Raw genomic sequence first — 111,949 nt, forward strand, 5'->3', positions numbered from 1 at the left:
GCCCCCCCGAAAGCGGGGGGCGCGCATAGATTCGATCAAATACGTGTTAATCGAATAAATAAAGGGGATCAGGTGGCGTCACACGCAGCGATCACCCCATGCACCCAAGTGCGAATCGCTTAGCCGCCTTCGCCGGGTGCTTCAGAGAAATACTTCTCAAGCTTGCCTTCTTCACCATCGCGTTCCTCTGCCTCGGGCAGCGGGTCTTTCTTGGTGATGATCACGGGCCACAGTTCGGAGTACTTGCGGTTGAACTCAACCCACTTCTCCATGTCCGGCTCTGTATCGGGGCGGATCGCGTCGGCGGGGCATTCAGGTTCGCAAACGCCGCAGTCGATGCATTCATCGGGATGAATGACCAACATGTTTTCGCCCTCATAGAAGCAATCCACCGGACATACTTCAACGCAGTCAGTGTATTTGCAGGCGATACAGGCATCGTTAACGATATAGGTCATAACATCATCTTTTATGGCAGGTTTAACGCAGGAGATACGTCAGCACAGCGTATCATTCAAGGTGGCGCGCCCGAGAAAGATCAAGCACGCGGCGATCACGCTTACTGGGGCGCCCTTTTCCCTCAAATGCCGGATTTTCAGGTTGTTTTTTCTCGGATCGGGGGACCGGCGGGGACAGATCGGTGTAAAGCGTTTGCGCCTCGGGGGCCGGACCACGGCGGGTGCCGATGCCCTCTATCTGGATCACCCGCACATCGTCGCCCATAGCAAAGGTCAGCACGTCGCCAACCACAACCAGCGTCGCACGCTTTTGCGCGACGCTGCCGTTGACCCTGACGGCCCCCGCTTGCACGCGGGCAGCCGCCAGAGAACGCGTTTTATAAAACCGCGCATGCCACAGCCATTTATCAAGCCGCAGCTTTGTCGGCGCTTCGGACAATTACTTGGTGTCTTTCAGCCCCATTAGCGCAGCGGCGAATGGGTTGTCGGGGTCGATCGGCTTTTCCGCACGGGCGGGCTTGCTGCTGAACTTCTGAGCTTTGCCGCCCTTGTCCCCACGCGGTGCACCCTTCTTGCCACGCGGTCCGGGTTTCCCCTTCCCTTGTGGACGATCCCCGCCGCCGCGACGCTGGCCTTGGGCATTGCCACGGGGCGTGCGCCCCCAGGTGAAGACATAATATGTCTCAAGCTCGGCACCTGCGATATCGGCGTCAGGCGCTGTGCCTTGCGGGTTTTCCTCGGCAGGGGTGTCCGGGATGTGATCGTCGACCTCCGGTGTCTCGGCCAGCTCCTCGACCATCGGGGCGATCCCGTCGTCGGGCATATCCGCGGTTGCGGGCACGATGTCATCCGCCTGAGCAGCCGTCGGATCTTCGACGATACCACCGGCTGGTTGCTTGTCCGCGACATCCATCACGGGCGTCTCGGCATCTGCGCCTTTGTCGGCAGCCATCGGTGCACCGTCATGAGGCACGACAGTATCAACGGCTTTCACCTTGGTGCGCTCGGCCTTTTCGGCCTTATAGCCCAGACCTTCCATCAACGTGGCGAATTGTTCGAGCGTCATGCCCGTGATCGACAGCATATCGGCCTTCGCCTCGAACCCGCCGCGCGAATCTTCGGAGCGCAGCATATCAGCCAGACGTTCCAGCATATCGATACGGATCGCGCGTTCACCAGCATTACGGTACCCAGCCATCGTCGCAGCGCCTTCGGGCGCGCTGGTGTCTACGGGGATGGTGACCAGCCCAGGGGGCGGCGATTCAGGGAATTCGTTCAGCCCCTTGGAAATCGACCACAGCACCAGACGCAAACGGGTCGGCGCGGGCTTGAGCAACAACGGCATAAAGATGGTGAATTGACCAAAGCGCAAACCATGCTTGCGCAGCGCGCCACGGGCGTCCTGATCCAGGGCTTTCACCTCGTCCGCCACATCAGCGCGTGGCAGAATACCAAGGTTTTCAACCATGCGGAAGGCAAAGCCACGGGCCAGACCGGTCAGCGCCTCATCCTTTGACAGGGCGATCAGTGGCTCGAACAGGGCTGCGACCTTGCGGTCGATGAAATGCTGCAAACGGCGCTGCACTTTTTGCGCGACCTCGGGGCCCGCAACGTCATCGACGAAGACCTCGACACCGGGTTTTAACGGATCGGAGCCCGCAACCAGTTTACCCACGGCAGAGCTGCCCCACATGAGGCCGCCCTGCTCTGTGAAATCAATCTCTGTATCAGGCGCGTTGTAGAAACGATCCGCCCGCAAATGGAACTGAGGAGCCAGCGCCTGCAACGATGCAGCTTTGATCGTTTTATCTTCGGCAACGCCTGCGCCTTTGTCTTGGCGAAAGCGGAACCCGTCCAGCTTGCCAACAAATTCGCCTTCAACGGTTACTTCACCGGTCTCGTTTACTTCGGCCACCATGGCTTCCTTCTGTCCTAGCCGGCGCAAAAGCACGGATGTGCGCCGATCTACAAATCTTTGGGTCAGACGCTCGTGCAGCGCATCCGACAGTCTGTCTTCTACGACACGCGCCTCGTGTCGCCAATGGCTTTCGTCACCTGTCCAGCCTTTGCGCTGTGTCACGTAGGTCCAGGTGCGAATAAACGCCAATCGTTTGGATAACGCATCGATGTCGCCATCGGTTCGATCTATGCGTTTAATTTGCCGCGCCAGCCAGTCGTCGGGGATCGAACCGCGCTGATGCAGAAAGTTGAAAATCTGCTCCAGCAGGCTGGCGTGCTCTGCATGGCTTATACCACGAAAGTCGGGAATCCGGCAGACATCCCACAACAGACGTACTGACGGTCCATCGGTACAGCGCGCCGCGATCTCTGCATCCACGGCGAGATTCTTGAGCGCCCGCAGATCATCGGCCTCGCGCGCTTTGAACAAGCGTCCATTGTCCGGCGACATTTCAAGCGTCTGGATCAGCCGGTCAATAGATCCGAACTGTAGCGCGGGGTTGCGCCAGTTGAGCTTGTTCTGCGGTGTGAACTGATGATCCATAATGGCCCGCGCGACACCATCATCAAGCGGAGACGCATCGCCCGTGACACCGAATGTACCGCTCTTGAACCCGCGCCCTGCCCGTCCGGCAATCTGCGCCAGTTCGTTCGGGGCCAAGGGTCGCATCCGACGCCCGTCAAACTTGCTGAGCGCCGAGAAAGCGACGTGGTCCACATCAAGGTTCAGCCCCATCCCGATGGCATCCGTGGCCACCAGATAGTCGACCTCGCCGTTTTGATACATGGCGACCTGCGCGTTGCGCGTGCGCGGGCTGAGCGCGCCCATAACCACCGCCGCACCGCCCTTCTGACGCCGGATCAGCTCTGCAATCGCATATACATTCTCAACCGAAAAACCAACGATCGCACTGCGCGGACGCATTCTACTTATCTTTTTCTGACCAGAGTAGATCAATTCCGACATTCTCTCGCGCCGGATGAACTGCGCCTCTGGCACCAGCGCCGCGATTGAGCCGCGCATGGTGTCGGACCCCATGAAAAGCGTCTCGTGTTGACCGCGCGCACGCAAAAGACGGTCGGTAAAGACATGCCCCCTCTCGGGATCAGCACAAAGCTGGATTTCGTCTACCGCAACCAGATCAGCACCCATGCCTTCGGGCATCGCCTCGACGGTGCAGACCCAATATTGGGTGCGCGGCGGCACGATCCGTTCTTCGCCTGTGACCAGTGCCACGATGGACGGGCCACGCAGGGCAACGATGCGGTCATAGACCTCGCGCGCCAGCAAACGCAGTGGCAGCCCGATCACCCCCGTGCGATGCGCCAACATCCGTTCAATTGCATAGGTCGTCTTGCCTGTATTGGTCGGGCCCAAAACGGCCACGACCCTGCTGTCACCTGCCACCAGAAATTCCTTAGATCGTTAAAGCGTGCGCCCGATTCCGTCGCGCCGCAGCCCGTCGAGCGCCCTTTGCGCGTTATCATGGTGAGGGTTAATGCTTAACACTCGGCGATAGAGATCGGCAGCCGCCCGCAGATCGCCAAACTCCTGCAGGATCGCCCCCAGACCGAAGATGGCGTTATACTGCTGCGGGTTCAAGGCAAGCGTCGTTTCCAGATCATCGATTGCAGGGCCATAGAGACCTGCGGCGAAATATGCCTGTGCACGGGCGTGATAGCCTTCGGCAAAATCAGGGGCGTGATCCGTCAGAGCTGTCAGATGGGCGATCGCCAAGGTGGTGTCCCCCTCTGACATGGCATCGCGACCACGGGAATATAGCAAATCCATCGCGGCCGAGCCGGACCGCGCCCAAGCGCGCTGCACATCTCGTTCGATTCGCGCCGCCTCTGCCGCGGGGGCATCGCGTAAATCCTGCAGCAATTCCGCCGCCGCGGGGGGCGACATTTGCGCGAAACTTATACCCCCAAGCAACACCCAGAGACCAAGTGCCGCGACGGTATGTTTGAGGTTGACGATGCGGTTGCCCATAACAAGAGTGAATGTAACAGGCTGCCGCCACAATTCCAGACGTGTCGGCACCATTTGCCAAGAAAAGGGCCTATGATGAGCGATATTGTGAACCAAGCTGTAACAGTGCTGAACGAAAAACTGGCGGGGGCCGACTTTGACGGCACAGCCAAGTTCGACATCGAAGACGAAGGCACTGTCATGATGGATTCGACCGGCGCACGCGCCGCGGATGAAGATGCGGATGTAACCCTTTCTGCTGACGCAGAAACTTTCCAGGCGATCCTGTCCGGCGACACCAACCCGACCGGCGCCTTCATGAGCGGCAAGCTCAAGATTGACGGCGACATGGGCATGGCGATGAAGCTGGCGTCCGTCCTCTCCTAATATGCTGGAAACCGCGCCCTTTTTCACCGACATTGCGCCGCTGCCCGAAACGGGTCAGGCGCATTGGGCCGAGACATCGGATGGTAAAAAGCTGCGCGTCGCGCATTGGCCGCTGAACGGGGCAAAGGGCACCGTGCTGCTTTTCCCCGGCCGCACCGAATACGTGGAAAAATATGCGATGACCGCAAGCGCCTTTGCGAAAAAGGGGCTGGCGGTCATGGCGATTGACTGGCGGGGGCAAGGTCTGTCGGACCGGTTGATCTCCGACCGCAACATCGGCCATGTCGATGTCTTCTCTGACTATCAAAAAGACGTGGCGGCCATGATGCGGACAGCCCGCGCCTTGCAGCTGCCGCGCCCGTATTTCCTGCTGGCACACTCTATGGGCGGGGCCATCGGCCTACGCGCCTGTATGGAGGGTCTGTCCGTGCAGGCCGCCGCCTTTACCGCGCCGATGTGGGGGATCCATATCGCGCCGCATATGCGTCTGGTGGCGGCGGGGCTGACACAGCTGATGCCGCGCATCGGTCAGGGCTACAAGCTGCCCATGGGCACGCAGGCGGCATCCTATATCTCGACCGCGCCGTTCGAGAACAACATGCTCACCACCGACCCCGAGATGTACGAGATGATGCGCACGCAACTGGCGGCCCATCCCGAACTGTCTTTGGGCGGGCCCAGCTTTATCTGGCTGCGCGAGGCTTTATCCGAGACCAAGCATCTGTCCCTGCGCGCCGCCCCCAGCCTGCCCTGCGCCACATTCCTCGGGTCCAACGAACGTATCGTGCACAAGGGCCGCATCCACGCCCGTATAGAGACTTGGAAAGGCGGCAAGCTGAATATCATTGACGGCGCAGAGCACGAAGTGCTGATGGAAATCCCCGCCACCCGCGACAAAGCGGTGGATGAGATGGCGGCCCTGTTCTTTGGAAACGCCAAAAAGTAGCGCGGATCGCAGGATGAACTTCCGCCTGCAACCAACTGTTATTCCGACGGAAAGCTCGGCATCGGCGAGGATTTTCCTGCCCACCCTGTTCAAACGCGCGCGCCCCGCTAGCTTATGCGCATGGCCAAGCAACCTGTTCTGACATTCAACGAAAACGGCATATATTGCCCCGCGGGTGATTTCTATATCGACCCGTGGCGGCCTGTGGACCGTGCCCTGATCACCCACGGGCATTCCGATCACGCCCGCTGGGGCATGAACCGTTACCTTGCCACCGACATCGCCCTGCCCGTCATGCGCCACCGTTTGGGCGACATCACCGCTGACGGCATCGCATATGGCGAGGTGCGGCAGATCGGCGGGGCGCTGGTATCGTTTCACCCCGCCGGCCACGTCCCCGGCTCCGCCCAGATACGCGTTGACGTTGACGGCGAAGTCTGGGTTGCCTCGGGCGATTACAAGGTGGTCGATGACGGGCTGTCCGATCCGTTCGAGCCGGTGAGATGTCATCACTTCATCACCGAAAGCACCTTTGGCCTGCCGGTGTTTCGCTGGGCCGAGCAAGCCGCCGTGGCGGCAGAGATCAACGCATGGTGGGCGGGCTGCGCGGCACAGGGCAAAACGGCGTTTCTAGGGGCTTATGCCTTGGGTAAGGCACAACGCTTGCTATCGATGCTCGACCCCGACATCGGCCCGATCCTGACCCACACGGCGACCGAGAACACCAACCGCGTCATGCGCGATCAGGGGATCACCCTGCCCGACACGATCCTCGCCGATGCGGATCTGAACCCCAAGGATCACCGCGGCGCGATTGTGCTGGCCCCACCCGGAGCCTTGGGCAGTGCGTGGTCGAAAAAATTCGGCCCGCAGGAAACCGCTTTTGCCAGCGGATGGATGGCCGTGCGGGGTGTACGTCGACGCCGTGCGGGCGATCGCGGCTTTATCATCTCGGACCATGCGGACTGGGATGGGCTGCTGTCAGCGATCAGAGCGACCGAGGCAGAAAATATATATGTGACGCATGGTTACACCGATGTCTTCAGCCGGTTTCTGGCCGATAGCGGTTGGCAAGCGCAGGTCGTTCCCACCCAGTTCGAAGGCGAATCCCTGGATAAGGACGCAAGCGAATGAAACGGTTTGCCGCGCTGTTCAACGCCATCGACCAAAGCACCAAGACGACAGTGAAAGTCGCCGCACTGGCCGATTATTTCAGCGCGGCACCGGATGACGACCGGCTATGGACCATCGCCCTATTTTCCGGCCGCCGCCCCAAACGCGCCGTCACCACCACCAAGCTGCGCGAATGGGCAGCCGAGCGCGCGGGCATCCCCCTGTGGCTGTTCGAGGAAAGCTACAGCATCGTTGGCGATCTGGCCGAGACGATCACGCTGGTTCTGCCCCCCAACCCGACGCAGGATGATCAACCGCTTGCCGCGTGGATCGCGGCACTGCGCGAGATTTACACCCAGGATGAAGAGGCCCGCAAAGCCTTTGTTCTTGACGCATGGGCGACGCTTGGCGGGACCGAACGATTTATCTTCAACAAGCTGATCACCGGCGGGTTTCGGGTGGGCGTCAGCCAAAAGCTGATGACCCGCGCCCTGTCTCGCGCCACAGGCAAACCCGAGCCCGAGCTTGCGCATCGCCTCATGGGCAACTGGCACCCCGACGACACGACATGGCATGGGCTGGTAGAGGCAGAGGATGCCTCTGCCGACGCATCGCGCCCCTATCCCTTCTATCTGGCCTATGGGCTGGAAGCCGAGCCGCAAGAACTGGGGGATCCGCAAGACTGGCGCGCCGAATGGAAATGGGACGGCATCCGCGGGCAATTGATCCTGCGGGACGGTGCCTATTTCGTCTGGTCGCGTGGTGAAGAGCTGATGACCGACCGCTTCCCCGAGCTCGCCCGTACGGTGGACTTCATGCCCGACGGCACGGTTCTGGACGGCGAGCTGCTGGTCTGGCCCGGCGGTCAGCCTGCGCCCTCCTCCTTCAATGCGCTGCAAGCCCGGATTGGCCGCAAAACCGTGCCGAAGAAACTGCTGGCCGAAGCCCCGGTGGTGCTGCACGCCTACGACCTGCTGGAATGGCAGGGCCAAGATATTCGCTCCCGCCCCTTCGCCGAGCGCCGTGCACTGCTGGAACAGGCCTGCGCCGCCCTGCCCGACGATGCGCCGATCCGCCTGTCGCCGCAACTGACCTTCCCCACATGGGATGCGCTGGCCGACCAACGCGCCACCGCACGCGAAGCGCAGGCCGAAGGGGTCATGCTGAAACGTGCCGACAGCCCCTATCTGGCGGGGCGTAAGAAGGGCGATTGGTGGAAATGGAAGCTGGACCCGCTGACCATCGATGCGGTGATGATCTATGCCCAATCCGGGTCAGGACGACGCGCCAACCTGTTCACAGACTTCACCTTTGCGGTTTGGAAAGGCAATGATCTGGTGCCCTTTACCAAAGCCTATAGCGGCCTGACGGATGCCGAGTTTCGCAAGATCACGGCTTGGGTGCGCAAGAATACGCTCGAACGGTTTGGTCCCGTGCGCAAGGTCACCCCGCATCATGTGTTCGAGATCGCATTCGAAGGCATCCAGCGCAGCACGCGGCATAAATCGGGCGTCGCCTTGCGCTTTCCGCGGATGCTGCGCTGGCGGCAGGACAAGCCCCTGCAAGAAGCCAACACATTGGCCGATCTTGAAGAAATGCTGCGGATTTACGGCTAATCCGCGCTGCCATCGCCTTGCTTTGCCGCGGACCCGTGCTTAGGTAGATTTAACGTCAAAAAGAGGTTTTTCATGTTTCAACTGCCCGTCCCCGTCCTTGATGCCAACGCCGGTTCCGGGGCCTCTGCCTTCGGCAAGCTGCCTGAGTGGAATCTTGACGATCTGTACACCGGTGAAGACGCCCCCGAGCTCAAGCGCGATCTGGACTGGCTTGAAGAGGCCTGCCGCAGCTTTGCCGAAGATTACGAAGGCAAACTGGCCGAACTGGATGCGAACGAATTGCTGGACTGTGTGTTGCGCAATGAGAAGATCAACCAGATCGCCGGGCGCATCATGTCTTACGCGGGGCTGCGCTATTACCAGCTGACCACCGATTCCGGCCGTGCAAAATTCATGTCGGACGCGCAGGAGAAGATCACCAACTTTACCACGCCGCTGGTGTTCTTCACGCTTGAGCTGAACCGGCTGGAGGATGATCACCTTGCCAACCTGCTAAGTCAAAAAGCGGATCTGGCGCGGTATAAGCCGGTGTTCGACCGTATCCGCGCGATGAAAGATTACCAGCTTTCCGACGAGATGGAGAAGTTCCTGCATGATCTGGGCGTCGTCGGCGACGCATGGGAACGTCTGTTCGACGAGACCATCGCCGGGCTGGAATTCGAGGTAAACGACGAGCCGCTGAACATCGAGGGCGTGCTGAACCTGCTGACCGACCCGTCGCGTGATCTGCGCGAAGCCGCGGCGCGCGAATTGGCGGATGTGTTTCAGGCCAATATCCGGACCTTTGCCCGCGTGCACAACACGCAAGCCAAGGAAAAAGAGGTCATCGACCGCTGGCGCGGGATGCCCACACCGCAAACCGGCCGCCACCTGTCAAACCACGTGGAGCCCGAGGTGGTCGAAGCATTGCGCGATGCGGTGGTCAACGCCTATCCTAAACTCAGTCACCGCTACTACGAGCTGAAACGCAAATGGCTGGGCCTCGACACCATGCAGGTCTGGGACCGCAACGCCCCCCTACCGATGGAAGACCCCAAAACCGTCAGCTGGGAACAGGCCGAAAAGACCGTCATGGACGCCTATAATGCCTTCGATCCCCGTATGGGCGAAATCGCGGCCCCCTTCTTCACCGAAGGTTGGATCGATGCAGGCGTCAAACCGGGTAAAGCCCCCGGTGCCTTTGCCCACCCCACCGTGACCGACGTGCACCCTTATGTGATGCTGAACTACTTGGGCAAACCGCGCGATGTGATGACGCTGGCGCATGAGCTGGGCCACGGCGTGCATCAGGTGCTGGCCGCGGGTCAGGGCGAGATGTTATCCTCCACACCGCTGACCTTGGCCGAAACCGCCTCGGTCTTTGGCGAGATGCTGACCTTCCGCAAGATGCTGGACGGGGCCAAGACCAATGCCGAGCGCAAAGTGCTGTTGGCCGGCAAGGTCGAGGATATGATCAACACGGTCGTGCGCCAGATCGCCTTTTATGATTTCGAATGCAAACTGCACGACGCCCGCCGTGGTGGAGAGCTGACACCAGACGATATCAACGCGCTGTGGATGTCGGTGCAGGGCGAGAGCCTTGGGCCAGCGTTTGAATTCATGGACGGCTACGAGACCTTCTGGGCCTATATCCCCCACTTCGTCCATTCGCCCTTTTATGTCTATGCCTACGCCTTCGGCGACGGCTTGGTAAACGCGCTCTATGCGGTCTACGAGGAAGGCGAGCCGGGTTTTGAGGACAAGTATTTCGATATGCTGAAAGCGGGCGGATCGAAGCACCACAAGGAGCTTCTGGCTCCCTTCGGGCTTGATGCCTCTGACCCCGCGTTCTGGGATAAGGGCCTGTCGATGATTTCGGGCTTCATTGATGAACTGGAAGCGATGGAGGATTGATCCGGCGGGAAGGCATAAGAGTTTAACGCCTTCGGCGAGGATTTAAGACCATTTGGAAATCGAGCGGGGCGGTGCAGATGCAGCGCCCCGTTCTGTTTTTGGCTATTTCAGCTGGCTATCTTTGCTGCCGCGCCGGTTGATGCCACCGCGGGCCTGCGCCAGACCGTCCCGTTCGCGCACGCAATCAATGCAGAGCTTTACGCCCGGCAAAGCTTGGCGGCGCGCCTCGGGGATCGGTTCTTCGCATTCGGCGCAATGGGTGCGGCTTTCGCCCTGAGGGGCCTTGCGCGCCTTGAGGCGGGCCAGTTCATCGTTGATCGACGCTTCGATCTGTTCACTGACAGCGCCGTCTTTCGCCCATCCTCCGGCCATGATCATCCCCCTTGATTGCTACACCTTATAGGTAGGTCGCACGTCCCAAGGCTCAACCCCCGGCGGCAAAGGCCATATCCGTCATGCGTTGCGTGCCGCGGCTGAATTCAAGCGGACAGGGATAGGCCTTGCCCTCGGTCACTGACGCGCCAAAGTTTTCGACCTGCTGCACATAGTGGTTCACGCCGGGAAAGCGTTCGACGGTGGTGCTGTTCTGTGTGGTCTCGAGATACAGCTCGGCTTGGGAATAGACCGTCGGGTTGAACGGGCAGCTCAGACGCAGGATGCCTTTTTCGCCGTGGAGGATGACCTGCTGAAACGGGAACATACGCATGGACACGGTTGCGGATAGGTCAAACCCGTCGAAGCGGGCCGCGACCTGCGCGAAGACATCGACATCGTTTTCATAGTCGATCTTGGCATGGGAGATCGCGGTCGGCTCTTGCCTCGTGACGAAACGGGTGCAGCCGAAGGCATAGGTGCCAATGTCCGGCAGCACGCCCCCACCGGCCTTGGGGTCGTTGCGGATGTTGCCGGTATCGTCGTTGAAGAACGAGAAGTTGACCGCCACGTGGCGCAGCCGCCCCAAGCTGCCCGATTGCACGATCTCTCGGGCGCGTATCCATTGGGGGTGATGGACGATCATGAAGGCTTCGGCCGCGAGCAGGCCCGTGGTATCGCGTGCGGAGATCAGCTGCTCATAGTCTTGCGCCTGCATCGCCATCGGCTTTTCACATAAGACATGTTTGCCCGCCTTCAGCGCCTTGAGCGTCCATTCCACATGCAAATGGTTGGGCAGCGGGATGTAGACCGCGTCGATATCCGGATCGGCGAGCAGCGCCTCGTAGCTGCTATGCACGGCAAGCTGCGGGACAAAGGCCTGAAAGGGCGCGGCTTTGTCAGGGTGAGATGTGGCGAGGGCAACCAGTTCGGCCCCTTTCGCCGCGTGGATGGCCGGGGCCATCTGTTCTTGTGCGAATTGGGCAGCCCCGAGGATGCCCCAGCGTAGCGTTTTCATCGTGATCCCCTGATGTTTGGTGTCGCGCGACTGTAGGGGGAGCCGCGGCAGATCATCAAGGGGCGCATAAAAAATCCCCGCAAAGCGACGCGCCTTGCGGGGATCAATGTTCAAAACCGTGGCTGGCGATCAGGCGGTGCCCATCAGACCTTTTTCACGGGCCAGATCACGCATGCGTTTTTGCAGTTTTTCAAAGGCGCGTACCTCGATCTGGCGGATACGCTCGCGGCTGACGTCATACTGGCTGCTCAGATCTTCGAGCGTGACCGTTTGATCCGACAGGCGACGTTGGGTCAGGATGTCCTTCTCGCGGTCATTGAGCACATCCAGCGCCTCTGCCAGCATCTCGCGGCGGGTTTCCAATTCGTCCCGTTCCTCGTAGTCGGTGGCCTGGTCGGCGTCTTCGTCTTCCAGCCAGTCCTGCCACTGCATCGTCCCCTCGCCTTCGGAGCCGACCGTGGCGTTCAAGGACGCATCCCCGCCCGACATACGGCGGTTCATAGAGATGACTTCGGTTTCGGTCACGCCCAAGTCCGTCGCGATACGTTTGACGTTGTCGGGGTGCAGATCGCCTTCTTCCAGCGCGCCGATACGGTTCTTGGCCTTGCGCAGATTGAAGAACAACTTCTTCTGACCCGAGGTCGTGCCCAGTTTCACCAGCGACCAGGACCGCAGGATGTATTCCTGAATCGAGGCGCGGATCCACCACATGGCGTAGGTCGCCAGACGGAAGCCTTTTTCGGGGTCGAAGCGTTTGACCGCCTGCATCAGGCCGACGTTGGCTTCTGAAATCACCTCTGCCTGCGGCAGACCATAACCGCGGTAGCCCATGGCGATCTTGGCCGCCAAACGCAGGTGCGAGGTGACCATGCGATGCGCGGCTTCGGTGTCTTGTTCTTCGACCCACCGTTTGGCGAGCATGTATTCTTCTTCCGGCTCCAACAGGGGAAACTTGCGGATTTCCTGCATATAGCGGTTCAATCCGCCTTCCGGTGTTGGCGCTGGCAGATTTGCGTAATTAGCCATCTTTGTCCCTTTCCCCAATTTCCGGGGCCCATGTTATTTGGGTTAACATAGATATGGAGAGGGCCCCGCTCCGTTTCAAGTGCCCAGCCTAACGCATGGGACGGTGAATTGGGCCCAATAATCCTTAAAAAACCGTTTTACTACAGGTCGATCACACAACTGTGCACTAGGGCAGGTCGTAGCCTACGGCCCCGAGCAGGTCGGTCATATCGCCGGGCAGCGGCGCTTCAAAGCGTACGTAGTCGCCCGTGACCGGATGATCGAACCCCAGTACCGCCGCATGGAGGGCCTGGCGCGGAAAGCTGCGCACCGCTTCGGCGGCGGCGTCCGAGACCGCGCCTTTTGCTAGTTTACGTTTGCCACCGTAGGTCGGGTCGCCCACCAATGCGTGACCGGCATGGGCCATATGCACCCTGATCTGATGGGTACGGCCGGTTTCAAGCCAGCATTCCATCAGCGCCAGAACCTCTGGATTGCCAAGCCGCGCAACGGTGCGCGCACGGGTCACGGCGTGGCGGCCGCCCTGAAAGAACACGGCCTGACGCTGGCGGTCTGTGCGGTGACGCGCCAGCTGCGTGGTGAGCTTGAGGATATTGCCCGGCTCGAAGCTGGCCCCCTTCACCCCCCGTAGGCGCGGATCGTTGGCATCCGGCACGCCGTAGACCAAGGCCTGATAATAGCGTTCAACGGTGTGTTTCTCGAACTGTTTGGCCAGCCCGTGGTGGGCTGCGTCAGACTTGGCGACAACCAGCAGACCCGAGGTATCCTTGTCGATGCGGTGCACGATCCCTGGGCGTTTCATGCCGCCCACCCCCGACAGGTCATCGCCGCAATGGGCCAGCAGCGCATTGACCAACGTCCCCGACGGGCTGCCCGGTGCAGGGTGAACCACCATGCCTGCGGGCTTGTTGATCACGATCAGATCTGCGTCTTCAAAGACGACCTCCAACGGGATTTCCTCGGCGAGGATATGACTGTCTTCGGCCTCTTCCACATCGACGGTGATCTGCTGCCCCGCTTCGGCACGGCTGCGCGGGTCGGTTACCACTGTTCCGTCAACCTGCACGGCCCCTTGTTCCAGCAAACGCCCCAGCCGTGTGCGCGACAGGTTCGCATCCTCTGGCACATCGCGCGCAAGCGCCTTATCAAGGCGAGGTGGCGGGCTGTCCGCGATGGTAAACGTAATTTGACGGTGCGACATGACTGATCCTTCCGAGCCCCCGAACATCAAATTCCTGCGGCGGCTGGTGACGGTGCTGACCGCCACAATGATTTTCGGCCTTCTAGTCGTGATCGGGCTACTTGTCATCCGCTTCTCGAACAAGAGCCCCGATTTACCGGCCTCTATCACCCTGCCCGACGGCGAAAAAGCGGTGACCTTCACCCAAGGCCCCGACTGGTATGCTGTGGTGACACAGGACGATGTGATTCTGATCTTTGACCGGATGACAGGCGAGCTGCGTCAAAGCGTTACGATCGAGTAACGCGCGCAGCATATGCACCACAGTGCCGAGGCAAGGCGCACAAATGCATCACGCCGAACAGAAATATGCTCTAATTTTTTCGGGGGGGGAGTGGTACCACCTCCTGGTCTCGAACCAGGGACCTCCTGATCCACAATCAGGCGCTCTAACCAACTGAGCTAAGGCGGCACTGCGGTCGATCTAGCGTTCATGAAAAAGGAATGCAAGCACATATCCGTCGCAAACTTCGATTTGTCCTGTCGCAGGTGAGAATGGCAAAACTTGCCATTTCCAGCGCCGCAGGGTACGGGACCTGACACAGTTTCGGAGAAACCTCATGGGCATCGACACAGAACGCGACATTGAAGCCAACCTGCAAATCGGGCCAACCGATAAGGGCATGGTCCGGCTGTTCATCGAAGCGGAAGGCGGGATCGAGATCCCGATGGATTTCACCACGGATGAAGCCGTTGAAATCGCGGAAGAGATTATGGCCGCTGCCCATCGTGCGGGCAAAGCTGGCAAAAACAAGCGCTAAGGCACGTTGCCCGGTCGGGATGGGGGGCCAGCCCCCGCCGCGCCTTTGCGCGGCACCCCCGGGATTATTATCCATTTGGGAAAGTTTCAGCCCCACTGCGGCATGGCATGCGGGTCGCGCAGCATATGCAGCCTGCGTGCGGCATGGGTGGCAAAGAGATGGGTCATCTTTTTGCGGCGCGCGGCAGCCAGTCGGGTTTCCGGCCCCATGCGCACGAGCTCTGCCCCGTAGCTGTCGCCGATAAACAGGCCGGTGCCCTCGGGCAGCAGGTCGACGTCGAAATCCGCATCCACCGCCCAAAAGAACCTGTCGGCCCACTCGAGGTACCCGTCCCACTTGCTGTCGGACATGAAATCGGCGCGGCTGGATTTGCATTCAACGATCCAGATCTCCCCCTTGGGACCAAGCGCCATCACATCTACCCGCAGCCCCCGTGTCGGCACCAGTTCCTCAACGCTCGCGAAACCGAGTGCGGCAAGCTGGCGGGTCACACCACGGGCAATCAACTGTCCGGGTTGCAAGGTCGGGGCGGTCATCAGGTCGGTCTGGGTCATGGGTGCAATATGAACAATTCATGAACATCAGGCAAGCGCTTGGTAATCCGCAGCGCGCAACCTATCTAGTTCAAAAGAAAACAGGGTGGGCATATGGCGCGCGACGGCGAAAACTCGACATATCAACAGCGCGGCATCCGCTATGCCCGCGAACTCGAAGGGCATCTGGGCTGGCTCGATACGTTTTCGGGCACAGCGCTTGGGGTGCTGGCGGTGGCGTCGGGCATCTACACCTATCTTGGGGTGTCGTCCTTGCTGGATGACAACGGCGCGATGTCGGCCTTTGCCGCGATCGCCTATTCCGCTGCTGTGTCCGTGGGCATCTTTGTGTTCTGGTCCTATATGCTGCGCCTGTTTCCAGCGGTGCGCAGCGCCCGTGCGCGGGTCGGGCTGTTGGGGGCCATGTCGCTGGGAAGCGTCGCGATCATCGCCATGTCGAGCTGGCTGAACGCCGCCGCCCTTGCCGGATCTGCAGCGGTGGAACAGCATCTGGCCGAGACCGTGCAGGATTACCAAGGCTCGCTAGAGCGCGCGCATGAGATCACCCTTTCCGCCCAAGGGTTGGAGCGCGACGTTGCCCGTGTCCGTCAAAGCTTCGAGGATCTGAGCGAACAGGAGGCCACGGGCGGGCTGTCGGGCTTGGCGGGGCGTGGTGCCGTGTTCCGCGTGCTGCGTCAGAAATCGGCAGAGCTGTCGGGGCTGGAGGCGCAGATCGCCACCCAGACCCCGCTGGTCAATGACGCCTTTGTCGAGGGCAACCAGATCCTCAGCCGGATGCGTGCGCTGACGGTCGAGCCCGGCCCGGTGGAAGCGCGATCGGTCGAATTTTCCGAACAGGCGGTACGGCTTGCCGGGTTGATCACGCGCTTGCGGCAACTGTCAGTCGCCCCGCTGGTCGAACGCGCCGCGCAGGATCTGTCGGCCTCTGTCGTGCTGCCCGAACTGGATGGCAGCAGTGTCGAGGTGCGGGGCAATCAGGCCTCGACCATCAGTGCCGTGCTTGAGGTTCTGGCCCAACGTGCCGCCACACTGGAGCGCGCGGCCCAAGACGTGCTGGCCATGGCCCCGCCAACAGAGACGACCTACACCCCGATTTCCAGCGCCGATGCGGTAATCAAATACGCGCGCAACTTCGTGCCCTCCTGGGCCGGCGCGATTGCCATTGATCTGTTGCCCGCCGTGTTGGTCTTCATTCTCGCCATCACCCAAGGGGCGATCCGCGAAGGTCGCGAGGGCAGCGCGATCGAGGAAACACTCACCCTTGCCGAACTGCGGGCCGCGGTGCTGGCAATGCGTGACATGGATGCGGCGATGAAGGGCACATCTGTTGATGAGGACGCGCATAATGACCGCGATGAAAGCGCGCCCCATGATATCGTGACCGAGAATCCCGCCCTTAGCACGCCTTCGAAAACCACATGAAACTGCGACGTGATCCCTCCAAACGCCCACCCGTGGCACGGGTTCTGGGCGGCGTTCTGATCTTTCAGCTGGGATTGGCGGGGCTGCTCTTTTGGGGTGATCTGGACGAGGGGCTGCGCCTGCCCGGCTTTGGCCCGCGTGCCCCGGGGCTGACCGAACCCACGCGCCCCGGCGACCAGACCCGCCGGTTTCAACCCGACCGCGCCCGCCCCGGCGGCCGCCCCATGCCGGACACGCCCCTGCCCGAACGGCTGACCCTGACCGTGGTCGAGGGTGGCACGCGCGTGCTGCTGGAAGGGGGCATCATGGCGGGTGATGCCGAACGCATCGAGAAACAGATCTCCGCACTTGATCCCCAACCCGAGGGCGTGATCCTGAATTCCCCCGGTGGGTCGGTCAGCGACGCGCTGCGTCTGGGGCGGTATCTGCGGGATGCTGAGCTCACGACCGCCTTGCGCAGTGGCGACATCTGCTATTCCGCCTGCCCCTATCTACTGGCCGCAGGCACCAGCCGCGACGTGCCAGAGGATGCCTCTGTCGGGGTGCACCAGCATTTTTTCGGTGAAAGCACCCTGCTCCCCGCCTTTGTCGCGGTAGAGGACATCCAGCGCGGCCAAGGCGAGGTCATGACCTATCTGGATCAGATGGGCATCGACCCGCTGGTCATGCAGCACGCGCTGGTCACGCCGCCCGATGAAATCTATCTGCTGCTGCCCGAAGAGCTGACCCGCTACCGCTTTGTCGAAAACACCGAGCCAAGCTAGAATACCCCTTGTCGCAGGCTATGGTCGCGCCTACTTAACGGGGGTGACGGGTTCTGCCCTGTTTGTAAAAGTTACATTCCAGTGGCCTTAAGCAAATCCGAGGGAGCTGGCTCTGTTCGAGCCCTGGTTCGTTTATCTGGCGCCCACCTGTACATACAGGTCCTCGGGAATATAGAACAGAACGGCAGCGGTGGTCCCGTCACACTTTCCCGAAAATATCATATTTTTCGCTGGTCCGTCGCTGTCGACCAGAGGCGATGAGCTGAGCCTGTCCGGCTCAGAACTCTTCCGGACGGGCTTCGCGGGCCATATGATCCAGAACGGCATTCACGAACTTCGGCTCGTCGCCCCCTTCAAAGAAGGCACGGGCCACGTCGACATATTCGTTGATCACGACCCGCGGTGGCGTTTCCTGCGCGCGCAGCTCGGCACCGGCAGCGCGGAACAAGGCACGCAAAGTAGGGTCGATCCGCGCGATGGCCCATTTAGCCACCAGCGCACGGTCGGTCATCTGGTCAATCGCCGCCTGATAGTTCACCGCCGTCTCAAGCAGGTCTGCAAAATGCCGGATGTCACCATCGATCATTTCCTGACCGTCGTAACTGGCACCAAAGCGGTGCTCAAGGAACTCCTTGCGCACGGTGTCAAAGCTTTGCGAGGAATGCTCCATCTGGAACAGGGCCTGCACGGCATAAAGCCGCGAAGCTGATTTCATCTTGCGTTTTTGATTGCCCGAAAGGCCGGCGGAGGATGTCATGCTGTCTTGGGTCCGTCATTGTCGCCCGCCATCAGATATTCATCCGAGCGCGGCTTGAAACCGATGTCTTTGCGAATGTCGCCCCACTTACGGCTCAGCGCGATCAGATGCAAGGCCGCAGCTGCCGCACCGCCGCCCTTGTTTTGCCCCTCCGGATCGGCGCGCACGGCGGCCTGTTCGTGGTTCTCGACGGTCAGGATGCCGTTGCCGATACAGATGCCCTGCAACCCCATCAGCTGCAAGGCGCGGCTGCTGTCGTTGCACACGGTCTCGTAATGAGTGGTTTCACCGCGGATGACACAGCCAAGCGCCACGTAGCCGTCAAAATTGCTCTTGCGGTCAGAGATGCCGATGGCGGTCGGGATTTCCAGCGCGCCGGGCATTTCCACCACGTCCCATTCAGCCCCGGCGGCCTCGAGCTCTGCCTTGGCGCCTTTCAGCAAGCCCTCGGCGATGTCCGAGTAATAGGGCGAAATGACGATCAGAACCTTAACCGGCGTATCAAAGCGCGGCGTGGTCAGTGTCGTATGATTTCCAGCAGCCATTGCATTTACTCCTGCGTGATGGGGCGCGTGCCCACGATGCTAAGGTCATAGGCGTCCAGCCCCAGATAGCGCGTATCGGGGTTATCCGTCAGCAAGATCAGCTTGTGCAGCCCAAGGCTCGCCATGATCTGCGAGCCAAGGCCGGTACGTTTGACGGTACGGGGGCGATCATCCTCTTCGTCCTCGAAACGCAACCGCGGGTCGGGATCGCGGAACAACAGCACCGCGCCACGGCCTTCGTCCGCGATGATCTGCATCGCGCGTGGCAATTCGTCGGCGGGGCTCGGCCCGAGGCCGAGGATATCCTCAAGCGCGTTGATCGCATGGGTGCGAACCAGAACCGGCGCATCCGTCGTGATATCGCCCTTGGACAGGACCACATGATCGGTGCCGCTGATCTCGTCGGTGAAAATCTGCATCTTCCAGTCGCCCCCATAGGCAGAGGTCACGGTGCGGCTGTCGCGCTCCACCAGCAGATTGTCATGCTTGTGGCGATAGGCGATCAGATCGCTGATCGTGCCGATCTTCATGTCGTGCTGCTGACAGAAGGCAACCAGATCCGGCAGGCGGGCCATGGTGCCGTCTTCCTTCATGATCTCGCAAATCACACCGGACGGATGCAGCCCCGCGAGACGCGAGATATCGACGGCAGCCTCGGTGTGGCCCGCACGGACCAGAACACCGCCATCGCGTGCTCGCAGCGGAAACACATGCCCCGGCGTGGCGATATCCACCGCGCCTTTATCCTCGTCGATGGCGACCTTGACGGTCAGCGCACGGTCCGCGGCGGAAATACCAGTGGTCACCCCCTCGCGCGCCTCGATCGATACGGTAAACGCTGTTTCATGGCGGGCAGAGTTATTTACCGCCATCATCGGCAGACCCAGCGTATTGACCCGTTCTTCGGTCATCGGCAGGCAGATCAGCCCGCGCCCGTGGGTGGCCATAAAATTGATCGCATCCGCATCCGCGAACTGCGCGGGGATTACCAGATCGCCTTCGTTCTCGCGGTCTTCGTGGTCGACCAGCACGAACATGCGACCCTGACGGGCCTCTTCGATGATCTCTTCGATGGGCGCGATGGCATCCGCCAATTCAGCCTCGACCGGTCCGGGCGTTTCAAATTGCATGGGGTCACCTCACTCTTTGCTGCATTGGCACATACCCCACCCCACGCGCCTTTGCCAGAGCAGGGCCGCCCCCCTCCCTGCTTCATTTTGCCAAATAAACTCAATTCCGCACCGTCATCCCGCGCGACGGTCCGCGTTAAGCGCCGAAATAGCGCGCGGCCTCCACATAGCCCGCTGCCTTGCTTGCAGTGGCCCAGTCCCGTTCCAATCCGGTGTCGCCGATGATCAACACCTGATCGCCGACCAGTTTGCGCCCTTGAACCACCTGCCCCAGATGATCGCGCATCGCGCTCCAGCTGTCGGTGAACTTGGGGGCCTCGGCCACGTGATCCAGCACGGGATTCGCCTGTGCCACCCTGTCTGGCCGCAGCGGGCGATGTACCAGCGCCAGCTTTTGGGCGCGCTGCACCTTGTCCAGCACCTCGGCCTCGCGCAGGGGGATATGCGGTGCCCCCGCACGGACCACCCGCAGCGCATTGGACGAGAACAGCAGCGCCAGAATATCGCGCCCGGTGGCCTGACGGATCGCGGCATAGGCCTTGTAGTCCAACCCCAGCTCGCGGGCGCGCGCCACGCGCATCTTGACCACCATCAGCGGGATCGCTGAAGGCATCGCCGCCTCGCGTGCCTTTTGCCACTGGAAAGCGCGCCACTTCTGGCCGCGCTCAAGGCTGGGGCCCTGATTATGTCCGATCCCCGCGATCATGACATTTCCGCCAGCCGCGCAACATAGCGGGCCAATGTGTCGATCTCCAGGTTGATGCGATCCCCGACAGCGACATCACCCCATGTGGTCACCTCTTTGGTGTGGGGGATAAAGTTGATGCCGAAATCGCAGCCGTCGACCTCGTTCACGGTCAGCGAGGTGCCGTTCAGCGCGACAGAGCCTTTGGGGGCAATGAAACGCGCCAGAACCTCGGGCGCGCGCAGGGTCACGCGGGTGCTGTCACCCTCGTCGCGCAGCGCCACCACTTCGGCCACGCCATCGACATGGCCCGACACGATGTGCCCGCCCAATTCGTCCCCGACCTTCAGCGCGCGTTCAAGGTTCAGACGGCGTCCGACCTCCCATGCGCCAAGGTTGGTCTTGTCCACGGTCTCGGCGCTGATCTGCACCTCGTACCAATCGGCCCCCAGATCCACCACGGTCAGGCACACGCCATCACTGGCGATAGAGGCCCCCATGTCGATGCCGCTGGTATCATAGCCGGTTTCGATCCGCGCGCGCAGGTCGCCTTGCTGTTCAAGCTTGGTGATCTTTCCGATGTCCGTGATAATGCCTGTAAACATGCGCCTGCCTCTTCTATACTGGTCGCTACCGAAGTAGACTTCTGCCCGCAGCATGACAAGTCCACAGACACGCCACATTTTCGCCGGTATCCGGTGTTTGTCTGCCCGATGACCAAGATAAACCGAAAGCAACCGATGAACGCCGCAGCACCCCGTGAACGGGTCTTCCTTTTCCTGCAAGGGCCGCATGGCCCCTTCTTCAACCGTCTGGGCAAGATGCTTCGTCTGGCGGGGGCGCAGGTTTGGCGTGTGGGGTTCAACGCAGGCGATCGGGCCTTCTGGTTCCACCCGCGCAGCTATATCCCGTTTCGCGGAACAGCTGACACGTGGAAAGACACCTTTGTTGCGCTGCTCGCCGACAAGGGTGTCACAGATATCGTGCTTTATGGCGACACCCGCCCGATCCACGCCCAAGCCGTGGCCGAGGCCAAGGCCCGCGGGCTGACCGTGCATGTCTTTGAAGAAGGCTACATGCGCCCCTATTGGGTCACCTATGAACGCGGCGGGTCCAACGGCAATTCACGGCTGATGGATATGTCCATCGAACAGATGCAGGCAGCACTGGCCAATTCGGATATGGAGGCCCCCCTCCCCCCCGGTCATTGGGGTGATATGCGCCAGCATGTGTTCTATGGCGCGCTCTATCACTGGTTTGTGCTCTTCCGGAACGGCGACTACCGCAACTTCCGCCCGCATCGGAGCTTGCCGGTGACCAAGGAGTTCAAGCTGTACCTAAAGCGGCTGCTGCTGATGCCCGCGCTGGCGCTGGACCGGCTGCTTGCAACGCTGCGTATCCGGCTGGGCGGCTTCCCCTACCATCTGGCACTGCTGCAACTAGAGCACGACAGCTCGTTCCAGGAACACTCCCCATTCGAGACGATGACCGATTTCCTGACCGTGGTGCTGGAAGGCTTCGCCAAGGGCGCGCCGCGTCACCATCATCTTGTTGTGAAGGCCCATCCGTTGGAAGACGGCCGCGCACCTCTGCGCCGCGTGGTCAAACAGGTGGCGCGAGATCTGGGTGTCGCGGACCGGGTGCATTTCGTGCGCGGCGGCAAGCTGGCGCAGCTGCTCAACGATGCCCGCACGGCCGTTACGGTGAACTCCACCGCCGGTCAGCAGGTGCTGTGGCGCGGAATTCCGCTCAAGGTGTTTGGCAGCGCCGTCTATGCGAAACCCGAATTCGTCTCGGACCAGCCGCTGGCGCAATTCTTTGCCGCCGCCTCGCGCCCCGATAACAAGGCCTACAAGGATTATCGCCGGTATTTGCTGGAAACCTCGCAGGTACCGGGCGGATTTTATGCGGCACGCGCGCGCACGCAGTTGATGCGGCAAGTGGTCGATATGATGCTTGCCCCCGAAGACCCGTACGACGCGCTAGAGCTGGGAACCGCGGCACCAAGGCAACAGTTGCGGGCCGTCACCTGAGCGTTTTTCGCCCAGACAGTAGCTTTTCGATCCAATCTGCGCTAAGCCGATGATAATTACGCCGAAAAAATCGGCGAATTCGAGGCAGAACAAGAACAGGTCGAGGAGACCGGGCAGTGAAATCCGTACCCTTCCGGTGGGCGCGTCCCATCGCATTACTTGCGGCTATGGCCGTGGTATCTTCATGTGGCCTTCCGCAGGTTGGCCCGAACAAACGTCAGATCTTTGCCGGATCGGTCCAGAAGGAAGGCGACGCATTTGTTGTCGCCGTCAACGACCGTGTGACCCGCGCCACCGCCGTCGCCCCCGCGCTTGGCTTTAGCCCGGGGTTCATCAACGCCGGTCAGCTTGGGTCGGATACGATCAACCCCGGTGATACGCTGGGGCTGACGATCTGGGAAAACGTCGATGATGGCTTGCTGGCCGCCCAAGGGGCCAACGCCACCGTGCTGGAAGAAGTGCAAGTCGACGGATCGGGGTTCATCTTTGTGCCCTACGCGGGCCGGATCAAGGCCGCTGGCAATTCCCCCGAAGCGATCCGCCGCATCATCACCAACAAACTGTCCGAACAAACGCCGGACCCGCAGGTTCAGGTGCGCCGTCTGGCCGGTGACGGGGCGACCGTGTCGCTTGTCGGCTCTGTCGGTGCGCAGGGTGTCTATGCGATTGAACGCCCCACGCGCACGCTTGCCACCATGCTGGCGCGGGCCGGTGGTGTGACCATCACCCCCCAGATCGCGCAGGTCACCGTGCTGCGTGGCAATCAGCGGGGCAAAATCTGGCTTGAAGATCTTTACAGCCACCCAGAGCTCGACATCGCCCTGCGCGGCGGGGATCGCATCCTGATCGAGGAAGACACACGGTCCTTTGTGGCCCTTGGTGCCACCGGCGCGCAGCAGAAAGTCCCGTTCGAGACCAAGAACCTGTCGGCGCTTGAAGGCATTGCACAGGTCGGCGGCCTCAACGCGGGCACCGCTGACCCGACAGGTGTTTTCGTCTTCCGCAACGAACCCGAAGCGGTCGTGGCACAGGTTCTGGGCCGCAATGACCTGCAAGGCGCACAGCGCATGGTCTATGTGCTTGACCTGACCAAACCCAACGGCATGTTCATGGCCCGCGATTTCGTGATCCGTGATGGCGATACGCTCTACGTCACCGAAGCCCCCTTCACCCAGTGGAGCAAGGTCATCTCCTCGATCACGGGGTCGGCCAGCTCGGTCAACAACCTGTCGTCGCTCGCGTCGAGCAACTGATCTGGACCGATGGCTTTAGGGCCTGAAATATACGACACACCCGCCGCCGGTTCCCCACGGGACCGGCGGCTTTTTGTGTTTAACGGCGGCTTCATCACCAACCGACGGGTGCGGCGCATCTTGCAGCTGTCGGGCTATAGCCTGCATCTGGGCATGCCGCGCGACGGGGATGCGATCGCTGTCTGGGGCAATGCTGGCACCGCGCATCGTGGGCTGGCCGTCGCATCCAAAAAAGGGCTACCCGTTGTCCGCGTCGAAGACGCGATGCTGCGGTCGCTGTTTCCCGGTCGCGCAGGCGAGCCGCCGCTGGGGCTGCTGGTCGATCACAAGGGGCTGCATTTCGACCCGGCACAGCCCTCCGAGCTTGAGGACATCCTGACCAGCCACCCGCTGGATGACACGGCTTTGCTGGACCGCGCGCGCGGTGCCATCCACCGCATCACCGAGGCGCATCTGACCAAATACAGCGGGTTTGACACCGCGCACCCCGCGCCGGATCCCGGCTATGTGTTGGTGATCGACCAGACCTTGGGTGATGCGTCGGTCGCGGCCTCGGGCGCGGACCGGTCGCGGTTCCTTGAGATGCTGGTCTTTGCCCAGCAAGAGAACCCCGGCGCGCGGATCATCATCAAGACCCATCCGGAAACCGCAAAGGGCTATCGCAGCGGTCATTTCGGGCCTGAGGACGCCAACGACCGCATCACCCTGCTGACCGCCCCCATCAGCCCCTGGACCCTGTTTGAAGGGGCCGTACGTGTCTATACCGTGTCGTCACAAATGGGGTTCGAAGCGATCTTTGCAGGCCACAAGCCCCGGGTGTTCGGGCAGCCCTTCTATGCAGGCTGGGGCCTGACCGAAGACGAATTCCCCGTGCAGCGGCGGCAACGTGTGCTGACCCGTGCGCAGCTTTTTGCGGGGGCGATGATCCTTTATCCAAAATGGTACGATCCGCACCGTGACTGCCTGTGTGAACTGGAAACGGTGATAGAGGCGATGGCCGCGCAGACCCGGGCCTGGCGCGAAGACCACCGGGGCTGGGTCGCCTCTGACATGCGCCTGTGGAAACGTCAGCCCTTGCAGCGTTTCTTTGGCCGCTGGTCGCCGGTGACCTACCAGAATGATCCAATGGCCGCCCGCGCCACAGGCAAGCCCTGGATGGTCTGGGCCTCGAAAGCGACGCAGGCCCATGCCGGTGCCCTGCGGGTCGAGGACGGTTTCCTGCGCTCGCGCGGATTGGGGGCCGATCTGGTGCCGCCCCTGTCGCTGGTCTGCGATGATCTGGGTATCTACTATGACCCGCGCAGCCCCAGCCGGTTGGAACAGTTGATCACGTCGCGCGCCAAAATGCGCCCCGACCAGTCGCGCCGCGCAGCACGGTTGATTGCGGCTCTGCGTGACGCGGGGCTGAGCAAGTATAACCTTGGCGGCGGTGGCGATATGGACGCCCTGCCCGCCGGACGGCGCATTCTGGTACCGGGTCAGGTGGAGGACGACGCGTCTATCCGTGCGGGCACCGATGCGGTATCCACCAATCTGGCGCTGCTACACGCCGCGCGCACCGCACATCCCGACGCCGTGATCCTGTACAAGCCCCATCCAGATGTAGAGGCCGGGCTGCGCCGTGGCGCGATTGACGCAGGCGGGCTGGCGGACCGCGTGCTGACCGATGCCGACCCCATCGCCCTGCTGGCGCATGTGGATGAGGTTTGGACCATGACATCGCTGCTGGGGTTCGAGGCCCTGCTGCGCGGCGTCAAGGTAGTGACCTTAGGTGCCCCCTTCTACGCGGGCTGGGGCCTGACCGAGGACCGCGGCGATATCCCGGCGCGGCGAAGGGCAGAGGTGAGCATCGAAGGTTTGGCGCATGCCGCCCTGATCGATTATCCGCGCTACTTTGATCCGCGCAGCGGCACCGCCTGCCCGGTCGAGGTGGTGGTGGAGCGGTTGGCCTCGGGTGATCTGCCGCGGCGCGGGGTGGCGAACCGGGTGCTGGCGAAGCTGCAGGGCGTGTTTGCGACACAGGCGCATTTGTGGCGGCGGCGATAGTAGCGCGGGGCCAGCCCATGTGCCGGTCAGAAGCGGGGGCCAGCCCCCGCGCCCCCGGGATTTTAAGCCATTTGGAAGGGGTTAGGCGGGCGTGTTGCTGCGGTGCCAGATGTGGAGGAGGTCGGGGCCGATGCGCGAGGTTTCGGTCAGGGTGAAGCGCGGGGCCTGTGCCAGACGTGGAAGCTGCAGCGGCGCGATGGCGGGCAAGCCGTCCGCGCCAAGGGCCAGACCCGCCGTAAACCCGACGAGTTGATCCACTAGATTCTCCTTTAGCAGCGTCGCAGCCAGTCCGCCGCCGCCCTCGCAGAAGATGCGTGTCAGACCGTGGCGGCCAAGCTGCTGGAGCATGTCATCGGCGTCGATCTGGCCCATCTTTGGTGCGCAAGAGATCAGCGTCGCGCCAAGACTTTCCCACGTCCCGATCAGCTCTGCCGGGGCCTTGGGGCCGTGGCAAAGGATCAGGGGGATGTCATTGGCGGTTCTGGCGAGCGTGCCATTCAGGGGGATGTCCAGCCCGTTCGACACAACAATCCGTGTCGGCTGGCGCGTGGTGCCAAGGTCGCGCACGGTCAGGCTGGGGTCATCCTGCCGCGCCGTGCCACCGCCCACCATGACCGCGTCATGGCGACTGCGCATGGCATGGACCACGCGGCGAGCGGGCGGAGCAGTGATCCATTGGCTTTCGCCCGACGCGGTGGCAATGCGACCGTCAAAGCTGCTGGCGAGCTTGAGCGTCACCATCGGGCGGCCTTCGTCGACACGCAGGAAAAAGCCCAAATGATCCGCGCGGGCTTCATCTTCGAGCACGCCTACGTCAACGATAATGCCCGCAGCACGGAGGATCGCAATGCCCTTGCCGCTGACGCGTGTATCGCTGTCGGTGCAGGCGATCACCACGCGCGCAGGCTTGGCGGCGACAAGCGCATCGGCGCAGGGCGGCGTCTTGCCGGTATGGGCGCAGGGTTCGAGGGTGACATAGACCGTCGCCCCTTGTGCCGCCGGCCCTGCCTGACGCAAAGCTTGGGGTTCCGCATGGGGCCTGCCGCCCGGCTGGGTCCAGCCACGCCCGACAATGCGGCCTTGTTGCACGATGACGCAGCCCACGGCGGGATTGGGCCAGACAGCCCCCTGCCCGCGCCGGCCCAGCGACAAGGCCAGCGCCATAAAGCGCGCGTCGTCAGACATACTTATTCGTCCGCAGGGGTATCGGGCCGCAGTTCCTGCACGAATTTATCGAAATCATCTGCCGCCTGAAAGTTCTTGTAGACGCTGGCAAAGCGGACGTAGGCGACGGTGTCGATGCGGGCCAGTGCCTCCATCACGATCTCGCCGATCTGTTTCGATCCGACATCGGTTTCGCCCATGCTTTCCAAACGGCGCACGATGCCGCTGATCATCTGATCGATCCGTTCGGGATCAATCGGGCGTTTCTGCATCGAGATCCGGATGGAGCGTTCCAGCTTGTCACGGTCGAAATCCTCGCGCTTGCCCGAGGTTTTGACGACAACCAGATCGCGCAGTTGCACCCGTTCGTAGGTGGTAAACCGACCCCCGCAGGCGGGACAGAAACGGCGGCGGCGGATCGAAACGTGATCCTCGGCCGGGCGGCTGTCTTTAACTTGGGTGTCGATATTTCCGCAAAACGGGCAGCGCATAGCCGGTCCCCTTATCTTAAACCTGCTCAATAGGGGGTGAAACACCCCCATTCCCCAAAACTATAGGACCAACGCGAGGTTTTGGGTAGGGGCGAAATGCCCATCTATATGTTGTAGCGAGGAAAACTGCCCTGAACTTTGCCTGATACCATGCGTTGTCCCTGCAAGACGACTGATCTGAAAGGAATTCACTATGACCAAGACGCTTTTCATCACCGGAGCCTCAAGCGGGATCGGTGCTGCCACCGCCCGCGCTGCTGCCAAGGCCGGCTGGAACGTCGGGCTGTTCGCCCGCAGCGAAGACAAGCTGAAAGATCTCGCGCGCGAGATCGGGGATCAGGCGCTGGTGCTGACCGGAGATGCCACGCAATACGACGATCAGGAACAGGCCATGAGCCGCCTTGCGCAGAAGTTCGGGCAAATCGATGCTGTCTTTGCCAATGCAGGACGGGGGACATCGCCGGGCGGCACCGAAAAGGGTGACCCGGACGACTGGAAATCGATGATCGATCTGAACGTGATGGGCGCGCTGTATACGGCCCATGCCGCGATGCCATATCTGCGCAAGACCACGGGGCAGTATGTTGTGACCGGTTCCGCCGCAGGACGCCGCCACATCAAAGGGTCGATCTACGGCGCGACCAAGTTCTTTATCCACGGCTTTGCGGGCAACCTCGCCGACGAAATGGCGGAATGGGGCGGGCGCTGTATGGTTGTCTCTCCCGGGATGGTGGACACGGCGTTCTTTGACGAAGCCAAGCCCGACAAGCTGAAACCAGAAGACGTGGCATCGGCCGTGATGCACGCGCTAGAGGCACCGGCCCACGCAGCCGTGCGCGAGATCCACTTGATGCCGGTGGATTGAGTTCAGGCGAAATGCACCGCGATGCGTCTGCTATGGGGCGCGTCGCGGTGTTCGAACAAATAGATGCCTTGCCATGTGCCCAACACCATGCGGCCTGCAACCACAGGGATGCTGAGCGTAACGGGCAGCACTGACGCCCTGATATGCGCGGGCATGTCATCTGGTCCTTCCAGCGTATGCCGGAGGTAGGACATTGAGGGGTCATCCGCAGGCGGCACCAGACGCGAGAAATAGGCCAGCAGATCGCGTTGCACATCCGGGTCCGCGTTTTCCTGAATAAGCAGCGAGGCGGAGGTATGGCGCAGAAACAGTGTCACCAACCCGTCAGAGCGTTGCCCTGACAGCGCCTGATGCACCTGATCCGTCACCTCGTAGAGCCCCTGCCCGCCGGTCTTGACCGTAAACTCGCTATCCATTCCGCCCGCCTTGTGCTGATGGGTCAGGCTAGCCTCAACGCCCGGGCGATTGCAAACCACCGCAGAGCGTGATCCCGTGGCTGATGGTCATGGCCGACCCGGCCTTGGTCAAGGATCCGCCCAGGATCACGACGGGCGACGGGGTCAGCCCCGCGGGATCCAGCGTGAAGGTGACACCACCATCGCCGCCAAAACCACGCGCGCGCGGCTCGCTTACATAAAGCTTTTGGCTGTCCTGCGCGCCCATTTCCCGCAGCGCATAATCCGCCGCGGCACACCAATGCCCGCGCGCACCAAAGCCGGTGCTGCCGCTGATATGCACGCCGCCCTCGGTGGGTGTGAAAGTCAGACGGTCATTCGGCACATAGGCCTGTGCGAAGGCTGGGGTCGTTGCCAATGCGGCCAGTACGAAAGCGATGGTCAGGGTTTTCATCGTGGTATTCCTAATTTTCAAAAGTCTTTAAGTTCAAGGATGTAGTCCTTGCAGAACTGGATGGCGTGGCCCACGGGCAGGGCCTGACCCGCGTTGCGCACCGATACCGAATAGGATTTGAACGCAGGCTCCGACAGCTCTGCACCATTCAGGGTAAAGACGACGCCCGTGCGCCCTACCCCGCTGACAGATGGCCCGCGTGAGGACTTAACGTAGATCTCAGCGGCGCTTGGCGTGCCCAACCTTTCCTCGGCATATTCGGCGGCGGCACACCACATGCCCCTGGCCCCTTCGCCATGATCCTCGATCACCTCGAAGGATGCGCCCGACAGCGGGATGACCTGTAACTCGTTCACCGCTGTAAAGGATTGCGCAAACGCGGCGAGCGGGGCGGCAGTGAGAATGGCGGCAAGGGCAAGACGTTTCATGGCGGATCCTGTTTGGTGCGTGGTTCACAGATAGGCTGCGCGGCGGGATTTTAAATTCACAGCTTCGAGATCGTCGTCTCAGCCCATGAAAAAAGGCGGGTGCCTGAACACCCGCCTTTCAAAACTCTCGCGATCAAGTGCTTACTGATCGAGGAACGACCGCAGCTTGCGCGACCGGCTTGGGTGCTTGAGCTTGCGCAGCGCCTTCGCCTCGATTTGACGGATACGTTCGCGGGTCACGCTGAACTGCTGGCCGACTTCTTCCAGCGTGTGGTCGGTGTTCATGCCGATGCCGAAGCGCATCCGCAGCACACGTTCCTCGCGCGGGGTGAGGCTGGCCAGAACCCGTGTCGTGGTCTCCTTGAGGTTTTCCTGAATGGCGCTGTCGAGCGGCAGCACGGCATTCTTATCCTCGATGAAATCACCAAGCTGGCTGTCTTCTTCGTCGCCAATAGGCGTTTCGAGAGAGATCGGCTCCTTGGCGATCTTCATGACCTTGCGCACTTTCTCAAGCGGCATCTGCAGTTTCTCGGCCAGTTCCTCCGGCGTCGGCTCGCGGCCAATCTCGTGCAGCATCTGGCGGCCGGTCCGAACCAGCTTGTTGATCGTTTCGATCATGTGGACCGGAATACGGATGGTGCGCGCCTGATCCGCGATGGAACGGGTGATCGCCTGACGGATCCACCATGTCGCGTAGGTCGAGAATTTATAGCCGCGACGGTATTCGAACTTGTCGACGGCCTTCATCAGGCCGATGTTCCCTTCTTGAATAAGATCAAGGAACTGCAGGCCACGGTTGGTGTATTTCTTGGCGATCGAAATCACGAGACGCAAGTTCGCCTCGACCATTTCTTTCTTGGCCTGACGGGCCTCTTTCTCGCCCTTCTGAACCTGCTGCACGATGCGGCGGAATTCAGAGATATCAAGACCGACGTATTGACCCACCTGCGCCATATCAGCCCGCAGCTCGTCCACCTTGTCAGAGGACCGTTCGATGAACATCTGCCAGCCGCGACCGGACTTCTCGGCCATCCGCTCCATCCAGTTGGGGTCCAGCTCGTAGCCGCGATAGGCGTCGACGAATTCCTTGCGGTTGATGCGCGCCTGGTCGGCAAGCTTCACCATAGCAGAGTCGATCTGCATGATGCGGCGGTTGATGCCGTAAAGCTGGTCGATCAGCGCTTCGATACGGTTGTTGTGCAGGTGCAGGTCGTTGACCAAAGCCACGATCTCGGAGCGGACGCGCTGGTATTCCTCCTCATCGGTCTTCGAAAAGGTGCCGTCCTCGTTCAGGGTGGCCGAAATCCGGCTGTCCTGAATTTGGCTCAGCTTGACGTAGTCATCGGCAATGATGTCGAGCGCTTCCAGCACTTGCGGCTTCAGCGCGGCTTCCATCGCGGCCAGCGACATGTTGGCCTGTTCGTCATCATCCTCGTCGTCGTCATCGTTCGAGATCGGATTGCCGTCGGCGTCCACTTCGCTGGTGCTTTCGGCGGGCTTTGTCTCGGTGCCCGCGGTTGGCACGACCGGAGTCGTTTCCTCTTCGTCGCCCATCTGGGTGCCGAATGTCGCCTCGAGGTCGATGACATCGCGCAGCAAAATGTCTTCGGACAAAAGTTCGTCGCGCCAGATCGTGATCGCCTGGAAGGTCAGCGGGCTTTCACACAGCCCCGCGATCATCGTGTTGCGCCCTGCCTCGATCCGCTTGGCAATGGCGATCTCGCCCTCGCGGCTCAGCAGTTCAACCGATCCCATCTCGCGCAGATACATGCGAACGGGGTCATCGGTGCGGTCCAGCTTTTCCGACGTGCCAGAGGACAGCGCCACATCACGGTTGCTTTCCGTGGTCGCAATTTCGGTCCCGCCCTTGGCGTCTTCTTCTTCGGCTTCTTCGTCCTCGATCACGTTGATGCCCATTTCGGACAGCATCGACATCACATCCTCGATCTGCTCCGAGCTGACTTGGTCAGGGGGCAGAACGGTGTTCAGCTGATCGTAGGTGATATAGCCCTTTTCACGGGCTTCGCCGATCATCTTTTTGACGGCGGCTTGGCTCATATCAAGCGAATGGCCGGCATCCTGGTCGTCAGACTTCGCGTCTTCGTTCGTGTCTTTGGCGGCCATGAAATTTCCTCCAGCGAATGGGTGCGAATCACGTGACGTGATTCGGTTGTTCGAATCATGCGGGGTTCTGGGTGATTCTTAAACCCGTTACCCTGTATTTTGTTAAACATCCCGGCGAAAAAGCCACGCCGGGTTCATTTTTTGTCTTTCGCATCACCCTTCAGGATCGACCCCAGCAATGCATCAAAAGCGCTGCGTTCGTCCCGGCTGATGTGGGCACCGTTCTCGGCAATGTCGTATTCTGCGGTATCTTCCTGCCCGCTGCGCTGTGCGCGATCAGCGTTGCGTGCCGCTTCGCCCAGCCGCCATGTCAGCCCTTCATCCGCGGTGCCGGTCAGATCTTCGACCGCATCGGCAATCTCTTCGTCCAGCCCGCGCACGGCTTCCAGCTTGCCCAGTTCTTCGGCGACAGTCATGCGCGTCTTTTCCAGGTTGCCAGGGCTTCGGATGCAGGGCGTGATGGCTACGTGGCGCTGCGACAGCATGTTTTCAAGGGTGTACTCCCCCACTGCGTCATAAATCTTTTCGCGCAACACCGCCGGATCGTGATGTACATGGCGCAACATCAAATCGCGGATACGCCCGTGATCAGGATCCTGGCAGCGCATCGCGGCCAGCCCGGTCTCGAACTCTTCCACCAACTGCGGACAGCCCAGCAGGGCCATCAGGATCACCGCCTCGCGCAGATGCTCCGTCGCTCCCAGCCCGGCTGCGGTCACCAGAATAGAGGACTTCGCACTCGGGGATGGCCCCGGCGGCGCGGGGGCCCACTTGCCCCCACCGGAGGCGCGCGCGACGGGGCTAAAATCTCTCTTGGCCTTTTGCGGACGGAAGAGCTGCCAGCGCAGATCCTTGATTTCCTGGCCATAATGGCTGCGGATCGACGGGTCTTTGATCATCATGATCTTTTCGCGCAGCGCCTTGTCCAACCCTGCCTTACGCTCGGGGCTGTCGAAAACGCGACCGTCGGTCTCGCGCTGCCACAGCAGACGCACCATCGGCATCGCGTTATCCAGTAACTTTTGCAACGCTGGTGCCCCGTGGGCGCGGAGCAGATCATCCGGATCCTGCCCGTCAGGCATCACCGCAAAACGCAAGGATTGCCCCGCCTCAAGCAGCGGCAGCGCCAGATCGATCAAGCGCATGGCCGCACGTTGACCCGCCGCATCCCCGTCCAGCGTGATGATCGGCTCGGGCGAGATACGCCACAACATCTGCAACTGGCTCTCGGTGATCGCCGTGCCCAAGGGGGCCACCGCCGCACCGAAACCGGCCTGCACCAATGCAATCACATCCATATAGCCTTCGGCCACGATCAACGGCTTGCCCTGCCCTGCCGCGGTCCGCGCATCGCGCACATTGTAGAGGCTGCGGCCTTTGTCAAAAAGCTCCGTCTCGGGGGAGTTCAGATATTTGGCGTTGTCATTCGGGTCCATTGCCCGCCCGCCAAAGGCAATCGCCCGCCCCCGCGCATCCCGGATCGGATACATGATCCGGCCCCGGAAAGTATCATAAGGCCGCCCGCCCTTGGACGAAGGCTTGGCCAGCCCCGCCCCAAGGATCAACGCATCCTCGACGTTCTTGGCCTTGAGGTGATCCCAAAGCCCTTGCCACTGGTCCGGCGCGAACCCGATTTCCCATTGCTCCAAGGCCTGCGGCGTCAGCCCGCGCCCGGCAAGATAGTCGCGCGCGGCCCCTGCCGCAGCGGTGCGCAGCTGCAGCCGGAAATACTGCACCGCCAGTTCCATCACCTCGGCCAGTTGCGTGCGCTTATCCGCCTTCTCCTGCGCGCGCGGGTCTTGTTTCGGCATGGGCATCCCAGCCTCACGCGCCAGAATCTCTACCGCTTCCATAAAGCTGACATTCTCGGTCTCGCGCACGAAAGAGATCGCGTCCCCCTTGGCGTGGCACCCGAAACAATAGTAGAATCCCTTGCGGTCATCGACGTGGAAGCTGGCGGATTTTTCCTGGTGGAACGGGCACGGAGCCCACATATCGCCCTTGCCCTGATTGGACTTGCGCGGATCCCACATCACTTTGCGCCCCACCACCTGTGACAGGCTGGCACGGCTGCGCAGTTCATCCAAAAATCCAGGGGGCAGGCTCATACTGTTTTATATTGGGTCGGCAGGGCCAAAGTCCAGCACCCAAAGCCTGCCCAACGTGCTTCATTTTGCCGGATAAACTCCGGGGGGATCGTCCGTCAGGGCGATGGGGGCTGGCCCCCGTCTTACCGCCCCGACAGGTACTCCGGCATGATCAAACGACGCGCGCGGACGTCACTGGCCCAAACACATTTCGTTCCAGGCGGCAGAAAGGTCGTTGCCCTTCACGTCGCGCATTTTCATTTCATAGACCCAAGGGGCGACCAGCGGGACAACCGCGTCATAGCGATCGGGCCATTCGGGGTTCTTGGAGGCGATGTGATCCGGCACGTCACGCTCTTTCACGCGGTCGATCCGCGCTTGCCGGACGGCCTGCACGACATCTGCCTGATACTGGCAATCGGTTTCGGCGCTGGTGGCGGCGAAGACAGGCGCGCTGGACGTCGCCAGTGCTGCGGCAATCATGAGTTTACCAAATTTCATCGTCACATCTCCTAAATGTTTCTTTGCAAGCCCGCCGCCCTTCCACGGCCTACGCCGTTTAAAGTTAAAGGCTGCAGCGGACATGAGAGCGGGTGCTCATGGCGCAGGAACCTAGCCAGCCCCCGTTGGAATACAAGTGACAGAGCGGTTTTCCGCAGTACGCGCTTGGCGGTTTGGCGCGTCTTTGCCGAAAGCCGCTATCACAGCGGCTTTCGGGGAACTTTTCAGGGGCGCAGCATAGGGCCCGCGCGAGGTTACAGCCCCTTTGCGCGGTAGCTGGCGGCGACCTTGCCGATGCTGACCAGATAGGCGGCGGTGCGCAGGTCTTCGACATCGTCGCGGCTGTGCCAGACTTCCGCCATCGACCGGTAGGCGTCGCTCATTGTGTCGTAAAGACCGGAGCGGACCAACTCAAGCTCCCCGGCGCCCCGCAGGTACTTATCCTTGAAGTTCGGGCTTAGCTGCCAGCCGACGCCGCTATCGGCGCTCAGACGTTCCAGCTCGTCCACCAACAGCTGGTGGCGGCTTTCCTCGTTGCGGCGCTGCATACGGCCAAAACGAATGTGGCTCAGGTTCTTGACCCATTCGAAATAGGACACCGTCACACCGCCGGCGTTGGCATACATGTCAGGGATGATCACGACGCCTTTTGCACGCAGGATATCATCGGCACCGGCGGTTACGGGGCCGTTGGCGGCTTCGACGATCAGCGGGGCCTTGATGTTATGCGCGTTGGTCAGGTTAATCACCCCTTCCAGCGCCGCAGGGATCAGGATGTCACAGTCCGCTTCCAGCAGCTTGGCACCGTCTTCTTCAAGGGGCGCATCGGGATAGCCCTTGATCGTACCATGCATGGAAATCCAGCGGTGCACCTCTTCCACGTCAAGACCACGGTCATCGAACAAAGCGCCGTCGCGTTCAATGATCGCGGTGATCTTGCAGCCATCCTCTTCGCTCAGGAACTTGGCGGCGTGGTAGCCCACATTGCCCAAGCCCTGCACCACGACGCGTTTACCGTCCAGCTCACCGCCCAGACCAGCCTTTTCCATCCCCTTGGTGTCGCGGAAGAAAGCGTGCAGCGCATATTGCACGCCGCGGCCTGTCGCTTCGGTGCGGCCATGGATGCCGCCCGCGTTGATCGGCTTGCCCGTCACACAGGCAACCCCGTTGATATCCGTGGTGTTCATGCGCTTGTACTGATCCGCGATCCAGGCCATCTCGCGCTCGCCCGTGCCCATGTCGGGGGCGGGAACGTTTTGCGCGGGGTTGATCATATCGCGCTTGATCAGCTCGTATGCGAAACGGCGGGTGATCAGTTCCAGCTCGTGTTCGTCATAGTCGCGCGGATCAATGCACAGCCCGCCTTTGGAGCCCCCGAACGGCGCTTCGACCAGCGCGCATTTATAGGTCATCAACGCCGCCAGCGCCTCTACCTCGTTCTGGTTCACGCCGGGGCTGTAACGGATGCCGCCCTTGACCGGCTCCATGTGTTCGGAATGGACCGAGCGATAGCCGGTGAAGGTCTGGATACCGCCGCGCAGGCGCACGCCGAAACGCACCGTGTAGGTCGCGTTGCACACGCGAATCTTCTCTTCCAGACCCGGCGACAGGTCCATCAGGGCCACCGCCCGGTTAAACATGATGTCGACGCTATCGCGAAAGCTCGGTTCGGTTCCGGGGTTCATTCTACGCTCCTAAATTGGCTCTGCGACCCTGATGCGGGCCGGTTCATCGCCTCGCCTTTTGAACATGGCACCTGCGTCAAGCAAAGCTGTAAATCACCATATTTCGAAGTTTTCGCACAAATTTTAATCAGTTTGAAAACTTATCACCCAAAGCGAGTAGTCACGGCACACAAGACAAGTCCTGCGCGAAGTTTCCTGACAGGGGACAGTCCGGCTGCCCGGGCGGGATCTGCCCCAAAAACGGTCTGAGTATACACTTTTTTAAACGTATTTCGCCCTATTTCGGCCAACTTCACCCCGCATATCTGCTGGCAACGCCGATCCGCCCGAAATGCGTCTGTCGCATGGGTCGCACGAATAAGGACATGGAAATGCCGGTGAACGATACAGTGAGTAAATGGGTAACCCTCCCCCTGCGCAAGCGGCTGACGCGGTTCGCCCGTGAAGACGACGGGTTGGTGACGATCCTCGCGCTTTTCATGATCATGATGATGATCGCCGTGGGTGGCATCCAGCTAGATTTCATGCGCCACGAGATGGAACGCTCGCGTCTGCAAGCTGTGTCGGACCGTGCCGTTCTGGCCGCGGCCGATCTGGATCAGATGCGTGACCCAAAAACGGTGGTGGAAGACTACTTTGCCAAATCGGGCATGACCGAGTTTTTGTCGAATGTCGTGGTGGATGACGGTCTGAACTTTCGCACCGTGACGGTCGACGCAAGCAAGGACATGGACACCCAGTTTATTGGCCGCTTTGGTTTCCCCACGCTCGAAGTGCCCGCCCATAGTCAGGCGGAAGAACGCGTTGCGAAAGTCGAGATCTCGCTCGTGCTCGATATCTCGGGTTCGATGGCCACCAATAACCGTCTGGGCGAGGTACAGGACGCCGCCGATATCTTTTTGGACACCGTGCTGAAGGACGAGAACGAAGACCTGATTTCAGTCTCCCTGGTCCCCTACTCGGAACAAGTGAACGCGGGCCCGTTGATCATGGACCGTATGAACGTGAACAGAAAGCACGACTATTCCCACTGCATCGATTTCGACAATGGTGACTTTGATTCGATCGCGATGAATAGCAGCACACGGTATAACCAGATGCAGCACTTCCAGTGGAACTACGATGGCCGCAACAACTACCGTGACGATACGGTTTGCCCGCGCTACGATTACGAGCGTATTACCCCGTTTTCACAAAACAAACGCACGTTGAAGAACCAGATCGATGATCTTGTACCGCGCGCTGGTACGTCGATCTTCCTTGGCATGAAATGGGCCGCGGCGATGCTTGATCCGGCGTTCCGAGACATCAACAACTCGCTGGTGAATGCCGGTCATGTCGACCGTGAATTCTATAACCGCCCCGCGAGCTATACCGATTCAGAAACGCTTAAGACTGTTATCCTTATGACAGATGGCGCGAATGATAACTCGTTCCGCATCAGCAATACATACTACAACGAAGATAGCGAGTATGTTCACTGGAATAGATACAACCTTTGGTGGTATCTACGCCGCGAGGTAAACTCGCGCTACTGGGGCTACTTCTATTATCAGAAGTACAACAAATCGCTGGGCAACACCTTGCTGTCGAATATCTGCGACGCCGCCAAAGCCAAGCGGATCGTGATCTGGTCCATCGGGTTCGAGGTCGATGACGAGGACGTGCCCGCGATGCAGGATTGCGCCTCCTCGCCCAGCCACTTCTTCCGCGTCGAAGGTGTCGAGCTTTCCGAAGCCTTCCGTGCCATCGCCCGCCAGATCAACCAGTTGAGATTGACCCAATGATCGCCCGCATTTCACAAGCGCTGCGCCGGTTCCGCCGGGGTGAGGATGGCGCAGTTGTCCTGATCGAGTTCGTGATCCTCTTTCCGGTCATCTTCGGCATGTTCCTCGCGTCGGTCGAGGTCAGCCTTTATTCCCTGCGACAGTTCCACCTGAACCGCGGGCTGGAAACGGCAGTACGGTATATCCGGCTGAACACACGCACGACGATCACCCACGACATGATCAAAACGATGATCTGTGACAACGTGGGCTATATCGGCGATTGTAAGGATACCCTGCGCCTTGAGATGGTGCTGGTGAACCCGCGCAACTTCGCCGCGATGAACGCCTCGCCCGACTGCGTGGACAAATCCCTGCCCGTCAAACAGGAACGCGGCTTTACCCTTGGGGCGCAGCACCAGCTGATGCTGCTGCGGGCCTGCGTCAAGTTCGATCCGATGCTGCCGGGCAGCGCTATGGGCTTCAAGTTCGAAACTGATGGCGCAGGTCAGGGCAGCATGTACGCCGTATCCTCCTTTGTGCAGGAGCCAAGCTAATGGTTATCACTTATCTCAAACGCCGTGTACTGGCGCGCTTTCTGCGCGATCAGGACGGCAGCGCCTCGATCGAAGCGGTGATCATGATGCCCATGGTCTTCTGGGTCTATCTGGCGATGTTTACCTTCTTCCAGACCTATCAGGAATATTACACCAACCAGAAAGCGGCCTATACCATCGGCGATATGATCTCGCGCGAGACGCTGCCGATGGACACTGCCTATATGGACGGCATTCAGGATCTGCTGGATTATATGACCCGTTCCTCGGGTGAAACGACAGTGCGCATCACCTCGGCGAAATACGATCAGAAGAACAAACGGTTCCTGCTGCACTGGTCCCGCGCTCGCGGCAGCCTAAGCGACGCGACCCAAGCGGATGTGACCGGCTGGACTGATAAAATCCCGGAACTGGAGGATGGTGAATATATCACTGTCACCGAGACATGGACGTCATTTGCCCCGCCCTTCAACATCGGGCTGCCGGTGCAAGAGGTGAAGAACTTCGTCTTTACCCGCCCGCGCTACGCCCCTTGGGTGCTGTACTCGGACGGGGCGTAAAAGCTGACGATCACGACAGAAAGAAAAGGCCCGCGGCGATCTGCCTGCGGGCCTTTTGCTTAGGATCGTTCTGCCATCATGGCAGAGATGATCTCGGACATGAACTTGGTCTGACTGCCGGGGGTCATGCCGCCGACACCGATGCGCCGGCCAATCCGCCACCACAGACCCGGGCGCCAGATGCGGTCACCGCCTGTACCCGGCTTGGTGCGCAGTAGAAAACCGTTAGACGGCTTGAACGCAAAAACGCCGCGATCCAGCCCGATGATGTCTTCGACCCGTGCAATCACCGTACCGTCGCTGTCACGTAATTCGGTGGCGGTCAGCTCGATCGCGCCCGCGGTTGCGCGGCGCATCTTGTCAGCCATCCAAAGCGCCAGCCCCCCCATTGCCAGCAAGAACACCTGCCAGCCCAGACCGGGCGACGAGGTGAACGCGACGTAGATCAGGAACAGCCCCAATATCCCAAGCGCCGTCAGCCCAATGGCCCGCCGCCCAGAGGAGGCACGCGTGGTGGCAAGGACTTCGTTTGGATCGTTGAATTCAGGGAGCATGGGGCGCGACTTTCGTTAAGGTCGCTTTGCCTACCGCGCCGGGCGCGCATTTGGCAAGCCCGCGCCGCGCAATCCCGCACGGCGGGCCCTGACCGCTTGGGCCAGTTGCCAGCCTATTGACCGGCCTTCGGAGGCTTTGCGCCGTCGCGTTTGCCCTTTTTGCCGCGCTTGAGCATTTCCTCGACTCGGTCGGCATAAGCTGCACGCTCGGGTGCCGACATCTGGGCCAACTCGGCCAGCCACGCGTTTTGAACGGTCTGCTGAACGGTCAGCGTGGCGTCGCGTTGCAGGTCCAGCACGCGGCGTGCCTCTGCGGGGTCAAAGGGCTCTGCGCGGATGGCGGTCAGCGCCTCTTGATACAATGCGCGGCGTGCGGCACGGCTGACGGATTTATCCTCGCGCCCCTTGCGCGCATCGGCAAAGACGGCGCGGCGGCGTTCTTCGGGCAACGCCATGACGTAGGGCGTGCCATAGTCGCGCATGTGCCGCATCGCGCCACCATGCGGCCCGTCAAAGCGATAGACCGCCCCCGCAACCAGCCCCAGCACCAGAAGGTTCACCCCCAGCGACAGCCCCAAGGCCCACCGCAGTGTCTTCGTGCTTTTGAATGCAAAGCCTGCCATTTTCTATCCCTCGTCCAAGTCCCAGCCGAACGCCGTCAGATCTGACGTATAGGTGTCCAGCGATGTCGCATCGGCGACGATGTAATCGTCGCCGCCGGTGATGATCTGCGTCGCGACATCCGGCAAGCCGCTTGGCGGGGCGACCCCGATCCAGAACCCGACAGCCGTTGCCGTGATCAGCCCGCCCAAGGCAGGTGCGCCGCCGATGGCGCGCCAGAAACCCCGCCAGCCCCCTATCGCAGGGGCAGGCTGTGCCGCGAGCGCATCGGCGATCAACCGGTCCATCATGCCCGCAGGCATCTGCGGCGGGGTCGCCCGCGCCTGTTCGAAATGCGCCTCTAGCGTATCTGTTTCACGTTTTGTCATCATCGTATCCCAAGGCGTCACGTCTTGCGCCCAAAAGTTTCGCCAAAGCCCTTTTGCCCCGTGCGGTCAGGCTTTCAACCGCTTCGACCCCGACATCCAGAATGGTCGCGATCTCGGGGTTCGCCAACCCGTCTATGTGGCGCAGCACCACCGCCTGCCGCTGCCTTTCGGGCAATCTGTCCAGCGCCGCTTGCAAGGCATCCTCGCGCGCCGTGCGCTGCAGCCGAGCCTCGGCGCTCTCCGCCGGATCGGTGGGTTCCGCGATGTCCTCAAGCGGGACACCACGGCCGCGTTTGCGCAGCCGGTCGGTGCACAGGTTGGCGGTCACACGGTACAGCCAGGTGGTCACCTTCGCTTCGCCATCGCGCCAGTCCGGAGCGATCTTCCACAGGCGCATCAGCGCGTCTTGCGTCACGTCTTCAGCCTCGGCCGCGTTGCCCAGAATGCGGAAGGCGTGACCAAAGATGCGCGGTGTCAACTGGAGCGTCAACAGCCGTGCCGCCGCCGCATCCCCCTGCACATATCGGTGTAGCAAGGCGCGTTCGGGGTCATCCACCCCGTCGGCATCCGTCGTATCGTGCATATCCATCAAACCGGAGGTAGCCTTTGCGGGCGCGCCGTTCAAGTGCGCCCGCATGCTTGCCTTATTCCGTTGCAGCCGCGTCGCCGTCATCGGACTTGTCGTGCTTCATGTGTTTGCCGGGTTTGCCGTGCCCGTCCTTGCCGTCATGACCACCGCGTTTGCCGTGATGCTTGCCACCCATACGGGCTTTGGCGAACTCTTCCGCGCTCAGCGATCCGTTCTTGTCGGTGTCCAGCTTCTCGATCATCTGCTCGGGGCTGTGACGCCCGGCCATTTCTTCCATCGACAGCTTGCCGTCTTCATTGGCATCCATGCGTTTCATCATCTTGTCGTGGCGCTTGGCCATCCGGTCGCCTTTGCCTTTGCCCATGGCTTCAAGCTCGGTCGCGGAAAGCGACCCGTTGTCGTCGGTGTCCAGCTTCTGCAGCAGGCGCTGGCTGCGCTCGGCGTGGCGTGCCTTGGCTGCGGCGGCCAGTTCATCCTGTGTCAGGAAGCCGTCGCCATCCGCGTCAGCAGCAGCGAAACGTGCCGCGGCGTGGGCTTTCATTTCCTCGGCAGTGACTTCACCGTTCATATCGGTGTCCAACTGGACAAAGTGGCTTTGCTTGCCGCCCTCTGCCTTATCCGCATTCTGCGCGACCAGTGTCGTGCCGCCCAATGCGATCAACCCGCTCAAGAGTGCGATCTGAAGATTTGCTCGTTTTGTCATCTGTTTCTTCCTTTGGTGATCTATCTAACGCCCGCCGTTTTCAGCGTGGCGATACCGGTTCAAACGACAGCCACCCGTCATTCCGTCGCAAAAAATGTGAAAAAGTTTTGGGCACCCCTGCGCGGGCTTTGCGACATGGCGACGCAACTGCCCCGAGATCCCTTTATTTCGCGGTGTTTTGGCCGCATGTAGGATGGGAACAAGGAAACCCAGATGACTGACCAGACCGTAAATATGCCTCACGTAGACACAGATGAACGCAGCATGAAGAAATCCCTGCTGCGCGGCTGGCGGCGTAAATGCCCCAACTGCGGGGCCGGTCCGATGCTGAAAAGCTATCTGAAGGTCAATGATACCTGCACCGTCTGCGGCCAAGAACTGTTCCACCACCGCGCCGATGATGGGCCGGCCTATCTGACGATCCTGCTTGTCGGGCATCTGCTGGCCCCGGGGCTGCACATCGCCTTTGTGGTCTGGCGACCCGAGCCGCTGACGTTGTTTACAATCTTTTCGGTTGGCTGCGTCGGATTGTCCCTCTACCTTCTGCCCAGACTGAAAGGAGCCATGATCGGCTTCCAATGGGCAAAGCGCATGGGCGGGTTCGGCAGCACCAGCTGACCGGCACCCCAAAAGCCCCGCTAGAAAAACAGGATATGGGGCAAGGCGATGACCATCGATAAAAGTAAAATCCGCAACGCAGCCACGGTGATCGTGATCCGCGACCGGCATACCGCGCCGCGGATCCTGATGGGGCAGCGTGGTGCGACGGCAGCCTTTATGCCCAATAAATTCGTTTTTCCGGGCGGCGCGGTCGATCTGGGCGATGCGCAGGTGCCGCTGGCCAGCATGGTCGATGAAACCTGCCAGAACCGTCTGGCCGAAGACGCCGATGGCAGCCTTGCACATGCCTTGGTGGTGGCCGCGATCCGCGAGCTTTGGGAAGAGACCGGCCTGATCCTTGGCCAGAAAGGCGCATGGGAGGGCACGCCCCCTGCCGATTGGCTGACCTTTGCACAGCGCGGCTATCTGCCCCACGCGGCCCCGCTGCAATTCGTTTTCCGCGCGCTGACGCCTCCTGGCCGTCCGCGCCGCTTTGACGCGCGTTTCTTTCTGGTCGATGCCGAGGATATCGCCACCGATCTGGACAATTTCGAAGACGCCTGTGACGAGCTTTCGCATCTGCAATGGGTGGCCCTGTCGGACGCGCGCAAATTCGACATGCCCTTCATCACCGAGGTGGTGCTGGCCGAAGTCGAGGCCCGCGCGCGGCAGCTTGACCCGCCCGCCTCGGTTCCGTTTTTCAAGAATAACGACGAAGAAAGCCTGTTCCTGCGTTTGCGCGGGCGCCCGATGCCAAGCTAGGCGACCATCACCAGCATCAGGATCGACGCGATCAGCACCGCCATGCCTGCCGCCTCACGGGGGCTGATTTTCTCGCGGAAGAACAGGGTGGAGGCGGCGACGCTCAGGATCAGCTCTACCTGACCAAGGGCTTTGACATAGGCTGCGTTCTGCAAGGTGAAGGCGATGAACCAGCACAGCGATCCGCCCATCGAGGTCAGCCCGATCCAGACCGCGACCCGGCGCGCGCGCCAGACATCGCGGATCTGCCCCGGTTCGCGGAGCCGCAGGTACACCGTCATGATCAGCGATTGCATCGTCACCACCGCCGCGAGGGTCACGCCTGCGCGCAGCACCGGCAGATCGGTCTGCACCGCCAGCGACGCCCCGCGGTAGGACACGGCTGACACCGCGAAAAGCGCGCCTGACGCGATCCCCAGCCCCGCCGCGCGATTGCGCAGGTCGCGCAGGTGAAACCCCTTGGCCTCTGCCCCGCCGGACAGCAGCAACAATCCGACCACGCCAAGGGCAATCGCGGCGAAACCGGTGGCGCTGACGCCCTCCCCCAGAATGATCCAGCCCACCAGCACCGTCAGGATGACTTCGGTCTTCTTGAAGGTGATGCCCACGGCAAAGTTGCGCTGTTTGAACAGTAGCACCACACAGACCGTCGCAAAGATCTGCGCCGTGCCTCCGACCAACCCATGCGCCCAGAACCCCGGCCCAAGTGCCGGCAGGGGTGTCGCGCTGAGCGCCAGATAGGCCGCGAGCCCCAGTAGAATAAAGGGCGCGGAATACATAAACCGCGAGAACGTCGCCCCCGCCGCCGACAGGGTCGCGGTCGCGAGGTATTTTTGCAGCATGAACCGTCCGGTCTGAAAGACCGCCGCGGCCAGCGTCACGAGGATCCACAGATCCGGCAGCGTGTCAGCCATGGGCGCGGACCCCGATCACCGTGGCGCGCCCACATAGCGGCCCACGCCCTCGGGCATCGGCAAGGCCGCATGGGCTTGGGCAAATCGCGTCAACGCCGCCGCGATCTTCGGAGACGGATCAGAGGGTTTGCGGGTTTCAAGGCTGACATGCAGCAAAAAGTGTTCCCCCGTGGCGAGCAGCCGTTCGCCTTCGTACATCTCGTGCCACAGATGCATTTTCTTACCCGCTCCCAGCAGCACGCGGGTGCGTATGTCGATCACCGCGCCTGCATGCACTTCGTCCACGTGGCGGATATGGGTCTCAGCAGTGAAAAAGCTCCCGCCCGAGGCAATATACGCCGCGTCGCAGCCGATCAGTTCCATAAAACGGTCGGTCGCATCGGCAAAGGCCTGAAGGTATTTCGCTTCGGTCATGTGGCCGTTGTAATCGGTCCAGTCCAGCGGCACGGCACGATGGACGGTGGGCACCGGCTGGGACGGATCGTCGATATCCGCCGCTCTCGCCTCAAGCACGGTGCCTGCACGCAAGGCCGCCTCGTGCTGTTTCATCAACCGTCCTGCGCCCCAATCCTGCTGCTTCAGCGCCCGCATCATCGCGACCAGATTATTGTCGCGGATGCGTTCAAGGTCGCGGATGCCATAGGCCCCCGACTGCGCGTCCGATTGCCCCGCGATCAGATCAACAAGGGTCTCGTCAAAATCGGGCACATCCATCAGCTTGGTCCAGGGCCATTTCAATGCCGGACCGAACTGCGACATGAAATGCTTCATCCCCGCTTCGCCACCGGCAACGCGATACGTCTCGAACAGGCCCATCTGCGCCCACCGGATGCCAAAGCCATAGCGGATGGCGTCGTCGATCTCTTCCGTGGTGGCGATGCCGTCCTTGACCAGCCAGAGCGACTCGCGCCAGACAGCTTCGAGCAGACGGTCGGCCACATGGGCGTCGATCTCTTTGCGCAGATGCAGCGGGTACATCCCAAGCCCCGTCAGCAGTGCCTTGGCGCGGTCTACCAGCGGGCCGTCCTGCCCCTCGGCCGGGACCAGCTCGACCAGCGGCAAAAGGTAGACGGGATTGAACGGATGGGCGACCATGATCTGATCGGGGCGCGTGCTGCCCGCGCGCAGTTCTGACGGTTTGAACCCCGATGTCGACGATCCGATCACCGCCTCCGCATCACAGGCGGCCTGAATTTCGGCGAGCGTGCTGTGTTTGACCTCAAGCCGTTCGGGCACGCTTTCCTGTATCCACACGGCCCCCTCCACCGCCTCGGCGATGCTGGTGCAGAAACGAAGCCCCCCTTCGGCGGGCAGGGCGACATCGGTCAGACCGGGCATGGAGCGGCGGGCGTTTGCCAGAACTTCGGCGATCTTGCGTTCGGCCTGCGGGTCGGGGTCGAACACCTGCACCTGCCAGCCATTTAGCGCAAAGCGCGCGGCCCATCCGCCGCCGATTACACCACCGCCGATGATTGCTGCGATTTTGGTCATTGTCGTATCCTCAGCTGGTCCGTGTCATAGCCGTTAAAGTCCAATATCTCGCGCGCTGCCGCGATCCGGTCCGCGCCGCCGCTGGCGCTGCGGTCAAGGATCCAGCCAAAGTCGCCAGCGGGATTGCCGACCACCGCGGTGCGGAACCCTTCGTCGACCCAAAGCACCCAAAGCGTGCGCGTGCTGCCATCGGGGCGCGACAGCGCATAGCGCCCCTGCCCCTGCTGCTGCGCCAGCCACAGCGTGCCGCCGTCGCCGCAGCCGACCTGTGTGCACAGCTGGAACGCGGGGCCCTTCGTCGTCTCGACCAAGGCCACCTGCGCCACGCCGTCGCCAAAGCTGTCGCGGACCAGCCACGGCCCTTTGAAGCGCGCCGCGTCATAGCGGCTGGTCGCGCCAATCAGCGCTTTGCTATCCCGCAGGCCCTGCGCGGTATCGAGGGCCTGAGCCCCGCATCCGGCCAGAAGCACCAGCGCTAGCAGCGCGCGCTTCATGTGGCGGCCCGTTTGGTCAGGCCAAGCTGTTCGCGCACCTGCGCCGGGCCGATGACCCGTGCGCCCATATTCTCGATGATCGTTCCGGCGCGTTCGACCAGCTGCCAGTTTTCCGCCAGAACGCCCTTGTCGAGCCAGAGGTTATCCTCGAGCCCGACACGCACATTGCCCCCCGCCAAAACGCTGGCGGCGACATAGGCCATCTGGTGACGCCCCAGCCCGAAGGCGCTGAAGGTCCAATCGTCCGGCACGTTGTTCACCATCGCCATAAAGGTGTTCAGATCATCGGGCGCGCCCCAGGGCACGCCCATGCATAGCTGCACCAACGCAGGGCCGTCGAGCACACCGTCCTTGACCAGCTGTTTGGCGTACCACAGATGGCCCGTATCAAAGGCCTCGATCTCGGGCTTCACGCCAAGCTCGGTCATCATCCGGCCCATGGCGGTCAGCATACCAGGCGTGTTGGTCATCACGTAATCGGTTTCGGCAAAGTTCATCGTGCCGCAATCAAGGGTGCAAATCTCGGGCAGGCATTCCTTGATATGCTGCACCCGTTCCGCCGCGCCGATCATATCGGTCCCGGCCACAGGGGGCAGCGGCTGCTCGGTCGAGCCAAAGACGATGTCGCCGCCCATCCCCGCTGTGAGGTTCAGGATCACGTCCACCTCAGCCTCGCGAATGCGCCGCGTCACCTCGCGGTACAGATCAAGCCGACGGCTCGGCGCGCCTGTTTCGGGGTCGCGTACGTGGCAATGGACCACCGCAGCCCCCGCCTTGGCCGCCGCAATCGCGCTGTCGGCGATCTGTGCGGGCGACCGTGGCACATGGGGGCTGCGGTCCTGACTGCCCCCCGACCCCGTGACCGCACAGGTGATGAATACGTCCTTGTTCAAGGTGAGAGGCATCAGAATCTCCTTGGGTTCAGGGCCGGCGTGGCGTTTGAAGGGTCAGAACGGCATCGGATGCGCTTTATGCGCGGCATCCAGATCGGCCATCACCTCGTCATCCAGATGCAGGTCGATCCCGCCGAGGATCACCTCGAGCTGGTCAAGCGAGGTCGCGCCAAAGATCACCGAGGTCATGAAGGGCCGTTGACGCGTGAAGGCCAAGGACATCTGCACCGGATCCAGCCCGTGTTTCTGCGCGATCTGCAAATAGGCGTCCACCGCATCGAACACGCGGTCCGTCTTGCGCCCGCCCAGATCCCCATTGATCGCCATGCGCGATCCTTCGGGTAACACGCCGTTCTGGTATTTGCCGGTCAGTAACCCCGCCGCCAGCGGAGAATACGACAGCATCCCGATATCTTCGTTGTGGCAAGTCTCGGCCACGTCGGTATCGGCGATGCGCGCCAGCAGCGAATATTCGTTCTGGACCGAAACGGCACGAGGGCCGCCCGTGCGTTCGGCGGCATTCACCCATTGGGTCAGCCCCCAAGCGCTTTCGTTGCTCAACCCGAAGGCGCGGATGGTGCCGCGGGTCACCTCGTCTTGCAGTGCGCCAAGGCAGTCTTCCATATGCGCCATCGTCTCGGCACGGTTCTGCGACGAGGGGTCATACTCCCAGTTCTTGCGGAACATGTAGCTGCCGCGATTGGGCCAGTGGAACTGGTAGAGGTCCACATAATCGGTGTTGAGCCGCTTCAGCGATCCTTCAAGCGTGCTGCGGATCGTATCGGGCGAAATACCCGCGCCGTCACGCACCGGAGCCCCCGCGCCTGAGTGCTTCGTCGCCAGCACAAAGTCGTCGCGCCGTCCGGTCTTGGCGATCCACTGGCCGATGATCTCTTCAGTGCGGCCAATGGTTTCCGCCTTGATCGGGTTAACCGGATACATCTCGGCGGTGTCGATAAAATTGATCCCCGCATCAAGGGCGCGTTCAATCTGCGCATGGCCTTCCTCGGGGGTGTTTTGCGTGCCCCAAGTCATTGAGCCCAGACAGAAATCAGTCACTTCGATACCTGTGTGACCCAGCGTGTTCTTTTGCATTGGAATTCCTCGTTTAGATTTGCGCCTACCCTTTCTGTTCCGCCACGTCACCGCAAGCGCATTTTCCGGGCAGCCGTGCCGTGCAAAAGCCGAAGGGTGAAAATTTTCGCGTGACTGTCGCTTTGGCCATTGGTCTTGCCCGAAAATGGGCACAGAGTACCACGATATGCGCCTTCTCATTTCCTTCGCCGCCCTGTTTCTTTCCGTCATTCTGCTGCAACTGTCGTCAGGCGGTGTGGGGCCGTTGGACGTGCTGTCGGGCACGCAACTGGGGTTCACCAACCAGCAGATCGGCCTTTTGGGTTCGGCGCATTTCGTCGGCTTTTTTCTGGGCTGCTGGGGCGCGCCGCGCCTTTTGGGCACCGTCGGGCACAGCCGCGCCTTCGCCGCCTTTACCGCCGCGGGCGCGATTGGGCTGCTGTCGCATATGATGGTGCTGGACCCCTATGCCTGGGCGCTCATGCGGGTCGCGTCCGGGTTCTGCGTCGCCGGATGCTATACTGTGGTCGAAGCATGGTTGCAGGCCAAGGTCACGAACGAGACGCGGGGCCGCACCATGGGGGCCTACCGTGTGGTGGATACCAGCGGGTCATTGGCAGCGCAGATGATCATTGGCGTGCTCGCGCCTGCGTCCTACGTGTCCTACAACTTGTTGGCGATCCTGTGCTGTGCCGCGCTGATCCCGCTGGTACTGACCCGCCTACCCCAACCCGAAACCCCCGAAAAAGGGCGGCTGCGCCCCAAGCTCGCGATTGATAGATCCCCGCTGGCCGTCGCCGCCGTGGTGGTCGCGGCGCTGTCCAGCGCGTCTTTCCGGATGGTCGGGCCGATCTATGGGCAAGAGGTCGGGCTGACCGCCGGTCAGATCGCGTGGTTCCTGTCGGCTTTCGTGCTGGGAGGCGCGCTGGCGCAGTTCCCCGTCGGCTGGCTGGCCGATAAATTCGACCGCCGCTGGGTGCTGATCTGGCTGTCGGCTGCATCAATGCTTAGCTGTGCGGTCACTGTGATGTCGGCGGGCATGGGCACGCAGGCGATCTTCCTTGCCGCGACCTTTTTTGGCCTCACGACCTTTCCGATCTATTCCGTCGCGGCGTCCCACGCCCATGACTTTGCCAGCAGCTCGGAACGGGTAGAGCTTTCGGCGGCGCTGATGTTCTGGTTCGCGGTCGGGGCGATCTTTGCGCCCTACATCGCCTCGGTGCTGATCGAAGGCTTTGGCCCCGCGGCGCTGTTTACCATGATCTCGGTCGGGCACGGGGTGCTGGTACTTTTTGGCCTGACGCGGATGCGCGCCCGCCCTACGGCTACAAAACGCACCCCCTATGTCTATGCGCCGCGCACATCCTTTACCATCGGCCGCCTGATGCGCCGCAGCCGCGAACGCGACGCCCCCTAGCCCTTGCCCCGCCGCTGCGCTAGAGACGTGCAAAAGCAGTTTCGGGGTCCAAGTCATGACGCGCCACCTTATCACCTCCGCCATTCCGTACATCAACGGGATCAAACATCTGGGCAACCTTGTGGGCAGCCAGCTGCCCGCCGATCTATACGCCCGCTATCAGCGCGGGCGCGGTCAGGAGGTGTTGTTTCTCTGCGCGACGGATGAACATGGCACGCCCGCTGAACTGGCTGCTGCCAAAGCAGGTAAACCGGTGGCAGAATACTGCGCCGAGATGCACGAGGTTCAGGCCCGCATCGCGGAAGGCTTCGGCCTGTCCTTCGATCACTTTGGCCGGTCCTCAAGTGCGCAGAACAAGGCGCTGACCCAACACTTTGCCGCAGCACTTTATGATCAGGGCCTGATCGAGGAAGTCGAACAGCGCCAGATCTATTCCGAGACCGACGGGCGGTTCCTGCCCGACCGCTATGTCGAAGGCACCTGCCCCAACTGCGGGTTCGAGGATGCCCGCGGCGACCAATGTGACAACTGTACCAAACAGCTAGACCCCGAAGACCTGATCAACCCGCGATCAACCGTTTCCGGTGCCACCGACCTCGAGATGCGCGCCACCAAGCATCTGTTCCTGCGTCAATCGCAGATGAAGGACAAGCTGAACGAATGGATCAACAGCAAGGCCGACTGGCCCGTGCTGACCACCTCTATTGCAAAGAAATGGCTGCATGACGGTGACGGGCTGCAGGACCGTGGTATCACGCGCGATCTGGACTGGGGTGTGCCTGTCAAACGCGGCGACGCCGATTGGCCGGGGATGGAGGGCAAGGTCTTTTATGTCTGGTTCGATGCCCCCATCGAATACATCGCCTGCGCGCAGGAATGGGTGGATGCGGGCAAAGGGTCGGATTGGGAAAGCTGGTGGCGCACCGACAAAGGTGCCGACGACGTGCGCTATACCCAGTTCATGGGCAAGGACAACGTCCCATTCCACACGCTCAGCTTCCCTGCAACGATCATGGGCTCGCAAGAGCCGTGGAAGTTGGTCGATTACATCAAATCGTTCAACTATCTGAACTATGACGGCGGCCAGTTCTCGACCTCGCGCGGGCGTGGGGTGTTCATGGATCAGGCGCTTGAAATCCTGTCCGCGGACTACTGGCGCTGGTGGCTACTGTCCCATGCGCCCGAAACCTCGGATGCGGAGTTCACGTGGGAGAATTTTCAGTCCTCCGTGAACAAGGATCTGGCGGATGTCTTGGGCAACTTTATCAGCCGCATCACCAAATTCTGCCGCTCGAAATTCAGCGAAGACGTGCCAGCGGCGGGCGAATACGGGCCTGAAGAACACGCGCTGATCGCGGATCTGACTGAACGGGTAGCCCGCTATCAAACCGCGATGGAGGCGATGGAAGTCCGCAAATCCGCCGCCGAACTGCGGGCGATCTGGGCTGCGGGTAACGAATACCTGCAAGCACAGGCCCCTTGGACGACCTTCAAGACAGACCCCGACAAAGCCGCGGCGCAGGTGCGTTTGGCGCTGAACCTGATCCCGCTTTACGCGGTCTTGTCTGCGCCATTCATCCCGACGGCCGCCGCCAGCATGCTTGACAGTATGAAGGTTGAAAACGCCGCATGGCCGGATGATGTGCCTGCCGCCTTGGCCCAACTGGCCCCCGGTCATGCCTTCGAGGTGCCAGAAGTGCTGTTCGCGAAAATCACCGACGACCAGCGCGACGAATGGGCCGAAAAATTCGCAGGCGGGCGCAGCTGACCTGCCAATGCTCCGCCGTCTGACCACACCGAAAACGATCAAAGGCCAGCGCATCGCGCTGGCCTTTGATCTAGTCCCACCAGAGAACCCTGAACGGCGTTCAGGCAGCCAGCAACGGCAATCGGAACGCAAATGTGGTAAGACCGTCATCGCAGGTCACGTCGATCTGACCGCTATGCGCCACCGCGATGGAAGATGCGATATGCAGGCCAAGCCCCAGCCCCTCGCCCTTGGTCTGGTCGCCACGTTGGTAGGGTTGGAACAGCTTTTGCTTCAGGCTTTCGGGGATCGGCGCGCCGCGGTTGGCAACGGAAATCACGGCCTCCGCCCCGCTGACGCGCCCGCGCACCGTGACCTCGCTGCCGTCATCGGCATAGCGCACGGCGTTCGATAGCAGATTCGACACCGCCTGCGCCACGCGCGCGGCATCGCAGCTGACGGGGCGGTCAAAGTCCAGATCGACGGTGATCTTGTGATCGGGTGCTGCGGCGCGCACCTCTTCGACCACGTGGTTCAACGCGTCTTCCAACCCCGCGTCCGGCGTGGCCGAGATGCGGATACCGCCGCCCAATCGCGATTTAGCGTGTAGCATGATATTGTCGATGAGCTCGCTCATTCGGTGGATAGAGGTCCCCATCAGCGGCAGAATTTTCCGCGCCTTGTCTGACAGCGGCTCCTTGTCGAGCTGGCGCACACCTGCGTTCAGCGCGGCGACCGAATTGCGCAGGTCATGGCCCAAGACGGCGACGAACTCCTCTTGCACCGCGGCCATCTGGCGTTCGTGCTCTACCAGTCGCTCCTGCGCCTCAAGCCGCTCTTCGGTCTCCAGACTGCGCCCGATGATATCGGCAAACATCTCGAGCATGGCAACAACGCGGGGATGTTTGACGTCGCGCGGTTCAGTATCAATCGCGCAGAGGGTGCCAAAGAACGACCCGTTGCTGCGGAAGATCGGGATGGAGGCATAGCTGACGATGCCGAATTGCGCGGCAATCGGATGGTTGCGATAGACATCATCCGTGGCGACATCGTTGAACATCACTTTTTCAGAGGTCTCGCGCACCGACTGGCAGAAGGTCTGGTCGATCCCGATCTCGTCGCCTTCGGACAAGCCAAAGTTCACCTCGTCCACCGTGCGACAGGCAACCCAGCGATCGGTCGTCACCCGCGCCACAGCGGCAAAGCGCATATCCGTCGCCAGCATTACCGTTTCCAGCAACGTCCCCACAGTTTCGCTCGCCGCGAGCATTTCGATATCTGACTGGAAATCATGCGCACCGGCCAGATAGGCCTCATGATCCTGAATGATCGCGCGCATATTTGTTTCGTCGTCCACCCGATATCCCCCATTTGTTTCGCATCCGCTACCATATGCACAGCCAAGAGCAACGACAATGCCATGATAACCGGCCTGTCACGCTTTTCGGAGACTGGATTTAAGTGGTGGGATGAGTGGTGCGGGCGGTGGGACTCGAACCCACACGGGCACAAGGCCCAACAGATTTTAAGTCTGGTATGTCTACCATTCCATCACGCCCGCAGTGCCGCGCACAATAGCTAGGTTGCGGGCGGTGTAAATGGTCAGATGCAGGGCAGCCGGCATCAAAATCGCGATTGGCCCCCTTGCGCCTTCGCGGCTTACGCCATGTCCGCGAGCATGATTTCCTTGACCGCTTCCATCGCCACATAGGTAGAGGTGTTGGCGACATAGGGCAGCGTGGTCACCGTTTCGCCCAGAAAACGACGGTAGGCGGCCATGTCACGGGTGCGCACCTTAAGCAGGTAATCAAAGTTCCCTGCGATCATATGGGCCTGTTCAATTTCAGGCACACGGGACACGGCCTCGTTAAAGGCGCGCAGGGCGACCTCGCGGGTGTCTTCCAAACGGACCTCTACGAAAGCCACGTGATCCAGCCCCAGACGGATCGGGTCCAGCAGGGCGCGATAGCCCAGAATGACGCCGCTATCCTCAAGCCGTCGCAGCCGCGCTTGGGTGGGGGATTTGGACAGCCCGATCCGCTTGGCGAGGTCAGTGATGCTGATGCGCCCGTCTTCGGCCAGTACCGTCAGAATCGCCGCATCGAAGCGGTCCATTTTAAAGTCGTCGTTTGTCACGCAAGAGGCCCAATAATAAAGCGGTTTACCCACCAAACTGGCCGGAATCAGGAACTAATACTACTATTCCCGAGCTATTCTAGCGCAATTATCAGTTGGAGTACCTCATGGCACGCGATTCTTCCCCTATTTTGCGCCACCAGATTGACGCAGGCACCTACACCGACCAGGACAACGTCTTGCGTGAACTGGTGCGCAATGCGCATCTGTCGCCAGAGGAACGGGTCAAGATCACGCAAGACGCGGCACAGATCGTGCGCGATATCCGCGGCCATACCTCCCCCGGTATCATGGAAGTGTTTCTGGCCGAATACGGTCTGTCCACCGACGAAGGTGTCGCGCTGATGTGCCTTGCCGAAGCGCTGCTGCGTGTGCCCGACGCCGAGACCATCGACGCGCTGATCGAGGACAAGATCGCGCCCTCTGACTGGGGCCGCCATATGGGGCACTCCACCTCGCCGCTGGTGAATGCGTCCACATGGGCCCTGATGCTGACCGGCCGCGTGCTGGACGATGACCAACCCGGCCCCGTGCGCCACCTGCGCGCAGCCATCAAACGTCTGGGCGAACCGGTGATCCGCACCGCCGTCAGCCGCGCGATGAAGGAAATGGGCCGCCAGTTTGTTCTGGGCGAGAATATCAACGCCGCGATGGAACGCGCCAAGGGCATGGAGAAGAAAGGCTATACCTACAGCTATGACATGCTGGGCGAAGCCGCGCGCACCGAAAGCGATGCCAAACGCTATCACCTAAGCTACAGCCGCGCGATCTCTGCCATCGCGACGGCCTGCGTGCACAAGGACAGCCGCAAGAACCCCGGCATCTCGGTCAAGCTGTCGGCCCTGCATCCGCGCTATGAGGTCGCGCAAGAAGCATCCGTCATGCGTGATCTGGTGCCGCGTCTGCGGGCGCTTGCCTTGCTAGCGAAATCCGCCGGCATGGGGCTGAACGTCGACGCCGAGGAAGCCGACCGTCTGGGCCTGTCGCTGGATGTGATCGAAAAGGTGCTCTCTGAACCTGCACTGTCGGGTTGGGACGGTTTCGGCATCGTGGTGCAGGCCTATGGCCCCCGTGCTGGTGTGGTGATCGATGCGCTGTATGACATGGCGATCCGCCATGATCGCAAACTGATGGTCCGCTTGGTGAAAGGTGCCTACTGGGACACCGAGATCAAACGCGCACAGGTCAAAGGTGTCGAAGGTTTCCCCGTCTTCACCCAAAAAGCTGCGACCGATGTGTCCTATATCGCCAACGCGCGCAAACTGCTGAACATGACCGACCGGATCTATCCGCAGTTCGCCACCCATAACGCGCATACGGTCGCCGCCGTACTGCATATGGCCGAGGATAAAGAGAAGTTCGAATTCCAACGTCTGCACGGCATGGGCGAAACCCTTCATAACATCGTGATGGACAAGCACGGCACCCATTGTCGCGTCTACGCCCCCGTGGGCGCACATGCCGATCTGCTGGCCTATCTTGTGCGACGCCTGCTGGAAAATGGCGCGAACTCAAGCTTTGTGAACCAGATCGTCGACGAAGACGTCGCGCCCGAGGTCGTCGCTGCCGACCCCTTCGATAGCCTCGCGGAAAGCGGTTTGCACATCCCCACCGGGCCCGAGCTTTATGCCCCTGCGCGCGTGAACTCGATGGGGTTCGATCTGATGCATACGCCGACGCTGGATGTGATCGAATCCGCCCGCGCGCCGTGGAAAGCCCACCGTTGGGCCGCCGTGCCCCTGTTGAACGGCGAGGCAAAGCCCAAGAAATCGGCACGCCTGATGAACCCTGCTGCCTCTGGCCGCAGCCCCGGCACCGTGCGCAATGCGTCCGAGGCTGATGTCGCCAAAGCGTTGGACAATGCCGCCGTCTGGGACGCCCCGCTAGAGGAACGCCGCGAGGTCCTGTTGCGCGCAGCCGATATGCTGGAATCGCACTACGGCGAGATTTTCGCCCTGCTGTCGCGCGAGGCCGGCAAAGGCCTGCCCGACTGCGTGGCAGAACTGCGCGAGGCGGTGGATTTCCTGCGCTACTACGCACAGCAGGCGACCAACACGCCCCCCGCTGGCATTTTCACCTGCATCTCGCCGTGGAACTTCCCGCTGGCGATTTTCTGCGGGCAGGTCAGCGCGGCACTGGCTGCGGGCAATGCGGTGCTGGCCAAGCCGGCGGAACAGACCCCGCTGATCGCCTTCCTTGCCGTGACCTTGCTGCATGATGCGGGGGTGCCCCGTCACGCCTTGCAACTGCTGCCCGGCGGTGGCGAGGTCGGCGCGGCGCTGACCTCGGACAAACGGATCAACGGCGTGGCCTTCACCGGATCTACCGCCACAGCGCTGCGCATCCGGTCCGCGATGGCTGAACATTGTGACCCCGGTGCGATCCTGATCGCGGAAACGGGGGGGCTGAACGCCATGATCGTTGACAGCACCGCCCTGCCCGAACAGGCCGTGCAATCGGTTGTCGAAAGCGCGTTCCAATCTGCCGGGCAACGCTGCTCTGCCCTGCGCTGCCTCTATATCCAGGAAGACATCGCCGAAGATGTGATCGAGATGCTGGAAGGCGCCATGGACGCGCTGGTCATGGGTAACCCTTGGGACATCTCGACCGACGTGGGCCCCGTGATCGACGAGACCGCGCAAAAAGGCATCGCCGAGCATATCGAGACCGCCCGCGCCGAGGGCCGGATCATCGCCGAGCTGACCGCCCCCACCATCGGCACGTTCATCGCGCCGACCATGATCCGCGTGAACGGGATCGCTGATCTGGAGCGCGAGATTTTCGGGCCCGTGCTGCACATCGCCACGTTCAAGGCGACCGAACTCGACAAGGTCATCGACGCGATCAATGCCACCGGCTACGGGCTGACCTTCGGGCTGCACACCCGCATCGATGACCGGGTGCAGCATGTCTCGGAACGGATCGAGGCGGGCAACATCTACGTCAACCGCAACCAGATCGGCGCGATCGTCGGCAGCCAGCCCTTCGGCGGCGAAGGCCTGTCGGGTACAGGTCCGAAAGCGGGCGGTCCGAACTACCTCCCCCGTTTCAGCGCGCCTGACCTCAAGGTGGTGGAGGACACATGGGACAGCACGCAGAAAGACCTGCCCAAGCTGCCCGGCCACAGTGGGGCGTTCCTTGAAACCATCACGCTGCCGGGGCCTACGGGCGAATCCAACCGGCTCAGCACCCTGCCGCGTCCGGCGCTCTTGTGCATGGGGCCGGGCAAGGACACCGCAGCCGAGCAAGCCCGCGCGGTCACGGCCCTTGGCGGGAATGCGGTGGAGCTGTCGGGCAGCATCGACGCGACCGCGCTAACCGATGGGCCAGCCTATGGTGGTGTGCTCTGGTGGGGTGACGAGGCGACCGCGCGCAAACTGGAACAAGCCCTGTCTGAACGCGACGGGCCGATCATCCCGCTGCTGCGCGGGCTTCCAGATACCGCCCGCGTCCGCGCCGAACGCCATGTCTGCGTCGACACCACCGCCTCTGGCGGGAACGCGCAGCTGTTGGGGGCTGCCGGCTGATCTGCCACATGGGCGGGCGTTCCGACGCCCGCCCTTGACCACACCCGCGCAATGGCTAAGGGTCAGCCCATGTTCCCCATTCGCGATCACAACCCGTCCGGCCGCACGCCCTATGTCACCTATCTGCTTATGGCGGTGAACATCGGCGTTTTCCTCAGCTATGTCGGGCTTTTCAGCGACGACCGCGCGCTCAATATCTTCTTCTTCGACTGGGCGCTCATCCCCGGCCGCGTCACCACCGGGGATGGCTATACCGGCATCCTCACCTCGATGTTCCTGCATGGCGGCTGGATGCATCTCGCGGGTAACATGCTATTTCTCTACATCTTTGGCGACAATATAGAAGACGAGATGGGCCACGGCGCCTATCTGCTGTTCTATCTCGCCTGCGGGCTGCTGTCGGCGCTGGCTCATGTGATCTCTGCCCCCTATTCGCCGGTCCCGACAGTCGGGGCATCGGGCGCAATCGCGGGGGTGATGGGCGGCTATCTGTTGCTTTACCCCAAAGCCAAGGTCGACATCCTGATCATCTTTATCGTGTTCTTCCGCATCTTCCCGATCCCCGCATGGATCATGCTGGGCTTGTGGCTGGGGATGCAGTTTATCGGTGGCGTCGGGGCGGACCCGACCGTGGGCGGTGTCGCCTATTGGGCGCACGCGGGCGGGTTTATCGTGGGGATGGTGCTGACCATTCCGCTGTGGCTGCGCTTGGGCGGGCCGCGCTTCTGGTCGGCCACAGACGGTCACCCGCCGCACCCGCAAGCGACCTACCCCACCTCCGCCAGCCGTATCCCGAAAGTGAAACGAAAATGACCGCCAGCACCCATAGCGCGACCTGTCACTGCGGCAGCGTCACCCTGACCGCCACCCTGCCAGAGGGGCTCTCCTCTGCCACACGCTGCACCTGTTCCTTTTGCCGCCGCCGCGCGGCACCGGCGGTGACGGCGCTCACCAGCACGCTCAAGGTGACCAAAGGGGCCGAGCATCTGACGCTCTACACCTGGGGCACCCATACGGCGAAACATTATTTCTGCAAGATCTGTGGCATCTACATGTACCACCAGCGTCGATCCGACCCCGCGCAATGCGGCGTCAATCTGGGGTGTATCGACGGGGCCGCGCCCTGGACGCAGGAACCGATCCCCTACACCGACGGTATCAACCACCCGTCAGACAAATAGCCGACGGGCGCTTCCAAATGGTTTAAATCCTCGCCGAAGGCATCCCGCCCTCGGCCACAGGATCACCCGCGTGCGATTTTTGAAAATCCGCTGAACAACGCCTCATTGGCGCAGACGATCTCGCCATCGTCCAGGATGTTGCCTTCGGGGTTCAGTGGCTCGACCATGCCGCCTGCTTCGCGCACGATCAACATGCCCGCCGCCAGATCCCATTTGTTCAACCGGCGCTCCCAATAGCCATCATAGCGACCGGCGGCCACATAGGCCAGGTCCAGCGCGGCAGAGCCCCAGCGACGCACACCGGCGCAGACCGGCAGGATGCGGCCCAAATCACGCAGGGTGTCCGGCAAATCTCCGCGACCGCCAAAGGGCAGACCGGTGGCAAAAACCGATTCAATCATCCGCGAACGGCCCGAGACACGCAAACGGCCTTCGTTCATCCAGGCACCGGTGCCTTTTTCGGCAAAGAACATCTCGTCCTTGGCGGGATCAAAGACGACGCCCGCAACGATCTGACCTTTATGCTCCAGCGCGATGGAGACCGCCCAATGGGGCAGACCGTGCAAAAAGTTTGTTGTCCCGTCCAGCGGATCGACGATCCAGCGGCGTGTGGGGTCTTGCCCCTCTTCCTCGCCACCCTCTTCGGCCAGCCAGCCATAGGTCGGGCGTGCGCCCATCAGCTCGGCCTTGAGCGTCTTTTCCGCCTGAATATCGGCGCGGCTGACAAAGTCGCCGGCCCCCTTCATGGACACCTGAAGGTTCTCGACCTCACGGAAATCCTTGACCAACCCGCGCCCCGCCCGGCGGGCCGCCTTGATCATGATGTTTAGATTTGCACTGCCAACCATATTTCCGTGTCCTTTGATGGATCAGGCCGTGCGTATAAGCCCCCATGCCGCATTTGCCAAGGGGGCAGCGGCATCTGACGCAACGTGGCGCGCGCGGTTGCCTTGCTTGCCTTCGATTTCCATATAACGTGCCAGAAACATTGCTAAGGAGGAAAGCAAAATGTCCGACCAGATGAAACGAATTGTGCTTGCATCGCGCCCTGACGGGGCCCCGACCGCCGATAACTTCCGCCTTGAAGAAGGGCCCGTACCCACCCCCGGTGACGGCGAAGTGCTGGTCCGCGTGAAATACATGTCGCTTGACCCCTATATGCGTGGCCGCATGGACGACGCGAAATCCTATGCGGCCCCGGTGCCTGTCGGCGGCACGATGGAGGGCGGTTCGGTCGGGGAGGTCATCGCCTCCAACAGCCCCGACTTCAAACCCGGCGATCATGCGTTCGGGATGCTGGGCTGGGCCACCCACGGCGTGCTGCCTGCGAACCAACTGCGCAAGGTCGATCCGGATCAGGTGTCGATCACCACGTCGCTTGGGGTTCTGGGCATGCCCGGATTTACCGGCTGGCAAGGTTTGATGGAATATGGTCGCCCGAAGGAGGGTGAAACACTCGTCGTCGCGGCGGCAACGGGTCCGGTCGGCTCGATGGTCGGCCAGATCGCCAAGTCGCACGGGCTGCGCGTTGTGGGCATTGCAGGCGGCGCGGACAAATGCGCCATGGCCAAGGAACACTTTGGCTTTGACGAATGCATCGACCACCGCGCCTATGACGACGCGAAATCCCTGCGCGCCGCGTTGAAAGACGCCTGCCCCAAGGGGATCGACATCTATTTTGAAAACGTCGGTGGCAAAGTGCTTGAGGCCGTTATCCCGATGATGAACCCGCATGGGCGCATCCCGATTTGCGGTATGATCGCATGGTATAACGCCGGTGGTCTGGGTGCCGGTGCCGCCGAAGAGGCGCTGACCGCGCCGAAACTCTGGCGCACAATCCTTGTGAACTTCCTCAGCGTGAACGGCTTCATCATCTCGAACCACTGGAACAACTTCCCCAAATTCCTCAAGGAAGTCGCCCCCAAGGTCGCCGACGGCACCATTGCGGTGAAAGAGGACATTACCGAGGGTCTGGAAAACGCGCCACAAGCGTTCATGGACCTGTTGACCGGTGGCAACCAAGGCAAGGCCATCGTCAAGGTTGGCTAACACCCTATCGGCGGGGGCGTGCGCACCCCCGCCCTTCATCGCATGAATGCGAGCCTCCCCCCGCCCCCTTGAAAAAGACCGCGTCACGTGTCATATATTTTACGACACATGACGAAAAGGAGTTCAGCCATGGGTGCGACGGCCTTTCAATCCGACAGCAGTGCAATCCCCCTGATCGACGTGGATGCAGATGACGCTGTGCGTGCGTTCCATCTGCTGGGCGGGCGCAAGGTGATCAACCAGACGGTGCGCAACTCGCTTGATGCGCATGATGTGATCGTAAAAGGCATTTCCTCGAAAGCGCTGCTGCATCTGGTCGATACCGTGTCGGTGTTGTCCTCGGGCGATGCGCTGAACAAGGCGATCGGGATGAGCCTGCGCACACTTCAGCGCAAGAAAGCCGACAAGGGCAAGGACCGTCTGTCCCCCGAACAAAGCAGCCGCGCGTGGCGCTTTGCCGAGCTGCTGGCGCAGGCGACGGATGTCTTGGGCGATCAGGACGCCGCAGAGGCATGGATGCTGGCCCCTGCCATCGGCCTTGATAACCGTCGCCCGATTGACCTGCTGTCGTCGGCAGCGGGGGCGGAAGCCGTTGAAAACGCGCTCACCCGGATGGAGTACGGGGTCTACGCTTGACCCCTTTGCCCCCGCCGCTTGGGACGGGCGAGCTGCGTTTTTGGCGGCTGGATCAACGGCAGCATGCGCCCACATGGCACAGCGGCGAAGGGGCTTACCGCGTCGGGGGACGCTGGAACAGCAGCGGTGTGCGGGCGGTCTATACCGCGCTCGACCCTGCCACCGCGATCCTCGAGGTTGCGGTGCACAAGGGGTTCAAGGCGCTGGACACCGCGCATCACGTGCTGACATCAGGCCGTGTGATCGACCCGACGACGGTGCATATGGTGCAAGCCGCGGATGTCCCCAACCCGAACTGGCTGGTGCCCGGTGCCCATGGTGCGGGGCAAAAGGGATTTGGCGACGCGCTGCTGCGCGATCACCTGTTTGTGCTGATCCCGTCAACGGTATCGCGGCACAGCTGGAACCTGATCTTTGACGCCCAAAAGGCAGCCGATCACTACGACGATGTGGTGCAGGAAGACTTCGCGCTCGACCCGCGGCTGCACCGCTAAGGGCAGCAGCGATCAAGCCCGTTGCAGTTTGCGCGCCTCTTCCCCTGCCAACCCCAAAAGCTTGGTCATAAAAGGTTTCTCCAGATCATCCTCGCGCACCGCCGCATAAAGCCTGCGGGTGATGCCGTTCTCGGTCAGCGGACGGGTGACGTAATCATTGCTGTATTTCACCTCGCGCACGACCCAATCGGGCAGGACCGACACGCCCCTGTTCGACGCGACCAGCAGAAGGATCACCGCCGTCAGCTCCACCTGCCGGATCGCCAGCGGTTCGACCTTGGCGGGGATCAAGAGCTGGCTGAACACATCCAGACGGGTCCGTTCCACCGGATAGGTGATCAGCGTCTCGCCCCTGAAATCCGCCGCTTCAACATAGGGCTTCTGAGCCAAGGGATGCGTGCTGGAGGCGACAAAGACCGCCTTGTAATCAAACAGCTCGACGAATTTCACGCCCGGCAGTTCTTCGGGGTCGGAAGATACCACCAAATCGACCTCTTCGCGCAGCAAGGCAGGTAACGCGTCAAAGGCCAGACCGGGGCGGATATCCACATCCACATCGGGCCAGCTTTTGCGGAATTGTTCGAGCACGGGGAACAGCCATTCGAAACAGGCGTGACATTCGATCGCGATATGCATGCGCCCTGTGCTGCCCGCGCGCAGCCCCATGAATTCGGCCTGCGCTGCTTCAAGCTGCGGCAAGACCTGCTGCGCCAGCTTGAGCAGCCGCAAGCCTGCGGGCGACAATTTCAGCGGTTTGGACCGGCGCACGAACAGTTCCACGCCGGCCTGATCCTCCAACCCCTTTACCTGATGGGACAGGGCTGATTGGGTGATGTTCATCGTCTCTGCCGCGCGGGCCAGCCCGCCTGCTTCGTGAATCGCCTGAATGGTGCGCAGGTGACGGAACTCGATATGCATATGAGGCGTTCCTCATGTTGAAAATGAAAGTTATGAGTTTGTTTCACAACCGCATCTGTGCGACAAGAGACGAAAGCTAAAAACAGGATCGTAAAAATGACCAGTCCCGCCGTTTCATTCGAAGTCTTCCCGCCCAAATCCGTGGACGCGTCGTTCCGTCTTTGGGACACGGCGCAGGCCCTGGCACCGCTGGCCCCACGTTTCTTTTCCGTGACCTACGGCGCGGGCGGGTCTACCCGCGACCTGACCCATGATTCCGCGCATGTGCTGCGCCGGACCTCTGGCCTGCCGGTTGCCGCGCATCTGACCTGCGTGGGGGCCAGCAAGGCCGAAACGCTTGAGGTCGCCGACAGCTTTGCCGAGATCGGCGTGACCGATATTGTCGCCCTGCGCGGGGATCCCGAAAACGGTGCACCGACCTTCACGCCCCACGCGGACGGCTTTGCCGACAGTGTCGAGCTGATCGAGGCGCTGGCAAAGACCGGCAAGTTCACCCTGCGCGTCGGGGCCTACCCCGAACCGCACCCTGAATCCCACGATCAGGCGCAGAACGTCGAATGGCTGAAACGCAAATTCGACGCTGGCGCGGACGAGGCGATCACCCAGTTCTTCTTCGAGACCGAAACATTCCTGCGCTTCCGTGACGCCTGTGCCGCGGCGGGGATCACCAAGACGATCACCCCGGGCATCATGCCGGTGACAAACTGGAAATCGGCGCGCAACTTTGCCACCCGCTGTGGGGCCAGCGTGCCAGCAGCACTGGACGAAGCCTATGCCGCCGCGATCCGCGATGACCGCCACGATCTGCTGTCCACCGCGCTCTGCACCGAAATGTGCAGCGAGCTGGTGTCGGAAGGTGTCGAGAACCTGCACTTCTACACGCTCAACCGGCCCGAGCTGACCCGCGCTGTCTGTCGTGCCCTTGGGGTGACGGCGCAAACATCGCTGTCCGACGTGGCGTAAAACCACCGCACAACTTGCCCTTGGGTCAAGAACAGAACAGTCTTCTCCGGCATTCAACTGCCGGAGATTTTTTATGCCACGCCTCGCCGAAACACCCGAAGATTTGCTGAGCCAATCCGAAGCGCTCTCTCTCAGCGGGTTGGAATTCATGCAAAAGATTCTGGACGGCACCAACCCCGGCCCGCCCATTGGCGGCACCTTGGGCTATGCGCTGCATGACGTGTCCGAGGGCCGCGCGGTATTTCGCGGCACGCCCGAGTTCAACGTGACCAACCCGATGGGGACCGTGCATGGGGGCTGGTACGGCACCTTGCTCGATTCCGCGATGGCCTGCGCCGTGATGACCAAAGTCCCGCGCGGGTCGGTTTATACGACCCTGGAATACAAGATTAACATCCTGCGTTCGATCCCCTTGGGCATGCAGATCGACTGCATCGGCACGACCGATCACGTGGGTCGTTCTACCGGTGTCGCACATGGCGAGATTCGCGGGGTCGAGGATGGCAAGCTGTATGCCACCGGTTCAACCACCTGCATCGTGATGAAGATCACGGGCTAAACCACTGCCTCGGGGCGCGTGATGCGCCCCGAGGCAAGCCAAGCTCATTCTGCCGCGATGGCGCTGTCGTTCAGCAAGGCCCAGACTTTATGCGGTGTGAACGGCATGTCGGCCTGACGCACGCCACGCTCCCACAGGGCATCCTGTACCGCGTTCGACACGGCCGCCAATGCGCCCACGGTCCCCGCCTCGCCACAGCCCTTCATCCCCATCAGGTTCGCCGTAGATGGCACGGGTTCGGAGTTGAACGACACGAACGGCACATCCGCCGCGCGCGGGATCGCGTAATCCATGAAAGAGGCCGTCAGCAGCTGGCCGTCTTCATCATAGACCACATGCTCCTGAATAGCTTGACCGATGCCTTGCACCACCCCACCATGCACCTGACCTTCGGCCAGCATCGGGTTGATCAGATTCCCGAAATCATCCACCACCGTATAGCGGTCGACGGTCACAACGCCTGTTTCGGGGTCGATCACCACCTCGGACACATGCGCCCCGTTGGGATAGCTGCGCCCCGGTAGGGTCGCCCGTTCGTGGTGTACCAGCAGATCGTCGCGGCCTTTCTGGCGCGCCATCTCGGCGACCTCCAGCATGGTGGGGGTCATGTTTGACCCGTCCGCGCGGAAGCGTTCGTCGTCAAAGCTGATCTGCGCCGCCGGCACGCCCATTTCGTCAGACAGAAAGGCGGTGAAAGCTTCGGTCATCTTGGCCACCGTCGCCAGCGTTGCCGTGCTTTGCGTGGTGACAGAGCGCGAGCCGCCGGTCCCGCCGCCCTGTTTGATCAGATCGCTATCGCCTTGAATGACGTGGATCAGTTCAGCCGGGATCCCGGTCTGATCCGACAGGAATTGCGCATAGACGGTTTCATGCCCCTGTCCGTTCGATTGAGTGCCAACATAGATGAACACGGTGCCGTCTTCGTTGAACGCGACCTTGGCCCCCTCTGCCGGATCGCCAAGGATGCTTTCGATGTAATAGCAAAGCCCCTGCCCGCGCAGCAACCCCTTGGCCGCATCCGCCGCCTTGCGGGCTGCAAAGCCATCATGATCCGCCTCGACGGCGACGCGGGTCAGCAAGCGGTTGAATTCACCCACATCGTAAAGCTCGCCCGTGGCAGAGGTATAGGGAAACTGTTCAGGCTTGATAAAGTTGATCCGGCGCAGCTCCCACGGGTCGACGCCCAACTCGCGCGCGGCGCGGTCCATCAAGCGCTCCAGCACATAGATCGCTTCGGGTCGGCCGGCACCACGATAGGCATCGGTTTGCACCGTGTTGGTGTAATAGCCTTCGACCTGCAGCCATGTGGTCTGCACATCATAGACACCCATCAAGACCTTGCTGAACAGCAGCGCCTGAATGGGCTGGCCGAACTGGCTGTTATAGGCCCCGAGGTTGCATTTGGTGCGGACGCGGTAGGCCGTGATCTTGTTGTTTTCGTCAAAGGCGAATTCCGCAAGCGAGGTCAGATCGCGCCCGCCATTATCGCTGAGCATGGCTTCGGTCCGGTCCGACATCCAGCGCACCGGACGCCCCAAGGCCCGCGCCGCCTGCGCGACCGAGAAATATTCGGGATAGGCCGCTGCCTTCATGCCGAAACCGCCGCCTGTATCGGGGTTTGTGACTTGTACGTGGTCATCATCCAGCCCGAAAACGCGCTTGAGGTTGCCCTTGTGCACCCAGACGCCCTGCCCGTTGTTCGCAAGATGCACCTTGCCGTCGTTCCATTCCGCATAGCAGCCGCGCGGCTCCATCGCATTGACGATGATACGGTTGTCGCCCACGTTCAGACTGACCGATTTCGCTGCGGCATCAAATGCCTTTTGCGTCGCCGCCTCATCGCCCATGCCCCAGTCGAACGCCATGTTGTCCGGCGCTTCGGGGTGCAGCATCTCTCCGCCTCGCTCCAACGTCATATGGGTGGGCAAATCGTCAACGTCGAATGCGATCAGCTCCGCCGCGTCGCGCGCCTGGTTCAATGTCTCGGCAATCACCACCGCGACGGGCTCCCCCACGAAGCGCACGCGCCCCTTGGCGAGCACCGGACGCAAGGGCTTGGCCCCTTCCGTGCCATCGCGGTTCTGCAACACGGTCGCCGCCATAGAGATATCCATCCCCGCCGCTTCCAGATCCTCGATCGTGAGCACCGCATGCACGCCCTCTGCCTCGGCCGCATCTGTGACATCCAGGGTCGTAATCACCCCATGTGCGACGGGCGAGCGGAAGAAATAGGCATGCAGCGCGTCGGTTGGCGCGATGTCATCCACATAGCGTCCCTCGCCGGTCAAAAACCGCACATCCTCGACCCGCTTGACCGGTTGGCTTTTCCCGAATTTTTCCATCTGGCGGCATCCTTTGATCATCATCTTGGTGTTGCGCCCGACCTTAAGCGCCAAACCGGCGATGTCCATACGATGCGGGGCGAAAGCTGGGGCTGCTACGCCAAGTTTTCGGCCCCCCAGCCTTCCCCTTTACGCCCCGCTCGGCTAGATCATCCCAAAGCTCAAAGCGCTACGTGAATAGAAGGACGCTGATCATGGCCCTCGACAAGAATTTTGACGCCGCCCAGGCCGAAGCCCGCCTCTATGCCGCATGGGAAGAGTCCGGTGCCTTCAAGGCCGGTGCCAATGCCTCGCGCAAGGAAACCTTTTCGGTCATGATCCCGCCGCCCAACGTGACAGGATCGCTGCACATGGGCCACGCGTTCAACAATACATTGCAGGATATTCTGGTGCGTTGGCACCGGATGCGCGGCTTTGACACGCTCTGGCAGCCCGGTCAGGACCACGCCGGTATCGCAACGCAGATGGTGGTGGAACGCGAACTTGCCAAAGACGGCAAACGCCGCACCGATTTCACCCGCGAGGATTTCACCGCCAAAGTCTGGGAGCAAAAGCAGAAGTCTGGCGGCACAATCATCGGCCAGCTTAAACGTCTGGGCACCTCGCTTGATTGGTCACGCAACGCCTTCACCATGTCCGGTGCCCCCGGTGCCCCCGCGGGCGAGGAAGGCAACTTCCACGACGCCGTGATCAAGGTCTTCGTGGATATGTATAACAAGGGCCTGATCTATCGCGGCAAGCGTTTGGTCAACTGGGACCCGCATTTTGAGACCGCGATTTCCGACCTCGAAGTCGAATCCACCGAAGTCGACGGCCACATGTGGCACTTTAAATACCCGCTGGCCGATGGCGCGACCTATACCTACGTCGAGAAAGACGAAGACGGTAACGTGACGCTTTCCGAGGAACGCGACTATATCTCTATCGCGACGACCCGCCCTGAAACGATGCTGGGCGATGGCGCGGTCGCGGTTCACACCTCTGACGAGCGCTATGCGCCGATCGTTGGCAAGCTGTGTGAAATCCCCGTCGGCCCTAAGGCGCAGCGCCGCCGTATCCCGATCATCACAGACGAATACCCCGACAAGAATTTCGGCTCGGGCGCGGTCAAGATCACCGGCGCGCATGACTTCAACGACTACGGCGTCGCCAAACGTAATAATATCCCGCTCTACGCGCTGATGGACACCCGCGGTGCCATGCGCGCCGACGGCCTGCCCTATGACGCCGCCGCCGCACGCGCGGCCGCCATCGCTGAAGGCCGCGAAGACGCGCCCGCGGACGCGACAGAAATCAACCTCGTCCCCGAAGAATACCGCGGCCTCGACCGGTTCGAGGCGCGCACCAAGGTCATTGCCGACATCACCGCCGAAGGATTGGCCGTCATGGTGCCGCCAACCGATCCACGCCTTGGCAAACCCGTCAAAGCCCCCCTCGCCCCCGAAGAAGGCGGCGAAGAGCGGGACGAGACGCTGGTACCACTGGTCGAGCCCAAAAAGATCATGCAGCCTTTCGGCGACCGGTCGAAAGTGGTGATCGAACCGATGCTGACCGATCAATGGTTTGTCGAGACCTCGAAGATCGTGCAACCCGCCATCGACGCGGTGCGCAACGGCGAGGTACAGATCCTGCCCGAACAGGACCGCAAAGTATACTTCAACTGGCTGGAAAACATCGAACCCTGGTGCATCTCGCGCCAATTGTGGTGGGGGCACCAGATCCCTGTGTGGTATGGGCCAAAGAAGAAAGACGGTTCGTACGATTACCGAGAAAGTGAAGCGTTCTGTGCATCCTCAGAAGCTGAGGCTATGAAGATCGCGCAAAGTTTCTACGGCGATCACGTAAAGATTGGCGTGGAACCTGAGGGGGCCAGAGAGCCCTACGATCCCAATTCGACGGTAGTCGAAATTCGCCGCGACCCTGATGTGCTCGACACGTGGTTCTCCTCGGGCCTCTGGCCCATCGGCACGCTCGGCTGGCCAGAACAGACGGATGAGCTGGCGAAATACTTCCCCACCTCGGTGCTGATCACCGGCTTTGACATTATCTTTTTCTGGGTCGCCCGGATGATGATGATGCAATACGCCGTGGTCGATCAAAAGCCGTTCGACACCGTCTATGTCCACGCGCTGGTGCGCGACGAGAAGGGCAAGAAGATGTCCAAATCGCTTGGCAACGTGCTGGACCCGCTGGACCTGATCGATGAATACGGCGCGGATGCGGTGCGCTTTACCCTGACGGCGATGGCCGCCATGGGGCGCGACCTGAAACTGTCGACCGCGCGCATCGCCGGTTACCGCAACTTCGGCACCAAACTGTGGAACGCCCACCGTTTCGCCGAGATGAACAGCGTGTTCGAGGACAGCGTCGCGGCAGTGACCTACACCAGCCACACCCAGGTCGATCACACGCTGAACAAATGGATCATTGGCGAAACCGCCCGCGTCCGCGAAGAGGTCGACGCCGCACTGGACAACTACCGTTTCAACGACGCGGCCAATGCGCTTTATGCCTTTGTCTGGGGCAAGGTCTGCGACTGGTACGTTGAACTCTCCAAACCCCTGCTGCAAGACGACGCGCCAGAGGCCGCCGAGACTCGCCAGACGCTGAAATGGGTGCTGGATCAATGCCTTGTGCTGCTCCACCCGATCATGCCCTACATCACCGAGGAACTGTGGCAGACCACGGCGACCCGTTCCAAGATGCTGGTGCATGGCGACTGGCCGACCTACAGCACCGCCGAGATGCTGGACGCCGACGCCGACCGCGAACTCAACTGGGTGATCGGCCTGATCGAATCCATCCGTTCGGCGCGCGCACAGATGCATGTGCCTGCGGGGCTCAAAGTGCCCATGGTTTATACCGATATGGACGACGCCGGCCAGACCGCATGGGACCGCAACGAGGCGATGATCAAACGTCTGGCGCGGGTCGAAACCCTTGAGAAGGCAGAGAGCTTCCCCAAAGGCACCGTCTCCATCGCCGCACCGGGCGCGAGCTTTGGCCTCCCGCTTGCGGGGCTGATCGACATCGACGCGGAAAAAGCGCGTCTGCAAAAGTCGCTCGACAAACTGGGTAAAGAAATCGGCGGCCTGAAAGGACGTCTGAACAACCCCAAATTCGCCGCCTCCGCCCCGGCGGAGGTCGTCGCAGAAGCCCAAAGCAACCTTGATGCGCGTCAGGAAGAAGCAGACCAGCTTCAGGCCGCTCTGAACCGTTTGGCCGAGCTGGGATAATCAGCACCGCTTCCAAATGGCATTAAATCCTCGCCGAAGGCAAAAATCTCTTTTGACGCTCCAAAAGATGCCTTCGGCGAGGATTTTTTTACCATTTGGAAACGAATACCGGTCCAAGATACGCCTGCGGTCCTCGCTGGGAAGCAAAGATCGTCCATTTGGAAGGCCCCGTCTGAGCGATCAGTCGGGGCTGACTTTTTTGCGGCGCTAGTCTTTGAAGACCGCGGGGCGTTTGCCGAATTCGGCGGCGATGACTTCCATCTGGTGCGGGCGTCCCAGCAGCGCCGCCTGTTCACGGGATTCCGCGCGCAAAACCTCTGTTTCGGTTCCCGTCTCTGCCAAGGCGGTCAGACGTTTGGCGGCCTTGATGGCGCTTGGACTTTTGCCTGCGATGGTGGTGGCAAGCGCCATCGCGGCGGCCAGCGGGTCTTCGGCGATCTGGGTGATGAGCCCCCAGCGTTCGGCTTGCTCTGCCCCGATGGGTTGCGCGGTATACGTCATCAGGCGCAGCACGTCGCCGCGCACCAGTTTGGGCAGCAGGACCATGCCGCCCATGTCCGGGACGATGCCCCATTTCATCTCCATCACCGCCATTTCGGTATCAGGGGCCGCGATGCGGATATCGGCCCCGAGCGCGAGCTGCAGGCCTGCGCCGTAGGTCTTGCCATGCAGCGCCGCGATCACTGGCACGCCGACGCGGGTCCAGACCATCGCGACCTCTTGCCACTGGTTGGTGGTGCCGTCGCCATGGGTGCGCGTCATCATCCGTTCCGTCGGGTCGCCGCCCGCCAGCGCCCCCATATTGCCGATGTCGATGCCTGCGCAGAACGCCCGGCCCTCGCCCGAGATCACGACGACACGCGCGTTCGATGCAGCGACCTCGTTTCCGGCGGCGATGACGGCGTCGATCATATCCTGATCAACGGCATTCATTTTATCGGCGCGGGTCAGGCGCACATGGGCGATGTGATTGTCATAGGTGACGGAAACGCGGCTCATTGGGTTCTCCTCGAATTTTCGTCAGTTTGGGCATGAAGCCTGCGTGTTGCAAAGCGAAACGCTACGGCACCCAAAACCGCGTGCGGGCATGCTGATGTCACTTGCCCGAAGCATGGCAGATGCAGTAGCTGATCCCCATGACACAGTATCGCCTCACCCCGCTTGCCGACGCCCTGCCCTCTACCGTGCCCTTTGTCGGCCCCGAAACGCAGGAGCGCGCCATGGGGCGCGCCTTTGATGCGCGGTTGGGGGCGAACGAGAACGTCTTTGGCCCCTCTCCCCGCGCGATAGAAGCGATGGCGCAGGCCCAGCAGTGGATGTACGGCGATCCGGAAAGCCACGACCTGCGCGCAGCCCTTGCGGCGCATCATGGTATCTCGCCCGCCAACATCATCGTGGGCGAAGGGATCGACGGGTTGCTGGGCTATCTGGTGCGGCTCATGGTGACGGAGGGTGACGCGGTCGTGACCTCGGACGGGGCCTATCCGACATTCAACTATCACGTGGCAGGCTTTGGCGGTGTGCTGCATAGGGTGCCCTATGCCGGTGATCACGAGGATCCTGCGGCCCTATTTGCCAAAGCTGCCGAGGTAGATGCCAAGCTGGTCTATCTGGCGAACCCCGACAACCCCATGGGCAGCTGGCATGAAGGGCCCGTCATTTCCAGCGCGCTGGAGGCATTGCCGAAGGGCTGTCTGCTGGTGCTGGACGAGGCCTATATCGATTGCGCCCCCGAGGGCACCGCCCCCGATCTTGTCGCCGATGACCCGCGTCTGATCCGGATGCGGACCTTCTCCAAGGCCCATGGTCTGGCGGGGGCGCGGGTTGGCTATGCCATCGGCGCACCGGATTTGATCACAGCCTTTGGGAAGGTGCGCAACCATTTCGGGATGAACCGCGCGGCCCAGGCCGGGGCGCTTGCAGCCTTGCAGGACAGCGACTGGCTGGCCCATGTGCAGGCTCGAATCGCTGAGGCGCGGGACCGGATTGCGCAGATCGCTGAGGATAACGGGTTGGTTGCCCTTCCCTCTGCCGCGAATTTCGTGGCGATTGATTGCGGGGCGGACGGCCGCTTTGCCAAGGCGGTGCTGGACGGTTTGGTGGCGCGCGGCGTCTTTGTGCGCATGCCCTTCGCGGCACCGCAGAACCGCTGTATTCGGGTCAGCTGTGGCACGCCAGAAAACCTTGATGCCTTTGCCGCGGCGTTGCCGGGTGCCCTTGAGGATGCGAAAAAAGGCTGACGTAGCGCATATCCCGCCTATGCTGGGCCATGATCCAGTTGCGAGGTGGCATCATGCGCTCTTCCGACCGCGGCCAATCGGCCCCTAACTATACCAGCGCCTGCGTCGTGATGTTCGGCGTCAATATCCTGTGGGTTTTCGTTGTGATCTGGGCGCTGTGGGGCTTGCTGGCGGTGGCGCTGTCGGGCTGGGCCGTCAATGCCATGATCGATCGCATAGCCGCGCGACGGGGCTAGGCCCCGCCGATCACCTTCGCCGCCGCCTCTAGCGCGCCGGAGCCGCGTTTGATCCCGAGCGCGGACATCCCGGCCTCTATCCCGCCGAGCATCCCCATGATCATCTGACCGTTCACGTGCCCCATGTGGCCCAGACGGAAGAAACCGTGGCTTTCGGGGCTGCCCTTGGGGGCCATGCCCAGACCGATGCCGAGGGTCAGGCCGATGTTGCCTTCGACCCAGTCGCGCAGCTCCGTCGCATGGGGGGCCTTGAGCCGCAGCGCTGTCACCGCATGGCTGCGCAAAGCGGGATCGGCGATGTTCAGGGAAAGATCGCCCTCTGCCCCCCACGCGTCACAGGCCGCCCACACCGCGCGCGCCAAGGTCTCGTGACGCTGCCAGACGGCCTCCAGCCCCTCGTCGTGGATCATATCCAGCGCCGCGCGCAGGCCGTAGATATGGTGCGTGGGGGCTGTGCCGCAGTGGTACTGGTAGAACTCCTCGGGATTGGCGCGCGGGGTCCAATCCCAGAAACGGCTGACCCGTGGCATCGCATCGCGCACCGCAGCCGCACGGTCGTTAAAAAAGACAAAGCTCACGCCGGGCGGGACCATTAGCCCCTTCTGGCAGGCGGTGACCATGACATCGGCCCCCCAATTGTCCATCTCGAAGCGGTCGCACGCAAAGGACGCGATACAGTCCACCATCAGCAGCGCGGGGTGATCCGCCGCATCCAGCGCCGCGCGCAGACCGGCGATGTCGTTGACCACCGAGGTCGAGGTATCCACATGCACAGCCAGCACGGCTTTGATCTCGTGGTTGGTGTCCGCCTCAAGGCGATCGGCGATCCGGTCGATGTCCATTGTGGATTGCAGGCCGAAATCCATCACCTCGACGTCTGCCCCGATCCCCGTGGCGGCATCGCCCCAGCCGTGGCCGAACCGCCCTGTCGCGGGCACCAGCACCTTGTCACCGGGGGCTACGACATTGCTCAGCGATGCCTCCCAGGCGGCGTGGCCGTTGCCAATATACATCGCCACATGATGCTGCGTGCCCGCGATACGGCGCAGATCTTCCATCAACGGCGGCATCATATCGACGATCTCACCGGCATAGATATTGGGGGCCGGACGGTGCATCGCGTTCAACACAGCCTCGGGCATGACCGACGGACCGGGGATCGCGAGGTAGCCGCGCCCTTGGGACAAGTTGGGAAGTTTCGGCATGACACGGGGGCCCTTCAGCAGGAAAAATCTCTTGCAACTTATCCGCAGCCAGCGCCGCGTCAATCACACAAAGCGCGCAGGCAGCTTGCCCTGCCTCTAAGGGCTGCGTAAACCCGTAACTGTATATGCCCAAAGGAACCGGCCTTTATATGAGTGATGTGACCTATACCTCGCGCGAACTGCTGACCTGGCTTTGGCGCGACTATCTGAAAAAGCATATGTGGGTGCTGCTTGTCGCGATCATCTTCATGTCGATCGAGGCCTCGACCATGGGCGGGTTGGCAAAGCTGATGCAGCCGATGTTCGATCAGGTGTTCGTTGCTGGAGAGAAAGGCGCATTGCTGTGGGTTGGTTTGGTGCTGGTGGGCATTTTCGTCCTGCGCGCCGTGTCGGGTGTGGTGCAAAAGGTGCTGCTGACACGCATCAAGCAGAAGTCGGCGGCTGATATGCGGATCGATCTGCTGGACCGGATGATGGTGCAGGACGGGGCCTTTCACCAACAGAACCCCCCGGGGTTTCTGATCCAGCGCGTGCAATCGGATGTGAATGCCATCGGGTCGGTCTGGCAGGCGGTGATCACCGGTGCCGGTCGCGACTTGATCGGGCTGATCGTGCTGCTCGGCGTCGCGATCTCTATCGACCCGGTCTGGGCACTGCTGGCCTGCATCGGCTTGCCGCTGATGGTCATGCCCGCAGCATTGGCGCAGCGCTTTGTGCGCGCGCGGTCGCGCGAGGCACGGGATCTGGGCGCGACCCTGTCGACACGGCTAGACGAGGTTTTCCACGGCATCGTGCAAATCAAGCTCAACGCGCTCGAGAAGTATCAGGCCAAGCAATACCGCGACCTGACCAGAACTTATATCCGCACCGAGGTACGTGCCTCTTTCGGGAACTCGGCCATTCCGGGGATGATCGACATCATCTCGGGCCTCGGGTTCATGGCCGTGATCCTTTATGGCGGCAACGAAATCATCGAGGGCGAAAAAACCATCGGTCAGTTCATGACCTTCTTTACCGCGATGGGGTTCACTTTTAACCCGCTGCGCCGTCTGGGCGCGATCAGCGGGTTGTGGCAGACGGCCGCTGCCGCGCTGGAACGTCTGAAAGAGCTGATGGACGAGCCGGTACACCTCACCTCGCCCGCCAAACCCACGCCTGTGCCCACCACCCCACCGCATATCGCGCTGGAAGGGGTGAGCCTGTCTTACGGGGATGCCAAGGTGCTGGACAATCTCACGCTGCACGCGGCGGCGGGCGAGACGACGGCGCTTGTCGGTGCATCTGGCGCGGGGAAATCCACGATATTCAACCTGTTGACCCGTCTGATCGACCCACAAGAGGGCAACGTCAGCATCGCGGGCGTCCCCCTAACAGAGATGGACATCCCCGCGCTGCGCGGCTTGTTCTCTGTCGTGACGCAAGAGGCGCTTTTGTTTGATGAAACCCTGCGCGAGAATATCGTATTGGGCCGCGAGAATGTATCTGACGAAGAGCTGCAGCAGGCGCTGGATGCGGCGCATGTGTCGGACTTTTTGCCCAAACTTGAACACGGGCTTGAAACCCGCGTCGGCCCGCGCGGCTCTGCCCTGTCGGGGGGGCAGCGCCAACGTGTCGTGATTGCCCGCGCCCTGCTGCGCAACACACCGATCCTGCTGTTGGACGAAGCCACCAGCGCGCTGGACGCGCAGTCAGAAAAAGTCGTGCAGCAAGCGCTGGACCGTCTCTCGCAGGGGCGCACCACCTTGGTCATCGCCCACCGTCTGTCTACCATCCGCGGCGCGGATAAGATCGTTGTGATGGACCGCGGCCGCGTCATGGACGAAGGCAAACACGAAGACCTTCTGGCCCGTGGCGGCATCTATGCCGATCTCTATCGGCTTCAGTTCGAGGATGGAAAAACCGTCAGCGACGGGCGCAATCTAGCGGCGATGCGGCGCATGGAACGCGGCCTCAAACCTGTCGAGCCGAACCTGCTGCAACGTATCGGGCTCCGGCTGTTCGGCAACTAGGCCACCCCCCGGCACGCGGGTCACTTGGCATAGCCCTCGGCCAGCTTGGCCGGGGCCACCCCTGCGAAATAGCGGATCAATGTCCATAGGTTACGCGCCCCGCGACGCAACCAGCCCTGCCGCGCGTATTTGTCGGCCGACGTTACCGCGGTGACCTCCAGCCCCAGCAGATGGCCGCGCAAGGCACGCGCCAGCGCCACATCCTCCATCAGCGGCTGATCAGGATACCCACCAACCGATTGATAAAGCGCACGTGGCAGCAGCAGCCCCTGATCCCCATAGGGAAGCCCCAAACGGCTACGCAGGTTCGCCCAAGCGGCCACCGCTTTGCCGGCCATGCCGCCTTGGTCAAATTGAAGCTGGCACCAGCCCGCTTTATGCCCCTGCAGATGCGCGGTGACGGGCCCCGTCCACCCCGGTGCCAGCCGCGTATCGGCGTGTAACACCAGCAGCCAGTCGGATTGCGCTTTCGCACAGCCGCGCCGCAACTGTCCGCCCCGCGATGCCGGACCGCTGACGATCTCTGCGCCCCACGCTTCGGCCAATGTCAGGGTCATGTCGGTTGATCCCCCGTCGCTGATGATCAGCTCGCGAATGAGCCCTGCCTCCAGCCCCTCCATCAGGGCGGTTAGGCAACCGGTCAGGGGCGCTTCGGCATTCAAGGTCGGAATGACAACAGATATAGGCGCGCGCATGGTTGCCCCTTTCAGCTTCGAACTGCGCTGCTATATGTCATGTTAACCATTGAAAGGACAAGCGATATGACCAGCCGCCGCATCCTGAGACTGTCAGGCCCCGACACCCGCGAGTTTCTGCAGGGCCTTGTGACCAACGATATCCGCAAGCTGGATCAGGCCCCGATCTATGCCGCGATCCTGACGCCCCAAGGCAAATTCATCACCGATTTCTTCCTGTCCGCCGACGGGGACAGCGTTTTGCTGGACGTGGCCGAGGCGGATGCCGACGCGTTGGTGCAGCGCCTGACCATGTACAAGCTGCGGGCTGATGTCACCATAGACGCGACCGGATTGCATCTGCACCGCGGGCTAGAGAGCGCACCGGACGATGCCTATAGCGACCCCCGCGATGCCCGCATGGGCTGGCGCGCCTATCGCGACACACCGCAAACCGATGACACCACGGATTGGGACGCGCTGCGGGTGACCTATATGATCCCTGAAACCGGGGCAGAGCTTACCTCGGACAGCTTTATCCTCGAAATGGGGTTCGAGCGGCTGAACGGCGTGGATTTTCGCAAGGGCTGCTATGTCGGACAAGAGGTAACGGCCCGCATGAAACACAAGACCGAGCTGCGCAAAGGCTTGGCCCAGGTCGAGATCAGCGCGCCAGTAGAACCCGGCACGGACATCACCGCCGATGGCAAACCTGCTGGTACGATCTTTACCCGAACCGGCACCCATGCGCTGGCCTATCTGCGGTATGACCGCGCCAAGGCGGCGATGCAGGCGGGGGATGCCACGGTGACCATGGTGACCGACGGCTAAGGCCCCGCGGCTGCCCTGCGCAAATATTAGGCAGCCCGAAATGACAGCGTGCGCAGTCTGTCGGAAAAGTTGCATATCGGCAACAAATACCCGTGATTAGGGAGATCCGAGGCTCCCAAATCCAATACCCCGCCTGCCCCGCAACGCAAAAGAGCCCCGGCATTCACCGGGGCTCTGCACTGCAGCGAAGCTATGACGTAGCGTCACACCAGAGCTTACGCGCGTTCGGAATATTCCATCGTTTCGGTGTTCACGATGATCTCTTCGTCCTGTCCGACGAAGGGCGGCACCATCACTTTGACGCCGTTATCAAGCACCGCTGGCTTGAAGGAATTCGCCGCTGTCTGGCCTTTGACGACCGGTTCAGTTTCGACAATTTTACAGGTTACTTTTTGTGGCAAGGACGCGTTCAGCGCCTCTTCTTCGTGATACTCGACCACAACCATCATACCGTCCTGCAAGAAGGGGCGACGCTCTCCCAGAAGCTCGGCTGAAAGCTGCACTTGCTCGTATGTTTCGGTGTCCATCAGAACCAGCATACCTGCGTCTTCATACAGGAATTGTTGGTCTTTTTGCTCTAGCCGGACCTTTTCAACCTTGTCGGCGCTGCGGAAGCGTTCGTTCAGTTTCGACCCGTTGCGCAGGTTGCGCATTTCGACCTGAGCAAAGGCACCGCCCTTGCCCGGTTTGACATGATCGACCTTGACCGCTGCCCAGAGACCACCGTTATGCTCGAGCACATTTCCTGGCCGAATTTCGTTCCCGTTAATCTTTGGCATGTATCAGCACCATAGCAATGAAGTTGAAGAGAGATTGGACCGACCTATATATATCAACGTCGACCCCCGCAAGACAGCGCACCCGATGCTGCAACCGCGAAAGCCATGCAGTAAATGCATGAGTGTTATGCAATAAAGGTGTATCCGAATCGAGCTCTTTCGGTCATAAGGAACCCCACGCCTAAATGACAAGAGCAAGAATAATAGAAAGGACGACGAGATGAAAGATTTCGTTGATGGCACTGCCTTTAACAATGAACAAGGTAACCGTGCCCGCAAACTTTTCGCAGCTGTGGTACTGGCTGCATTGGACGATGCGATTGCCGATGACAAGAAATACGGCAACGGTCCTGAACAGATTGCCCGTTGGGCCCGCTCCCGCGATGGCCGCGAAGTATTGAGCTGCGCGGGCATCGACCCCAACGAGCGTGTTGTCGAAGGTCTGATGGACTTTGTTGGCAAAGGTGTCCGTACCTCTGTCGCCCTGTCCCGCGAAGAGTCCGAGCGTCGCCACGCTGCACAACAGGCTGAAGCTGCCTGAAGACTGCCAAAAGTTTGAACAAAAAGACGCGGCTCACGGGCCGCGTTTTTTTTGGCTAAATGCGATTGTGCTATGCCGGAAAGCGTCGCGCCCGCCTGATGCGCAAAAGGGCAAGGTGTGACACCCTGCCGCTTACCTGATGCGTTGCGCCGAAACGGTAAAGCCCCGACAGTGGCGGATTTCTGCGAGAGCGCTGGGGTCTTGAATCTAGGTCGTAGCGACAAAGCTAGCGTTCGCTGAGGCTGCGCGATCAGGAAAAGTGCTCGCGCTGCTTTCCAAAAAAGATGGGGAGTAGAATTTATCTGCGCATGAACTTCTGGCGAGCTTCACGAGCAATATTGTATCGCAGTTCAAGGCGAGCGAGTTCAGCCATCGCTTCCTTCCGTTCAGGCCCGTTCGCAAGCGTGGCGAGGTGGCTCTGATGCGCAGCCATCTTCTTCTTGAGTTCGATTTCTTCCGGCACGACACCGGCTTGAGCCATAATGCGGAACCCCGCAGCTTCTCCCGCATCCACAAAAGCATCTGCTGAGCGATCAGGCAGTGGTTTGCCTTCGCCCTCAAGACCTTCAAGCTGACCTTGCAGCTTCGCCTTCTGTATCTGGCGCTCGATGAGTCTCTGAAGATTTCGGATCATGCTGACCAATAGCTCAGTGTTGAGGTAACGGATACTACGGGCTCGAAGCGGACGTTGCGGCGGCGGCGTCTTGGCCTGAGCTGCAACACATCTGGTAAAGGGGGCTTGCGTGACACCCTGCCCCTTTATCCGCAAAGATGAGCCTTCGCGCTAAAGGCTCTTTATTCCAGATCTTGCGACGTCAGGGCGCGGTGAATTTCACGGCGCACTAGTTTGCGGACGTTGCGGGTGATCCGTTCACCCAAGGCCCCCTGCAGCTCTGTTCGCACGATTTCAGACACCAGATCACGCAACATCTCTTCGTCCAGATATTCATCCGGCCCGAACCCGAGCGTCGCATCATCATCCTGCGCCGTTTCGGCAGGGGCGTCGGTGGTATCGGTCACAGTCGCATCTGCTGCGGTCACACGGGTGGCAAAGGGGCCGTCCACAACACGATCTTGGGGTTCGGCACGCTCTTGAGGTGCATGGGACTCGACAGGATCGTGCCAGCCCATATCCTCGTCCAGCAGGGCCTCTTCCGCATCGTTTTGGGTGGCATCGGACACAGGCGCGCCGGTGGCGTCGAATTCAACGTCGTCTTCCCAGGCCATCGCGGGGTCTTCGCTGCCGGAATAATCGCTTTTGCCGGGCTCGTCAGGTTCCCAGTTTTCGGGAATGCGGCTGATCGCTGTTTCGAGGGCAGCGATTTTCGCGCTCAACCGGTCCGGCGTCGGTGGAACGTCATCGACCAGCTCGGATGAGCCAAGGTTGAGCATATCGGTGGAGTATGCCGCAGCACGTGGCGCGCTAAAGGCCAGCTTGCGCGGCGGCTCGGCCGTATCCTGCGGCTTGCCATCCCCTGCGGGCGTGGCGAACTGAGCGCGAAAACGCGGTTCGCGTCCAGAAATAAACTTAAAATCTTCGGCAACTTGATTGCGATCCGAGGCGGACAAATCCGCCTCCTCGTCCGTCTCAACGTCCGTATCCATGTCCTGCATCGCATCCTGATAGGACGCCGACCGGGGCTGAACCGCCTCTGGCTTCGCTTCTTTCCGAGGGGCAGCCACAGGCGCGTCATTGGACACGCGCAAAGACGGCGTCAGCACAAGTTTCTCTTCAATCGCAGGCGCTTCCGACGGCTTCTGCGCCGGTTTGCGATCTTCTGAGACCAGACGGCGGATCGAAGACAGAACGTCTTCGACCTCTGCATTTGTGACGGTTTCGGACATATTTAATCACCACTCGTTCTTCGCGAATAGTCTAACCCGAAGGTTGGCTTCTCACAATGGGGGTGGTGAAAATGTCAGTCTTTTTGCAGCGCCTTCAGCACACGATCCAACTGCTTCCCCTCTTTGGAGTATTTTGTCGGGCCGTCCTTAACCATATTATAATAGGCGGATGGATCATAGATTTGCACCGGCAGTTTCAGGTCCTGCGCGGTCAGCTGACCCGTCGCGGAGAGCACGGAATAGGCCGCAACATAAAGCTGCGATTGCGCTGACACACGGGCAGAACGGGCGTCGAGCAAGGATTGCTCTGCGTCCAACACATCAAGTGTGGTGCGCGCGCCCAAGCTGGCTTCCTCGCGGATACCGTCAAAGGCGATCTGTGCCGCGCGGACCTGACGCTGGGAGGCTTCGATCTGCGCCCGGGCAGAGGCAAGCCCCGCATAGGCATCGCTGACCGCGCGCTCCACGTCTTTAACCACCACGTGCAGATTGCCGCGCTGTGCGTCGCGCTGCGCATGGCTTTTGCGAACACCGGCCGACAAGGCACCGCCTTGATAGATCGTTTGCCCGACCTGAAAGCCGATCGACCCGCTGCGTGTCGAAGCTTGGGAATCAAACGTCTCAGTCAGACCATAAGACCCCTGCACCGAGACATTGGGCTTCAGCGCGGTTTCGTTGCTGCGTACCAGCAGATCGGCAGCCGCGACCTGGTGCTGGACGGTCAGGATATCGGGGTGCTGACGCACCGCCAGTGCCTTGGCCGTGGCGATGCTGTTGGACAGTTTCGGCAGGCTTGGTGGCGGGCTTAGACGACCGGGCTCACGCCCCACGGCCACCTTGTAATAAGCTTTCGCGCTGATGAAATCGCCCTGCGCACCGGCAAGATTGCTCCGCGCGGCGGCCAGCTGTGCTTCGGCAAGCGATACGTCGGTGCGGGTCACCTCCCCCACTTCGAAACGGTCACGGGCGGCGCGCAATTCCTGCGTCAGAACCCGTACGTTATTCTCGGCCAGAGAGACAAGCTGCTGCGTCTGGATCACGGTCATATAAGCATCAACAGCGCGCAGCAGAATCTGCTGTTCGGCGCTGACCAGCGTTTCGCGCGTGGCAAGCACGGTTTCTTTCGCCGCCTCGATCGAATAGCGCGACGACCCGAAGTCATAGACCAGCAGCGACGCCACAAGGTTCACCGATGTCGTCAGTGAATCGGTAGAGCTTTTGAAACCCGCCGGGATGGTGCTGGTGCCCCCGCTGACCGACCGGTTATAGGATTGCGTCAGGTTTCCCGTCCACTGCAGCACCGGCTTGAGCGCGGATTTCGCGATCGCCACATCTTCGTCTGCGGCGCGCAACACGGCGCGGTTCTGGTCCAGCAGGCCCGAGTTGTTATAGGCCCCGACCAGCGCATCGGCCAACGTCTCTGCCTGTGTGGCCATCGGTGCCAGCAGCCCCAAACCGACGCAGGACGCCGCGATCATGCTGCGGACGGACCGCATCTTGCCCGTATTCATCATATTTCACACTCCATCGGTGTCACTGCATCTGCCGTCATCTGCAGCAGTTCTGATAGCTTAAAGCTGGAATTCTTTCGCGCGGGTAAACCCGTCCAGGACAGGTGCGGCGGCGTTGAAACTTTTGCGCCAGCTGATGCCACGTTCGCTTTTGTAGCCCAAACGCACCTCGCCCAGCGGGCCGTCCATGAACAGGCAAGCGATCCGCCCGCCATCCTTGAGCTGCGCCAACAGCGCTTCGGGCACGTCGGCGACGCCGCCTTGCACGATCACCACGTCATAGGGCCCATGTTGCTGCGCCCCTTCGGCCAGCGGGCCGTGGTGTACGATGACATTGTCGATATCCGCGTTGATCAGGGTTTCCTGCGCTTCTTTCGCCATCTGCTCGTCATCCTCGACGGCGACGACCGCTTCGGCCATATGTGCGATCACGGCAGAGGAATAGCCGTAGCCACAGCCAATATCGAGCACCAGCTCGTCATTCTCGACCCCAAGATCGTCCAGCATCTTGGCCAGCGTCCGCGGCTCAAGCAGCACGCGTCCTTCGCCCAAGCTGATGTTTTCGCCCAGATAAGCTGCCTCGCGGCGGGCCACCGGCACAAAATCCTCGCGCGCCACCTTGAGCATCGCATCAATGATCGGGAACTTGGTAACATCCGAAGGGCGCACCTGAGTATCAACCATCATGGTGCGGCGGGCTGTGAAATCTGTCATCAGCTAAACTCTTTCGTTCAGTTATTTGTCTCGTGAGATGCCACATCACCGCCCGCCGGGCAACGGCCAGTCGGGTCAATAGGCGCAATTTTCCGTGTTTGGCGGATAATACGGTTAAAACATAGAGGATGCCATAGCCACGACGCATGCCACGCGCGACCAGCCTGTGAGAAACGTGATTTAGAGAGGGAAATATAGTGGAGGCGAGTAGGAGAATCGAACTCCTGTACACGGATTTGCAATCCTTCTGACGCCTCTGAAATCAAAGAAGAAAACTGTAAACTACCCCCCCTTGAGGGCGTCCGAAAATCAACGGGTTACGGCGCGACTGTAAACCGAAAAAAGCCGTCGAACCTCGGCGCTTTCATGAAGCCGGATCACAAGCGCATGGCCCGCGTGATCGGCTACATCCTGACTGTCGGCGGCGCTGACGCTTGGGCGGGCTTCACGACCGTGACAAAGGCCCGGCTGACGGTTGAAGAGCGCGCCGCCTTGGCATGGGCTGCACTTCGGTCGCTCGATACGTCAGAGCAAGCTGAACAGATCGCCAAGACTGTCTTGAGCTTTGCAGAATACCCGCTGCCCACGTTCATGAACCCGATGCCAGACGCGCGCCTTTGGGCTTCCTGCGCCAGTGCTGAGGAACTCAAGGCCTACGCGCTTGCAGCGCATGACGCGATGACGGTCCGAGATCAGATGGCTTTCCGCAACTATATTTCAGAAGTGGAGATCGCGGCATGAAGATGCACCTCCATAGATCTTACGTTTCTGCTCAACTGCCCTTCGATTTGGATCTGGTGAAACTTCATCTCCGGGTTGCTGACGACGATGACGACAGCGCCATCTCTTATATCGCAAAGACGGCAGCAAGGGAGATCGAGCAATTCGCGCAGATCGCATTGTTGACGCAAACCATCAGCGTGACGCTGTTTGATCCAACGCTTGACCGCATCCTGACGCTGCCCATTGGACCTGCTGCCGATGATGCAATCACGACAGTGACCGTCGAAGGTGAGCCGTTCACAGCATTCACGTTCTTTGGCGGGATCCGCCCGTGCATGTGGTTCAGGCCAGAATATCGCCACACAACACCCAGCCAGGTCACGATCGAGTATCAGGCGGGGTTTGGTGATGATGCGTCGAGCATCCCGCCTGACCTTGCGCAAGCCCTCATGGATCAGGCTGCGCTGCACTATGACGGCAGGTCGCCGATGGATGCCAGGTCGCTGACCACATCACCACACATGGCCCGGATCGGGGCGCGGTATCGCGGGGTACAGCTATGACCGACAGAGAGCTTGAGGAGGTGCTGACGTTCCGCTGGCCGCTAGTCATGCGCAGGACGATGGCGGGGACGGACGAATGGCTCAAGGGCTTTGTGCGCTCGATCGCCAAGCACGGGAAGCGCCCAAGGTGGCGGCCCACGGCCAGACAGGAACAGATCATGCGGCGGCTGGTGTCAGAGCTTGGCACCACGCCAGAGCGTGACGTTGAGCTGATCGAGAGATGAAAAGAAGAAAGCCCGCCGTCTCACCGGCAGGCTTATGCGGCAGATGGCGTTCACGGGTTAGCCGGGTCTGCCGCATCTAAGTGCTACCGGGTAACGGGCCACGGCACAAGGGCAGCTATTCCGCGTCATGCGGTCTCTCCAAGCCCCAAGGCCCCACTGCCACCCTCTACGGCGGTGAACATGGGAGAGCGGACTGTGCCGAGGGAAAGGCAGGTCTGACCTAAGCGGCGGCCCGGCTCGGTTGGCAGGCAAGATCGCGATGGTCGGGGCGGGATGCGGGTTTTCAACCCCGCTCAGTAACCCGCTTTCCGACCATCACAGCGAACCCTCTCCATTGGCAGAGGGACAGAGAGACACACGCGAGAGGCGACACGATGACAGAGGCAGCGAAGAAAGAAAGAACATGGCGCAAGGCAGATGGCTCGATCCTTCCGCCTGCGCCGCGTCGTTCGCAGCATCACACGCCTGACCTCTTTGAATTAGGTACCAATGCCGCGACTTTGACAGACACGGGGGACCGACGATCAGAGTTAGCAATTTTCGCGCCCGAAGCGGAAGCCGAAAACTGGACCCCGGCGGACAAAGCTATGCATTTCATGCATGGCCTTCAAATTCCAGAGGGTCCGAACGCCGGAAAGCCCGTTACGCTGGCCCCGTTTCAGCGGCAATTCATTGAAGGCGCAATGGCCCCCGAAACTGCCAACGCCATTCTAAGCATCGGGCGCGGCAACGGAAAATCCGCTATAACGGCGGGCCTTGCCCTCGGCGGTCTGATCGGAGTTTGGGACCGTCAGCCCCGCCGCGAGATCATCGCAGCCGCACGGACGCGGGATCAGGGTCGGATCATCTGGGATTTTGTCGCGGGCTTCATAGCCAGCCTGCCTTTGGAGATCCAGCGACACTTTATTTTTCGGCGGGCCCCACGGCTTGAGATCGAATACCAGGGCGACGGTGGCGGGCATATTCTGCGCGTCATCGCGGCGGACGGGAAGTCAGCACTCGGCGGCGCACCGACGATGGCCATTCTTGACGAACGCGGGCATTGGGCGCTTGATCGGGGCGATGAACTGGAACATGCCCTTCTGTCAGGCTTGGGCAAGCGTGAAGGCCGCGCCTTCCTGATCAGCACAAGCGCCAGCGATGACACGCATCCTTTTTCACGATGGATAGATGACCCTTCGACCGGCTCATACATCCAGGAACATCGGCCCGCGCCTGGACTGCCTGCGGATGATGTAGAAAGCCTGCTGATCGCAAACCCCGGCGCACCGCATGGCATCGGTGGCAATATCGAATGGCTCGAAGGACAGGCAAAGCGCGCCATTGCCCGAGGTGGTTCAAGCCTCACAAGTTTCCGGCTCTACAACCGGAATGAACGCGTGGCAGGCGACAGCCGGGATCTGCTGATTACGCTGGACGAATGGCTGGGCTGCGAAACCGACGATCTGCCTCCACGTCAAGGCGGCGTCGTGATCGGCATCGACCTGGGCGGCTCGGCCTCGATGACCGCGGCGGCGTTCTATTGGCCCGAAACCGGCAGGCTCGAATGCAAAGGCACGTTTCCGTCTATGCCGAGCTTGCTGGATCGGGGGCAATCTGACGGCGTGGCGGGTCGCTATGTCGAGATGCAGGACCGGGGCGAGCTGTCTGTTCTCGGAGACAAGACAGTGCCAGTCGCGCCTTGGCTGGTCGAGGTGATGCGCCACGTCGAGGATCAGCCCGTCATCTCGATCACGATGGACCGGTACAAACAGGCCGAACTAGGCGAAGCAATCAACCGCGCCGGGATCCGCGCCCCGTTGGTCTGGCGTGGCCAGGGCTTTCGGGACGGCGGCGAAGATGCAGAGCGATTCCGGCGTGCAGCCTTCGACGGGCTGGTGAAAGCCCAACCGTCGCTGCTGTTGCGGTCGGCCTTTATGGACACGGTCTGCCTGCGCGACCCGGCGAACAACATCAAGATTGCAAAGGCCCGATCGACGGGCCGGATCGACGCAGCGGCTGCATCGGTGCTGGCCGTCGCACAGGGCGCGCGTATTGCGGCCCAGCCCAAAACGAAAGCGAGGATGCAATGGTTTTAAACGCTGGAAAGCTGGACAGACGGGTGCAGTTTCTGCGCGCCGAGTTGATAGATGACGGCTTTGGAAATGTGCAGGGTCCGTTTAAGCCTTTGGGGTCGCCTGTCTCTGCATCGAAGCGCGACATTAGTGATGCCGAGCGTTTCAGCGCCGGACAGGTGCAAGCCACCATCACCACGCGGTTCATTGTCCGGTGGAGCAGTTTCATCATCGGCATCAAGCCGTCTGACCGCCTTTCCTGCGAAGGCCGCGAATATGACATCACCGGAATCAAAGAAACGCCGGATCAGCGCCGCCGAATGCTGGAGCTGACCTGTTCGGCGAGGGCTGACGGATGACCGTCCGGCGTGATCATCACCGCTTTTCCAAGCGTGTCACCAGAACGAAACGCTGGCAGGTGCTGCGCGCCGAGATCCTTGAGCGTGACCGGTACCGCTGTTGCTCATGCGGCTGCGGCGGGCGGCTCGAAGTGGATCACGTCAAGCCCGTCAGGACGCACCCCGAGCTGTCCTATGAGCCGCGCAACCTTCAGGCGCTTTGCCCGAGTTGCCACACCCGAAAGACAAGGATCGAGTGCGGGCATCCCCCGCCCCGAAAAGACCGTCAGGAATGGCGGCAAGCTATCGAGGCGCTATCGCGTCCCGGTGAACGCAGCATCATCACAAAGGATACCAAAGATGCTTAGATCAGTAGAAATCGCCCGCCGTCAGTCGGAGATCCGCCAAAACCTTGCGGAGCTGGCGAACAAGGAAACCCCGTCAGAGGACGAAATCCGCAAAATGGGTGAACTCGATATCGAATATCGGGCCAACGAAACCAAGTACCGCGCGGCATTGATCGCCGAGGATACCGAACGCCGGGATGCTGGCAGCGAACTGGAAACCCGTTCGAGCCAGGAATGGGCGGATCTCATGGCCGGTTTCGAGATGCGCCAGGTCGCGCTTGCCCTGGACGAAGGTCGCCAGCTTGACGGCCAGACCGCCGAGATCGTGACAGAGCTGCGCAATGCAGGCGGTTTCCGAGGCATTCCCGTACCATGGCAAGCACTCGAAACACGGGCCGGTGAAACTATTGCGGGTGGCACACCGAACCCGATCCAGACCCGGCCTATCATCGACCGCTTGTTCCCTGACAGCGTAGCGGCCCGCATGGGTGCGCAGATGATCAGCATCGAGGCGGGCGCGATCGAGTGGCCGGTGACCACATCGGCAGTAACGGCGGGGTGGGCTGCATCCGAGACCGGCAATGTCGCGGGTCCGACCGTCTATGCCACCACAGACCGCGCCATGTCGCCAGATCACAATCTGGGCATTCAGATGCGTATCACGCGCAAGGCTCTGAAACAGTCGGGCGCAGCGCTGGAACAAGCGGTGCGCCGGGATATGAACGGGGCAATGGGCGCGGCAATGGATCAGGCGGCGTTCCTTGGCACTGGCGCAGACGGCCAACCACTCGGCGTCATCACGGGTGCTGCAACCTACGGCATCACAGCGACAGCGATCGACGCGCTGGCAAGCTGGGGCGCATTCCGTGCCGCGGTTACCCGGTTCATGACCTCCAACGCCGCGGGGTCGCCTGACGCGGTGCGCAGCCTGATCCGGCCCGAGTTGTGGGACTACCTGGACGGCGTCCTGATCGACGGCACGGCGGTTTCGGAATGGGACCGCTTGGTCAAGAACCTGCCATCGGCCAACATCGCGATGACGAACAACGCACTGGCCGCACCATCCGGCACCCCTGCTGCAACCTCGGCGTTGCTGACCACGGCGGCGGGCGGCGTGGCCCCGATCTTCATCGGTGCATGGGGCGCGGTCGATATGATCCGTGACCCCTACAGCGATGCGCAGTCTGGCGGTTTGCGGATCACGGCGCTGGCAACCATGGACGTGACCGTCGCGCGCCCGGTTCAGCTCGAGTTGCTGACCGGCCTTGAGCTGGCCGCTGCATAATGCTCTGGGGCGCTCATACCGGCAGCCTTGAGCTGCGCACCGAGGGCGGAGAAATCCGCCTTCGGGCAACCTTCCCATATGGTCGGGAAACCGTGCTGGCCGAGCGCATTGGGTCCGGTCGTGAGCGTCGAGAGATGATCGCGGCCCGCGCCTTTGCCGATCGGATCGAGCGGGGCGAGGACGTGCATTTTCTGGCCGGCCATGACTTCAACAAGCCACTGGCATCACGTTCCGCCGGCAGTCTGACCCTGACCGAAAACGACGACGCCTTGACGATCGACGCGACGATCAGCGCAGAGATGGGGCAAGTCAGCTATGTGCGCGACTTTTTGACCTCTCATGCCGCTGGCCTTGTGCGTGGCCTGTCCCCCGGCTTTCGGGTGCGCCCAGGTGGCGAAACGGTCGAAGAGCGCGGCGGCGCAATCCTTCGCACGATCCGGGCGGCTGACCTGATCGAGATCAGCGCCGTGACAAAACCGGCTTATCCGCAAGCCCAGATCGAGGCCCGCAACTGGCAACCCATTGGCGAGGTCGCAAAGCGCATGACGCACAGACCTGCCGCAATCCGGTGGAGATAACTATGCTCGGATGGATCAAGAACAAACTGCGCCCGATCGAGACGCGATCGAGCGGCAGCGGATACACCGCCCAGGTGATGGCCGCGCGTGACAGCTACATCAGCGGGCGGCGCGGTGTGGCCGAGCTGACCGCCACTGTGCAAAGCTGCGTCAGCCTATGGGAAGGCGGCTTTGCGATGGCAGACGTGTCAGGCACGGATCTGCTGACCCGTCAGAACATGGCAATAATCGCCCGCGCCACGGCCCTGACCGGCGAAGCGGTGTTTCTGATCACGGATCTGGGCCTTGTGCCTGCGACCGATTGGGACGTGACCACCCGCGACGGCCGACCCCGTGCTTACCGGCTTTCCATCCCCGAGGCGGGCGGCGGTCGGACCGTGACTGCCCTTGCCGCCGAGGTGCTGCATTTGCGCATCGGGTCCGACCATCTGACCCCATGGATCGGGACGGCACCCTTGCGCAGATCCAGCCTGACCGGCGCGATGCTACATGCGGTCGAATCCGCCCTGGCAGAGACATTCGAGAATGCGCCCCTCGGCTCTCTGATCGTACCCTTGCCAGACACGGGTGCCGACGACATGGCCACCATGCGCGCCGCGTTCAAAGGGCGGCGGGGATCGACCCTTGTGATCGAGGGTGTGGCCCAGGCGACGGCAGCGGGCATGAACCCGACGATCGGGCAGAAACCGGATCAGCTTTCGCCGGATCTATCGAAGAGCATGACGGACGAAACCCTGTCAGCGGCCCGTGAGGGAATCGGCATGGCTTACGGCGTCCTTCCGTCATTCTTCAATCGTGCGGCAACCGGCCCCGTGATCAGGGAGGCACAACGTCAGCTCGCAATCTGGACGCTACAGCCGATCGCGGCGCTGCTGGCAGACGAGGCATCAATCAAGCTGGGGGCAGAGGTCACAATCGACACCATCCGCCCCTTGCAAGCCTTCGACGCAGGCGGACGTGCGCGGGCATTGTCAGCGATCATCAAGACACTGGCAGAGGCCAAGGCAGCGGACATTGCCCCGGCTGACGTGTCAGGTGCGATGCGCATGGTCGATTGGGAGAGATAGGCAGGGTGCGCCTTGGGGTTTTTCATCATTTCCTTGCCCTAAAGCACCCCGGATCAGTCAGCGAGTGCCGAAAAACCCTGACAGCGCGCGGCCTGTTGTTCAGCGGGCGCGGCGTGCACCCTTTCAGTGCCACACTGAAACGAGACCAATTGTGGCTCCGACTAATCCAGTTAGCGTCCCCACTACGGTTGCCAGTAGTGTGACCCAGCGTGAAAAACTCTCAAAACGCCGCTTACGCACTTGATCTATCGTTTTGGATAACTCGAAGATTCCTTGGTCATTTAGGAAGCGACAGCTGGCGTGATATGTACGATCTGCCCAGAGAGAGTTTTCCGGTTCCTGACCATCGCGAGTTGCCAACGGTACCGGAATATCTAGCTTTCGACAGTCACTAAGAACCCTATTTGATCGCGCGACTGCCCATTTATCAAAAGCGATCTCTTCCTCTAAATAATCTCCGCTGTCGACTCTTTGGGTCTTCTCTAATGCTATTCGCAGCTTGCGTTCGTTCCAAGCCGAGCTTCCTGGCAACTTCATGTCTGGTCACCTTTTTTCAGCCGAACCCCCGCCCCACCACCATTCTCCGCGATAAATTCGACTCCGAAATGCTCAAGTGCAGAACGGATCGCTTTGATTGCGTCGGCCGATGCGGCAGGCCTTCCGGAGCCTTCTGCTCTCTTTAGCGTCATTGTGGATACTTCTGCGGCCTCCGCTACTGCGGTTTGCGACAAGCCGATTAGTGCGCGGGCAGCTCGAATTTGGTTTGAAGTTATCATTGGCTCTTGTTCTAAATGGAACAGTACGGTATGTTCTTATTAGAACAATACATCAATCAGGAGACCCTGACAATGACCAAAGAACGCGTTTGCGCGAACAACCCCACCATGTCACGTCGCATCCTTTTGACCGCATTGCCGGTCGCGGGCGCTTCTTTAGCGTTGCCGTCGTCCGCTCAAGAAGCGGACAGCAAAGCAATCCTTGAAGTGATTCGGGAGTTGGAAGATTGGAAGCCATGGGAAATCTCAAGCGTGGTTGCTGCCAAGCTTTATGCGGCCAACCGAATCCGCGAGGCCTTAGATTTAGAAACGCCTTTTCTCGAAGATGCTTGGCGTCACATAAACTATCAGGCTGCGACTTATGACGGTTATATCAGGGCTTCGCGGTATCGGCAGGCCACTGCCTAACTGATTTAAAAACTTTTAGGCTTGACGGCCCTTCTAAAAGAGCGGTACCCACTAAGCATGAAACAAGCTCAATTCATCACACTCATGTCAGAAAGCCTTGGTGTCGAGGAAAAGACGATCAAGATGATCGTTCGCAACTTGCGCGAGGCCGGACTTTTCACAACGGGTGCCCGAGGCGTCAACGCACCGGATATCCAGCCAATTGATGCGGTGCGCGTCGTTATCGCTGTTGTGGCCTCCCCATCGCCTGGAAAGGCGGTGCGCGATGTAAAGTACTTCGGATCTCTCAAGCCAGACTGTCGGGACGGAACGCACGATGATGCGTCCCATACAGGTCTTGACCGAGACAAAACGCTTGAAGAAACACTTCTGGACTGTCTGTCGAATCGCTTTCGATATGATCAGATTATTGGAGGTTTGATTCGTCTGTCTGAAAATGGCGATGCATTCCTTGTTCTGGCGGATGGTTGGCAGGACTATTATCAGCGCGAACAGTGGCAGGCCGTGAAGAAAGAGTTTTCGGGGTCGAATGACAATCCCAAGGACAAGGCGGTCCTTGATAATTGGGAAGCTATGCAGCGCATATCCAATACCAAGGTAAATCGCTCTGCAGAGTTTCCTCTTGAAGAACTCCATCAAATTGGTTTCGAGATTATCGGCTGGGATGTGGATTGACCATGAAGCCCAATTTGAACCTGCAAAACCCGTCCGAACGTCGCCCGGCTGCGGTAAGAAAATCCGATCTGAGACCCGCTTTCGAGGCTGCAAAGGCTGCGGGATATGATCAGGTGTCCATTGTCGTCGAAACAACTGATGGCAAACGCTTTGTAATCACCGCCGGGTCCGGCCAGGACGCCGCGCAATCTGACCAGACCCCTCTTGAAAAGTGGAGGTCTAACCGTGCGCCCTAGGGGTTTCCCTGACAAGGTGCATCCCGTTCGCCGCAAGCTTGCTGACGGTTCGGTGCGCTTCCACTTCTACGCTTGGCGTGGTGGCCCGAAATTCTGGACGGATACTGTGCAGTATCCAACCGAACGCGCATTCTTCCATGCCTACGCAGAAGCGACTGCGCGTCCGCAACCTGCCGACTATATGACCCACCAAATGGTTGATGGATTTCTATCCAGCACGGCGATGCCGAAGGGCGATCGATCCCAGGCTGACATTCGCAAATGGGCACTGCGGTTTGCCGACCATTTCAAGGATGCGCCTGCGGTCATCTTCGAAGAACGCGGGTCGCGTGGTGAAATGAATGCTTGGCGCGCTCTTTGGAAGCACTCGCCAAAACAGCATGATATGGCAGGCGTTCATGCCGTGCGTATTCTCAATTGGGGCGTGGCCGAAGGCAAGCTGACCGAACATCATTGCCATAAGCTGCACCGCCTTTATGAAGTCGATCGCTCTGAAATTGTCTGGACGCAAGGTGATCGTGAGGCCTTTGATGCTATTGCACCTGAATGGGTTCGCCGCATTCTCTGTGCAGCATGTGAAACTGGCCTACGCCCTGCGGATCTGATCAAGCTGACGTCAGCCCATGTTGAACTCACCCCGCTTGGCCGTCGCCTGCGCGTCAGGACCAACAAGCGTAAGCGGCTGGCCCACATTCCAATTACACCCACAATGGCCAAGGTGATCGACACGACGCCGTCTGGCCAGTTGTTGATCCTCACGAATGCCAATGGCAACGCCCTGACACCGCACCGCGCGTCTGAGGGCGTCCGCCAGTGGCGCGACAAAGCCAAGCTTTCTGATGACCTGCGCCTTTACGATGCGCGCGGGACAGCTGCAACGCGGCTTTTGAACTCGGATCTATCTCTTGCGGAAATCGCTAACCACATGGGCTGGTCCGTGCGCTACGCGGCAAATGTAATCGAGAACTACGCCCGAGTTTCGCCTGACGAAACCGACGCCGTTTTGATCAAGCTAGCAAAGGCAAAAGGGGGCAATTCATGAACAAAACTGTAAACGCACCTGTAAACGGAGCACCCCGCGCAATGACCAAAGACACGCAAGCCATTGAAAACAAATGGAGGCGAGTAGGAGAATCGAACTCCTGTACACGGATTTGCAATCCGCTGCGTAACCACTCCGCCAACTCGCCTCGGCCGCGATGACGCGGCTGGCACATGGGCCGCTGGCCCCTATGCGTTTGGCGCTTATCCCGATTTTCTCGGGAAATGTCTAGCCCAGTTTAAAGCAAAACGGCGGGAAAAATATCTCCCGCCGTGAAATGGACAATTACAGGGAAATGACGGGCTTGTCGTCTTCCTCGGGCGCGTCGAGCTGCAGGTGGTGATCTTCGAGGATCAGGATGTTTTCCGCCCCCACAACCGCGCTTTTGGTTTTGTAGCCGATGACGTCTTCGATCTCCATCTCGGGGTTACGCGCCATCAGGATCGTCTCTTCGGACGAGAAGTTGGTCAGCCCGCGGGCGAACTCGTTCCCCTGCTCGTCATAGACGTGCAGCACATCACCTTTAGAGAATTCGCCCTGAATCGATACCAGATCATCACGCTGCAAGCCGCGCTCCTTGGCGGTGATCGCGCGGACAGCCTCGTCCGTGACGACCAGCGTTCCGGCAACCTGCAAACGGTTGCTTAGCCAGATCATCAGCGGCGACGCGGCCTTGGCCGACGCCAGACAACGGGTGTGGCGGCGTTCGTTGTTCAGTACCGAGGAAATCGGGCGTTCGATGATACCGTCGGCGATGATCGTCTCGACCCCGGCGTTCTGTGCCATATTGGCCGCCAGCATCTTGGTCAGCATGCCGCCGCTGCCCAATTCGCTGATGCTTTTGGTGGATTCGAGGTGTTCGGACACATCTTCGATTTCCTCGATGAACTGGGCACCGGGTTCGGAAGGGTCACGGTCATACAGGCCTTCGACGCTGGTCAGGATGATCAGGTGATCGGCCTCGACCATCTGGGCCACCTTAGCGGAAAGACGGTCATTGTCGCCCACTTTCAGGTCGCGAGTGGCGATGGAGTCGTTTTCATTGATGATGGGCAGGATCTGGTTTTCAAATAGCCGCAGCATGGTGTTCTTGATGTTCAGAAAGCGGCGACGCTCTTCCATGTCTTCGACGGTCACCAGCATTTGCGCCACGTCAAAATTGTATTCATTCGCAACCTGACGGTAGGCGTTCATCAGCAGGGGCTGACCACAGGCGGCCGCCGCTTGCTTGTCCAGAATACCGGCCTCTTCGGGGCGTTTCCCGATCATGTTCAGGCCAAGCGCGACCGAGCCTGACGAGGTCAGGATGATCTCGTATCCCTGGTCCTGAAGGTCCCCCAAATCCGCCATGAGACCGTTCATGAAAGCATAGCGCAATGTCAGCTTTTCTTCATTGGCCAACAGGCTGGATCCGATTTTAACGACGATACGTTTCTTCTTGGACACGGGGAGATTTCTCCGGTTTATTGTTAAATTTCAACGCGTCATCCCGCGCGACACAGAATGCCGCAACGCAGAAAAACGCTGTGATTCGGGGATGTATAACATGTGGACACCAAGCATTTGCAACCGCCAAGCTAGGGCGCGCGGGATTACGCCACGCTCAGGCCGTGGTTTTCAGCCCTTCTAGCGCGGTACGGGTCGCGGTGGGAATCTCTGTCGGGCGGTGGTCGTCGCGGTTTACATAGACATGCACAAAGAACCCTTCGGCAGAGGCGTTTTCCTCGTCGTTCCGGAACAGGCCGAGCTCCATCCGGACGGAGCTTTTGCCAAGCTGCGCCACCCGCAGCCCCGCTGTCACGCGGTCGGGGAAGGCCATCTCTCCGAAATAGCGGCAACCGGTTTCCACGACGAGCCCGAAGGCGGGGCTGGTCTGCGGGTCCAGCAGCCCCCGTTCGATCAGCCAGCCGTTTACGGCCGTGTCAAACAGCGCATAGTGCACGACGTTGTTCATATGCCCATAGGTGTCATTGTCGTTCCATCGCGTCTGCAATGGATAGAAATCCGCGAAATCGGCACGGGTGGCAGCGGGTGCGCGGGCGGCCATTACCAAGCCGCCTCGTAGATCGCCTGAGCATCGGCCTGTGTCACCTCGCGCGGGTTGTTCACAAGCAGACGGGCCTGCACCATCGCGTCTTCGGCCATCTTGGGGATCGCGGACCGGGGGATATCGACATCACGCAGGCGCGGCGGCAGCCCAATCCGCTTGGACAGATCCGTCAGCGCATCAACGAAGGCGGCGGTGCGGGCCTGACCGCCTTCGACCTCTGCCAGTTCGGGGAAGGCATCGGCAGCGATCTCGGCATAGACACTGCTGGCTTGGGGCGCGTTGAAGCGCAGCACGTGGGGCAGCACCAGCGCGTTGGACAGCCCGTGCGGGATATGGAAGGTGCCACCGATGGGGTAGGCCAGCGCGTGTACCGCCGCGACGGGGGCATTGGCAAAGGCTTGCCCCGCCAGCATCGACCCCAGCAACATCGCGCCGCGGGCCTCCAGGTTGCTGCCATCCGCGACGACGGTTTCGATATTGGCCCCCAGCAGGCGCAGCGCCTCGCGGGCAAGTAGCTTGGACACAGGGTTGTTGTTGGCATTGACCGAGGCATAGGATTCGATCGCGTGCACCATCGCGTCAACGCCTGTGGCCGCGGTGATCGACGCGGGCAGACCGACGGTCAGGGAGGCGTCCAGAATGGCCATGTCAGGCAGGATCACGGGCGAGGATACGCCGCGCTTTTCCTCTGCCCCGACGGTGATGATCGACACAGGCGTGACTTCTGACCCGGTGCCAGCGGTGGTGGGAACCAACACCAGCGGCAGGCGCGGCCCCTTGGCCTGCCCTACCCCCCAAGCGGCGTCCAGATCCTCGTCAGAGCCAAGCAAAAGCGCCACAAGCTTGGCCACGTCCTGCGATGACCCGCCGCCAAAGCCGATGACGCCGGTCGCCCCTGCGCTGCGCCCTGCCTCTACCGCGCGCATCAATGTCTCGCGCGAGGGGTCGGCCTCTACATCATCGAAGACGGTGACCTGATGACCGGCTTTCTCAAGCGCATCGATGCAAGGGTCGCACAGGCCCAGTTTGCGCAAACCGGGGTCGGTGATCAACAGGCACGTCTTGCCCAGCAACCCGCCTGCCAGCGCGGCGATACGCGCGGCGGCCCCGTTTTCGAATACGACGGATTTTGTGGTGTTGAATACAAAAGGGTTCATATGCGCGCGCCTCTCCCATAGCTGGCTGCAGCGTTCCTCCGCGCTGCGACTTTGGGGCATTAAAGGGAATTATCCTGCACGCGCATAGCCGTTATTTCGGTTTCTTTTTTCGCTCTGCGAAACTGAGGTAAGAGCTTGGCCCGCCACGCAACAATTGTGCATAACCGCCCTGCGCGATTGGCTTTTTCAACGCGGCATCCAGCGCCCGCGTGGATAAATCGGGCGCGTTTGACACATCAGACAAGCCGTCAGGCCCTTCAGGGCAAGCGGCGGACTTCGTTGGTCTGGCTGCGCAGATACTCCATCACCGCGGGACGTACCGATTGATCCCCACGATCACGTGCGGCGTGGATCACCTCGCGGATTTCCCCCAGATCAGAGCGGTGCAACATGCTTTTGACCGGCCCGATGGACGCGGGACGCATGGACAGCGTTGTGATCCCGATGGCTGCAAAGCACAGCGCCTCTATGGGGCGGCCCGCATCCTCGCCACAGAATGACAGTGGCGTACCGGTTTCGCGGCAACGGTCCACGATATTCTCTAGGAAGGTCAGGAAACTGACGTTCAACGTGTCATAGCGGCGGCGCACCAGCTCGTTCTCGCGGTCGGCGGCAAAGAAGAACTGTTTCAGGTCGTTGCCCCCGATCGACAGGAATTCGACCTCTTCGAAAAACTTCGTCGGGGCAAAGGCCAGCGACGGGGTCTCCAGCATCGCGCCCACTTCGATTTGTGACGGCAGCACATGGCCCAAGCGCGCCTCGCGGGCGAGCGTCTTGTCCATCTCGGCACGGGCAGCGCGGTATTCTTCGAACTGCGCGACAAAGGGGAACATCACAGACAGGGGGCGCCCGTTCGCCGCACGGATCAACGCCTGCAACTGCATCCGCATCATGCCCGGTTTGTCCAGCCCGACACGGATCGCACGCCAGCCCAAAGCGGGGTTCGGTTCGTCGTTGGGCTTCATATAGGGCAGCACCTTGTCCGACCCGATATCCAACGTCCGGAACACCACACGTTTACCCGACGCGGCATCCAACACACGGCTATAAAGCGCGGACAGCTCCGACCGTTTCGGCATCTGGCTGCGCACAAGGAACTGAAGCTCCGTGCGGAACAGCCCCACCCCTTCGGCACCTGACCCGTCAAGCGAGGGGAGATCCGCCATGAGACCCGCATTCATATGCAGCCCGACCCGCGTGCCGCATTTGGTGATCGCCGGTTTGTCGCGGATCGACGCATAGCGTTCCTGCGCCTCGGCCTGCATCGCGATTTTGTCGCGGAAGGCAGAGGCAACGGTTTCCTCGGGACGCAGATGCACCACGCCCTGTTCGCCGTCCACCATGATCCGGTCGCCGTTCAGCGCATCATTGGTCACGCGGCTGGCATGGACGATCAGCGGGATCGCCAGCGCCCGTGCGACAATAGCGGCATGGCTGCCAACTGACCCGCCCTCCAGCACGATACCGCGCAGGGAACGGCCGTACTCCAACAGCTCAGCCGGTCCGATGTTGCGCGCCACCAGAATAGGGTCGGTGGGCATCTCGGCCCCCGTGTTCGACCCCTGCCCTGTCAGGATGCGCAGCAAGCGATTGCTGAGGTCATCGAGATCGGACAGACGTTCGCGCAGATAGGCGTCGGCGGCCTGCCCCATACGGGCGCGCGCCAGAGATTGCTCTTTCTCGACAGCCGCTTCGGCAGACAGGCCACGGCCGATGTCTTCCTCCATCCGGCGCAACCAGCCTTTGGAGTTGGCGAACATCCGATAGGCTTCAAGCACCTGTTGCTGGTCCTTGTCCCCCCCCGCCATCGCCATCATCTGATCCACGCTGACGCGCAAATCATCGACCGCCTCGTTCAGGCGTGCGGTTTCACTTGCAGGGTCATCGGCCACAAGCTTTGACACGACAACACGCGGCTCGTGCAGCCAGACGTGGCCTTCGGCCACGCCCTCTTGCGCCACGGTGCCGCGGATCAGAACCGCCTGACTGTGTCGCGCCGACATCGCGGCACCCTCACCGACAAAAGCCCCCAGCTCGGTCATTTCGGCCAGTACCATGGCGACCACTTCCAGCGCGTAGACCTCGTCAGCCGAGAATTCCCGCGCGGCTTTGGATTGCACCACCAGAACGCCCAGCATCTCGCCCAAGCGCTGGACCGGTATACCCAGAAAGCTTGAATACAGTTCTTCGCCCGTTTCCGGCATAAAGCGGAAACCGGGGGCCTGCGGGGCATTTGGCGTGTTGATAATGCGTTTGCGTTTGGCGACGCGGCCGACCAGCCCCTCGCCCATCTTCATGCGCGTCTCGTGGACCGCATCGGCCTTCAGCCCTTCGGTCGCGCAAAGCTCTAGCGTGTCTTCATCGCGGAACAGGTAGATAGAGCAGACCTCGCAGCCCATAGAGGACGCGATCAGATGCGTGATCTTGTCCAACCGCGCCTGCCCTGCATCATCACTGGCCATGGCATCGCGTAAGCGACCCAACAGCTTGCGGCTTTCTGTCTCTATCCCATCAGCCATGTGATCATTTCCCCCCGGCGATGCCAGCTTAGATCACAGGCGTCCCAAAATTGAAACGCCTGATATCATTGACATCTATCATCTGCTCCCCGAGGCCGGAAGATGCGTTTTCCCCTGTTGCGGGAAAACGCTGTGATCTTCGCAGATGGGGTGCCCGGGAATTAGGCGCGTTTGTCCAGCTCGAACGCGTCATGCAGCGCCTGAACGGCCAGCTCCATGTATTTGCGGTCGATCAAAACAGAGATTTTGATCTCGGAGGTGGTGATAACCTTGATGTTCACGCCCTCGTTCGACAACACCTGAAACATCTTCGCCGCAACGCCGGTGTGGCTGCGCATGCCGATCCCCACGACCGACACTTTCGCCACATCTGTGTCCGCGATCAGATCGTCGAAATTCAGCTCGCCCGATTTTTTCGCGGCATCAATCGCGACTTCCGCGCGTTTAATCTGATCGACGGGGCAAGACCACGTCATATCGGTGCGCCCCTCTTCCGAGATGTTCTGAACGATCATATCGACGTTCACGCCACCATCGCTGAGCGCGGTGAAGATCGCGGCGGCAATGCCGGGGCGATCCGCGACCGATACCAGCGTCATCTTTGCTTCGTCACGCGAGAACGCGATACCGGATACTACATTGCTTTCCATAATTTCCTCCTCGGCGCAGACCAGCGTTCCAGCCTCGTCTGATTGTTCCTCAAAACTGCTCAGCACGCGCAGCTTGACCTTGTACCGCATGGCCAGTTCGACCGACCGGGTTTGCAGGACCTTGGCCCCCAGCGACGCCAGTTCCAGCATCTCTTCAAAGGCGATCTTGTCGAGCTTGCGCGCCTTGGCGCTGACCCGCGGGTCGGTGGTGTAGACCCCGTCCACATCAGTGTAGATATCGCAACGCTCTGCATCAAAGGCAGCGGCAAAGGCGACGGCGGTGGTATCCGACCCGCCACGCCCCAGCGTGGTGATCCGGCCCTCGGGGGAAACGCCCTGAAAGCCCGCGACAACCGCGACGCGCATGCCTTCGCCGAATTTCGCCATGATGTTTGCAGGCGGAATTTCCTCGATCCGGGCCGAGGAATGCGCGGAGGTCGTCTTGACCGGCACTTGCCAGCCTTGCCAACTGCGCGCCGGGACGTCCATTTCCTGCAAGGTCAGCGCCATCAGACCCGCGGTGACATTCTCGCCCGAGGAGACGACAGCGTCATATTCGCGCGCGTCATATAGCGGAGAGGTTTCGTTCACCCAGCCGACCAGCTCGTTCGTCTTTCCCGACATGGCGGAAACGATGACGATCACGTCATAGCCCTTGGCCACTTCAACGCCCACGCGTTTGGCCGCGCGGCGGATACGGTCCAAGGTGGCCACCGACGTGCCACCAAACTTCATCACCAGAACAGGCATATGTCCCCCGTTGCAAAACTCCGGCGCGGTGTACGCGCAAGCGTCGCCCTTAGCAAGCCCGCAGGCCGCTGTCGTAACGCAGGGAAATTATGTGTGAACCGCAAGTTGCAAGGTGACGCGGCGGGGTATCCGCCCGCCCAGGGTCGCCTGCGATCCGCCGTCTATGACGTGGTGCGTTTGGCCCGAAACGGCAGCGGGGTCAGCGGGATACCCTCTTCGATCAGGGCGACGGCTTCGTCCAGACGCGCCTCGCCATAGATCGAGCGGTCGGGCGCATCCCCGATGTGGATGGCACGGGCTTCACGCACGAAATCATCGCCCACATATTCCGAGGAGGTTTCGACCTCTTTGCGCAGCGCCTTCAGGGCCTCTTCCAACGCGCTTTGAGGTTTCGATAGCACCGGTACTGCGGCGTCCAGCTTTTGACCACCCTCACCGCGGTTCTCGCGGCGCTCGCCGGTTGTGACACGGGGGGCCATCATGCCCTTGGTCACCTTGGTCGACCCACACAGCGCGCAGGTCAGATGCCCCGCCTGCGCCAGCGCATCAAAGGCGGCGGCAGATTTGAACCAGCTTTCAAACTGGTGGTCCTGATCACATTTCAGCGAAAACTTGATCATCGCGCCCGCAGGCATCCTCTCGTCGTTAAGATATGTTAAAAATGGGGGCGCAAGCCGGTCCCGTCAAGCGGCTCAACTCCGCCCGCGCGGATCGAAGTCCCGGATCATGCGCGCCAGCTCGGGCTCTGACACCATTTTGGCGGCCTTCTTGCGCGACATCCACTTGCGCCGGCGCTGGCCGGCTTCGGGGTATTTATCGGCGGTGATCTTGACCTCTACGGGATAGAGCATGGCCACCACCGGCAGCATCTCTCCGTCGTCCATTTCCTTTGTGTAGGAATAGACGCCAAGGCAGCCACCCGTGACCCGCCCGCGCACGCCCGCTTCTTCCCATGCCTCGCGCGCGGCGGCGGCACCGGGGGTTTTGGCATCCATCGGCCAGCCTTTCGGCACAATCCAGCGTTTCGCCCCCCGAGACGTGATCAACAGCACCTGCACCTTGCCTTGGCGCACACGGTAACACAGCGCGGCGAACTGTGTTCGCACCTCTCCCTTGCGGGCACCTTGCAGTGATATGGGCAACTGTTTCATGCGGGGCATTCTGTCTCCGGGGTGGTACGGCAACAAAAGCCTACCCGTGCCGTGATGACAAGACCAGTCGCCCTTGCACGCCCTTACGGCATGGCGGATACTGCGGGAATGAAACGTTTTTTGCCGCTCATTTTTGCAGCGCTGCTGCCCACCCTCACGCAGGCAGAGCAGCCTTCAGTGACGGTCTTTGCGGCCGCCAGCCTGCGCGGTGCCCTGGACGAGGTCGCGCGCGGCTATGACGGCGATGTGGCGCTGTCTTTTGGCGGGTCCGGCACGATGGCACGGCAGATCGATGCGGGTGCCCCTGCCGATGTGGTCTTGCTGGCGGCACCGGTCTGGATGACATGGCTGCGGGATCGCGGCGCGGTCAAGGCTGACGCGGTGGTTGATCTGCTGGGCAATTCGCTTGTGGTGATCGCCCCCGCAGACAGCGATGTCGCCCCGGACCCCGCCGATCTGGCGGGTGCTCTTGGCGATGCGCGGTTAGCGATGGGTCAACGGGACGCCGTGCCCGCCGGTATCTATGCACGCGAATGGCTTGAGACGACCGGACAATGGGAGGCGATCGCCCCGCATCTGGCAGAGACGGATAACGTGCGCAGCGCACTGGCTTTGGTCGCGCGGGCGGAGACGCCTTTGGGCGTGGTTTACCGCACCGATGCTTTGACCGAACCACAGGTCCGCATCCTTTACGATATCCCGCAGGAGACACACAGCCCGATCACCTACCCCGCCGCCGCGCTTACTGACAGCGGCGCGGCCTTCATGGCGCATCTGCAGTCCGACGACGCCCGCGCGGTCTTTGCCCGCCACGGTTTCAAGCCGCTGCCCGAATGACCGCAGACGCCGCCGCCTGGGACGCGCTGCGTCTGTCGCTTTGGGTTGCAGTTTGGGCGACGCTGCTGGCAATTCCGCTGGCGCTTTGGGTGGCGTGGCTGCTGGCGCGGCGGGATTTCTGGGGCAAGGCGCTGCTGAATGCCGCCGTGCATCTGCCGCTGGTTTTGCCGCCTGTGGTCACGGGGTATCTGCTACTGATGGCATTCGGGCGGAACGCGCCCTTGGGCCGCGCACTGGACGCCATCGGATTGCAACTGGCGTTCCACTGGTCCGGCGCGGTGCTGGCGGCGATTATCATGGGGTTCCCCTTGATGGTCCGCGCCATGCGCCTCGCGATAGAGGCGGTGGACCCCAAGCTTGAAGACGCCGCTGCCACGCTCGGTGCCCCCCGCGCGGCGGTTTTCGCCCGTGTCACCCTACCCCTCATTTTGCCCGGTGTGCTGGCGGGGACCGTGATGGGCTTTGCCAAAGCTATGGGCGAATTTGGTGCCACGATCACCTTTGTCGCCAATATCCCCGGCCAGACGCAAACCCTGCCAAGCGCCATCTGGGCCGCCTTGCAGATACCCGGTGGCGAGGGTCAGGCGGTGGCGATGGTGCTTATGTCTTCGGCCATCGCGGTCAGCGCCGTGCTTCTGTCCGAGCTGCTCGCCCGCCGCGTTGCCAAAAGGATCGCAGGCGCATGACGCTTTCCCTGTCCCTGTCGCACCGCTTTGACGGCTTCGCGCTGGACCTCGCGCTTGAGGCCGGGCCCGGAATCACCGCGCTGTTTGGCCGGTCGGGGGCCGGAAAATCTACCGTAATCAACGCTGTTGGTGGCTTGCTCCACCCCGACCGCGGGCGCGTCGTGATCGAGGACGAGGTGCTGCTGGACACCGAAGGCGGCATCTATGTCCCCCCGCACAAGCGCCGCCTTGGCACCGTGTTTCAGGATGCGCGACTGTTCCCGCATCTCAGCGTGGCGCAAAACCTGATGTTCGGTGCCCGCTATGCGCCGCGGGGCAGCAGCGGCCCGTCACAACGCGACGTGGTGGCACTGCTTGGGCTAGAGACATTGCTCGACCGCGCGCCTGCCACGCTATCAGGCGGCCAAAAGCAGCGCGTCGCCTTGGGGCGTGCCTTGCTGAGCCACCCGCGCATGTTGCTGATGGATGAACCGCTCGCCAGTCTGGACGGGCCCCGCAAGCAAGAGATTTTGCCCTTTCTCGAACGGCTGCGCGACGGGCCGCTGGGGCTGCCGATCCTGTATGTCAGCCACGCGGTGGACGAGATCGCGCGGCTGGCCGATACGCTGGTACTGATCCAGAACGGAAAGGTTCAGGCGCAGGGCCCGCTGTTCGATGTCATGGCCGATCCCGCCGCCGTGCCCCTGCTTGGTGTCCGCGAGGCGGGTGCCGTGATCGAGGCGGATGTCCTTGAGCATGGGAATGACGGGATCACGACCCTGCGGATCAGCGCCGGAGAGCTTGAGCTGCCCGGCGTGCACGCCGATGCCGGCGCCCGCGTGCGTCTGCGGGTGCTGGCCCAAGACGTGATCCTGTCCCTGACCCGCCCCGAGGGGCTGAGCTCGGTCAACGTGCTGCCCGTCACGGTCGAGGCGGTTCACCCCGGCGACGGTCCGGGCGCGGCCATTGCCCTGCGTGCGGGGCGTGACCGGTTGCTCAGCCGTGTGACGGCCCGCGCTGTCGCCGAGCTTGGCCTGACACCGGGCATGACCTGCTATGCGATCCTCAAGGCCACCACGGTCGCGCCGGGCAGTATCGGGCGCTAGGCGATCTTGCGCAGCCCGACCTTGGCGCGCAGCCGTTCGACCAGTTCTTCGTGGGGGACATCCGCATCAATCGCCAGCTTGCGCAGGCCGAAATGCACATGGGCCATATCTTCGTAATAGCTGGTATAGGCATAGTTGGTCGCCGCACCGGCCACAGCCCCCAGCACCGGCACCGCCTGCGCGGCCAGTTTCTGCCCCAAGACCAGCGCCAGACGCGGGGCCACTTTGGCAATCACCGCCTGCATGGCGCGCCCGCTTAACGCGACCCGCGCCGATAGGAACGCCAGATCGGCGCCGTCATCCTCGGACAAGGGCCCCGCGGCGCTGAACACCTGCACGCAATCGAACTGCACATTCTCGGCATGGGCATCAAAGCCGTGTTCCACCGCCACCCCCTGAATAACGCGGAGCAGCAAGGTCGTCGTCACCGGCAGTTCTGCCAGTGCCGTAGGCAGGCCACCTGCGCCGCCCGCCGCCCCCATCGCCGCGCTGACCGCCTGGTTCAGCCAGCTTTTCTGGTCCGGCACCATCGACCGCGTCGACGTCGCCGCCTTCATCGCCTGGCCCAATGCCTTGACCGTGGCGCTTTCAAGATTGCGGCGCACGGGCGAGGGAAGCTTGTCGATCAACCCCTCGGCGCTGCCGCCGATGACGTTCAACACATTGATACCCACGCCGCCCGCGCTTTTGTAGCGCTTGGCGATCTGGTCCAGACGTGCCTCTACGTCAATGGTGCTGGGTAGGTTGCTTTCAATCTGCATGGGTTGGGGCCTCCGCCTGTTTGGCTAGAATGTGGGCCATCCCGCCGCCGCTTTCAATGTGGCCAAGCGGTGACATCGCCCGCGATGCCGTCCCATGCGCCATCGACCAGCGCGCGGCCCAACACCCGTTCAGGGTTCGTTGGCGGCGGCATCACCACATCGGTCAGCAAGGTAAAGCCGAAGCGGTTATAGTAAGGCGCATCCCCCACCAGCATCACGCGCGACCACCCCAGCGGGGCCGCTTGCGCCAGACTGCCCTCGATCAGCAAGGCACCCAATCCTTCGCCCTGCCGCGTCGGGTGCACGGCAACGGGCCCCAACAACAGCGCGGAATGGGCACCGATACAGATCGGCCAATAGCGTATGGCCCCGGCAAGGATACCACCCGCGTCACGTGCCACATGGTTCAGCCCCGCCACCGGCGGCACCCCGTCGCGCAGGCGATAGGACGACAACGCCTCGCGTCCCGGCGCAAAGCAGGTGTCGTACAACGCTTCGACTTCCCAGTGATCGGCAGCCGTCTCGGGGGTAATATGATACAAGGCGTGGCCCTCTGGACGGTTTTCCTGTGGCGCTGCCTTTATCATGGCGCTAGCCATAGGTGCAAACCATGAGGAGAGTTTGATGTTCTACCGCCCGCAAGACGGCCACCCCCTGCCCCATAACCCGTTCAACGCGATTGTCACCCCACGCCCGATCGGATGGATCTCCACCCGCGATGCAGACGGGAACGACAATCTGGCCCCCTATTCGTTTTTCAACGGGGTCGCCTATACGCCGCCGCAGGTGATGTTTGCCTCTACCGGGACCAAGGCCGATGTGGACGGGACCAAGGACAGCATGGCCAACATCCGCGAGACCGGCGTCTTCTGCGTGAACATTGTCGAATACGCGATGCGCGACGCGATGAACGCCTCCTCTGCGACGCTGCCCCATGGCGCGGATGAATTCGGCCACGCTGGCATCGAAAAGGCGAGCTGCGACCAGATCAACTGCGCCCGTGTGGCGACCGCCCCTGCCAGCCTGGAATGCCGCATGACCCAGATGGTCAAGATCGAGGGAGAGAACAACTTTGTCGTCTTCGGCGAGGTCGTCGGCGTCCATATGCGCGACGATTGCATCAAGGACGGGCGGTTCGACGTGACGACCTACCAACCGCTGTCCCGCTTGGGCTACCGTGATTACGCCCGCGTGACCGACGTGTTCGAGATCATCCGCCCCGACGATTGATCCCGCCCCATCCCGAAAAGCAAAAAGCCCCCGATGCGGACTGCATCGGGGGCTTTTTCGTGTCAGTCGGTCGGGCGGTTTAGTGACCGCCAAGAATGCCGGTACGGACCTGATAGTTCGCCGCGATCTCGTAATCGGGATCATCGTCGCTATCGATCATCAGATGCCCGGCCTTCTTCAGCAAACGGTGACAATCGCGGCTGAGGTGGCGCAGCTGGATGCGCTTGCCCGCGCCTTCGTATTTCGCGGCAATCGTCTCGATCGCTTGCAGGGCGGATTGGTCCACAACGCGGCTGTCCTCGAAATCGACGATCACCTCGCTGGGGTCGGCCTTGACGTTAAAGAGCTCGGCGAAACCTTCGGACGATCCAAAGAACAGCGGCCCCTGAATCTGATAGACCTTGGCCCCTTCGGGTGTGGTGTATGTCTTGGCGTGGATGCGACGCGCATTGTTCCACGCATAGGCCAGCGCCGACACGATCACACCGACGACCACCGCGACCGCAAGGTCTTCGTAGACGGTGACGACGGTGACCAGCAGGATCACGAAGGCATCGGTCAGGGGCACTTTGCGCAGGATCCCAAAGGAGTTCCACGCGAAGGTGCCGATCACGACCATGAACATCACCCCGACCAGCGCTGCCAGCGGGATCTGTTCGATCAGCGGTGCGCCGACCAGAATGAACAGCAGCAAAAAGACCGCAGCCGCAATCCCCGCAACCCGCGTGCGCCCGCCGGATTTCACGTTGATCATGGACTGACCGATCATGGCGCAGCCGCCCATACCGCCGAAGAAGCCGGTCACCGTATTGGCCACGCCCTGCGCGATACATTCCTGGCTGGCCCCGCCGCGGGTGTTGGTCAGGTCGCTGACAAGGTTCAACGTCAGCAGCGATTCAATCAGGCCGATGGCCGCAAGGATCACCGCGTAGGGCAGGATGATATACAGCGTCTCGAGCGTGAAGGGTGCCAAGGCGGTGCCGTACAGGCCGACACCTTCGCCAAACGGCATGTGGAAGGTCGGAAAGCCGCCCTCGATCGAGGCCAGATCGCCGACCCGTGGCACATCCATGCCCGTCGCGATCACCAGAATGGCGATGATGCCGATGCCTGCCAGCGGTGCGGGGATCAGCTTGGTGATGCGCGGCATGACCCAGATGATCGCCATCGTCGCGGCTACCAGCGCCAGCATCAGGTAAAGCGGCCCACCCGAAAGCCATTCGCCACCCGACATGCCGTGACCTGTATCAACCATCGTGCCCGGCACTTTGAACTGGCCCATCTGGGCAAGGAAGATCACGATGGCCAGACCGTTCACAAACCCTAGCATAACAGGGTGCGGCACCAGCCGCATGAACTTGCCCCATTGCATGACACCCGCGAAAATCTGGATCAGCCCCATGAGCACGACCGTGGCGAACAGATATTCAACCCCGTGCTGCGCAACCAATGCGACCATCACAACCGCCAAAGCCCCTGTCGCCCCCGAGATCATCCCCGGACGCCCGCCGATCAACGCGGTGATCAACCCCACGAGGAAGGCCGCATAGAGACCCACCAACGGGTGGACCCCCGCGACAAAGGCAAAGGCAACCGCTTCGGGCACAAGGGCCAGGGCGACGGTCAGCCCCGACAGCAATTCGATGCGCAGCCGCGACGGAGAGAACCCCTCTCCGGGCATCCATCTTAGGTCGGTCACATCAAGATTTTTGGTAAAACTACGGAACGTGGTACGCGCCATCGGGCATCCTTCGGGTCAAATCGCATCAATAAGTCGGAAAGGTCTTTGCGGCCTCCTAGCTGAAACGTGAACAAAATGGAAGGCACGCGACGGCGCGGGCCGGATTTGAGGCTTTCCCTACGGGCCAAGCTTGATACTCTGCCCGCAACTCAATCCAAGGGCGACTTCATGACTCAGACGAAAATTGCCGTGATCGGCGGCTCCGGCATCTATGACATCAACGGGCTGGAGGGGGCCGAATGGCTTACCGTGGAAAGCCCTTGGGGCCCGCCATCCGATGCGATCCTGACCGGCACGCTGGACGGGGTAGAGATGGCCTTTCTGCCGCGCCACGGGCGCGGACATGTGCATGCGCCCTCTACCGTTCCCTACCGCGCCAATATTGATGCGCTGAAACGGCTCGGCTGCACGGATGTGATCAGCGTCTCGGCCTGCGGGTCGTTCCGCGATGAAATGGCACCGGGGGATTTCGTGATCGTGGACCAGTTCATCGACCGCACCATCGCGCGGGAGAAATCTTTCTTCGGCACCGGCTGCGTGGCCCATGTCAGCGTGGCGCACCCTACCTGCCCGCGTTTGGGCGACGCCTGCGAAACCGCTGCGCGCGACGCGGGCATCAACGTGCACCGCGGCGGCACCTACCTTGCGATGGAGGGGCCGCAGTTCAGCACATTGGCGGAATCCAAGATGTACCGCGAAAGCTGGGGCGCGGATGTGATCGGCATGACCAATATGCCCGAAGCGAAATTGGCCCGCGAGGCAGAGCTTTGCTATGCCTCGGTCGCGATGATCACGGATTACGACAGCTGGCATCCGGACCACGGCGAGGTCGATGTGACCAAGATCATCGAGACCTTGATGGGCAATGCCGACAAGGGCCGTCAACTGGTCGCGCGCCTGCCCAAACTGCTAGGAGCCGACCGCGTCCCCTGCCCGCATGGCTGCGACCGCGCGTTGGAATATGCGATCATGACCCAGCCAGAAATGCGCGACGCGGCACTGGTGGCCAAGCTGGATGCCGTCGCAGGTCGGGTGCTTTAGGGCGCGCTGCAAACGCTGACGCAGCGCCCTTTGCAGGGGCTGTGGCAGGTGAGTTTATTTGGCAAAATGAAGCGGGGCCTTGCGGTTTTGACGTGATGTCCCGCGGGGCCGCGCTGTTGAAGATGCTTGCTGACGGGGGGCGGGTCGCTTAACGCTGTGGCGCGGTTGTTGCGCTGGTGTGGCGACCGACCAAAGCCCAACGACCGGAGCACTGCATGAAACAGGTTCAAGATTACATCCGTACCATTGTCGATTTCCCCCACGAAGGGATCATGTTTCGCGATGTGACCACGCTTTTCGCCGACCCGCGCGGGTTCCGTATGGCCATCGACCAGATGCTGCACCCCTATGCCGGCATCGACATCGACAAGGTCGTCGGGCTTGAGGCGCGCGGCTTTATTCTGGGTGGCGCGATCGCGCATCAGCTGTCCGTCGGCTTTGTACCTATTCGCAAGAAGGGCAAGCTGCCCGGACGCACCATCTCTCAGGATTACAAGCTGGAATACGGCGAGGCGATTGTGGAGCTGCACGACGACGCGATCAAACCCGGTGAGAAGGTGTTGGTTGTCGACGATCTACTGGCCACCGGTGGCACCGCCGAGGCGGGGATCAAGCTGATCCAGCGTTTGGGCGGCGAGATCGTGTCCTGCGCCTTTATCATCGACCTGCCGGAACTTGGCGGGCGCAAGCGGCTGGAAGCGATGGGGATGGAGGTCAACGCGCTCTGTGCCTTTGAAGGCGCGTAAACCGCATTGCCGAGACTTTATTCCGGCGCGGGGAACATCGCGCCGGGGTTCATGATCCCGTTCGGGTCCAGCGCCGCCTTGATCGCGCGCAACGCAGAGAGCTTCGCAGGATCGCTATAACGTTCGAGGTCTTTGACCTTGAGCCGCCCGATCCCGTGCTCCGCACTGACAGAGCCGCCGAGTTCGTGCACCAGATCATGGATCGCCGTCTTGATGGGCAAGCGATCCTCCAGATGATCCTCGCGGCTTCGGCCCTGCACCGGGAAAACATTGTAGTGCAGGTTGCCGTCGCCCACATGGCCGAAACAATTGATCCTGAAATCGCCCAGCGCGCCGATCTTTTCCCCCGCGCGGATGATAAATTCGGGCAGCGCGCCCAAGGGGACCGAGATATCGTGGCTGGAGATCGACCCGATCTGGCGGTTGGCGTGGGGCATCATCTCGCGGACGGCCCAGAAATCTTCGGACTGCTGCTGACTTTGCGCGATAAGCCCGTCTGTCACCAGCTCCGCCTCGAAGGCGGCGGCAAACAGTGTCTCGAGCGCCGCCATCGGTTCCAGATCACCGCTGAGGCCCAATTCGATGAGCACGCTCCATTCTGGCGGGGTGTCGAAGGGCTGGCGGAGTTCGGGCATCTTTTCGGTGAGAAAATCCAGCCCGACGCCGTTCATGATCTCGAACGCGCTGATCATCTCGCCCAACTGACTGCGCGCGAGCGACAGCAGCTTCAGCGCCGCCGCCGGAGAGTTCACGACCAGCAGCGCGGTCCCCGTCTTGGCGGGCCGCGGGAAGAGTTTGAGCGCAGCGGCGGTGATGACGCCAAGCGTGCCCTCGGCGCCAACCAGCAGGTGACGCAGATCATAGCCGGTGTTGTTTTTGCGCAGCCGTGTCAGGCCGTTCCAGATCTGGCCATCGGGCAGCACGGCCTCTAGCCCCAGACAGAGATCGCGGGCGTTGCCGTAGCGCAGCACGCCGGTGCCACCCGCATTTGTCGCCAGATTACCCCCAATGCGGGCAGAGCCCTGAGCCGCGAGGGTCAGGGGAAACAAGCGATCCGCCGCCTCGGCGGCGTCTTGCACGTCAGACAGGATCATCCCTGCTTCGGCCACCAGCACGTTTTCATCAGGGTAGACTGCGCGAAGTTTGTTCATGCGTTCCAGCGACAGGATCAGCGGGGCGGGGCCAGAGTCTGCCACTTGGCCGCCCACAAGTCCGGTACCTCCGCCATAGGGGATCACGCCGACCCGTGCTGCATTGGCATGGCGGATCAGTATCGCGACCTCTTCGACCGTGCGTGGCAGGGCCAGCACGGCCGATTTTCCGGCATACAGCCCGCGGGGTTCTTCCAGATAGCGGGGTTCGACCGCGCGGAAGACGTCGGGCGACAGATCGGCACGCAGCGCGGCCTCGAATGCGGGATCGGCGGGGTTCAATGTCATGGCCTATTGATCGCGCCAAGCGGGGCGGGATGCAAGCGGCTTTGGTCTTCGCTAGTGCAGGATCGGCGGCTTTGACGGGTCAGAGCCGGGGGCCTCCATCCGCGGGGTTTTTTCCAGCGGGTCCATCTGGGGCAGATCAAAACGCAGCCCGACTTTCGACAGTTTTTCAACCGTCGGATCAGAGGGCGCGAAGAAGCCCACATCCATCGCCCCCGCATCGATACCCGAGAATGTCAGCGCCTCGGAAGCGGCACGAACCAGCGCGTCTTGCGCGCGCGGGATGGCCCCGACAAAGCCCAGCAGATGCCCGCGCCCGCCGCCGGTATATTCAACCCCGACCAGCCACGCCCCTGCCGCCATGCCTGTGGCGGTCGCCAGCTTGGCATCAATTGCGGCAATCAGCGTTTCGGGCAGGCCCTTGGGCGGCAGAACACGGTCGATGCGCGCCTCGACCTCTCCGGCTTCATGGGCGAGTGTATCGCGCAGCCAAGCCACGGCGCTGTCGGGCAGCAGGATCGCCGAAGGGGCGACATCCAGGTTCACCGCCATGCCAAGCGGTTGGCCATCCAGCATCCCCGCAATCGCGCGCCCCGACAGCGCCACATAGGGCGCGGGCTGCCCGACATAGGCCGCAAGCCGTTCGATCCGGTCAAAGACCAGCACATAGGCGTCTTCAAGCAGGACAGGGCTGACCTGATCGGCGTCCGGTTCGGCTTCGAGCAGCAGGAAAAGCTCCACATCGGCCATGCGTTCATAGAACCGCAGGCGAGCAGCGTCATCGCTTTCATCGGCCATCATGGCGGCATGGGCGATGTCCAGGGGCGTCGCTTCAGTCATCCAGTACATTCCTTACAGCAGCGCGGAGCCGGGGAAGCACGTCCTCCTCGAACCACGGATTTTTCTTGAGCCAACCGGTATTGCGCCACGAGGGATGAGGCAAGGCAAAGACGCCCTTCGGGTGGTTTTGCCAATCGGCGACGGCGCGGGTGACTGTGGTGAACCCGGGCAGGTGATAGCGCATGGCATAGGCCCCGATCAACACGGTCAGCCGGACATCAGGCACGGTATCCAGCGCCCGGGCCCGCCATGTTTTCGCACAGATCGGCGGCGGCGGCAGATCGCTGCCCTTGGCGTCATAGCCCGGAAAGCAAAAGGCCATGGGGATGATCGCCACGCGGTTGCGGTCATAAAAGGTCGTCTCGTCCACGCCCAGCCAGTCGCGCAGCCGTTTGCCCGAGGCATCCCAGAAGGGGGTGTTTGCCTCATGCACTTTCAACCCCGGTGCCTGCGAGGCGATCAGCAGCCGCGCGCCCGGTTGGAACCAGACCACCGGATTGGGCCGGTGCCCCGTCGCCGTAGCCGCAAAGCGGTCGGCGCAGAGGGTGCATTGGCTGAGCTCGGGGCGGATGTCGGTCATGGGGGTAGACCTAAGCGGTGGCGCGCCGGTTTCAAAGGGGGCGGTGACGCGGTGGCGCTCAGCAATCATTTCGAGAAATTTCGAAATGAGCTTGACGCGGCCAATCATTTCTATATTTCTAAAAACATGAAAATGAACCCCGCCTCCCCCCATGACCTTGCCTTGGCCGCTGCGCGCTTTGCCGCGCTCGGGTCAGAGCAACGTTTGCAAGTTCTCCGTTTGCTGGTGCGCGCAGGCCCTGACGGGCTGACCATCGGCACGCTGGGTGATCGCGCGGGCATCACCGGGTCGACGCTGACCCATCATCTGAAACTGCTTGTAGCCGCGGGGCTGGTGCGCCAGCAGCGGCAGGGGCGCAGCACCATCTGCGCGGCGGTATCCCATGACGCGGTACAGGATCTGTCCGAGTTCCTGATGACAGAGTGTTGCGCCGACGCCGCGGTACCTTGCCCTGATCATCCCCACGGTTAACACCACAGATAGCGAAAGTCCC

General features: G+C 61.3%; 113 protein-coding genes and 4 tRNA genes. 54 read left to right on the forward strand and 63 right to left on the reverse strand.

Translation table 11 applies throughout. From position 1 onward, the window contains the following. Nucleotides 1-119: 119 nt before the first annotated feature. From fdxA to EE36_RS02485, 4 genes are read right to left on the reverse strand one after another with little or no spacing between them, the layout of a single operon-like run. Nucleotides 120-458 (reverse strand): ferredoxin FdxA, encoded by a 339-nt coding sequence (fdxA, locus tag EE36_RS02470; protein ID WP_005849180.1) that lies wholly within the window; start codon nt 456-458, stop codon nt 120-122. 52 nt (nt 459-510) lie between these two features. Next, entirely contained in the window at nt 511-897 is a 387-nt protein-coding gene (locus tag EE36_RS02475; protein ID WP_005849182.1) for an RNA-binding S4 domain-containing protein, read from the reverse strand. After that, nucleotides 898-3,825 carry a helicase-related protein gene (locus EE36_RS02480; protein ID WP_005849184.1) on the reverse strand — a complete coding sequence of 976 codons (2,928 nt, stop codon included), beginning with the start codon at nt 3,823-3,825 and terminating at the stop codon, nt 898-900. It abuts the gene before it with no gap. 18 nt (nt 3,826-3,843) lie between these two features. Beyond that, nucleotides 3,844-4,410 (reverse strand): tetratricopeptide repeat protein, encoded by a 567-nt coding sequence (locus EE36_RS02485; RefSeq protein WP_039912134.1) that lies wholly within the window; start codon nt 4,408-4,410, stop codon nt 3,844-3,846. 75 nt (nt 4,411-4,485) lie between these two features. Here EE36_RS02485 and EE36_RS02490 point away from each other — a divergent pair, with 75 nt between their 5' ends. The 5 genes from EE36_RS02490 (at nt 4,486) to EE36_RS02510 (ending at nt 10,344) form a co-directional block, all read left to right on the forward strand. Next, a complete protein-coding gene (locus EE36_RS02490) occupies nt 4,486-4,776 on the forward strand; it encodes an SCP2 sterol-binding domain-containing protein (protein WP_005849186.1) in 291 nt (96 codons plus the stop codon). Nucleotide 4,777: 1 nt separating this feature from the next. Then, nucleotides 4,778-5,722, forward strand: coding sequence for an alpha/beta fold hydrolase (locus EE36_RS02495; RefSeq protein ID WP_005849188.1), 945 nt, complete (start codon nt 4,778-4,780; stop codon nt 5,720-5,722). A 114-nt stretch (nt 5,723-5,836) separates the two neighbouring features. Beyond that, a complete protein-coding gene (locus tag EE36_RS02500) occupies nt 5,837-6,856 on the forward strand; it encodes a ligase-associated DNA damage response exonuclease (protein WP_005849189.1) in 1,020 nt (339 codons plus the stop codon). Further along, on the forward strand, nt 6,853-8,451 hold the full coding sequence (locus EE36_RS02505; RefSeq protein WP_005849191.1) for an ATP-dependent DNA ligase: 1,599 nt from the start codon (nt 6,853-6,855) through the stop codon (nt 8,449-8,451). Before EE36_RS02500 ends, EE36_RS02505 begins: the two co-directional genes overlap by 4 nt. Before the next feature lie 72 nt (nt 8,452-8,523). Beyond that, nucleotides 8,524-10,344, forward strand: a complete 1,821-nt coding sequence (locus EE36_RS02510) for a M3 family oligoendopeptidase (RefSeq protein WP_005849193.1) — start codon at nt 8,524-8,526, stop codon at nt 10,342-10,344. A 102-nt stretch (nt 10,345-10,446) separates the two neighbouring features. Here the strand turns inward: EE36_RS02510 and EE36_RS02515 are convergent, their stop codons facing one another. The 4 genes from EE36_RS02515 to EE36_RS02530 all read right to left on the reverse strand — a co-directional run bounded on the left by EE36_RS02515 (nt 10,447) and on the right by EE36_RS02530 (nt 13,961). Further along, nucleotides 10,447-10,716, reverse strand: a complete 270-nt coding sequence (locus EE36_RS02515; protein ID WP_005849195.1) for a DksA/TraR family C4-type zinc finger protein — start codon at nt 10,714-10,716, stop codon at nt 10,447-10,449. A gap of 52 nt (nt 10,717-10,768) precedes the next feature. Then, nucleotides 10,769-11,734 carry a Gfo/Idh/MocA family protein gene (locus tag EE36_RS02520; protein ID WP_039912137.1) on the reverse strand — a complete coding sequence of 322 codons (966 nt, stop codon included), beginning with the start codon at nt 11,732-11,734 and terminating at the stop codon, nt 10,769-10,771. 129 nt (nt 11,735-11,863) lie between these two features. Then, the gene (rpoH, locus tag EE36_RS02525; RefSeq protein ID WP_005849199.1) at nt 11,864-12,760 is read right to left on the reverse strand and encodes an RNA polymerase sigma factor RpoH; all 897 of its coding nucleotides are present in this window, start codon (nt 12,758-12,760) and stop codon (nt 11,864-11,866) included. Between the two features lie 166 nt (nt 12,761-12,926). After that, nucleotides 12,927-13,961 (reverse strand): RluA family pseudouridine synthase, encoded by a 1,035-nt coding sequence (locus EE36_RS02530; RefSeq protein ID WP_005849201.1) that lies wholly within the window; start codon nt 13,959-13,961, stop codon nt 12,927-12,929. Here EE36_RS02530 and EE36_RS02535 point away from each other — a divergent pair. Then, nucleotides 13,960-14,244 carry a DUF6476 family protein gene (locus EE36_RS02535; RefSeq protein ID WP_005849203.1) on the forward strand — a complete coding sequence of 95 codons (285 nt, stop codon included), beginning with the start codon at nt 13,960-13,962 and terminating at the stop codon, nt 14,242-14,244. The two genes, EE36_RS02530 and EE36_RS02535, sit on opposite strands and share 2 nt — an antisense overlap. 91 nt (nt 14,245-14,335) lie before the next feature. Here the strand turns inward: EE36_RS02535 and EE36_RS02540 are convergent. Then, nucleotides 14,336-14,412, reverse strand: a tRNA-His gene (locus EE36_RS02540). Between the two features lie 148 nt (nt 14,413-14,560). Here EE36_RS02540 and EE36_RS02545 point away from each other — a divergent pair. Next, nucleotides 14,561-14,761, forward strand: coding sequence for a DUF6324 family protein (locus tag EE36_RS02545; protein WP_005849205.1), 201 nt, complete (start codon nt 14,561-14,563; stop codon nt 14,759-14,761). An 86-nt stretch (nt 14,762-14,847) separates the two neighbouring features. Here EE36_RS02545 and EE36_RS02550 read toward each other — a convergent pair whose 3' ends face one another. Further along, on the reverse strand, nt 14,848-15,315 hold the full coding sequence (locus tag EE36_RS02550) for an MmcB family DNA repair protein (protein WP_005849207.1): 468 nt from the start codon (nt 15,313-15,315) through the stop codon (nt 14,848-14,850). 93 nt (nt 15,316-15,408) lie between these two features. Here EE36_RS02550 and EE36_RS02555 point away from each other — a divergent pair, with 93 nt between their 5' ends. Together EE36_RS02555 and EE36_RS02560 are read left to right on the forward strand one after the other, a co-directional pair. After that, nucleotides 15,409-16,737: a hypothetical protein gene (locus EE36_RS02555; protein WP_005849209.1), complete on the forward strand. Its 1,329-nt coding sequence runs from the start codon at nt 15,409-15,411 to the stop codon at nt 16,735-16,737. Then, nucleotides 16,734-17,501, forward strand: a complete 768-nt coding sequence (locus EE36_RS02560) for a hypothetical protein (RefSeq protein ID WP_005849211.1) — start codon at nt 16,734-16,736, stop codon at nt 17,499-17,501. Before EE36_RS02555 ends, EE36_RS02560 begins: the two co-directional genes overlap by 4 nt. 277 nt (nt 17,502-17,778) lie before the next feature. On the opposite strand, the gene nusB is transcribed toward EE36_RS02560, so the two are convergent. The 5 genes from nusB to EE36_RS02585 form a co-directional block, all read right to left on the reverse strand. Then, nucleotides 17,779-18,258 carry a transcription antitermination factor NusB gene (gene nusB / locus EE36_RS02565; RefSeq protein WP_005849213.1) on the reverse strand — a complete coding sequence of 160 codons (480 nt, stop codon included), beginning with the start codon at nt 18,256-18,258 and terminating at the stop codon, nt 17,779-17,781. After that, nucleotides 18,255-18,803 carry a 6,7-dimethyl-8-ribityllumazine synthase gene (locus EE36_RS02570; RefSeq protein WP_005849215.1) on the reverse strand — a complete coding sequence of 183 codons (549 nt, stop codon included), beginning with the start codon at nt 18,801-18,803 and terminating at the stop codon, nt 18,255-18,257. The genes nusB and EE36_RS02570 overlap by 4 nt, the downstream gene beginning before the upstream one ends. A 5-nt stretch (nt 18,804-18,808) precedes the next feature. Then, nucleotides 18,809-19,933, reverse strand: a complete 1,125-nt coding sequence (gene ribB, locus EE36_RS02575; RefSeq protein WP_005849217.1) for a 3,4-dihydroxy-2-butanone-4-phosphate synthase — start codon at nt 19,931-19,933, stop codon at nt 18,809-18,811. A 136-nt stretch (nt 19,934-20,069) separates the two neighbouring features. After that, a complete protein-coding gene (locus EE36_RS02580) occupies nt 20,070-20,639 on the reverse strand; it encodes a hypothetical protein (RefSeq protein WP_005849219.1) in 570 nt (189 codons plus the stop codon). Further along, nucleotides 20,636-21,223 (reverse strand): riboflavin synthase, encoded by a 588-nt coding sequence (locus tag EE36_RS02585; RefSeq protein ID WP_005849220.1) that lies wholly within the window; start codon nt 21,221-21,223, stop codon nt 20,636-20,638. Before EE36_RS02585 ends, EE36_RS02580 begins: the two co-directional genes overlap by 4 nt. A 108-nt stretch (nt 21,224-21,331) precedes the next feature. On the opposite strand from EE36_RS02585, the gene EE36_RS02590 reads away from it, so the two are divergent. The 3 genes from EE36_RS02590 to EE36_RS02600 all read left to right on the forward strand — a co-directional run bounded on the left by EE36_RS02590 (nt 21,332) and on the right by EE36_RS02600 (nt 25,950). Beyond that, the gene (locus EE36_RS02590) at nt 21,332-22,651 is read left to right on the forward strand and encodes a capsule biosynthesis protein (protein WP_254655535.1); all 1,320 of its coding nucleotides are present in this window, start codon (nt 21,332-21,334) and stop codon (nt 22,649-22,651) included. Between the two features lie 167 nt (nt 22,652-22,818). Continuing rightward, nucleotides 22,819-23,904: a polysaccharide biosynthesis/export family protein gene (locus EE36_RS02595; RefSeq protein ID WP_005849224.1), complete on the forward strand. Its 1,086-nt coding sequence runs from the start codon at nt 22,819-22,821 to the stop codon at nt 23,902-23,904. A gap of 9 nt (nt 23,905-23,913) precedes the next feature. Beyond that, the gene (locus EE36_RS02600) at nt 23,914-25,950 is read left to right on the forward strand and encodes a capsular polysaccharide biosynthesis protein (RefSeq protein ID WP_005849226.1); all 2,037 of its coding nucleotides are present in this window, start codon (nt 23,914-23,916) and stop codon (nt 25,948-25,950) included. A gap of 81 nt (nt 25,951-26,031) precedes the next feature. Here the strand turns inward: EE36_RS02600 and ribD are convergent, their stop codons facing one another. After that, nucleotides 26,032-27,135 (reverse strand): bifunctional diaminohydroxyphosphoribosylaminopyrimidine deaminase/5-amino-6-(5-phosphoribosylamino)uracil reductase RibD, encoded by a 1,104-nt coding sequence (gene ribD / locus EE36_RS02605; RefSeq protein ID WP_005849228.1) that lies wholly within the window; start codon nt 27,133-27,135, stop codon nt 26,032-26,034. A 2-nt stretch (nt 27,136-27,137) separates the two neighbouring features. Continuing rightward, nucleotides 27,138-27,605, reverse strand: coding sequence for a transcriptional regulator NrdR (nrdR, locus tag EE36_RS02610; protein WP_005849229.1), 468 nt, complete (start codon nt 27,603-27,605; stop codon nt 27,138-27,140). 193 nt (nt 27,606-27,798) lie between these two features. Between nrdR and EE36_RS02615 the strand changes: the two genes are divergently transcribed. Continuing rightward, complete coding sequence (locus EE36_RS02615; RefSeq protein WP_005849231.1) at nt 27,799-28,470, forward strand: SDR family oxidoreductase; 672 nt, start codon at nt 27,799-27,801, stop codon at nt 28,468-28,470. 2 nt (nt 28,471-28,472) lie between these two features. Here the strand turns inward: EE36_RS02615 and EE36_RS02620 are convergent, their stop codons facing one another. The 7 genes from EE36_RS02620 to EE36_RS02650 all read right to left on the reverse strand — a co-directional run bounded on the left by EE36_RS02620 (nt 28,473) and on the right by EE36_RS02650 (nt 36,144). Further along, the gene (locus tag EE36_RS02620; protein ID WP_005849233.1) at nt 28,473-28,886 is read right to left on the reverse strand and encodes a secondary thiamine-phosphate synthase enzyme YjbQ; all 414 of its coding nucleotides are present in this window, start codon (nt 28,884-28,886) and stop codon (nt 28,473-28,475) included. A gap of 34 nt (nt 28,887-28,920) precedes the next feature. Beyond that, nucleotides 28,921-29,319, reverse strand: coding sequence for a hypothetical protein (locus EE36_RS02625; protein ID WP_005849235.1), 399 nt, complete (start codon nt 29,317-29,319; stop codon nt 28,921-28,923). A gap of 17 nt (nt 29,320-29,336) precedes the next feature. Further along, entirely contained in the window at nt 29,337-29,747 is a 411-nt protein-coding gene (locus EE36_RS02630; protein WP_005849237.1) for a hypothetical protein, read from the reverse strand. A 141-nt stretch (nt 29,748-29,888) separates the two neighbouring features. Then, nucleotides 29,889-31,871: an RNA polymerase sigma factor RpoD gene (rpoD, locus tag EE36_RS02635; protein ID WP_005849238.1), complete on the reverse strand. Its 1,983-nt coding sequence runs from the start codon at nt 31,869-31,871 to the stop codon at nt 29,889-29,891. Nucleotides 31,872-32,005: 134 nt separating this feature from the next. Continuing rightward, a complete protein-coding gene (dnaG, locus tag EE36_RS02640) occupies nt 32,006-33,979 on the reverse strand; it encodes a DNA primase (protein WP_005849240.1) in 1,974 nt (657 codons plus the stop codon). A 171-nt stretch (nt 33,980-34,150) separates the two neighbouring features. Continuing rightward, nucleotides 34,151-34,459: a hypothetical protein gene (locus EE36_RS02645; RefSeq protein WP_005849241.1), complete on the reverse strand. Its 309-nt coding sequence runs from the start codon at nt 34,457-34,459 to the stop codon at nt 34,151-34,153. Nucleotides 34,460-34,713: 254 nt separating this feature from the next. Next, complete coding sequence (locus EE36_RS02650) at nt 34,714-36,144, reverse strand: Glu/Leu/Phe/Val dehydrogenase (protein ID WP_005849243.1); 1,431 nt, start codon at nt 36,142-36,144, stop codon at nt 34,714-34,716. Nucleotides 36,145-36,515: 371 nt separating this feature from the next. Between EE36_RS02650 and EE36_RS02655 the strand changes: the two genes are divergently transcribed. Genes EE36_RS02655 through EE36_RS02665 form a run of 3 tightly spaced genes read left to right on the forward strand, consistent with a single transcriptional unit; the run spans nt 36,516 to nt 39,027 of the window. Further along, entirely contained in the window at nt 36,516-37,931 is a 1,416-nt protein-coding gene (locus EE36_RS02655) for a TadE/TadG family type IV pilus assembly protein (RefSeq protein WP_254655601.1), read from the forward strand. Continuing rightward, complete coding sequence (locus tag EE36_RS02660) at nt 37,928-38,467, forward strand: TadE/TadG family type IV pilus assembly protein (RefSeq protein WP_005849245.1); 540 nt, start codon at nt 37,928-37,930, stop codon at nt 38,465-38,467. Before EE36_RS02655 ends, EE36_RS02660 begins: the two co-directional genes overlap by 4 nt. Beyond that, nucleotides 38,467-39,027, forward strand: coding sequence for a TadE/TadG family type IV pilus assembly protein (locus EE36_RS02665; protein WP_005849247.1), 561 nt, complete (start codon nt 38,467-38,469; stop codon nt 39,025-39,027). Before EE36_RS02660 ends, EE36_RS02665 begins: the two co-directional genes overlap by 1 nt. Nucleotides 39,028-39,086: 59 nt before the next feature. Here the strand turns inward: EE36_RS02665 and EE36_RS02670 are convergent, their stop codons facing one another. From EE36_RS02670 to EE36_RS02690, 5 genes are all read right to left on the reverse strand, one after another. Beyond that, the gene (locus tag EE36_RS02670; RefSeq protein WP_005849249.1) at nt 39,087-39,581 is read right to left on the reverse strand and encodes a hypothetical protein; all 495 of its coding nucleotides are present in this window, start codon (nt 39,579-39,581) and stop codon (nt 39,087-39,089) included. Nucleotides 39,582-39,694: 113 nt separating this feature from the next. Next, the gene (locus EE36_RS02675) at nt 39,695-40,204 is read right to left on the reverse strand and encodes a periplasmic heavy metal sensor (protein ID WP_005849250.1); all 510 of its coding nucleotides are present in this window, start codon (nt 40,202-40,204) and stop codon (nt 39,695-39,697) included. A 3-nt stretch (nt 40,205-40,207) separates the two neighbouring features. Continuing rightward, entirely contained in the window at nt 40,208-40,570 is a 363-nt protein-coding gene (locus tag EE36_RS02680; protein ID WP_235183798.1) for a hypothetical protein, read from the reverse strand. Beyond that, entirely contained in the window at nt 40,557-41,243 is a 687-nt protein-coding gene (locus EE36_RS02685; protein WP_005849253.1) for an RNA polymerase sigma factor, read from the reverse strand. The genes EE36_RS02680 and EE36_RS02685 overlap by 14 nt, the downstream gene beginning before the upstream one ends. Continuing rightward, nucleotides 41,215-41,862, reverse strand: coding sequence for an EF-hand domain-containing protein (locus EE36_RS02690; RefSeq protein ID WP_005849255.1), 648 nt, complete (start codon nt 41,860-41,862; stop codon nt 41,215-41,217). The genes EE36_RS02685 and EE36_RS02690 overlap by 29 nt, the downstream gene beginning before the upstream one ends. A 213-nt stretch (nt 41,863-42,075) precedes the next feature. On the opposite strand from EE36_RS02690, the gene EE36_RS02695 reads away from it, so the two are divergent. Continuing rightward, nucleotides 42,076-42,480, forward strand: coding sequence for a DUF983 domain-containing protein (locus EE36_RS02695; protein ID WP_005849256.1), 405 nt, complete (start codon nt 42,076-42,078; stop codon nt 42,478-42,480). A 48-nt stretch (nt 42,481-42,528) separates the two neighbouring features. Then, nucleotides 42,529-43,224, forward strand: a complete 696-nt coding sequence (locus tag EE36_RS02700; protein ID WP_005849258.1) for an NUDIX hydrolase — start codon at nt 42,529-42,531, stop codon at nt 43,222-43,224. Here the strand turns inward: EE36_RS02700 and EE36_RS02705 are convergent. The 5 genes from EE36_RS02705 to EE36_RS02725 are packed head-to-tail and all read right to left on the reverse strand — an operon-like array spanning nt 43,221 to nt 48,111. Then, nucleotides 43,221-44,138 carry a DMT family transporter gene (locus EE36_RS02705; protein ID WP_005849260.1) on the reverse strand — a complete coding sequence of 306 codons (918 nt, stop codon included), beginning with the start codon at nt 44,136-44,138 and terminating at the stop codon, nt 43,221-43,223. The two genes, EE36_RS02700 and EE36_RS02705, sit on opposite strands and share 4 nt — an antisense overlap. A 15-nt stretch (nt 44,139-44,153) precedes the next feature. Further along, nucleotides 44,154-45,629 (reverse strand): carnitine 3-dehydrogenase, encoded by a 1,476-nt coding sequence (locus EE36_RS02710; protein WP_005849264.1) that lies wholly within the window; start codon nt 45,627-45,629, stop codon nt 44,154-44,156. Beyond that, complete coding sequence (locus tag EE36_RS02715) at nt 45,626-46,123, reverse strand: lipocalin family protein (RefSeq protein WP_005849266.1); 498 nt, start codon at nt 46,121-46,123, stop codon at nt 45,626-45,628. Before EE36_RS02715 ends, EE36_RS02710 begins: the two co-directional genes overlap by 4 nt. After that, nucleotides 46,120-47,028, reverse strand: coding sequence for a 3-keto-5-aminohexanoate cleavage protein (locus tag EE36_RS02720; protein ID WP_005849268.1), 909 nt, complete (start codon nt 47,026-47,028; stop codon nt 46,120-46,122). The genes EE36_RS02715 and EE36_RS02720 overlap by 4 nt, the downstream gene beginning before the upstream one ends. Before the next feature lie 42 nt (nt 47,029-47,070). Further along, nucleotides 47,071-48,111: an aldo/keto reductase gene (locus EE36_RS02725; RefSeq protein WP_005849271.1), complete on the reverse strand. Its 1,041-nt coding sequence runs from the start codon at nt 48,109-48,111 to the stop codon at nt 47,071-47,073. Nucleotides 48,112-48,277: 166 nt separating this feature from the next. Between EE36_RS02725 and EE36_RS02730 the strand changes: the two genes are divergently transcribed. Next, nucleotides 48,278-49,507 carry an MFS transporter gene (locus EE36_RS02730; protein ID WP_005849273.1) on the forward strand — a complete coding sequence of 410 codons (1,230 nt, stop codon included), beginning with the start codon at nt 48,278-48,280 and terminating at the stop codon, nt 49,505-49,507. A gap of 55 nt (nt 49,508-49,562) precedes the next feature. Then, nucleotides 49,563-51,275, forward strand: coding sequence for a methionine--tRNA ligase (gene metG / locus EE36_RS02735; RefSeq protein ID WP_005849274.1), 1,713 nt, complete (start codon nt 49,563-49,565; stop codon nt 51,273-51,275). A 100-nt stretch (nt 51,276-51,375) separates the two neighbouring features. Here metG and EE36_RS02740 read toward each other — a convergent pair whose 3' ends face one another. The 3 genes from EE36_RS02740 to EE36_RS02750 all read right to left on the reverse strand — a co-directional run bounded on the left by EE36_RS02740 (nt 51,376) and on the right by EE36_RS02750 (nt 53,369). Then, nucleotides 51,376-52,611, reverse strand: a complete 1,236-nt coding sequence (locus tag EE36_RS02740) for a GAF domain-containing sensor histidine kinase (RefSeq protein WP_005849276.1) — start codon at nt 52,609-52,611, stop codon at nt 51,376-51,378. A gap of 117 nt (nt 52,612-52,728) precedes the next feature. Then, nucleotides 52,729-52,815, reverse strand: a tRNA-Leu gene (locus EE36_RS02745). A gap of 98 nt (nt 52,816-52,913) precedes the next feature. Continuing rightward, nucleotides 52,914-53,369 carry an Lrp/AsnC family transcriptional regulator gene (locus EE36_RS02750; RefSeq protein WP_005849280.1) on the reverse strand — a complete coding sequence of 152 codons (456 nt, stop codon included), beginning with the start codon at nt 53,367-53,369 and terminating at the stop codon, nt 52,914-52,916. A gap of 128 nt (nt 53,370-53,497) precedes the next feature. Here EE36_RS02750 and putA point away from each other — a divergent pair, with 128 nt between their 5' ends. From putA to EE36_RS02765, 3 genes are all read left to right on the forward strand, one after another. After that, nucleotides 53,498-56,917: a bifunctional proline dehydrogenase/L-glutamate gamma-semialdehyde dehydrogenase PutA gene (gene putA, locus EE36_RS02755; RefSeq protein WP_005849282.1), complete on the forward strand. Its 3,420-nt coding sequence runs from the start codon at nt 53,498-53,500 to the stop codon at nt 56,915-56,917. Nucleotides 56,918-56,986: 69 nt separating this feature from the next. Then, entirely contained in the window at nt 56,987-57,730 is a 744-nt protein-coding gene (locus EE36_RS02760) for a rhomboid family intramembrane serine protease (RefSeq protein ID WP_005849284.1), read from the forward strand. Next, nucleotides 57,727-58,098, forward strand: coding sequence for a GFA family protein (locus EE36_RS02765; protein WP_005849286.1), 372 nt, complete (start codon nt 57,727-57,729; stop codon nt 58,096-58,098). The genes EE36_RS02760 and EE36_RS02765 overlap by 4 nt, the downstream gene beginning before the upstream one ends. A gap of 62 nt (nt 58,099-58,160) precedes the next feature. On the opposite strand, the gene EE36_RS02770 is transcribed toward EE36_RS02765, so the two are convergent. Next, on the reverse strand, nt 58,161-58,946 hold the full coding sequence (locus EE36_RS02770; RefSeq protein ID WP_005849287.1) for an inositol monophosphatase family protein: 786 nt from the start codon (nt 58,944-58,946) through the stop codon (nt 58,161-58,163). Nucleotides 58,947-59,106: 160 nt separating this feature from the next. Here EE36_RS02770 and EE36_RS02775 point away from each other — a divergent pair, with 160 nt between their 5' ends. The 3 genes from EE36_RS02775 (at nt 59,107) to EE36_RS02785 (ending at nt 61,277) form a co-directional block, all read left to right on the forward strand. Then, nucleotides 59,107-60,147: an NADP-dependent oxidoreductase gene (locus tag EE36_RS02775; RefSeq protein WP_005849292.1), complete on the forward strand. Its 1,041-nt coding sequence runs from the start codon at nt 59,107-59,109 to the stop codon at nt 60,145-60,147. 129 nt (nt 60,148-60,276) lie between these two features. After that, entirely contained in the window at nt 60,277-60,783 is a 507-nt protein-coding gene (locus tag EE36_RS02780; RefSeq protein WP_005849294.1) for an antitoxin Xre/MbcA/ParS toxin-binding domain-containing protein, read from the forward strand. Next, the gene (locus EE36_RS02785; protein WP_005849296.1) at nt 60,780-61,277 is read left to right on the forward strand and encodes an RES family NAD+ phosphorylase; all 498 of its coding nucleotides are present in this window, start codon (nt 60,780-60,782) and stop codon (nt 61,275-61,277) included. Before EE36_RS02780 ends, EE36_RS02785 begins: the two co-directional genes overlap by 4 nt. Before the next feature lie 12 nt (nt 61,278-61,289). On the opposite strand, the gene EE36_RS02790 is transcribed toward EE36_RS02785, so the two are convergent. Beyond that, complete coding sequence (locus EE36_RS02790; protein WP_005849298.1) at nt 61,290-62,195, reverse strand: LysR family transcriptional regulator; 906 nt, start codon at nt 62,193-62,195, stop codon at nt 61,290-61,292. A 96-nt stretch (nt 62,196-62,291) separates the two neighbouring features. Here EE36_RS02790 and metF point away from each other — a divergent pair, with 96 nt between their 5' ends. Beyond that, the gene (gene metF, locus EE36_RS02795; RefSeq protein WP_005849299.1) at nt 62,292-63,158 is read left to right on the forward strand and encodes a methylenetetrahydrofolate reductase [NAD(P)H]; all 867 of its coding nucleotides are present in this window, start codon (nt 62,292-62,294) and stop codon (nt 63,156-63,158) included. 73 nt (nt 63,159-63,231) lie between these two features. Then, complete coding sequence (locus tag EE36_RS02800; protein WP_005849301.1) at nt 63,232-63,717, forward strand: PaaI family thioesterase; 486 nt, start codon at nt 63,232-63,234, stop codon at nt 63,715-63,717. Between the two features lie 44 nt (nt 63,718-63,761). Here EE36_RS02800 and EE36_RS02805 read toward each other — a convergent pair whose 3' ends face one another. Continuing rightward, the gene (locus tag EE36_RS02805) at nt 63,762-66,059 is read right to left on the reverse strand and encodes a xanthine dehydrogenase family protein molybdopterin-binding subunit (protein ID WP_039912140.1); all 2,298 of its coding nucleotides are present in this window, start codon (nt 66,057-66,059) and stop codon (nt 63,762-63,764) included. Nucleotides 66,060-66,253: 194 nt separating this feature from the next. Between EE36_RS02805 and EE36_RS02810 the strand changes: the two genes are divergently transcribed. Further along, nucleotides 66,254-69,295 carry a valine--tRNA ligase gene (locus EE36_RS02810; protein WP_005849305.1) on the forward strand — a complete coding sequence of 1,014 codons (3,042 nt, stop codon included), beginning with the start codon at nt 66,254-66,256 and terminating at the stop codon, nt 69,293-69,295. Nucleotides 69,296-69,502: 207 nt separating this feature from the next. Here the strand turns inward: EE36_RS02810 and EE36_RS02815 are convergent, their stop codons facing one another. Then, nucleotides 69,503-70,294, reverse strand: coding sequence for a crotonase/enoyl-CoA hydratase family protein (locus EE36_RS02815; protein WP_005849306.1), 792 nt, complete (start codon nt 70,292-70,294; stop codon nt 69,503-69,505). Between the two features lie 137 nt (nt 70,295-70,431). Between EE36_RS02815 and EE36_RS02820 the strand changes: the two genes are divergently transcribed. After that, nucleotides 70,432-71,535, forward strand: a complete 1,104-nt coding sequence (locus EE36_RS02820; protein WP_005849308.1) for a pyridoxal phosphate-dependent aminotransferase — start codon at nt 70,432-70,434, stop codon at nt 71,533-71,535. A 53-nt stretch (nt 71,536-71,588) separates the two neighbouring features. After that, nucleotides 71,589-71,771, forward strand: coding sequence for a hypothetical protein (locus tag EE36_RS02825; protein ID WP_037954492.1), 183 nt, complete (start codon nt 71,589-71,591; stop codon nt 71,769-71,771). Here the strand turns inward: EE36_RS02825 and EE36_RS02830 are convergent. After that, nucleotides 71,768-72,976, reverse strand: a complete 1,209-nt coding sequence (locus EE36_RS02830; protein ID WP_005849311.1) for an alanine--glyoxylate aminotransferase family protein — start codon at nt 72,974-72,976, stop codon at nt 71,768-71,770. The genes EE36_RS02825 and EE36_RS02830 overlap by 4 nt on opposite strands. 149 nt (nt 72,977-73,125) lie before the next feature. Between EE36_RS02830 and EE36_RS02835 the strand changes: the two genes are divergently transcribed. Then, a complete protein-coding gene (locus tag EE36_RS02835) occupies nt 73,126-74,985 on the forward strand; it encodes an ABC transporter ATP-binding protein (RefSeq protein ID WP_005849313.1) in 1,860 nt (619 codons plus the stop codon). 20 nt (nt 74,986-75,005) lie between these two features. Here EE36_RS02835 and EE36_RS02840 read toward each other — a convergent pair whose 3' ends face one another. Next, nucleotides 75,006-75,680, reverse strand: a complete 675-nt coding sequence (locus tag EE36_RS02840) for a TIGR04283 family arsenosugar biosynthesis glycosyltransferase (protein WP_005849315.1) — start codon at nt 75,678-75,680, stop codon at nt 75,006-75,008. 66 nt (nt 75,681-75,746) lie between these two features. Here EE36_RS02840 and EE36_RS02845 point away from each other — a divergent pair, with 66 nt between their 5' ends. Next, complete coding sequence (locus EE36_RS02845) at nt 75,747-76,490, forward strand: folate-binding protein YgfZ (protein ID WP_005849317.1); 744 nt, start codon at nt 75,747-75,749, stop codon at nt 76,488-76,490. A gap of 215 nt (nt 76,491-76,705) precedes the next feature. Here the strand turns inward: EE36_RS02845 and efp are convergent, their stop codons facing one another. Beyond that, entirely contained in the window at nt 76,706-77,269 is a 564-nt protein-coding gene (gene efp / locus EE36_RS02850) for an elongation factor P (RefSeq protein ID WP_009825091.1), read from the reverse strand. A 220-nt stretch (nt 77,270-77,489) separates the two neighbouring features. Between efp and EE36_RS02855 the strand changes: the two genes are divergently transcribed. Then, complete coding sequence (locus EE36_RS02855) at nt 77,490-77,810, forward strand: DUF6280 family protein (protein WP_005849321.1); 321 nt, start codon at nt 77,490-77,492, stop codon at nt 77,808-77,810. 298 nt (nt 77,811-78,108) lie between these two features. On the opposite strand, the gene EE36_RS02860 is transcribed toward EE36_RS02855, so the two are convergent. The 5 genes from EE36_RS02860 to EE36_RS17445 form a co-directional block, all read right to left on the reverse strand. Continuing rightward, complete coding sequence (locus EE36_RS02860) at nt 78,109-78,444, reverse strand: DUF1992 domain-containing protein (RefSeq protein WP_039912143.1); 336 nt, start codon at nt 78,442-78,444, stop codon at nt 78,109-78,111. Nucleotides 78,445-78,605: 161 nt separating this feature from the next. Further along, on the reverse strand, nt 78,606-79,655 hold the full coding sequence (locus EE36_RS02865) for a hypothetical protein (RefSeq protein WP_005849324.1): 1,050 nt from the start codon (nt 79,653-79,655) through the stop codon (nt 78,606-78,608). A gap of 74 nt (nt 79,656-79,729) precedes the next feature. Continuing rightward, entirely contained in the window at nt 79,730-81,169 is a 1,440-nt protein-coding gene (locus EE36_RS02870; RefSeq protein WP_005849326.1) for a TolC family outer membrane protein, read from the reverse strand. A gap of 57 nt (nt 81,170-81,226) precedes the next feature. After that, the gene (locus EE36_RS02875; RefSeq protein ID WP_005849328.1) at nt 81,227-81,880 is read right to left on the reverse strand and encodes a protein-L-isoaspartate O-methyltransferase; all 654 of its coding nucleotides are present in this window, start codon (nt 81,878-81,880) and stop codon (nt 81,227-81,229) included. A 198-nt stretch (nt 81,881-82,078) separates the two neighbouring features. Next, nucleotides 82,079-82,143 (reverse strand) — tRNA-OTHER (locus EE36_RS17445). A gap of 124 nt (nt 82,144-82,267) precedes the next feature. On the opposite strand from EE36_RS17445, the gene EE36_RS02880 reads away from it, so the two are divergent. From EE36_RS02880 to EE36_RS02940, 13 genes are all read left to right on the forward strand, one after another. Next, complete coding sequence (locus EE36_RS02880) at nt 82,268-82,621, forward strand: hypothetical protein (RefSeq protein WP_156785521.1); 354 nt, start codon at nt 82,268-82,270, stop codon at nt 82,619-82,621. Further along, nucleotides 82,618-83,166: a phage head-tail connector protein gene (locus EE36_RS02885; protein ID WP_005849332.1), complete on the forward strand. Its 549-nt coding sequence runs from the start codon at nt 82,618-82,620 to the stop codon at nt 83,164-83,166. Before EE36_RS02880 ends, EE36_RS02885 begins: the two co-directional genes overlap by 4 nt. Beyond that, on the forward strand, nt 83,163-83,390 hold the full coding sequence (locus tag EE36_RS02890; protein ID WP_005849334.1) for a hypothetical protein: 228 nt from the start codon (nt 83,163-83,165) through the stop codon (nt 83,388-83,390). The genes EE36_RS02885 and EE36_RS02890 overlap by 4 nt, the downstream gene beginning before the upstream one ends. A 374-nt stretch (nt 83,391-83,764) precedes the next feature. Continuing rightward, a complete protein-coding gene (locus tag EE36_RS02895; protein ID WP_005849336.1) occupies nt 83,765-85,468 on the forward strand; it encodes a terminase TerL endonuclease subunit in 1,704 nt (567 codons plus the stop codon). Next, complete coding sequence (locus tag EE36_RS02900) at nt 85,459-85,803, forward strand: phage head closure protein (protein WP_005849338.1); 345 nt, start codon at nt 85,459-85,461, stop codon at nt 85,801-85,803. The genes EE36_RS02895 and EE36_RS02900 overlap by 10 nt, the downstream gene beginning before the upstream one ends. Next, the gene (locus EE36_RS17260) at nt 85,800-86,150 is read left to right on the forward strand and encodes an HNH endonuclease (protein WP_005849340.1); all 351 of its coding nucleotides are present in this window, start codon (nt 85,800-85,802) and stop codon (nt 86,148-86,150) included. Before EE36_RS02900 ends, EE36_RS17260 begins: the two co-directional genes overlap by 4 nt. Beyond that, complete coding sequence (locus EE36_RS02910) at nt 86,143-87,414, forward strand: phage major capsid protein (RefSeq protein ID WP_005849342.1); 1,272 nt, start codon at nt 86,143-86,145, stop codon at nt 87,412-87,414. Before EE36_RS17260 ends, EE36_RS02910 begins: the two co-directional genes overlap by 8 nt. Beyond that, the gene (locus EE36_RS02915) at nt 87,414-87,992 is read left to right on the forward strand and encodes an HK97 family phage prohead protease (protein WP_005849345.1); all 579 of its coding nucleotides are present in this window, start codon (nt 87,414-87,416) and stop codon (nt 87,990-87,992) included. The genes EE36_RS02910 and EE36_RS02915 overlap by 1 nt, the downstream gene beginning before the upstream one ends. 2 nt (nt 87,993-87,994) lie before the next feature. Further along, the gene (locus tag EE36_RS02920; protein WP_005849347.1) at nt 87,995-89,059 is read left to right on the forward strand and encodes a phage portal protein; all 1,065 of its coding nucleotides are present in this window, start codon (nt 87,995-87,997) and stop codon (nt 89,057-89,059) included. 848 nt (nt 89,060-89,907) lie between these two features. After that, the gene (locus EE36_RS02925) at nt 89,908-90,243 is read left to right on the forward strand and encodes a hypothetical protein (protein ID WP_156785522.1); all 336 of its coding nucleotides are present in this window, start codon (nt 89,908-89,910) and stop codon (nt 90,241-90,243) included. Between the two features lie 57 nt (nt 90,244-90,300). Then, on the forward strand, nt 90,301-90,918 hold the full coding sequence (locus tag EE36_RS02930; protein WP_039911464.1) for a hypothetical protein: 618 nt from the start codon (nt 90,301-90,303) through the stop codon (nt 90,916-90,918). 2 nt (nt 90,919-90,920) lie between these two features. Continuing rightward, nucleotides 90,921-91,154 (forward strand): hypothetical protein, encoded by a 234-nt coding sequence (locus EE36_RS02935; RefSeq protein ID WP_005849355.1) that lies wholly within the window; start codon nt 90,921-90,923, stop codon nt 91,152-91,154. 106 nt (nt 91,155-91,260) lie between these two features. Continuing rightward, nucleotides 91,261-92,196, forward strand: coding sequence for a tyrosine-type recombinase/integrase (locus EE36_RS02940; protein ID WP_254655536.1), 936 nt, complete (start codon nt 91,261-91,263; stop codon nt 92,194-92,196). A 74-nt stretch (nt 92,197-92,270) separates the two neighbouring features. On the opposite strand, the gene EE36_RS02945 is transcribed toward EE36_RS02940, so the two are convergent. The 8 genes from EE36_RS02945 to EE36_RS02980 all read right to left on the reverse strand — a co-directional run bounded on the left by EE36_RS02945 (nt 92,271) and on the right by EE36_RS02980 (nt 100,473). Then, a tRNA-Cys gene (locus EE36_RS02945) sits at nt 92,271-92,344 on the reverse strand. A gap of 137 nt (nt 92,345-92,481) precedes the next feature. Next, entirely contained in the window at nt 92,482-93,642 is a 1,161-nt protein-coding gene (proB, locus tag EE36_RS02950) for a glutamate 5-kinase (protein WP_005849359.1), read from the reverse strand. Nucleotides 93,643-93,799: 157 nt separating this feature from the next. Beyond that, a complete protein-coding gene (locus EE36_RS02955; protein ID WP_005849361.1) occupies nt 93,800-94,243 on the reverse strand; it encodes a thioesterase family protein in 444 nt (147 codons plus the stop codon). Continuing rightward, complete coding sequence (locus EE36_RS02960) at nt 94,243-95,403, reverse strand: iron-containing alcohol dehydrogenase (RefSeq protein ID WP_005849363.1); 1,161 nt, start codon at nt 95,401-95,403, stop codon at nt 94,243-94,245. Before EE36_RS02960 ends, EE36_RS02955 begins: the two co-directional genes overlap by 1 nt. A 257-nt stretch (nt 95,404-95,660) precedes the next feature. Further along, nucleotides 95,661-97,922, reverse strand: a complete 2,262-nt coding sequence (gene ptsP / locus EE36_RS02965; RefSeq protein WP_005849365.1) for a phosphoenolpyruvate--protein phosphotransferase — start codon at nt 97,920-97,922, stop codon at nt 95,661-95,663. A gap of 161 nt (nt 97,923-98,083) precedes the next feature. Next, a complete protein-coding gene (locus EE36_RS02970) occupies nt 98,084-99,322 on the reverse strand; it encodes an aspartate kinase (RefSeq protein WP_005849367.1) in 1,239 nt (412 codons plus the stop codon). A 161-nt stretch (nt 99,323-99,483) separates the two neighbouring features. After that, the gene (locus EE36_RS02975; RefSeq protein WP_254655537.1) at nt 99,484-99,942 is read right to left on the reverse strand and encodes a DUF1178 family protein; all 459 of its coding nucleotides are present in this window, start codon (nt 99,940-99,942) and stop codon (nt 99,484-99,486) included. Between the two features lie 72 nt (nt 99,943-100,014). Continuing rightward, nucleotides 100,015-100,473: an NUDIX hydrolase gene (locus EE36_RS02980; RefSeq protein ID WP_005849371.1), complete on the reverse strand. Its 459-nt coding sequence runs from the start codon at nt 100,471-100,473 to the stop codon at nt 100,015-100,017. Between the two features lie 108 nt (nt 100,474-100,581). Between EE36_RS02980 and modA the strand changes: the two genes are divergently transcribed. Genes modA through modC form a run of 3 tightly spaced genes read left to right on the forward strand, consistent with a single transcriptional unit; the run spans nt 100,582 to nt 103,081 of the window. After that, nucleotides 100,582-101,310, forward strand: coding sequence for a molybdate ABC transporter substrate-binding protein (modA, locus tag EE36_RS02985; protein WP_005849373.1), 729 nt, complete (start codon nt 100,582-100,584; stop codon nt 101,308-101,310). Further along, on the forward strand, nt 101,307-101,996 hold the full coding sequence (gene modB, locus EE36_RS02990; RefSeq protein ID WP_005849375.1) for a molybdate ABC transporter permease subunit: 690 nt from the start codon (nt 101,307-101,309) through the stop codon (nt 101,994-101,996). The genes modA and modB overlap by 4 nt, the downstream gene beginning before the upstream one ends. Further along, entirely contained in the window at nt 101,993-103,081 is a 1,089-nt protein-coding gene (gene modC, locus EE36_RS02995) for a molybdenum ABC transporter ATP-binding protein (protein WP_005849377.1), read from the forward strand. Before modB ends, modC begins: the two co-directional genes overlap by 4 nt. Here modC and EE36_RS03000 read toward each other — a convergent pair. After that, nucleotides 103,078-103,842, reverse strand: coding sequence for an EcsC family protein (locus tag EE36_RS03000; RefSeq protein ID WP_005849379.1), 765 nt, complete (start codon nt 103,840-103,842; stop codon nt 103,078-103,080). The genes modC and EE36_RS03000 overlap by 4 nt on opposite strands. Before the next feature lie 53 nt (nt 103,843-103,895). Continuing rightward, nucleotides 103,896-104,429, reverse strand: coding sequence for a GNAT family N-acetyltransferase (locus EE36_RS03005; RefSeq protein ID WP_050752207.1), 534 nt, complete (start codon nt 104,427-104,429; stop codon nt 103,896-103,898). 37 nt (nt 104,430-104,466) lie between these two features. On the opposite strand from EE36_RS03005, the gene EE36_RS03010 reads away from it, so the two are divergent. Next, the gene (locus EE36_RS03010) at nt 104,467-105,072 is read left to right on the forward strand and encodes a flavin reductase family protein (RefSeq protein ID WP_005849383.1); all 606 of its coding nucleotides are present in this window, start codon (nt 104,467-104,469) and stop codon (nt 105,070-105,072) included. Nucleotides 105,073-105,151: 79 nt separating this feature from the next. Here the strand turns inward: EE36_RS03010 and EE36_RS03015 are convergent, their stop codons facing one another. Beyond that, nucleotides 105,152-106,813 (reverse strand): SulP family inorganic anion transporter, encoded by a 1,662-nt coding sequence (locus EE36_RS03015; RefSeq protein WP_005849385.1) that lies wholly within the window; start codon nt 106,811-106,813, stop codon nt 105,152-105,154. Between the two features lie 168 nt (nt 106,814-106,981). Between EE36_RS03015 and EE36_RS03020 the strand changes: the two genes are divergently transcribed. Beyond that, nucleotides 106,982-107,854, forward strand: a complete 873-nt coding sequence (locus EE36_RS03020) for an S-methyl-5'-thioadenosine phosphorylase (protein ID WP_005849388.1) — start codon at nt 106,982-106,984, stop codon at nt 107,852-107,854. Between the two features lie 215 nt (nt 107,855-108,069). Further along, nucleotides 108,070-108,600, forward strand: coding sequence for an adenine phosphoribosyltransferase (locus EE36_RS03025; RefSeq protein WP_005849390.1), 531 nt, complete (start codon nt 108,070-108,072; stop codon nt 108,598-108,600). A gap of 17 nt (nt 108,601-108,617) precedes the next feature. On the opposite strand, the gene EE36_RS03030 is transcribed toward EE36_RS03025, so the two are convergent. The 3 genes from EE36_RS03030 to EE36_RS03040 are packed head-to-tail and all read right to left on the reverse strand — an operon-like array spanning nt 108,618 to nt 111,456. After that, on the reverse strand, nt 108,618-110,039 hold the full coding sequence (locus EE36_RS03030) for an FAD-binding oxidoreductase (protein ID WP_005849392.1): 1,422 nt from the start codon (nt 110,037-110,039) through the stop codon (nt 108,618-108,620). A 51-nt stretch (nt 110,040-110,090) separates the two neighbouring features. After that, entirely contained in the window at nt 110,091-110,876 is a 786-nt protein-coding gene (locus EE36_RS03035) for an SseB family protein (RefSeq protein WP_005849394.1), read from the reverse strand. Beyond that, on the reverse strand, nt 110,869-111,456 hold the full coding sequence (locus tag EE36_RS03040) for a uracil-DNA glycosylase family protein (protein ID WP_198005481.1): 588 nt from the start codon (nt 111,454-111,456) through the stop codon (nt 110,869-110,871). The genes EE36_RS03035 and EE36_RS03040 overlap by 8 nt, the downstream gene beginning before the upstream one ends. Nucleotides 111,457-111,582: 126 nt before the next feature. On the opposite strand from EE36_RS03040, the gene EE36_RS03045 reads away from it, so the two are divergent. After that, the gene (locus tag EE36_RS03045; protein ID WP_005849397.1) at nt 111,583-111,927 is read left to right on the forward strand and encodes a helix-turn-helix transcriptional regulator; all 345 of its coding nucleotides are present in this window, start codon (nt 111,583-111,585) and stop codon (nt 111,925-111,927) included. The last annotated feature ends 22 nt before the right edge of the window (nt 111,928-111,949 follow it).

This window comes from Sulfitobacter sp. EE-36, assembly GCF_000152605.1.
GTDB lineage: Bacteria > Pseudomonadota > Alphaproteobacteria > Rhodobacterales > Rhodobacteraceae > Sulfitobacter > Sulfitobacter pontiacus.

Excerpts from the sequence above, each read along its gene's own strand:
- fdxA (WP_005849180.1), bottom strand. The coding sequence starts at position 458 with ATGACCTATATCGTTAACGATGCCTGTATCGCCTGCAAATACACTGAC.
- EE36_RS02485 (WP_039912134.1), bottom strand. The coding sequence starts at position 4,410 with ATGGGCAACCGCATCGTCAACCTCAAACATACCGTCGCGGCACTTGGT.
- EE36_RS02490 (WP_005849186.1), top strand. The coding sequence starts at position 4,486 with ATGAGCGATATTGTGAACCAAGCTGTAACAGTGCTGAACGAAAAACTG.
- EE36_RS02495 (WP_005849188.1), top strand. The coding sequence starts at position 4,778 with ATGCTGGAAACCGCGCCCTTTTTCACCGACATTGCGCCGCTGCCCGAA.
- EE36_RS02500 (WP_005849189.1), top strand. The coding sequence starts at position 5,837 with ATGCGCATGGCCAAGCAACCTGTTCTGACATTCAACGAAAACGGCATA.
- EE36_RS02505 (WP_005849191.1), top strand. The coding sequence starts at position 6,853 with ATGAAACGGTTTGCCGCGCTGTTCAACGCCATCGACCAAAGCACCAAG.
- EE36_RS02510 (WP_005849193.1), top strand. The coding sequence starts at position 8,524 with ATGTTTCAACTGCCCGTCCCCGTCCTTGATGCCAACGCCGGTTCCGGG.
- EE36_RS02515 (WP_005849195.1), bottom strand. The coding sequence starts at position 10,716 with ATGGCCGGAGGATGGGCGAAAGACGGCGCTGTCAGTGAACAGATCGAA.
- EE36_RS02520 (WP_039912137.1), bottom strand. The coding sequence starts at position 11,734 with ATGAAAACGCTACGCTGGGGCATCCTCGGGGCTGCCCAATTCGCACAA.
- rpoH (WP_005849199.1), bottom strand. The coding sequence starts at position 12,760 with ATGGCTAATTACGCAAATCTGCCAGCGCCAACACCGGAAGGCGGATTG.
- EE36_RS02535 (WP_005849203.1), top strand. The coding sequence starts at position 13,960 with ATGACTGATCCTTCCGAGCCCCCGAACATCAAATTCCTGCGGCGGCTG.
- EE36_RS02530 (WP_005849201.1), bottom strand. The coding sequence starts at position 13,961 with ATGTCGCACCGTCAAATTACGTTTACCATCGCGGACAGCCCGCCACCT.
- EE36_RS02545 (WP_005849205.1), top strand. The coding sequence starts at position 14,561 with ATGGGCATCGACACAGAACGCGACATTGAAGCCAACCTGCAAATCGGG.
- EE36_RS02550 (WP_005849207.1), bottom strand. The coding sequence starts at position 15,315 with ATGACCCAGACCGACCTGATGACCGCCCCGACCTTGCAACCCGGACAG.
- EE36_RS02555 (WP_005849209.1), top strand. The coding sequence starts at position 15,409 with ATGGCGCGCGACGGCGAAAACTCGACATATCAACAGCGCGGCATCCGC.
- EE36_RS02560 (WP_005849211.1), top strand. The coding sequence starts at position 16,734 with ATGAAACTGCGACGTGATCCCTCCAAACGCCCACCCGTGGCACGGGTT.
- nusB (WP_005849213.1), bottom strand. The coding sequence starts at position 18,258 with ATGACATCCTCCGCCGGCCTTTCGGGCAATCAAAAACGCAAGATGAAA.
- EE36_RS02570 (WP_005849215.1), bottom strand. The coding sequence starts at position 18,803 with ATGGCTGCTGGAAATCATACGACACTGACCACGCCGCGCTTTGATACG.
- ribB (WP_005849217.1), bottom strand. The coding sequence starts at position 19,933 with ATGCAATTTGAAACGCCCGGACCGGTCGAGGCTGAATTGGCGGATGCC.
- EE36_RS02580 (WP_005849219.1), bottom strand. The coding sequence starts at position 20,639 with ATGATCGCGGGGATCGGACATAATCAGGGCCCCAGCCTTGAGCGCGGC.
- EE36_RS02585 (WP_005849220.1), bottom strand. The coding sequence starts at position 21,223 with ATGTTTACAGGCATTATCACGGACATCGGAAAGATCACCAAGCTTGAA.
- EE36_RS02590 (WP_254655535.1), top strand. The coding sequence starts at position 21,332 with ATGACCAAGATAAACCGAAAGCAACCGATGAACGCCGCAGCACCCCGT.
- EE36_RS02595 (WP_005849224.1), top strand. The coding sequence starts at position 22,819 with ATGGCCGTGGTATCTTCATGTGGCCTTCCGCAGGTTGGCCCGAACAAA.
- EE36_RS02600 (WP_005849226.1), top strand. The coding sequence starts at position 23,914 with ATGGCTTTAGGGCCTGAAATATACGACACACCCGCCGCCGGTTCCCCA.
- ribD (WP_005849228.1), bottom strand. The coding sequence starts at position 27,135 with ATGTCTGACGACGCGCGCTTTATGGCGCTGGCCTTGTCGCTGGGCCGG.
- nrdR (WP_005849229.1), bottom strand. The coding sequence starts at position 27,605 with ATGCGCTGCCCGTTTTGCGGAAATATCGACACCCAAGTTAAAGACAGC.
- EE36_RS02615 (WP_005849231.1), top strand. The coding sequence starts at position 27,799 with ATGACCAAGACGCTTTTCATCACCGGAGCCTCAAGCGGGATCGGTGCT.
- EE36_RS02620 (WP_005849233.1), bottom strand. The coding sequence starts at position 28,886 with ATGGATAGCGAGTTTACGGTCAAGACCGGCGGGCAGGGGCTCTACGAG.
- EE36_RS02625 (WP_005849235.1), bottom strand. The coding sequence starts at position 29,319 with ATGAAAACCCTGACCATCGCTTTCGTACTGGCCGCATTGGCAACGACC.
- EE36_RS02630 (WP_005849237.1), bottom strand. The coding sequence starts at position 29,747 with ATGAAACGTCTTGCCCTTGCCGCCATTCTCACTGCCGCCCCGCTCGCC.
- rpoD (WP_005849238.1), bottom strand. The coding sequence starts at position 31,871 with ATGGCCGCCAAAGACACGAACGAAGACGCGAAGTCTGACGACCAGGAT.
- dnaG (WP_005849240.1), bottom strand. The coding sequence starts at position 33,979 with ATGAGCCTGCCCCCTGGATTTTTGGATGAACTGCGCAGCCGTGCCAGC.
- EE36_RS02645 (WP_005849241.1), bottom strand. The coding sequence starts at position 34,459 with ATGAAATTTGGTAAACTCATGATTGCCGCAGCACTGGCGACGTCCAGC.
- EE36_RS02650 (WP_005849243.1), bottom strand. The coding sequence starts at position 36,144 with ATGAACCCCGGAACCGAACCGAGCTTTCGCGATAGCGTCGACATCATG.
- EE36_RS02655 (WP_254655601.1), top strand. The coding sequence starts at position 36,516 with ATGCCGGTGAACGATACAGTGAGTAAATGGGTAACCCTCCCCCTGCGC.
- EE36_RS02660 (WP_005849245.1), top strand. The coding sequence starts at position 37,928 with ATGATCGCCCGCATTTCACAAGCGCTGCGCCGGTTCCGCCGGGGTGAG.
- EE36_RS02665 (WP_005849247.1), top strand. The coding sequence starts at position 38,467 with ATGGTTATCACTTATCTCAAACGCCGTGTACTGGCGCGCTTTCTGCGC.
- EE36_RS02670 (WP_005849249.1), bottom strand. The coding sequence starts at position 39,581 with ATGCTCCCTGAATTCAACGATCCAAACGAAGTCCTTGCCACCACGCGT.
- EE36_RS02675 (WP_005849250.1), bottom strand. The coding sequence starts at position 40,204 with ATGGCAGGCTTTGCATTCAAAAGCACGAAGACACTGCGGTGGGCCTTG.
- EE36_RS02680 (WP_235183798.1), bottom strand. The coding sequence starts at position 40,570 with ATGACAAAACGTGAAACAGATACGCTAGAGGCGCATTTCGAACAGGCG.
- EE36_RS02685 (WP_005849253.1), bottom strand. The coding sequence starts at position 41,243 with ATGACGGCGACGCGGCTGCAACGGAATAAGGCAAGCATGCGGGCGCAC.
- EE36_RS02690 (WP_005849255.1), bottom strand. The coding sequence starts at position 41,862 with ATGACAAAACGAGCAAATCTTCAGATCGCACTCTTGAGCGGGTTGATC.
- EE36_RS02695 (WP_005849256.1), top strand. The coding sequence starts at position 42,076 with ATGACTGACCAGACCGTAAATATGCCTCACGTAGACACAGATGAACGC.
- EE36_RS02700 (WP_005849258.1), top strand. The coding sequence starts at position 42,529 with ATGACCATCGATAAAAGTAAAATCCGCAACGCAGCCACGGTGATCGTG.
- EE36_RS02705 (WP_005849260.1), bottom strand. The coding sequence starts at position 44,138 with ATGGCTGACACGCTGCCGGATCTGTGGATCCTCGTGACGCTGGCCGCG.
- EE36_RS02710 (WP_005849264.1), bottom strand. The coding sequence starts at position 45,629 with ATGACCAAAATCGCAGCAATCATCGGCGGTGGTGTAATCGGCGGCGGA.
- EE36_RS02715 (WP_005849266.1), bottom strand. The coding sequence starts at position 46,123 with ATGAAGCGCGCGCTGCTAGCGCTGGTGCTTCTGGCCGGATGCGGGGCT.
- EE36_RS02720 (WP_005849268.1), bottom strand. The coding sequence starts at position 47,028 with ATGCCTCTCACCTTGAACAAGGACGTATTCATCACCTGTGCGGTCACG.
- EE36_RS02725 (WP_005849271.1), bottom strand. The coding sequence starts at position 48,111 with ATGCAAAAGAACACGCTGGGTCACACAGGTATCGAAGTGACTGATTTC.
- EE36_RS02730 (WP_005849273.1), top strand. The coding sequence starts at position 48,278 with ATGCGCCTTCTCATTTCCTTCGCCGCCCTGTTTCTTTCCGTCATTCTG.
- metG (WP_005849274.1), top strand. The coding sequence starts at position 49,563 with ATGACGCGCCACCTTATCACCTCCGCCATTCCGTACATCAACGGGATC.
- EE36_RS02750 (WP_005849280.1), bottom strand. The coding sequence starts at position 53,369 with ATGGACCGCTTCGATGCGGCGATTCTGACGGTACTGGCCGAAGACGGG.
- putA (WP_005849282.1), top strand. The coding sequence starts at position 53,498 with ATGGCACGCGATTCTTCCCCTATTTTGCGCCACCAGATTGACGCAGGC.
- EE36_RS02760 (WP_005849284.1), top strand. The coding sequence starts at position 56,987 with ATGTTCCCCATTCGCGATCACAACCCGTCCGGCCGCACGCCCTATGTC.
- EE36_RS02765 (WP_005849286.1), top strand. The coding sequence starts at position 57,727 with ATGACCGCCAGCACCCATAGCGCGACCTGTCACTGCGGCAGCGTCACC.
- EE36_RS02770 (WP_005849287.1), bottom strand. The coding sequence starts at position 58,946 with ATGGTTGGCAGTGCAAATCTAAACATCATGATCAAGGCGGCCCGCCGG.
- EE36_RS02775 (WP_005849292.1), top strand. The coding sequence starts at position 59,107 with ATGTCCGACCAGATGAAACGAATTGTGCTTGCATCGCGCCCTGACGGG.
- EE36_RS02780 (WP_005849294.1), top strand. The coding sequence starts at position 60,277 with ATGGGTGCGACGGCCTTTCAATCCGACAGCAGTGCAATCCCCCTGATC.
- EE36_RS02790 (WP_005849298.1), bottom strand. The coding sequence starts at position 62,195 with ATGCATATCGAGTTCCGTCACCTGCGCACCATTCAGGCGATTCACGAA.
- metF (WP_005849299.1), top strand. The coding sequence starts at position 62,292 with ATGACCAGTCCCGCCGTTTCATTCGAAGTCTTCCCGCCCAAATCCGTG.
- EE36_RS02800 (WP_005849301.1), top strand. The coding sequence starts at position 63,232 with ATGCCACGCCTCGCCGAAACACCCGAAGATTTGCTGAGCCAATCCGAA.
- EE36_RS02805 (WP_039912140.1), bottom strand. The coding sequence starts at position 66,059 with ATGGAAAAATTCGGGAAAAGCCAACCGGTCAAGCGGGTCGAGGATGTG.
- EE36_RS02810 (WP_005849305.1), top strand. The coding sequence starts at position 66,254 with ATGGCCCTCGACAAGAATTTTGACGCCGCCCAGGCCGAAGCCCGCCTC.
- EE36_RS02815 (WP_005849306.1), bottom strand. The coding sequence starts at position 70,294 with ATGAGCCGCGTTTCCGTCACCTATGACAATCACATCGCCCATGTGCGC.
- EE36_RS02820 (WP_005849308.1), top strand. The coding sequence starts at position 70,432 with ATGACACAGTATCGCCTCACCCCGCTTGCCGACGCCCTGCCCTCTACC.
- EE36_RS02825 (WP_037954492.1), top strand. The coding sequence starts at position 71,589 with ATGCGCTCTTCCGACCGCGGCCAATCGGCCCCTAACTATACCAGCGCC.
- EE36_RS02830 (WP_005849311.1), bottom strand. The coding sequence starts at position 72,976 with ATGCCGAAACTTCCCAACTTGTCCCAAGGGCGCGGCTACCTCGCGATC.
- EE36_RS02835 (WP_005849313.1), top strand. The coding sequence starts at position 73,126 with ATGAGTGATGTGACCTATACCTCGCGCGAACTGCTGACCTGGCTTTGG.
- EE36_RS02840 (WP_005849315.1), bottom strand. The coding sequence starts at position 75,680 with ATGCGCGCGCCTATATCTGTTGTCATTCCGACCTTGAATGCCGAAGCG.
- EE36_RS02845 (WP_005849317.1), top strand. The coding sequence starts at position 75,747 with ATGACCAGCCGCCGCATCCTGAGACTGTCAGGCCCCGACACCCGCGAG.
- efp (WP_009825091.1), bottom strand. The coding sequence starts at position 77,269 with ATGCCAAAGATTAACGGGAACGAAATTCGGCCAGGAAATGTGCTCGAG.
- EE36_RS02855 (WP_005849321.1), top strand. The coding sequence starts at position 77,490 with ATGAAAGATTTCGTTGATGGCACTGCCTTTAACAATGAACAAGGTAAC.
- EE36_RS02860 (WP_039912143.1), bottom strand. The coding sequence starts at position 78,444 with ATGATCCGAAATCTTCAGAGACTCATCGAGCGCCAGATACAGAAGGCG.
- EE36_RS02865 (WP_005849324.1), bottom strand. The coding sequence starts at position 79,655 with ATGTCCGAAACCGTCACAAATGCAGAGGTCGAAGACGTTCTGTCTTCG.
- EE36_RS02870 (WP_005849326.1), bottom strand. The coding sequence starts at position 81,169 with ATGATGAATACGGGCAAGATGCGGTCCGTCCGCAGCATGATCGCGGCG.
- EE36_RS02875 (WP_005849328.1), bottom strand. The coding sequence starts at position 81,880 with ATGACAGATTTCACAGCCCGCCGCACCATGATGGTTGATACTCAGGTG.
- EE36_RS02880 (WP_156785521.1), top strand. The coding sequence starts at position 82,268 with ATGGCCCGCGTGATCGGCTACATCCTGACTGTCGGCGGCGCTGACGCT.
- EE36_RS02885 (WP_005849332.1), top strand. The coding sequence starts at position 82,618 with ATGAAGATGCACCTCCATAGATCTTACGTTTCTGCTCAACTGCCCTTC.
- EE36_RS02890 (WP_005849334.1), top strand. The coding sequence starts at position 83,163 with ATGACCGACAGAGAGCTTGAGGAGGTGCTGACGTTCCGCTGGCCGCTA.
- EE36_RS02895 (WP_005849336.1), top strand. The coding sequence starts at position 83,765 with ATGACAGAGGCAGCGAAGAAAGAAAGAACATGGCGCAAGGCAGATGGC.
- EE36_RS02900 (WP_005849338.1), top strand. The coding sequence starts at position 85,459 with ATGGTTTTAAACGCTGGAAAGCTGGACAGACGGGTGCAGTTTCTGCGC.
- EE36_RS17260 (WP_005849340.1), top strand. The coding sequence starts at position 85,800 with ATGACCGTCCGGCGTGATCATCACCGCTTTTCCAAGCGTGTCACCAGA.
- EE36_RS02910 (WP_005849342.1), top strand. The coding sequence starts at position 86,143 with ATGCTTAGATCAGTAGAAATCGCCCGCCGTCAGTCGGAGATCCGCCAA.
- EE36_RS02915 (WP_005849345.1), top strand. The coding sequence starts at position 87,414 with ATGCTCTGGGGCGCTCATACCGGCAGCCTTGAGCTGCGCACCGAGGGC.
- EE36_RS02920 (WP_005849347.1), top strand. The coding sequence starts at position 87,995 with ATGCTCGGATGGATCAAGAACAAACTGCGCCCGATCGAGACGCGATCG.
- EE36_RS02925 (WP_156785522.1), top strand. The coding sequence starts at position 89,908 with ATGACCAAAGAACGCGTTTGCGCGAACAACCCCACCATGTCACGTCGC.
- EE36_RS02930 (WP_039911464.1), top strand. The coding sequence starts at position 90,301 with ATGAAACAAGCTCAATTCATCACACTCATGTCAGAAAGCCTTGGTGTC.
- EE36_RS02935 (WP_005849355.1), top strand. The coding sequence starts at position 90,921 with ATGAAGCCCAATTTGAACCTGCAAAACCCGTCCGAACGTCGCCCGGCT.
- EE36_RS02955 (WP_005849361.1), bottom strand. The coding sequence starts at position 94,243 with ATGGCCGCCCGCGCACCCGCTGCCACCCGTGCCGATTTCGCGGATTTC.
- EE36_RS02960 (WP_005849363.1), bottom strand. The coding sequence starts at position 95,403 with ATGAACCCTTTTGTATTCAACACCACAAAATCCGTCGTATTCGAAAAC.
- ptsP (WP_005849365.1), bottom strand. The coding sequence starts at position 97,922 with ATGGCTGATGGGATAGAGACAGAAAGCCGCAAGCTGTTGGGTCGCTTA.
- EE36_RS02970 (WP_005849367.1), bottom strand. The coding sequence starts at position 99,322 with ATGCCTGTTCTGGTGATGAAGTTTGGTGGCACGTCGGTGGCCACCTTG.
- EE36_RS02975 (WP_254655537.1), bottom strand. The coding sequence starts at position 99,942 with ATGATCAAGTTTTCGCTGAAATGTGATCAGGACCACCAGTTTGAAAGC.
- EE36_RS02980 (WP_005849371.1), bottom strand. The coding sequence starts at position 100,473 with ATGAAACAGTTGCCCATATCACTGCAAGGTGCCCGCAAGGGAGAGGTG.
- modA (WP_005849373.1), top strand. The coding sequence starts at position 100,582 with ATGAAACGTTTTTTGCCGCTCATTTTTGCAGCGCTGCTGCCCACCCTC.
- modB (WP_005849375.1), top strand. The coding sequence starts at position 101,307 with ATGACCGCAGACGCCGCCGCCTGGGACGCGCTGCGTCTGTCGCTTTGG.
- modC (WP_005849377.1), top strand. The coding sequence starts at position 101,993 with ATGACGCTTTCCCTGTCCCTGTCGCACCGCTTTGACGGCTTCGCGCTG.
- EE36_RS03000 (WP_005849379.1), bottom strand. The coding sequence starts at position 103,842 with ATGCAGATTGAAAGCAACCTACCCAGCACCATTGACGTAGAGGCACGT.
- EE36_RS03005 (WP_050752207.1), bottom strand. The coding sequence starts at position 104,429 with ATGATAAAGGCAGCGCCACAGGAAAACCGTCCAGAGGGCCACGCCTTG.
- EE36_RS03010 (WP_005849383.1), top strand. The coding sequence starts at position 104,467 with ATGTTCTACCGCCCGCAAGACGGCCACCCCCTGCCCCATAACCCGTTC.
- EE36_RS03015 (WP_005849385.1), bottom strand. The coding sequence starts at position 106,813 with ATGGCGCGTACCACGTTCCGTAGTTTTACCAAAAATCTTGATGTGACC.
- EE36_RS03020 (WP_005849388.1), top strand. The coding sequence starts at position 106,982 with ATGACTCAGACGAAAATTGCCGTGATCGGCGGCTCCGGCATCTATGAC.
- EE36_RS03025 (WP_005849390.1), top strand. The coding sequence starts at position 108,070 with ATGAAACAGGTTCAAGATTACATCCGTACCATTGTCGATTTCCCCCAC.
- EE36_RS03030 (WP_005849392.1), bottom strand. The coding sequence starts at position 110,039 with ATGACATTGAACCCCGCCGATCCCGCATTCGAGGCCGCGCTGCGTGCC.
- EE36_RS03035 (WP_005849394.1), bottom strand. The coding sequence starts at position 110,876 with ATGACTGAAGCGACGCCCCTGGACATCGCCCATGCCGCCATGATGGCC.
- EE36_RS03040 (WP_198005481.1), bottom strand. The coding sequence starts at position 111,456 with ATGACCGACATCCGCCCCGAGCTCAGCCAATGCACCCTCTGCGCCGAC.
- EE36_RS03045 (WP_005849397.1), top strand. The coding sequence starts at position 111,583 with ATGAAAATGAACCCCGCCTCCCCCCATGACCTTGCCTTGGCCGCTGCG.